Source organism: Pseudarthrobacter sp. MDT1-56, from assembly GCF_059383555.1.
In genome coordinates, this window is record NZ_JBWZCK010000012.1 from 1 (window position 1) to 112,392 (window position 112,392).

At 68.5% G+C, this 112,392-nt stretch carries 106 protein-coding genes and 3 riboswitches (1 of these 109 only partly in view); of the genes, 55 read left to right on the top strand and 51 right to left on the bottom strand.

From position 1 onward, the window contains the following. Both AC50YC_RS16185 and nboR read left to right on the top strand, forming a co-directional pair. Nucleotides 1-1,022: transketolase-like TK C-terminal-containing protein (locus AC50YC_RS16185; RefSeq protein WP_494954321.1), on the top strand; the 1,022-nt coding region annotated here is incomplete at its 5' end. Between the two features lie 22 nt (nt 1,023-1,044). Continuing rightward, on the top strand, nt 1,045-1,671 hold the full coding sequence (nboR, locus tag AC50YC_RS16190) for a nicotine blue oxidoreductase (RefSeq protein WP_494954322.1): 627 nt from the start codon (nt 1,045-1,047) through the stop codon (nt 1,669-1,671). 39 nt (nt 1,672-1,710) lie between these two features. Here nboR and AC50YC_RS16195 read toward each other — a convergent pair whose 3' ends face one another. Next, on the bottom strand, nt 1,711-2,361 hold the full coding sequence (locus AC50YC_RS16195) for a uracil-DNA glycosylase (RefSeq protein ID WP_494954323.1): 651 nt from the start codon (nt 2,359-2,361) through the stop codon (nt 1,711-1,713). A gap of 95 nt (nt 2,362-2,456) precedes the next feature. Here AC50YC_RS16195 and AC50YC_RS16200 point away from each other — a divergent pair, with 95 nt between their 5' ends. After that, entirely contained in the window at nt 2,457-2,981 is a 525-nt protein-coding gene (locus tag AC50YC_RS16200) for a DUF488 domain-containing protein (RefSeq protein WP_494954324.1), read from the top strand. A gap of 23 nt (nt 2,982-3,004) precedes the next feature. On the opposite strand, the gene AC50YC_RS16205 is transcribed toward AC50YC_RS16200, so the two are convergent. From AC50YC_RS16205 to AC50YC_RS16240, 8 genes are all read right to left on the bottom strand, one after another. Next, nucleotides 3,005-3,988, bottom strand: coding sequence for an aldo/keto reductase (locus AC50YC_RS16205; protein WP_494954325.1), 984 nt, complete (start codon nt 3,986-3,988; stop codon nt 3,005-3,007). Nucleotides 3,989-4,097: 109 nt separating this feature from the next. Further along, a complete protein-coding gene (locus AC50YC_RS16210) occupies nt 4,098-4,841 on the bottom strand; it encodes an aspartate/glutamate racemase family protein (protein WP_494954326.1) in 744 nt (247 codons plus the stop codon). A 26-nt stretch (nt 4,842-4,867) separates the two neighbouring features. Further along, nucleotides 4,868-6,436, bottom strand: coding sequence for an NCS1 family nucleobase:cation symporter-1 (locus AC50YC_RS16215; RefSeq protein WP_494954327.1), 1,569 nt, complete (start codon nt 6,434-6,436; stop codon nt 4,868-4,870). Nucleotides 6,437-6,642: 206 nt separating this feature from the next. Then, nucleotides 6,643-9,474 carry a molybdopterin-dependent oxidoreductase gene (locus AC50YC_RS16220; RefSeq protein WP_494954328.1) on the bottom strand — a complete coding sequence of 944 codons (2,832 nt, stop codon included), beginning with the start codon at nt 9,472-9,474 and terminating at the stop codon, nt 6,643-6,645. 2 nt (nt 9,475-9,476) lie between these two features. Then, on the bottom strand, nt 9,477-10,442 hold the full coding sequence (locus AC50YC_RS16225) for an FAD binding domain-containing protein (RefSeq protein ID WP_494954329.1): 966 nt from the start codon (nt 10,440-10,442) through the stop codon (nt 9,477-9,479). Next, nucleotides 10,433-11,734: an XdhC family protein gene (locus AC50YC_RS16230; RefSeq protein WP_494954330.1), complete on the bottom strand. Its 1,302-nt coding sequence runs from the start codon at nt 11,732-11,734 to the stop codon at nt 10,433-10,435. The genes AC50YC_RS16225 and AC50YC_RS16230 overlap by 10 nt, the downstream gene beginning before the upstream one ends. 153 nt (nt 11,735-11,887) lie before the next feature. Continuing rightward, nucleotides 11,888-12,382 carry a nucleoside deaminase gene (locus AC50YC_RS16235; protein WP_494954331.1) on the bottom strand — a complete coding sequence of 165 codons (495 nt, stop codon included), beginning with the start codon at nt 12,380-12,382 and terminating at the stop codon, nt 11,888-11,890. Between the two features lie 349 nt (nt 12,383-12,731). Beyond that, complete coding sequence (locus tag AC50YC_RS16240) at nt 12,732-12,929, bottom strand: hypothetical protein (protein ID WP_494954332.1); 198 nt, start codon at nt 12,927-12,929, stop codon at nt 12,732-12,734. Nucleotides 12,930-13,289: 360 nt separating this feature from the next. Here AC50YC_RS16240 and pucL point away from each other — a divergent pair, with 360 nt between their 5' ends. Then, on the top strand, nt 13,290-14,198 hold the full coding sequence (pucL, locus tag AC50YC_RS16245; RefSeq protein ID WP_494954333.1) for a factor-independent urate hydroxylase: 909 nt from the start codon (nt 13,290-13,292) through the stop codon (nt 14,196-14,198). A gap of 172 nt (nt 14,199-14,370) precedes the next feature. Continuing rightward, nucleotides 14,371-15,876 (top strand): nucleobase:cation symporter-2 family protein, encoded by a 1,506-nt coding sequence (locus AC50YC_RS16250; RefSeq protein ID WP_494954334.1) that lies wholly within the window; start codon nt 14,371-14,373, stop codon nt 15,874-15,876. A gap of 95 nt (nt 15,877-15,971) precedes the next feature. Here AC50YC_RS16250 and AC50YC_RS16255 read toward each other — a convergent pair whose 3' ends face one another. Beyond that, nucleotides 15,972-16,727, bottom strand: a complete 756-nt coding sequence (locus AC50YC_RS16255) for an IclR family transcriptional regulator (protein ID WP_494954335.1) — start codon at nt 16,725-16,727, stop codon at nt 15,972-15,974. A 241-nt stretch (nt 16,728-16,968) separates the two neighbouring features. Between AC50YC_RS16255 and AC50YC_RS16260 the strand changes: the two genes are divergently transcribed. The 12 genes from AC50YC_RS16260 (at nt 16,969) to bcp (ending at nt 30,151) form a co-directional block, all read left to right on the top strand. Further along, the gene (locus AC50YC_RS16260) at nt 16,969-18,381 is read left to right on the top strand and encodes an NAD-dependent malic enzyme (protein ID WP_494954336.1); all 1,413 of its coding nucleotides are present in this window, start codon (nt 16,969-16,971) and stop codon (nt 18,379-18,381) included. Nucleotides 18,382-18,423: 42 nt separating this feature from the next. Then, nucleotides 18,424-20,022, top strand: coding sequence for a malate synthase A (gene aceB, locus AC50YC_RS16265; protein WP_494954337.1), 1,599 nt, complete (start codon nt 18,424-18,426; stop codon nt 20,020-20,022). Nucleotides 20,023-20,025: 3 nt separating this feature from the next. Next, a complete protein-coding gene (locus tag AC50YC_RS16270) occupies nt 20,026-21,336 on the top strand; it encodes a DUF6986 family protein (protein WP_494954338.1) in 1,311 nt (436 codons plus the stop codon). A gap of 38 nt (nt 21,337-21,374) precedes the next feature. Continuing rightward, entirely contained in the window at nt 21,375-22,190 is an 816-nt protein-coding gene (locus tag AC50YC_RS16275) for a bifunctional allantoicase/(S)-ureidoglycine aminohydrolase (protein ID WP_494954339.1), read from the top strand. A gap of 91 nt (nt 22,191-22,281) precedes the next feature. Beyond that, nucleotides 22,282-22,443, top strand: coding sequence for a hypothetical protein (locus tag AC50YC_RS16280; protein WP_494954340.1), 162 nt, complete (start codon nt 22,282-22,284; stop codon nt 22,441-22,443). 296 nt (nt 22,444-22,739) lie between these two features. Then, nucleotides 22,740-23,540, top strand: a complete 801-nt coding sequence (locus tag AC50YC_RS16285; RefSeq protein WP_494954341.1) for a hydroxypyruvate isomerase family protein — start codon at nt 22,740-22,742, stop codon at nt 23,538-23,540. Between the two features lie 57 nt (nt 23,541-23,597). Beyond that, on the top strand, nt 23,598-24,476 hold the full coding sequence (locus AC50YC_RS16290; protein ID WP_494954342.1) for a 2-hydroxy-3-oxopropionate reductase: 879 nt from the start codon (nt 23,598-23,600) through the stop codon (nt 24,474-24,476). Nucleotides 24,477-24,567: 91 nt separating this feature from the next. Then, nucleotides 24,568-26,358: a glyoxylate carboligase gene (gcl, locus tag AC50YC_RS16295; protein WP_494954343.1), complete on the top strand. Its 1,791-nt coding sequence runs from the start codon at nt 24,568-24,570 to the stop codon at nt 26,356-26,358. 3 nt (nt 26,359-26,361) lie between these two features. Further along, nucleotides 26,362-27,543 carry a glycerate kinase gene (locus tag AC50YC_RS16300; RefSeq protein WP_494954344.1) on the top strand — a complete coding sequence of 394 codons (1,182 nt, stop codon included), beginning with the start codon at nt 26,362-26,364 and terminating at the stop codon, nt 27,541-27,543. Beyond that, entirely contained in the window at nt 27,536-28,879 is a 1,344-nt protein-coding gene (gene allB / locus AC50YC_RS16305; RefSeq protein WP_494954345.1) for an allantoinase AllB, read from the top strand. Before AC50YC_RS16300 ends, allB begins: the two co-directional genes overlap by 8 nt. Nucleotides 28,880-28,887: 8 nt before the next feature. Beyond that, entirely contained in the window at nt 28,888-29,601 is a 714-nt protein-coding gene (locus AC50YC_RS16310) for a winged helix-turn-helix domain-containing protein (RefSeq protein WP_494954346.1), read from the top strand. A 70-nt stretch (nt 29,602-29,671) separates the two neighbouring features. Further along, a complete protein-coding gene (bcp, locus tag AC50YC_RS16315) occupies nt 29,672-30,151 on the top strand; it encodes a thioredoxin-dependent thiol peroxidase (RefSeq protein ID WP_494954347.1) in 480 nt (159 codons plus the stop codon). Between the two features lie 82 nt (nt 30,152-30,233). Here bcp and AC50YC_RS16320 read toward each other — a convergent pair whose 3' ends face one another. After that, nucleotides 30,234-31,082: a class I SAM-dependent methyltransferase gene (locus AC50YC_RS16320; RefSeq protein ID WP_494954348.1), complete on the bottom strand. Its 849-nt coding sequence runs from the start codon at nt 31,080-31,082 to the stop codon at nt 30,234-30,236. 101 nt (nt 31,083-31,183) lie between these two features. On the opposite strand from AC50YC_RS16320, the gene AC50YC_RS16325 reads away from it, so the two are divergent. The 3 genes from AC50YC_RS16325 to purM all read left to right on the top strand — a co-directional run bounded on the left by AC50YC_RS16325 (nt 31,184) and on the right by purM (nt 34,458). Next, nucleotides 31,184-31,528 carry a hypothetical protein gene (locus AC50YC_RS16325; protein ID WP_494954349.1) on the top strand — a complete coding sequence of 115 codons (345 nt, stop codon included), beginning with the start codon at nt 31,184-31,186 and terminating at the stop codon, nt 31,526-31,528. Between the two features lie 78 nt (nt 31,529-31,606). Beyond that, nucleotides 31,607-33,289 carry an amidophosphoribosyltransferase gene (purF, locus tag AC50YC_RS16330; protein ID WP_494954350.1) on the top strand — a complete coding sequence of 561 codons (1,683 nt, stop codon included), beginning with the start codon at nt 31,607-31,609 and terminating at the stop codon, nt 33,287-33,289. Continuing rightward, nucleotides 33,286-34,458: a phosphoribosylformylglycinamidine cyclo-ligase gene (gene purM / locus AC50YC_RS16335; protein WP_494954351.1), complete on the top strand. Its 1,173-nt coding sequence runs from the start codon at nt 33,286-33,288 to the stop codon at nt 34,456-34,458. The genes purF and purM overlap by 4 nt, the downstream gene beginning before the upstream one ends. Nucleotides 34,459-34,538: 80 nt before the next feature. Here the strand turns inward: purM and AC50YC_RS16340 are convergent, their stop codons facing one another. Together AC50YC_RS16340 and AC50YC_RS16345 are read right to left on the bottom strand one after the other, a co-directional pair. Then, nucleotides 34,539-35,321 carry a VOC family protein gene (locus AC50YC_RS16340; protein WP_494954352.1) on the bottom strand — a complete coding sequence of 261 codons (783 nt, stop codon included), beginning with the start codon at nt 35,319-35,321 and terminating at the stop codon, nt 34,539-34,541. Nucleotides 35,322-35,552: 231 nt separating this feature from the next. Then, nucleotides 35,553-35,786, bottom strand: a complete 234-nt coding sequence (locus tag AC50YC_RS16345; RefSeq protein WP_494954463.1) for a DUF3073 domain-containing protein — start codon at nt 35,784-35,786, stop codon at nt 35,553-35,555. 467 nt (nt 35,787-36,253) lie between these two features. Here AC50YC_RS16345 and AC50YC_RS16350 point away from each other — a divergent pair, with 467 nt between their 5' ends. Further along, a complete protein-coding gene (locus tag AC50YC_RS16350) occupies nt 36,254-36,994 on the top strand; it encodes a septum formation family protein (protein ID WP_494954353.1) in 741 nt (246 codons plus the stop codon). A gap of 88 nt (nt 36,995-37,082) precedes the next feature. Here the strand turns inward: AC50YC_RS16350 and clpB are convergent, their stop codons facing one another. Beyond that, entirely contained in the window at nt 37,083-39,752 is a 2,670-nt protein-coding gene (clpB, locus tag AC50YC_RS16355) for an ATP-dependent chaperone ClpB (protein WP_494954354.1), read from the bottom strand. A gap of 761 nt (nt 39,753-40,513) precedes the next feature. Between clpB and AC50YC_RS16360 the strand changes: the two genes are divergently transcribed. Further along, complete coding sequence (locus AC50YC_RS16360; RefSeq protein ID WP_494954355.1) at nt 40,514-41,005, top strand: carboxymuconolactone decarboxylase family protein; 492 nt, start codon at nt 40,514-40,516, stop codon at nt 41,003-41,005. A 46-nt stretch (nt 41,006-41,051) separates the two neighbouring features. Here the strand turns inward: AC50YC_RS16360 and AC50YC_RS16365 are convergent, their stop codons facing one another. The 4 genes from AC50YC_RS16365 to AC50YC_RS16380 are packed head-to-tail and all read right to left on the bottom strand — an operon-like array spanning nt 41,052 to nt 44,124. Beyond that, nucleotides 41,052-42,101: a sulfate/molybdate ABC transporter ATP-binding protein gene (locus tag AC50YC_RS16365; protein ID WP_494954356.1), complete on the bottom strand. Its 1,050-nt coding sequence runs from the start codon at nt 42,099-42,101 to the stop codon at nt 41,052-41,054. Next, nucleotides 42,098-42,898, bottom strand: a complete 801-nt coding sequence (locus tag AC50YC_RS16370; protein ID WP_494954357.1) for an ABC transporter permease — start codon at nt 42,896-42,898, stop codon at nt 42,098-42,100. Before AC50YC_RS16370 ends, AC50YC_RS16365 begins: the two co-directional genes overlap by 4 nt. A 54-nt stretch (nt 42,899-42,952) precedes the next feature. Continuing rightward, a complete protein-coding gene (modA, locus tag AC50YC_RS16375) occupies nt 42,953-43,717 on the bottom strand; it encodes a molybdate ABC transporter substrate-binding protein (RefSeq protein WP_494954358.1) in 765 nt (254 codons plus the stop codon). Continuing rightward, nucleotides 43,714-44,124 carry a TOBE domain-containing protein gene (locus AC50YC_RS16380; RefSeq protein ID WP_494954359.1) on the bottom strand — a complete coding sequence of 137 codons (411 nt, stop codon included), beginning with the start codon at nt 44,122-44,124 and terminating at the stop codon, nt 43,714-43,716. The genes modA and AC50YC_RS16380 overlap by 4 nt, the downstream gene beginning before the upstream one ends. A gap of 172 nt (nt 44,125-44,296) precedes the next feature. Between AC50YC_RS16380 and AC50YC_RS16385 the strand changes: the two genes are divergently transcribed. From AC50YC_RS16385 to AC50YC_RS16395, 3 genes are all read left to right on the top strand, one after another. After that, nucleotides 44,297-44,545, top strand: coding sequence for a BBE domain-containing protein (locus AC50YC_RS16385; protein ID WP_494954360.1), 249 nt, complete (start codon nt 44,297-44,299; stop codon nt 44,543-44,545). A gap of 89 nt (nt 44,546-44,634) precedes the next feature. Continuing rightward, nucleotides 44,635-45,828, top strand: coding sequence for an AI-2E family transporter (locus AC50YC_RS16390; RefSeq protein ID WP_494954361.1), 1,194 nt, complete (start codon nt 44,635-44,637; stop codon nt 45,826-45,828). A gap of 25 nt (nt 45,829-45,853) precedes the next feature. Continuing rightward, a complete protein-coding gene (locus AC50YC_RS16395) occupies nt 45,854-46,732 on the top strand; it encodes a DUF4031 domain-containing protein (protein WP_494954362.1) in 879 nt (292 codons plus the stop codon). Here the strand turns inward: AC50YC_RS16395 and AC50YC_RS16400 are convergent, their stop codons facing one another. Continuing rightward, nucleotides 46,733-47,245, bottom strand: coding sequence for an SRPBCC family protein (locus AC50YC_RS16400; RefSeq protein ID WP_494954363.1), 513 nt, complete (start codon nt 47,243-47,245; stop codon nt 46,733-46,735). Between the two features lie 24 nt (nt 47,246-47,269). Then, complete coding sequence (locus AC50YC_RS16405; protein WP_494954364.1) at nt 47,270-47,683, bottom strand: YccF domain-containing protein; 414 nt, start codon at nt 47,681-47,683, stop codon at nt 47,270-47,272. Nucleotides 47,684-47,815: 132 nt separating this feature from the next. Between AC50YC_RS16405 and AC50YC_RS16410 the strand changes: the two genes are divergently transcribed. Both AC50YC_RS16410 and AC50YC_RS16415 read left to right on the top strand, forming a co-directional pair. Further along, nucleotides 47,816-47,974, top strand: coding sequence for an LPXTG cell wall anchor domain-containing protein (locus AC50YC_RS16410; protein WP_494954365.1), 159 nt, complete (start codon nt 47,816-47,818; stop codon nt 47,972-47,974). A gap of 25 nt (nt 47,975-47,999) precedes the next feature. Beyond that, entirely contained in the window at nt 48,000-48,395 is a 396-nt protein-coding gene (locus AC50YC_RS16415) for a hypothetical protein (protein WP_494954366.1), read from the top strand. A 5-nt stretch (nt 48,396-48,400) separates the two neighbouring features. Here AC50YC_RS16415 and AC50YC_RS16420 read toward each other — a convergent pair whose 3' ends face one another. From AC50YC_RS16420 to AC50YC_RS16430, 3 genes are all read right to left on the bottom strand, one after another. Next, nucleotides 48,401-48,961 (bottom strand): YceI family protein, encoded by a 561-nt coding sequence (locus AC50YC_RS16420; RefSeq protein ID WP_494954367.1) that lies wholly within the window; start codon nt 48,959-48,961, stop codon nt 48,401-48,403. A gap of 118 nt (nt 48,962-49,079) precedes the next feature. Further along, nucleotides 49,080-50,117: an LLM class flavin-dependent oxidoreductase gene (locus AC50YC_RS16425; protein ID WP_494954368.1), complete on the bottom strand. Its 1,038-nt coding sequence runs from the start codon at nt 50,115-50,117 to the stop codon at nt 49,080-49,082. Nucleotides 50,118-50,176: 59 nt separating this feature from the next. Continuing rightward, entirely contained in the window at nt 50,177-50,788 is a 612-nt protein-coding gene (locus AC50YC_RS16430; protein ID WP_494954369.1) for a phosphoribosylanthranilate isomerase, read from the bottom strand. 161 nt (nt 50,789-50,949) lie between these two features. Here AC50YC_RS16430 and AC50YC_RS16435 point away from each other — a divergent pair, with 161 nt between their 5' ends. From AC50YC_RS16435 to AC50YC_RS16455, 5 genes are all read left to right on the top strand, one after another. Further along, nucleotides 50,950-51,546, top strand: coding sequence for a HutD/Ves family protein (locus AC50YC_RS16435; RefSeq protein ID WP_494954370.1), 597 nt, complete (start codon nt 50,950-50,952; stop codon nt 51,544-51,546). Nucleotides 51,547-51,709: 163 nt separating this feature from the next. Beyond that, nucleotides 51,710-51,776, top strand: a riboswitch (guanidine-III (ykkC-III) riboswitch). 9 nt (nt 51,777-51,785) lie between these two features. Beyond that, the gene (locus AC50YC_RS16440; protein ID WP_494954371.1) at nt 51,786-52,109 is read left to right on the top strand and encodes a DMT family transporter; all 324 of its coding nucleotides are present in this window, start codon (nt 51,786-51,788) and stop codon (nt 52,107-52,109) included. A gap of 2 nt (nt 52,110-52,111) precedes the next feature. Beyond that, nucleotides 52,112-52,534, top strand: a complete 423-nt coding sequence (locus AC50YC_RS16445; RefSeq protein ID WP_494954464.1) for a DMT family transporter — start codon at nt 52,112-52,114, stop codon at nt 52,532-52,534. 154 nt (nt 52,535-52,688) lie between these two features. Continuing rightward, entirely contained in the window at nt 52,689-53,699 is a 1,011-nt protein-coding gene (locus tag AC50YC_RS16450; RefSeq protein ID WP_494954372.1) for an aldo/keto reductase, read from the top strand. Between the two features lie 22 nt (nt 53,700-53,721). Further along, nucleotides 53,722-54,372 carry an MBL fold metallo-hydrolase gene (locus AC50YC_RS16455; protein ID WP_494954373.1) on the top strand — a complete coding sequence of 217 codons (651 nt, stop codon included), beginning with the start codon at nt 53,722-53,724 and terminating at the stop codon, nt 54,370-54,372. 97 nt (nt 54,373-54,469) lie between these two features. On the opposite strand, the gene AC50YC_RS16460 is transcribed toward AC50YC_RS16455, so the two are convergent. Together AC50YC_RS16460 and AC50YC_RS16465 are read right to left on the bottom strand one after the other, a co-directional pair. Beyond that, complete coding sequence (locus AC50YC_RS16460; protein WP_494954374.1) at nt 54,470-56,392, bottom strand: DEAD/DEAH box helicase; 1,923 nt, start codon at nt 56,390-56,392, stop codon at nt 54,470-54,472. Between the two features lie 321 nt (nt 56,393-56,713). Further along, entirely contained in the window at nt 56,714-57,085 is a 372-nt protein-coding gene (locus tag AC50YC_RS16465; protein WP_494954375.1) for a hypothetical protein, read from the bottom strand. Between the two features lie 215 nt (nt 57,086-57,300). Here AC50YC_RS16465 and AC50YC_RS16470 point away from each other — a divergent pair, with 215 nt between their 5' ends. Next, nucleotides 57,301-57,966 (top strand): SAM-dependent methyltransferase, encoded by a 666-nt coding sequence (locus tag AC50YC_RS16470; protein WP_494954376.1) that lies wholly within the window; start codon nt 57,301-57,303, stop codon nt 57,964-57,966. A gap of 26 nt (nt 57,967-57,992) precedes the next feature. Here the strand turns inward: AC50YC_RS16470 and AC50YC_RS16475 are convergent, their stop codons facing one another. Beyond that, nucleotides 57,993-59,402: an MFS transporter gene (locus AC50YC_RS16475; RefSeq protein ID WP_494954377.1), complete on the bottom strand. Its 1,410-nt coding sequence runs from the start codon at nt 59,400-59,402 to the stop codon at nt 57,993-57,995. A 295-nt stretch (nt 59,403-59,697) separates the two neighbouring features. On the opposite strand from AC50YC_RS16475, the gene AC50YC_RS16480 reads away from it, so the two are divergent. Together AC50YC_RS16480 and AC50YC_RS16485 are read left to right on the top strand one after the other, a co-directional pair. After that, nucleotides 59,698-61,134, top strand: coding sequence for a hypothetical protein (locus tag AC50YC_RS16480; protein WP_494954378.1), 1,437 nt, complete (start codon nt 59,698-59,700; stop codon nt 61,132-61,134). Nucleotides 61,135-61,288: 154 nt separating this feature from the next. Further along, the gene (locus tag AC50YC_RS16485) at nt 61,289-61,501 is read left to right on the top strand and encodes a hypothetical protein (protein WP_494954379.1); all 213 of its coding nucleotides are present in this window, start codon (nt 61,289-61,291) and stop codon (nt 61,499-61,501) included. A 51-nt stretch (nt 61,502-61,552) separates the two neighbouring features. Here the strand turns inward: AC50YC_RS16485 and AC50YC_RS16490 are convergent, their stop codons facing one another. Further along, nucleotides 61,553-62,860: an MFS transporter gene (locus AC50YC_RS16490; protein ID WP_494954380.1), complete on the bottom strand. Its 1,308-nt coding sequence runs from the start codon at nt 62,858-62,860 to the stop codon at nt 61,553-61,555. 55 nt (nt 62,861-62,915) lie between these two features. Next, nucleotides 62,916-63,524 (bottom strand): class I SAM-dependent methyltransferase, encoded by a 609-nt coding sequence (locus AC50YC_RS16495; protein WP_494954381.1) that lies wholly within the window; start codon nt 63,522-63,524, stop codon nt 62,916-62,918. An 86-nt stretch (nt 63,525-63,610) separates the two neighbouring features. On the opposite strand from AC50YC_RS16495, the gene trmB reads away from it, so the two are divergent. Together trmB and AC50YC_RS16505 are read left to right on the top strand one after the other, a co-directional pair. Beyond that, a complete protein-coding gene (trmB, locus tag AC50YC_RS16500; protein WP_494954382.1) occupies nt 63,611-64,534 on the top strand; it encodes a tRNA (guanosine(46)-N7)-methyltransferase TrmB in 924 nt (307 codons plus the stop codon). Nucleotides 64,535-64,625: 91 nt separating this feature from the next. Beyond that, complete coding sequence (locus AC50YC_RS16505; protein ID WP_494954383.1) at nt 64,626-65,501, top strand: DUF1206 domain-containing protein; 876 nt, start codon at nt 64,626-64,628, stop codon at nt 65,499-65,501. Between the two features lie 36 nt (nt 65,502-65,537). On the opposite strand, the gene AC50YC_RS16510 is transcribed toward AC50YC_RS16505, so the two are convergent. The 3 genes from AC50YC_RS16510 to AC50YC_RS16520 all read right to left on the bottom strand — a co-directional run bounded on the left by AC50YC_RS16510 (nt 65,538) and on the right by AC50YC_RS16520 (nt 68,618). Continuing rightward, the gene (locus AC50YC_RS16510) at nt 65,538-67,310 is read right to left on the bottom strand and encodes a hypothetical protein (RefSeq protein WP_494954384.1); all 1,773 of its coding nucleotides are present in this window, start codon (nt 67,308-67,310) and stop codon (nt 65,538-65,540) included. 121 nt (nt 67,311-67,431) lie between these two features. Further along, a complete protein-coding gene (locus tag AC50YC_RS16515; RefSeq protein WP_494954385.1) occupies nt 67,432-68,121 on the bottom strand; it encodes an anti-sigma factor family protein in 690 nt (229 codons plus the stop codon). Beyond that, nucleotides 68,118-68,618 carry a sigma-70 family RNA polymerase sigma factor gene (locus AC50YC_RS16520; RefSeq protein ID WP_494954386.1) on the bottom strand — a complete coding sequence of 167 codons (501 nt, stop codon included), beginning with the start codon at nt 68,616-68,618 and terminating at the stop codon, nt 68,118-68,120. Before AC50YC_RS16520 ends, AC50YC_RS16515 begins: the two co-directional genes overlap by 4 nt. A gap of 189 nt (nt 68,619-68,807) precedes the next feature. Here AC50YC_RS16520 and AC50YC_RS16525 point away from each other — a divergent pair, with 189 nt between their 5' ends. Beyond that, nucleotides 68,808-69,347, top strand: coding sequence for a COG4315 family predicted lipoprotein (locus tag AC50YC_RS16525; protein WP_494954387.1), 540 nt, complete (start codon nt 68,808-68,810; stop codon nt 69,345-69,347). 40 nt (nt 69,348-69,387) lie between these two features. Here the strand turns inward: AC50YC_RS16525 and AC50YC_RS16530 are convergent, their stop codons facing one another. After that, nucleotides 69,388-70,260, bottom strand: a complete 873-nt coding sequence (locus AC50YC_RS16530) for a DMP19 family protein (RefSeq protein ID WP_494954388.1) — start codon at nt 70,258-70,260, stop codon at nt 69,388-69,390. A gap of 225 nt (nt 70,261-70,485) precedes the next feature. On the opposite strand from AC50YC_RS16530, the gene AC50YC_RS16535 reads away from it, so the two are divergent. Next, the gene (locus AC50YC_RS16535; RefSeq protein ID WP_494954389.1) at nt 70,486-73,986 is read left to right on the top strand and encodes a DEAD/DEAH box helicase; all 3,501 of its coding nucleotides are present in this window, start codon (nt 70,486-70,488) and stop codon (nt 73,984-73,986) included. Nucleotides 73,987-74,006: 20 nt separating this feature from the next. Here the strand turns inward: AC50YC_RS16535 and AC50YC_RS16540 are convergent, their stop codons facing one another. The 7 genes from AC50YC_RS16540 to AC50YC_RS16570 form a co-directional block, all read right to left on the bottom strand. Beyond that, on the bottom strand, nt 74,007-74,393 hold the full coding sequence (locus AC50YC_RS16540; protein ID WP_494954390.1) for a hypothetical protein: 387 nt from the start codon (nt 74,391-74,393) through the stop codon (nt 74,007-74,009). 343 nt (nt 74,394-74,736) lie between these two features. Then, nucleotides 74,737-75,159: a heat shock protein transcriptional repressor HspR gene (locus AC50YC_RS16545; RefSeq protein WP_494954391.1), complete on the bottom strand. Its 423-nt coding sequence runs from the start codon at nt 75,157-75,159 to the stop codon at nt 74,737-74,739. A 15-nt stretch (nt 75,160-75,174) separates the two neighbouring features. Next, entirely contained in the window at nt 75,175-76,161 is a 987-nt protein-coding gene (locus tag AC50YC_RS16550; protein ID WP_494954392.1) for a DnaJ C-terminal domain-containing protein, read from the bottom strand. A gap of 135 nt (nt 76,162-76,296) precedes the next feature. Beyond that, a complete protein-coding gene (locus AC50YC_RS16555; RefSeq protein ID WP_494954393.1) occupies nt 76,297-76,971 on the bottom strand; it encodes a nucleotide exchange factor GrpE in 675 nt (224 codons plus the stop codon). Between the two features lie 2 nt (nt 76,972-76,973). Beyond that, a complete protein-coding gene (gene dnaK / locus AC50YC_RS16560; RefSeq protein WP_354173607.1) occupies nt 76,974-78,836 on the bottom strand; it encodes a molecular chaperone DnaK in 1,863 nt (620 codons plus the stop codon). A 256-nt stretch (nt 78,837-79,092) separates the two neighbouring features. Continuing rightward, on the bottom strand, nt 79,093-79,497 hold the full coding sequence (locus AC50YC_RS16565) for a hypothetical protein (protein WP_494954394.1): 405 nt from the start codon (nt 79,495-79,497) through the stop codon (nt 79,093-79,095). 104 nt (nt 79,498-79,601) lie between these two features. Continuing rightward, the gene (locus tag AC50YC_RS16570) at nt 79,602-80,327 is read right to left on the bottom strand and encodes a TetR/AcrR family transcriptional regulator (RefSeq protein WP_494954395.1); all 726 of its coding nucleotides are present in this window, start codon (nt 80,325-80,327) and stop codon (nt 79,602-79,604) included. A 197-nt stretch (nt 80,328-80,524) separates the two neighbouring features. Here AC50YC_RS16570 and AC50YC_RS16575 point away from each other — a divergent pair, with 197 nt between their 5' ends. Then, nucleotides 80,525-81,487: an NAD-dependent epimerase/dehydratase family protein gene (locus tag AC50YC_RS16575; RefSeq protein ID WP_494954396.1), complete on the top strand. Its 963-nt coding sequence runs from the start codon at nt 80,525-80,527 to the stop codon at nt 81,485-81,487. A 25-nt stretch (nt 81,488-81,512) separates the two neighbouring features. Here the strand turns inward: AC50YC_RS16575 and AC50YC_RS16580 are convergent, their stop codons facing one another. Next, a complete protein-coding gene (locus AC50YC_RS16580; protein WP_494954397.1) occupies nt 81,513-83,741 on the bottom strand; it encodes an MMPL family transporter in 2,229 nt (742 codons plus the stop codon). A gap of 203 nt (nt 83,742-83,944) precedes the next feature. Between AC50YC_RS16580 and AC50YC_RS16585 the strand changes: the two genes are divergently transcribed. Both AC50YC_RS16585 and AC50YC_RS16590 read left to right on the top strand, forming a co-directional pair. Then, the gene (locus AC50YC_RS16585; protein ID WP_494954398.1) at nt 83,945-84,463 is read left to right on the top strand and encodes a MarR family winged helix-turn-helix transcriptional regulator; all 519 of its coding nucleotides are present in this window, start codon (nt 83,945-83,947) and stop codon (nt 84,461-84,463) included. 746 nt (nt 84,464-85,209) lie between these two features. Then, nucleotides 85,210-86,025 (top strand): class I SAM-dependent methyltransferase, encoded by an 816-nt coding sequence (locus AC50YC_RS16590; RefSeq protein ID WP_494954399.1) that lies wholly within the window; start codon nt 85,210-85,212, stop codon nt 86,023-86,025. Between the two features lie 18 nt (nt 86,026-86,043). Here the strand turns inward: AC50YC_RS16590 and opgC are convergent, their stop codons facing one another. Continuing rightward, nucleotides 86,044-88,545, bottom strand: coding sequence for an OpgC domain-containing protein (gene opgC / locus AC50YC_RS16595; RefSeq protein WP_494954400.1), 2,502 nt, complete (start codon nt 88,543-88,545; stop codon nt 86,044-86,046). A gap of 136 nt (nt 88,546-88,681) precedes the next feature. Here opgC and AC50YC_RS16600 point away from each other — a divergent pair, with 136 nt between their 5' ends. The 4 genes from AC50YC_RS16600 to AC50YC_RS16615 all read left to right on the top strand — a co-directional run bounded on the left by AC50YC_RS16600 (nt 88,682) and on the right by AC50YC_RS16615 (nt 93,635). After that, entirely contained in the window at nt 88,682-89,440 is a 759-nt protein-coding gene (locus AC50YC_RS16600) for a LamB/YcsF family protein (protein ID WP_494954401.1), read from the top strand. Beyond that, nucleotides 89,437-91,092: a 5-oxoprolinase subunit B/C family protein gene (locus AC50YC_RS16605; RefSeq protein ID WP_494954402.1), complete on the top strand. Its 1,656-nt coding sequence runs from the start codon at nt 89,437-89,439 to the stop codon at nt 91,090-91,092. Before AC50YC_RS16600 ends, AC50YC_RS16605 begins: the two co-directional genes overlap by 4 nt. Then, the gene (locus tag AC50YC_RS16610) at nt 91,089-92,822 is read left to right on the top strand and encodes an acetyl/propionyl/methylcrotonyl-CoA carboxylase subunit alpha (RefSeq protein WP_494954403.1); all 1,734 of its coding nucleotides are present in this window, start codon (nt 91,089-91,091) and stop codon (nt 92,820-92,822) included. The genes AC50YC_RS16605 and AC50YC_RS16610 overlap by 4 nt, the downstream gene beginning before the upstream one ends. A 96-nt stretch (nt 92,823-92,918) precedes the next feature. Beyond that, a complete protein-coding gene (locus AC50YC_RS16615; RefSeq protein WP_494954404.1) occupies nt 92,919-93,635 on the top strand; it encodes a GntR family transcriptional regulator in 717 nt (238 codons plus the stop codon). A gap of 86 nt (nt 93,636-93,721) precedes the next feature. Here AC50YC_RS16615 and AC50YC_RS16620 read toward each other — a convergent pair whose 3' ends face one another. Continuing rightward, on the bottom strand, nt 93,722-94,549 hold the full coding sequence (locus AC50YC_RS16620; RefSeq protein WP_494954405.1) for a putative hydro-lyase: 828 nt from the start codon (nt 94,547-94,549) through the stop codon (nt 93,722-93,724). 5 nt (nt 94,550-94,554) lie between these two features. Next, nucleotides 94,555-95,772, bottom strand: coding sequence for an NRAMP family divalent metal transporter (locus AC50YC_RS16625; RefSeq protein WP_494954406.1), 1,218 nt, complete (start codon nt 95,770-95,772; stop codon nt 94,555-94,557). Between the two features lie 174 nt (nt 95,773-95,946). Here AC50YC_RS16625 and AC50YC_RS16630 point away from each other — a divergent pair, with 174 nt between their 5' ends. The 3 genes from AC50YC_RS16630 (at nt 95,947) to pabB (ending at nt 99,312) form a co-directional block, all read left to right on the top strand. After that, entirely contained in the window at nt 95,947-96,570 is a 624-nt protein-coding gene (locus AC50YC_RS16630) for a LysE family transporter (RefSeq protein WP_494954407.1), read from the top strand. Between the two features lie 124 nt (nt 96,571-96,694). Then, complete coding sequence (locus AC50YC_RS16635) at nt 96,695-97,264, top strand: low molecular weight protein-tyrosine-phosphatase (RefSeq protein ID WP_494954408.1); 570 nt, start codon at nt 96,695-96,697, stop codon at nt 97,262-97,264. Continuing rightward, entirely contained in the window at nt 97,261-99,312 is a 2,052-nt protein-coding gene (pabB, locus tag AC50YC_RS16640; protein ID WP_494954409.1) for an aminodeoxychorismate synthase component I, read from the top strand. The genes AC50YC_RS16635 and pabB overlap by 4 nt, the downstream gene beginning before the upstream one ends. Before the next feature lie 6 nt (nt 99,313-99,318). Here the strand turns inward: pabB and cls are convergent, their stop codons facing one another. After that, complete coding sequence (gene cls, locus AC50YC_RS16645) at nt 99,319-100,794, bottom strand: cardiolipin synthase (RefSeq protein WP_494954410.1); 1,476 nt, start codon at nt 100,792-100,794, stop codon at nt 99,319-99,321. Nucleotides 100,795-100,887: 93 nt separating this feature from the next. Here cls and AC50YC_RS16650 point away from each other — a divergent pair, with 93 nt between their 5' ends. The 4 genes from AC50YC_RS16650 (at nt 100,888) to AC50YC_RS16665 (ending at nt 104,006) form a co-directional block, all read left to right on the top strand. Further along, nucleotides 100,888-101,850 (top strand): aminodeoxychorismate lyase, encoded by a 963-nt coding sequence (locus AC50YC_RS16650; RefSeq protein WP_494954411.1) that lies wholly within the window; start codon nt 100,888-100,890, stop codon nt 101,848-101,850. Between the two features lie 93 nt (nt 101,851-101,943). Beyond that, nucleotides 101,944-102,058, top strand: a riboswitch (SAM riboswitch). Between the two features lie 95 nt (nt 102,059-102,153). Continuing rightward, the gene (locus AC50YC_RS16655; RefSeq protein ID WP_494954465.1) at nt 102,154-102,381 is read left to right on the top strand and encodes a DUF1737 domain-containing protein; all 228 of its coding nucleotides are present in this window, start codon (nt 102,154-102,156) and stop codon (nt 102,379-102,381) included. After that, nucleotides 102,378-102,797 (top strand): rhodanese-like domain-containing protein, encoded by a 420-nt coding sequence (locus AC50YC_RS16660; RefSeq protein ID WP_494954412.1) that lies wholly within the window; start codon nt 102,378-102,380, stop codon nt 102,795-102,797. The genes AC50YC_RS16655 and AC50YC_RS16660 overlap by 4 nt, the downstream gene beginning before the upstream one ends. After that, entirely contained in the window at nt 102,798-104,006 is a 1,209-nt protein-coding gene (locus AC50YC_RS16665; RefSeq protein ID WP_494954413.1) for an O-succinylhomoserine sulfhydrylase, read from the top strand. It abuts the gene before it with no gap. A gap of 22 nt (nt 104,007-104,028) precedes the next feature. Here AC50YC_RS16665 and AC50YC_RS16670 read toward each other — a convergent pair whose 3' ends face one another. From AC50YC_RS16670 to AC50YC_RS16690, 5 genes are all read right to left on the bottom strand, one after another. Then, entirely contained in the window at nt 104,029-105,216 is a 1,188-nt protein-coding gene (locus tag AC50YC_RS16670) for a glutamate--cysteine ligase 2 (protein WP_494954414.1), read from the bottom strand. A gap of 76 nt (nt 105,217-105,292) precedes the next feature. Then, the gene (locus tag AC50YC_RS16675; RefSeq protein ID WP_494954415.1) at nt 105,293-106,816 is read right to left on the bottom strand and encodes a UDP-N-acetylglucosamine 1-carboxyvinyltransferase; all 1,524 of its coding nucleotides are present in this window, start codon (nt 106,814-106,816) and stop codon (nt 105,293-105,295) included. A gap of 96 nt (nt 106,817-106,912) precedes the next feature. Further along, nucleotides 106,913-107,716, bottom strand: a complete 804-nt coding sequence (locus AC50YC_RS16680; protein WP_494954416.1) for an energy-coupling factor transporter transmembrane component T family protein — start codon at nt 107,714-107,716, stop codon at nt 106,913-106,915. Next, the gene (locus tag AC50YC_RS16685) at nt 107,713-109,347 is read right to left on the bottom strand and encodes an ABC transporter ATP-binding protein (RefSeq protein ID WP_494954417.1); all 1,635 of its coding nucleotides are present in this window, start codon (nt 109,345-109,347) and stop codon (nt 107,713-107,715) included. Before AC50YC_RS16685 ends, AC50YC_RS16680 begins: the two co-directional genes overlap by 4 nt. Before the next feature lie 16 nt (nt 109,348-109,363). After that, entirely contained in the window at nt 109,364-110,047 is a 684-nt protein-coding gene (locus tag AC50YC_RS16690) for an ECF transporter S component (RefSeq protein WP_494954418.1), read from the bottom strand. 66 nt (nt 110,048-110,113) lie between these two features. Continuing rightward, a riboswitch (TPP riboswitch) is annotated at nt 110,114-110,257 on the bottom strand. A gap of 193 nt (nt 110,258-110,450) precedes the next feature. Here AC50YC_RS16690 and AC50YC_RS16695 point away from each other — a divergent pair. Beyond that, complete coding sequence (locus AC50YC_RS16695) at nt 110,451-110,996, top strand: heme-degrading domain-containing protein (protein WP_494954419.1); 546 nt, start codon at nt 110,451-110,453, stop codon at nt 110,994-110,996. Here the strand turns inward: AC50YC_RS16695 and AC50YC_RS16700 are convergent. Beyond that, nucleotides 110,988-111,755 (bottom strand): DUF4386 family protein, encoded by a 768-nt coding sequence (locus AC50YC_RS16700; protein WP_494954420.1) that lies wholly within the window; start codon nt 111,753-111,755, stop codon nt 110,988-110,990. The two genes, AC50YC_RS16695 and AC50YC_RS16700, sit on opposite strands and share 9 nt — an antisense overlap. Before the next feature lie 165 nt (nt 111,756-111,920). On the opposite strand from AC50YC_RS16700, the gene AC50YC_RS16705 reads away from it, so the two are divergent. Further along, on the top strand, nt 111,921-112,184 hold the full coding sequence (locus tag AC50YC_RS16705; protein ID WP_494954421.1) for a DUF4235 domain-containing protein: 264 nt from the start codon (nt 111,921-111,923) through the stop codon (nt 112,182-112,184). A gap of 17 nt (nt 112,185-112,201) precedes the next feature. Here the strand turns inward: AC50YC_RS16705 and mnhG are convergent, their stop codons facing one another. Beyond that, nucleotides 112,202-112,392: the final stretch of a monovalent cation/H(+) antiporter subunit G gene (mnhG, locus tag AC50YC_RS16710; protein WP_494954422.1), read on the bottom strand. 226 nt of this gene lie beyond the right edge of the window; 191 of the gene's 417 nt are visible here — the last part of the coding sequence; its start codon lies off the right edge, out of view; the stop codon is at nt 112,202-112,204.

The following is a 112,392-nucleotide window of genomic DNA, read 5'->3' on the forward strand; positions in this document are numbered from 1 at the left end:
ACAAGGAGTCCATCTCCGGCCAGATCGTGCACGCCGGCATCAACGAGGCCGGTTCGGTGGCGGCGTTCACCGCCGCGGGCACGTCCTACTCCACGCACGGCGAGCCGTTGATCCCGATCTACGTCTTCTACTCGATGTTCGGTTTCCAGCGCACGGGCGATTCCTTCTGGGCCGCCGCGGACCAGATGACCCGCGGGTTCATCATCGGCGCCACCGCCGGCCGCACCACCCTGACCGGTGAAGGCCTGCAGCACGCGGACGGGCACTCCCCGATCCTGGCCGCAACCAACCCCGCTGTTCTGACCTACGATCCCGCGTTCGGGTACGAAATGGGCCACATCATCCGGGACGGCCTGGAACGGATGTACGGCCCGGAGTCCGCAGACCGGAACCTGATGTACTACCTCACGGTCTACAACGAGCCGATCCTCCAGCCGGCCGAACCCGAGAACCTCGACGTCAACGGTGTGCTGACAGGCATCTACCGGGTGTCGGCGTCGGACCTTGACGGGCCCAAGAGCCAGATCCTGGCCTCCGGCGTCTCGGTGCCGTGGGCCCTCGAAGCCCAGCGGGTCCTCGCCGAGGACTGGGGCGTCTCCGCCGACGTCTGGTCCGTGACGTCCTGGAATGAACTGCGCCGCGACGGGCTCGCCGCGGAGGAGGAAGCCTTCCTCAACCCCGGCCAGCCCGCCCGCGTCCCGTTCGTGGCCCAGCAACTGGCCGGCGCCACCGGCCCGATCGTGGCGGTCACCGACTACATGAAGGCCGTCCCGGACCAGATCCGCCAGTTCCTGCCGCACCAGTTCGCCTCGCTCGGCGCCGACGGCTTCGGCTTCTCCGACACCCGCGCCGCCGCCCGCCGCTTCTTCAAGAACGACACCCACTCGATTGTGGTGAAGACCCTGCAGCTGCTGGCCGCCCGCGGGGAGGTCGACGGCGGCGTGCCCGCCTACGCGATGGACCGCTACAAGTTGCTGGACGTCAACGCCGGGACCACCGGCGGAGCTGGAGGCGACGCCTGACCTGCGGCGTTAGGGTGGGCAGATGAGCGACAGCGGAGCACCGGGCCACAGCCGGGCACCAGGCACGACGGCGGTGCTGCTGGCCGCCGGCGCCGGGACACGGCTGGGGCTCGGGCCCAAGGCGCTGCTCCGGTTCCGCGGCCGCACGCTGGTGGAAGTACTGGCCGACTTGCTCCTCGCGGGCGGCTGCCGGGAAGTGGTGACGGTGCTCGGCGCGGACGCGGCAACGGTCCGCGCCGGCACCGACCTCAGCCGGCACCGGGTCATCGACAACCCGGACTGGGACACAGGAATGGGCAGCTCCTTCCGGCTCGGCGTCGCCACGGCAGCCCCGGAGGACCATGTGCTCATCGCGCTGGTGGACCAGCCCGGGCTGAGCGCGGAGACCGTCGCCCGCCTGCTGGCGTCCCACCGGACCGGCAGGGTGACGGCGGCCGCCTACCGTGGCCCGGACGGGAAATTGCAGCGCGGACATCCGCTGCTGCTGGATGCCGGCCTCCGCGCTGAGGCCGTGGAAACGGCAACCGGCGACGCCGGGGCACGCTTCTTCCTCCAGGCCCACCCGGAGCTGGTCGACCTCGTGGACTGCAGCGACCTCTCCGGCGGCGAGGACCTCGATTCCCCCGACCAGCTGCACCTCCTGGATTAGCCACGCCCCGGGACGCGCGGCTACCGCGGGGCGCAGGACCTACGGGGTGACGCCGGCCGCGATCAGTTCCTCCAGGCCCCGTTTGAAACCGGACCGGCCGCCGTGGGCAGGATGCCTGATTTTCGGCACGTCCAGGCCGCTGCGCTGCAGGCTGCGGTGCGCCACATTCCCCACGGCCACCACCGTTTCGATGGGAAACGCCTCGGTCAGCGCCTGCCAAAACGGGGTACCCAGCGCTGCTTCGGCGGCGGTTGGCGTGCGGTTGGACAGCGGCCGCCCGGGCACGTGGGTATGCCACGGGCAGGCGCTCCAGAGCAGGGGCAGGAACTCCAGCTCGGCCAGCACCTCCCACATCACCGTGGCCGTCGGCTCCGCCGCAACACCCGCGGCCTCCGCCGGCAGCACGTAGCCCTTGCCGGGTCCGAACAATCCAAACCCGTTGCCTGGCCCCTCGAACATGGTGCGGTTCGTGAAGGGGACTCCGGTGATCCTCATGCCCCTGAAGCCGGGGGCTTCCCCCACCAGCAGCACCTTCGGGGAGCGGTCCAGCATTTCCCGCAGGTAGATCGCCAGGTTCCGCCGGCGCTGGGCATTTCCCGGCACGGCGTGATCAAAGAAGTTGTTACACCCCGGCCCTGTTGCCACGGCCGCGAGCCGGTCAACAAAGCCCTCGATGGTGGATGGAGTCATTCCCGGCCCGTTCCCTTGGCAGCTCGTCGGTTAATCAGACTATCCGGGCCGCCCCGCCGCCGGCACGGGCTCCATCGCCGTCCTAGCATGGGGGCATGACGGACATGACCATCTTCACGGTGGGGCACTCCACGCACCCCATCGACGAATTCATTGGGATCCTGAAGGCCCACGGCATCAAGAAGCTGATCGACGTCCGCACCGTCCCGAAATCGCGGCACAATCCGCAGTTCAATGCGGACGCCCTCGCGGCGAGCGTGCGGGCCAGCGGGATCACCTACCGGCGGATGGAATCCCTCGGCGGCCTGCGCCACGCCCGGAAGGACAGTCCCAACGGTGCCTGGCGGAACGCGTCGTTCCGGGGGTACGCGGACTACATGCAGACCGAGGAATTTTCCACCGCCATCGGCCAGCTGCTGGAACGCGGGCGGACCAACGATGCGGCGATCATGTGCGCCGAAGCCGTCCCGTGGCGCTGCCACCGCTCGCTGATCGGCGACGCGCTCCTGGTCCGGGATGTCGAGGTGCTGGACATCATGACGGCAAAGTCCGCCAAACCCCACACCCTGACCTCCTTCGCACGCGTCGAGGGAGAGCGGGTCTGGTATCCGGAGGACTGAGCAGTGAGAACGGGCCCGGACTGCTACCAGCGCGGGTGGATCGATTCGCGGAAGTACTTGTCGTAGATTTCCCGGACGCCGACGTCGAACGTGGCGTCGATGCCGCGGACCCCCGCCGCTTCGGCGTTGGAGCGGGCCTGGTCCACGTTCCGCGCGCCGGGGATCACTGTGCTGACGCCGTCCTGCGCGGCGATCCAGGCGATGGCCGCCTGGGCGGTGCTGACGCCGTCGGGCACCAGTTCCTCGAATTCGGCCACCGCCTTCAGGCCCTGCCCGAAGTCCACACCGGAGAAGGTCTCCCCGACGTCGAACGCGGAGCCGGTGCGGTTGTAGTTCCGGTGGTCGTCCGCCGCGAAGGAGGTGTCCGCGGTGTATTTGCCCGAGAGCAGCCCCGAGGCGAGCGGCACGCGCGCGATGATGCCGACCCCGGCGGCCTCCGCAGCGGGCAGCACCTCATCCAGCGGCTTGAGCCGGAAGGCATTGAGGATGATCTGCACGGTGGCCGTGCCCGCGTGCCGGATGGCCTCGAGGGCCTCGTCGGTCCGTTCCACGCTGACGCCGTAGTTCCGGATGGCCCCCTCGGCGACCAGGGTGTCCAGCGCGTCGTAGACTTCGGCGTTGCTGTACACGGCAGTGGGCGGGCAGTGCAGCTGGACCAGGTCCAGCTGCTCCATGCCCAGGTTGCGCCGGGACCGGTCCGTCCACTCGCGGAAGTTGGCGAGGTTGTAGTGCTCCGGCAGCTGCTCCATCCGGCGGCCCATCTTGGTGGCCACCGAGATGTCCAGGCCCGGGTTGTCGGCCAGGAATTTGCCGATGGCCTGCTCGCTGCGGCCGTCGCCGTACACGTCCGCGGTGTCGAAGAACGTGACACCGGCTTCCGCGGAGGCGGACAGGATGGCCTGCGCCTGCGCGGGGTCCACGTTGCCCCAGTCCGCGCCAAGCTGCCAGGTCCCCAGTCCAACAATGGAGACGTTCCGTCCGGTCTTGCCCAAGATTCGCTTTTCCATCATTCGACTATAGGCCGGAACAGCAACGCGAGGTCAGCTCCGGCCCAAGAAAGCGCACAACACGGGCCGTAGCTGACCCCGCGTTGGTTTTAGCGGGAGGAGGGCCTGCTCACAGTGCGGCCTGCGCGGGGGCAACCGCGAACGGCCAGCCGATGACGGTCTTGGGCCGCGGGCTGGCGTAGGTCCGGACTTTTGACGTGCTCAGCCGCAGCCGGACCAGCGATTCGGCGATGGTGACGGCGGCCGCCACCCCGTCCACCACGGGAACGCCGGCGCGCTTCCGGATCTCCTCGTCCAGACCAGCCATGCCGCCGCACCCGAGGACAATGACTTCCGCCTTGTCCTCGCGGACAGCCAGCAGCGCCTGCTCGATGATGGCTTCCACGGCGCGCTCCGGATCCGCCTCCAGTTCCAGGACCGCGAGCCCGCTGGCCCGGACCGACGCGCAGCGGGCATCGAGGCCGGCCAGTTTCAGCCGGTCCTCGATCAGCGGAACGGCCCGGTCCAGGGTGGTGACCACGGAGTACTTGTGGCCCAGGAACATCGCGGTGCTCGCGGCCGCTTCGGTGATGTCCACGACCGGGACGTCGAGGAGCTCCTGGAGCCCCTCCCGCCCGTGCTCGCCGTAGCCGGCCTGGATCACGGCGTCGAACGGCTCCGGATAGGACAGCACCCGGTCCATTACGGCGATCGCCGCCAGGTAACTCTCAAAGTTGCCCTCGCAGGAGTCCGCGCCGAAGCGGGGAGTGAGTCCCACAATTTCCGTCTCCGGAAGCGCAACCTGGCGTGCCTGCGCGGCGATGGAGTCGGTCATGGACTGCGTGGTGTTGACGTTGGCGACAAGGATGCGCATGTGCTTTTATCTTTCAGGAGGGCTGGTCAGTGGGTGCTGGCGATGGCGATTGGCTCGCCGTCGACGTCGTCAAGCCGCTGGGAACGGTCCGAGATGACGTAGTAGACCACCGCGGCGATGCCGGCCGCGACGAACCACGCGAACGGGGCCGCGGCTTCCAGCGCCGGAACAAACGCGATCAGGAGCGCGACGCAGGCGGCGGGCACCATGGCGATGATCGCGCGGGGGTTGAAGCCCTTCTTGTAGTAGTAGGCCCCCGCCGGGTCCTCGGTGTAGAGCTCGATCACGTTGACCTTGCCCCGGCGCAGCAGCCAGTAATCGGCCATCACGACGCCGAACAGCGGGCCCAGCAGCGCTCCGAGTCCACCGAGGAAGTACACGATCACGAGCGGGTTGTTGTACAGGTTCCACGGCAGGATGATCAGGCCGATCGTGCCGCTGACCCAGGCCGCCTTGCGGAAGTTCAGGTGCTTCGGGAAGAGGTTGGTCAGGGCGTAGACGGGCGCCACGAAGTTGGCCATCAGGTTGACGGCGATGGTCAGGATGAGCAGCGCGAGGCAGGCCAGGACCAGGAACAGCGTGTTCGGGATGGTCTGGACGATGTCCGACGGGCTCTCGATGATGGTGCCGTTGATCTTGAACTGTCCGCCGGCCATGACCACCACGATCGCGCCGAAGAGGAGCATGTTGATCGGGATGCCCCAGAAGTTGCCGCGAACCACAGCCTTCTTGGACACGGCGGACCGGGTGAAGTCACAGAAGTTCAGGACAAAGGTTCCGTAAATGGCCACCCAGAGCGCACCGCCGGCAAAGATGGTGCGCCACATTTCGGCGCCTTCGAGGGCATTGTCCGCGGCCCAGGCGATGGAACCCCCTGCCTCCACGAAGATCCAGACGGCGATGGCAGCCATGGTCACCAGGATGATGGGCCCGGCGAAGGCCTCGTACTTGCGGATCATTTCCATGCCGAAACTGACGATGACCAGCTGGACGATCCAGAGGAACACGAAGGATACCCAGCCCAGCGTGGAGAGGCCGAGGATGGAGTTTGCGTCCAGCTCCCGCAGTGAGGGAACCATGGCCACCAGCATGACGCGGAGCACCACCGACGCCAGGTAGGTCTGGATGCCGAACCATGCCACGGCCACGGCCCCGCGCAGGAGGCTGGCGATCTGGGCTCCCCTGATGCCGAAGCTGATCCGGCTCATCACGGGGAACGGGACACCGGTCTTGACACCCATGAAGCCGGAGAAGCTGAGCAGCGCAAACAGGAGGACGGCTCCGACGCCCAGGGCGAGAAGGATCTGCCAGCCGCCCAGCCCGAGGGCGAAGAGCCCGATGGCGAAGGCGTAGTTTCCCAGGCTGTGGACGTCGTTTGCCCAGAGGGTGAAGATGCTATAGCTGCTCCAGCGGCGGCCTTCCCGCTTCGTCGGGGCAAGGTCGATGTTGTAGAGGGTGGGACTGATCGCCCGGCCGGAGGCGGCGCTGGCGGCGTCACAAAGCGCGTCGACACCCATGGAGGGGTGGGATGCCCTGTTCAAGTCACCAGTGGTCTCGGGATCCGGGTTGACGCCAGTCAACGGGGTTGTCTGCATCGTGATCTCACTTCTTGAAGATGTCTTCCATACTTTCCGCACCGGGATCTGTGCCGGAAACGACCGGCAGGAGCGCCGTTGCTTTATTCCACAATGCGGAAGATGGGTATCGAGTAGTGAAATAACGGTATGACCTGGGTCACTCCGGCGTCAAGGGGTGGCGGATTCCGGCCAGTCACAAACGGTTGGCTCGAGACCCGGGGCATCTACAGGGAGGACGTAGCCCGGCGGGCTTCCTTCAGGCCCAGGTAGATCTTGTCCCGGGCGATCGGCAGCTCCGCGAACCGGACCCCCGTGGCGTTCCGGATGGCGTTGGCGAGCGCCGGCGCCACCGGATTGAACGGGCTCTCGCTCATCGATTTCGCGCCCAGCGGGCCCAGCTTGTCGGACGTGTCGGCGAAGTACACCTCGCTGCGCGGCACATCCGCGAAGGACGGGATGTGGTACTGCCGGAGGATGTCCGTGGTGACCCGACCGGCGTCGTCCACCCTGACCTCCTCATACAGCGCCGCGCCGAGCGCCTGCGCGATGCCGCCCTCGATCTGCCCGCGGCACTGCCGCGGATTGACCACGACGCCGGCGTCGGCGGCCTGCACGCTCTGCAGGATCCGCAGCTCCCCCGTCCCGGTGTTCACGGCGACCCGGAATCCGTGGACGTTGAACGCCACCGAACGCGGCGTCCCGCCCCAGTGCCCCTCGCCGGAGAGCTCGACACCGGCGGCTGCGGCGGCGTCGAACAGTTCCGCCAGCGGCACCCGGGTTCCCTCGCAGATGACCGCGTCACCCTCCAGCACGCACCCGGCGACCTGGACCTGCCGGATGCCGGCGGCGAAGGCGCGGATCCGCACCGCCAGTTCCTCGGCCGCGGCGAGGGTGGCCTTCCCGGCCACCACCGTCCCGGTCGAGCCGAAGGCGCCGGAATCGTGGTCGACCAGGTCCGTGTCCGACTGCCGGACCGTGATCCGGCCCGCGGTGGTGGACAGGGCGGTCGCGGCGAGCTGGGCGTGCACGGTGGTGGTGCCGTTGCCGAACTCGGCGGTCCCCACGTCCACCTGGTAGCTCCCGTCGGGCAGGAGCCGGACCCGGGAATGCGCAAAGTGGCCCCGCGGCGGGACGGTGTCGATCATGGACAGCGCCGAGCCTTCGCCGGTGACCCAGTCCGGGCCGAGGTCCTCGAGTCCGGCGTCGCGGTACCGTGCCCGGCCGCGGTCCAGGGCGTCCTGCACCAGCCGGGTGCACTGGTCCAGCCCGTAGCTGCCGTAGAGTACGTCCTCCTCCGGGTCGGGGTGGGTGGAGAGCATGTCGTCGCCCTCGCGGACCATGTTGCGGCGGCGGAATTCCATCGGGTCCATGCCGATCCCGGCGGCGAGCTCGTCGACGGCGGACTCGATCGCGAAGATCATCTGGCTCAGCCCGTAGCCGCGGAACGCCCCGGACGGCACTGTGTTGGTGTACACCGCGTGCGCGTCCACCTTCTTGTTGGCGCAGTTGTACACGCCCAGGGATTCGCCGCAGCCGTGGAACATGACGCCCACGGAATGGTTGCCGTAGGCGCCGGCGTTGGTGAGCACGTCCAGCTGCAGGGCGGTCAGCTTGCCCTCGGCGCTGGCGGCGGCCTTGAGCCCGATGGTGAACGGGTGCCGGGTGGTGGATGCCGTGAACTGCTCGGTGCGGGTGAATTCAAGCTGCACCGGACGCCGCAGTTTCAGTGCGGCGAGGGCCACGATGTCCTCGGTGAGGACTTCCTGTTTGCCACCGAAGCCGCCGCCGACCCGTCCCGCGACCACCCGGATCCGGTCCTCCGGCAGGCCGAAGACCCGGCCCAGGGTGCGCCGGACCAGGAACGGCACCTGGCTGGAGGTGCGGACCTGGAGCCGGCCGTCGTCGTCGATCGAGGCGATGGCGGCGTGGGTCTCCAGTGCGGTGTGCTGCACCCGCTGGGTGCGGTAGGTCTGCTCGTGGATGAAGTCCGCGGTGGCGAAGGCCGCCGCGACGTCGCCCAGTTCCGAGTGCAGTTCGGCGACGACGTTCCGCTCCGGCCGCCCGATGCGGGCCGTGGCGGCGTCCTTGTCCCCGTGGACCAGCGGGGCGCCGGGGCGCAGCGCGTCCTGCGGCGTGAACACCGCGTCGAGCACCCGGTACTCCACCTTCAGCGCCCGGACGCCGGCTTCCGCCGCGGCGACGGTATCGGCGACGACGGCCGCGATCCGCTGCCCGATGAACCGGACCACGTCGTCGAGCACCCGGGTGTCGTCCGGATCGTCGGTGTAGAGCTCGTGTTGCGCCGTGGAAAACAGCTGCGCGGGTGCGTCCTCGTGGGTAAAGACCGCCTCCACGCCGGGAATCCGCAGCGCGTCCGTGGCGTCGATGGACAGCACGCGGGCGTGGGCGTGCGGCGAGCGCAGGAGCTTCACGTGCAGCAGCCCCGGAAGTTCCGACGCCGGCACGTCCAGCGTGTAGCGCGCCGTGCCGGTGACGATCGCCTGGCTGGCGGGCGCCGGGACGTCGTCGCCGAGCTGGCCGGGACGCGGATCGGGCTGGCCAGCGCCGGCGATCCCGGATCCCGGCCCCGCGGGGTCCGGGTGGCTGGATTCGCCGTGCGCGGCCTCGCCGCAGACAGCGTCCGCGATGGCCCGGTAGCCGGTGCAGCGGCAGAGGTTCCCCTTGAGGTTCCGCGGCAGGTTGGCTTTCTGCTCGTCGTCGAAGGTGGCCGCCGTCATCACCATGCCGGCGGTGCAGAACCCGCACTGGAAGCCCTGCCGTTCCATGAACTGCTGCTGCATCGGGTGCAGGTCCGCGCCGGCGGAAGTGTTGGCCAGGCCCTCCACCGTGGTGACCGCCCGGCCGTCCGCGCGGACTGCCGGGTAGATGCAGCTGTGCACGGGGGTGCCGTCCACGTGGACGGTGCAGGCCCCGCAGTCGCCGCCGTCGCAGCCTTTCTTGACCCCGAGGTTGCCCTGCTCCCGCAGGAACGTCCGCAGGCACTGCCCCGGCCTCGGTTCGGCCTGCGCTGGGGTTCCATTGATCTCGATAGCCATGCTCAGGCCCTTTCCTGCTGTGGCGAAGCCTGCAGTGGGGTGCGGTGCGGAGGCCAGAAGTCGCCGGAAACGTGGGCCGGTGCGGTGCCTGCCGGGGCCGCGAGTTCGGCGCGGATTTCCTCGGCGAGGCGGTAGGTCATGTCCTTGCGCCAGGCCGGCAGGCCGTGGAGGTCGTCGTGGTAGAGCCCGTCCGGGATGGCGGCGTCGAGCGCGGCGGACAGTTCGGCTGCCGCGCCGGTGCCGGCAGGGTTGGCGGCAGGGTTGGCGGCGGCGTTTTCTAGGCGCAGCTGCACGGGGCGCGTGGTGGCGGCGGTGACGGTGAGGACCAGGCTGCCGTCGGCGTCGAGCCTGCCGATCAGCAGCACCCCCGACCGTCCCAGGTTGCTCAGCGACAGCCGGCGGAAGGCCACCCGGGAGGCCAGGGCCGGCGCCGGGAGGTGGATACTGCGGAGCAGCTCGCCGGGTGCCAGGCAGTTGCGCCCGTCCCCGGTGACGAACTCCGCCACGGGGACGGTGCGGCTGGCGCCGCCCGGGCCGAGCACCGTGGCCACGCCGTCCAGGGCCGCGCAGAGCGAGGTCATGGGTCCGGCCGGCAGGGAGGTGCAGAGGTTGCCGCCCACGGTGGACATGTTCCAGACCTTGAAGGAGGCCACGAAGGAGTCGCAGCACGGCCGGACCAGCTCCAGCGCGGGCCAGGCGGCCGCGTGCGCCCGGCCGGTCTCGCCGGCGGGCAGCGCATAGAGCTCCGCGACGGTGCAGGTGGCCGCGAGTTCGATCCCGGAGTCGGACACCGTGATGGCCGGCCAGCCGGTGGAGCCGAGGTCCAGCAGCCGCCGCAGGGGTTCCGTGCCGAAGGCGAAGCTGCCGTAGGAAAACAGCACGGTGCCGCCGGCCAGCCAGGCGTCTCCGGGCTGCCAGTCGGCCGGATCCGCGGTGCAGACCACCGCCTCGATGGTGTTCATGTCCATGGCATCTCCTGGTGTTGCGGGGTGAGGACTGGCCGGGTGCTGGTTCGGCCAGCGCCGGTGTATCGGTGGATCGGTCCGCTCCCGTGTTTCAGGGACAACCGGCGGGCGGAACGGCTCCGGTGTGCCACCAGTTCCGCGGTGATGGAAACGGCCACCTCGGCCGGGGTGACCGCGCCCAGGTCCAGCCCGATCGGGGAATGCAGCCGCCCGGCCTCCTTCGGTGCCACCCCGGCGGCGAGCAGCGACTCCATCCGCTGGCCGTGGCTCCGCCGCGATCCCATGGCCCCGAGGTACGCGAGGTCCAGGCCGAGCGCCGTCTGCAGCAGCGGGATGTCGAACTTGGGATCATGGGTGAGCACACAGACAACGGTCCGGGCATCGAGGCGGCCGGCGGCGGCTTCGGCGGCCAGATAGCGGTGCGGCCAGTCCGTGACCACCTCCTCGGCCATGGCGAAGCGCTCCTGCCGGCCGAAGGCGGGCCGGGCATCGCACAGGGTCACGTGGTAGCCGAGCAGCTGGGCGGCCGGCACCAGGGCCGCGCCAAAATCGTTGGCGCCGAACACCAGCATCCGGGCCGCCGGCAGCCTGCTCTCCACCAGCAGGGTGACCGGCCCGGCAGCGGGCCGGCCCGCTGCCGCGTCTCCGTAGCAGCCGGATTCCGCCGCCAGCCGCACCACCCCGGTGGTCCCGTTCCTCAGCAGGGGCTCCAGCTGGGCGGCTGCCGCCCGCAGCAGGGAGCGGTCCCCGTCCCCGGCAACACCCAGCAGGGCGGCCACGGCATCGGACTGCGCCACCTGGTAGCTCGCCGGATCCGGGATGACGACGGCCCGGGCACCTCGCGGGGAAGCGTCACCTCGCGGCGCAGCGACCCCTCTCGGGGCTTGCGCGTCGACCCGCCGGATGAGCGCCAGGCCCGCGCCGGGAGCCTGGGCATCCAGGGCGGTCAGGCCCTCCGGCCGGAGGCCGCCCAAGGTGTCCGCCAACAGTTCGATGTGGACTTCCAGCTCGCCGCCGCAGGTGAGTCCGACGGCGAACGCGTCCTCGGCGCTGTAGCTAAAGACCTCGCGGCGGGTGCCGCCGTCGGCCATCAACGCCAGGGCCGCCGCCACCACGGCGCCCTCGACGCAGCCGCCGGAGAGGCTGCCCAGGACGTCGCCGGATTCGGACACCAGCATGGAGGTTCCCACCGGCCGCGGCACGGAACCGCCGGTCCCCACCACGGTGGCCACGGCGCAGCGCTCGCCGGTGGCTGCCGGCTGCCAGGCCGCCAACGCAGGCATCAGATCCAACATTGCTGCACCCCCTTTTGCCGTGCGGCGTTGGTGTGCACATTCTCGTTCGTAACCATGGCCAGGGGAAGCACCGGAAATCCGCTGCGGTTTCGGACGCCCGCGCCCAGGATCCGCGCTGCGGCTGTCCGAAAGCGCAGCGAAATCCGCACGGCCCTAGTAGTCGATCCGGTTCTGGAGGGTGTTCCAGGCGGTGAAGGGCTGCAGCACGGGCGGTGCCCCAGGACCGTCAAGCTCCAGCTTGCGCACGGGCAGGACCGCATCGGGCTGGTTGTTCTCGAAGTACTCGTAGAACACAGCGTCGTCGAAGCCGACCGAGGCGGCATCGTGCCGGTCGGCGGCGAAGATCACGCGATCCACCCGCGCCCAGAGGGCGGAGGCCAGGCACATGGGGCACGGCTCGCAGCTGGTGTAGAGCGTGGCTCCGCTGAGCTCGAACCGGCCCAGCTCGGTGCACGCCCGGCGGATGGCCGTGACCTCGGCGTGGGCGGTGGGATCGTTGGTGGCGGTGACGCGGTTGACGCCGTCGAATGCCTGCCCGTCCGCGGTGACGATGACGGCGCCGAAGGGCCCTCCGCTGTTCATGACGTTGGCTGTGGCCAGCTCGATGGACCGGACAAGATAGGCCTGGGCCGTGGCGGTGACAGTCATGATGCGACTCCCTTGTGCTGTGGAAGCCGGTTCCCGTGCCGGAACGTATGTGCCGGTGGCGTCGGTGACCAGGCTTCAGCGTGTGCGATGAAGGTTCAGTTGCGCCTGGTAGATAGCCTCCCGCGTCCCGGGTGCCCGCCTTTGACACCAGCGAGAGTAACAGCGGAACGTGGGCCGCGCCAGTGTATTCCGGAAGCCTGATTTCGTGATGTGAAATCCACATTTCCGGGTTGTCACAGTGCGGAACAAGGCAGGCCGGGGTCCGGCCGTAATGGCCCGGACCAGGAGTCCGCACCACGGCCTGCGGGGTCCGCATCACGGCCCGCGGGCCGGCTTATTGCGGTGCCCCCTACTTCGGTGCGGGACCTGGCTGGCGGTTAGACCGGGCGGCGACCAGCCGGGTCATCCAGCGCGAGACCCGGCCGGGCCGGTGCCCGCGGTCGGCCGGGAAGTAGAAGTCCGGATCGGTGCCGCCGCGCGGGAGATAGATCTCGTCGGGCGTTGCCGGGGGCTCAACGCCCTGTGCGCCGGCTGGTTGCTGCTGCATTTGTTACTCCTTTGAGGGGCGGTTTATTTCACGATACGAAACTTAGTTCTTGTTATACGGAAACGGTAAGGCCGTGCCGCGGCGCGGTCAAGGGCCTGCGACCTCCGTCACGCGGCCGCTCCGGTCACAATTGGAAAATTCAGATTGTGATGTACACCACCGCCTCACTGGGCTAGCCTTGAAGGTAATTCGTGGCGTGGGTCACGTAACCTGGGAGCAGCAGGCAGGGTTGTAATGAGCTGGCGTCAACTGACGTCGGCTCTTTTTTGTGGGTCGGCGGAGAAAGAAACGAACGCGAAATGCGTCCGAAATTTCTATGTGGGATTTTGATTCCACATACCGGAAGTTGGGAACCACACCATGAACAACAAGATCGTCCTCGGACAGAACCAGTACGGTAAAGCGGAAGTCCGCGTCGTCAAGATCACCCGCGACACGGAGCGCCACGAGATCGAAGACCTCAACGTCACCTCGCAGCTCCGCGGCGACTTCGCGGCGGCCCACCTGGAAGGCGACAACAGCCACGTCGTCGCAACGGACACGCAGAAGAACACCATCTACGCCTTTGCCCGGGAGGGTATCGGCTCCCCAGAGGCCTTCCTGCTCCGGCTCGGAAACCACTTCACGTCCAGCTTCGACTGGGTGACCGGCGGCCGCTGGGAGGCCGAGTCCTACAGCTGGGACCGCATCCAGGCCCACGGCGCAGCCCACGACCACTCCTTCGTGCGCAGCGGCCAGGAAGTCCGGACCGCCGTGCTGGTCCGCGACGGCGCCGACCGGCACCTCATCTCGGGGCTCAAGGACCTGACGGTCCTCAAATCCACCCAGTCGGGCTTCGTCGGCTACCCGCGGGACAAGTACACCACCCTGCCGGAGACCACTGACCGGATCCTCGCCACGGATGTTTCCGCCCGCTGGCGCTACAACGCCGGCACGGACTTCAGCTGCCTCGATTTCAACAAGGGCTACGAGGACGTCAAGGCCCTCCTGCTGGAGGGCTTCACCGAAAAGTACTCCCACGCCCTGCAGCAGACCCTCTTCGACATGGGCACCAAGGTCCTGGAAGCACACAGCGAGATCGACGAAATCAAGTTCTCGATGCCCAACAAGCACCACTTCCTGGTGGACCTCTCACCATTTGGTCTCGACAACCCCAACGAGGTGTTCTTTGCCGCCGACCGCCCGTATGGCCTGATCGAGGCGACGGTCCAGCGCGAGGACGCAGTACCGGCCGACGCCGCGTGGTCCGGCATCGCCGGCTTCTGCTAGGACCTGCGGTCCCGCCGGTTCAGCAAGCCGGTTTAGCAAGCCACCGCCTGTTCCAGGGCCAGCACCAGTGCCGGGCCCTGGGACAGGCACCCAGCACCCCCATAAGCCACATCTGTTAGCCAGACACCGTTAGCCAGACAAAGACGTCTGCCATGAACCAAGAAAGTCTGCCATGAACATGAAAAAGAAGCCGTCAGCGGTTAAGTCCCGCGCCGGCCGCACACCGTCCGACCGGCCCGAGGATGAACGCCTCCCGATCGGCAGCAGCTTCGCGTACGGATTCCAGCATGTCCTGACCATGTACGGCGGCATTATTGCCGTCCCGCTGATCGTCGGGCAGGCCGCGGGCCTGTCCCCCGCCGACATCGGGATCCTGATCGCCGCCGCGCTCTTTATGGGCGGATTGGCAACCCTGCTCCAGACCCTCGGCCTGCCGTTCTTCGGATCCCAACTGCCCCTGGTGCAGGGCGTGTCCTTCGCCAGCGTCGCAACCATGGTGGCGATCGTTACCGGCGGCGGAGGCCTTCCGGCCGTTTTCGGGGCTGTCATCGTCTCGGCCGCGATCGGCCTCCTTATTGCCCCGGTCTTTTCGAAGATCGTCCGGTTCTTCCCGCCCGTTGTGACCGGAACGGTGATCACCACAATCGGCCTGACGCTGATGCCGGTGGCCGCCAACTGGGCCATGGGCGGCAACAAGAAGGCCGCCGACTACGGCAGCATGGCGAATATCGGGCTCGCAGCGATCACGCTCGCCCTAGTGCTCCTGCTCAGCAAGGTCGGCAGTGCCACGATTTCCCGCCTCTCCATCCTGCTGGCCATGCTGGGCGGCACCTTCGTGGCGGTGCTGACTGGGATGGCCGATTTCTCCAAAGTCGGAAACGGCCCTATCGTGGCGTTCCCGACGCCGTTCCACCTGGGCGCGCCCACCTTCGAGGTTGCAGCCATCATCTCCATGGTGATCGTGGTCCTGGTGATCCTGACCGAGACCATGGCCGACATCCTCGCAGTCGGTGAGATCGTCGGCACCAAGGTGGACTCAAAGCGGATCGCGGCCGGCCTGCGGGCCGATATGGGCTCCAGCCTGATAGCGCCCATCTTCGGGTCCTTCACCCAAAGCGCGTTCGCCCAGAACGTCGGGCTGGTCGCCGTCACCAAGATCAAGAGCCGCTACGTCGTTGCCGCCGGCGGCGTCATCCTCGTCCTGCTCGGCCTGCTGCCCGTCATGGGCCGCGTCGTGGCCGCAGTGCCCACCGCGGTCCTGGGCGGCGCCGGCGTCGTACTGTTCGGCACGGTGGCAGCCAGCGGCATCCGAACCCTGGCCAAGGTGGAGTACAAGAACAACATGAACCTGATCATCGTCGCCGCCTCGATCGGCTTCGGCATGATCCCGATTGCCGCCCCGGCCTTCTACGACCAGTTCCCGTCCTGGTTCGCCACCATATTCCACTCCGGCATCAGCTCCGCCGCGGTGATGGCCATCCTGCTGAACCTGCTCTTCAACCATCTGAAGGCAGGCAATTCGGAGAACCAGTCGGTGTTTGTGGCGGGGACGGGACGGGTCATCCGCGAGGAGGACCTCAAGTGCCTGGCCGACGGCGACCGCTTCGAGGGCGGCAAGCTGATCGACTGCGACGGCAAGGAAGTTCCCGTGGAGACGACGACGAAATCCGAGCACTGACCGCCGGCGGCCCCCCAACATGGCAAATGCGGCCCCTTTCCCGGAAGGAAAAGGGGCCGCACCGGCCGCCTCGCCGGCAGCGGTACGGCCGGGGGTCAGCTCTTGTTGAGGTCCTGGGAAATCGCCAGGGCCGCCTCGCGCAGCAGCGGCACCGCGCGGTCCGCGAAGGACTTGTCCACCCGGGAAACGGGGCCGGAGACGGAAATCGCCGCGGGGGTCGGCGCGTTCGGAATGGCGATGGCGAAGCACCGGACGCCGATCTCCTGCTCTTCCTCGTCAATGGAATAGCCGCGGTCCCGGATCAGCTTCAAGTCCGCGAACAGGGACTCGACATCGCCGATGCTCCTCGGGGTGGGGGTGGGCATGCCCTTCCGGGTGACGATGCCGCGCACCGTCTCGTCGTCCAGCTGCGCCAGGATCGCCTTGCCCATGCCCGTGGCGTGCATGTAGCCGCGGCGGCCCACCTCGGTGATCATCCGCATGGAGTGCAGCGACGGGACCTGGGCCACATACATAACCATGTCCGAATCCAGCACCGCCATGTTGGCCGTCTCCCCGAGCCGCTCCACGAGCGACTGGAGCTGCGGCCGGGCCAACGCACCGAGCTGCTTGTTCGCCGCCTCGCCCAGGCGGATAAGGCGCGGGCCCAGGGCATAGCGGCGGTTCGGCAGCTGCCGGATGTAGCCCAGGGTGACCAGCGTGCGGAGCAGCCGGTGGATGGTCGGCAGCGGCAGATCGGTGGAGGACGACAGTTCACTGAGTGTGACGTCCCCGCCGGCATCAGTGATCAGCTCCAGAAGTTCGAAAACGCGCTCAACGGACTGCACGCCTCCGGGGGCTTTTTCGGCCATAGCTTGGGTCTCCTGAGGAATCGCTTGCGACAACTTTTATCCGCATCGTGAAAAAAGCGCTTAGTAGACCCAAAGATACAGCACCCCCGGCCACCGTCAATGAGGCCCCCAGGCGGCGCCGACACCCCCGGGTGCCGGCACGCAGGGCTTGTATTTCCACAAAGTAGATAATAATATCCATAATACGAAATAAGTGTTTGCAGCAAGCGCCCGTCACCGGGCCGACTAGGAGGAAAATTCAATGGCGAATCCGAGCCCCGGAAATTCGATCACCCTGCGCGTGGAGGCTCCGTCCAGCTTCACCGCCACCAGCGAACTGGCCGCAGCCGTCGGCGCCGCCGGCGCCGCGATCACCGCCCTGGACGTCACCGAGTCACACCACGAGACCCTGGTGGTCGATGTCACCTGCAACACCACGGATGACGACCACGCCGCCCGCGTCAAGGACGCGCTTAACGCGCTCGACGGCGTCACCGTCCGCAACGTCTCGGACCGCACCTTCCTGATGCACCTCGGCGGCAAGCTGGAAGTGGTTCCGAAGGTCGCCCTGCGCAACCGCGACGATCTCTCCCGCGCCTACACTCCCGGCGTGGCACGCGTCTGCATGGCCATCGCGGAGAACCCCGAGGCCGCCCGGAACCTCACCATCAAACGCAACACCATCGCCGTCGTCACCGACGGCTCCGCCGTTCTGGGCCTGGGCAACATTGGCCCGGCGGCCGCGCTGCCGGTGATGGAAGGCAAAGCGGCGCTGTTCAAGCAGTTCGCCAATGTCGATGCGTGGCCGGTGTGCCTGGACACCCAGGACACCGAGGAAATCATCAAGATCGTCAAGGCACTCGCCCCGGTCTACGGCGGCGTCAACCTCGAGGACATCGCCGCGCCGCGCTGCTTCGAAATCGAAACCCGGCTCCGCGAGGAACTCGACATCCCGGTCTTCCATGACGACCAGCACGGCACCGCCATCGTCACCCTCGCGGCCCTGGCCAACGCCCTGCGCGTTGTGGGCAAGAAGCTCCCCGACGTCCGGATCGTCGTTTCGGGCGTCGGCGCGGCCGGATCCGCCATCATTGCGCTGCTCAAGGCGCAGGGGGCCCGGAACATCATCGCCGCCGGCCGCTCGGGCGCGATCCACTTCGGCGAACAGTACAACGACGAGCACCGCACCTGGATTGCCGAGAACACCAACGAACAGGGATTCTCCGGCACACTGCACGAGGCACTCAAGGGAGCCGACGTCTTCATCGGCGTCAGCGCACCGCACGTGATCGGCGAAGAGCAGGTGGCATCCATGGCCAAGGACGCTATTGTGTTCGCCATGGCCAACCCCACGCCGGAAATCGATCCGGTCATCGCCTCCCGGCACGCCGCCGTGGTGGCGACCGGCCGCAGCGATTTCCCCAACCAGATCAACAACGTCCTGGCCTTCCCCGGGTTCTTCCGCGGGCTGCTGGACGCGGGGGCAGCGGACATCACCCCCGAGATGCTCGTGGCCGCCGCCGAGGCGATCGCGAACCGGGTCGCCGACGACGAGCTCAACGCCAGTTACATCATCCCCAGCGTCTTCGACCCCCACGTTGCCGCCGACGTCGCCGCCGCCGTTGCCTCGGCGGCCCATGCAGCGGCCCCGGCCGCCGCACTCGCGCATGCCTGATTCTCATTTGCTGCCCTGATTCACCGAACAGGAAGGACCACAATGGCTCTCACCATTTCAGCCCAGCGCCCCGTTGACCGTGCGGAGGAGATCCTCACCCCCGAGGCCCTGGCCTTCATTGAGGAACTGCACCAGCGTTTCGCCGCCACCCGCGGGGATCTGCTCAAGGCCCGCGCGGTCAAGCGCGAGGAGGTGGCCCGCACCGGCCGGCTCGATTTCCTGCCGGAGACCCGCGACATCCGCGAGGGCGACTGGGCCGTTGCCGCCGCCCCGGCAGCCCTGCAGGACCGCCGGGTGGAAATGACGGGCCCGGCCGCGCCGGCCAAGATGGCCATCAATGCCCTGAATTCCGGGGCCAAGGTCTGGCTCGCCGACCTCGAGGACGCCAGCACGCCCACCTGGTCCAACGTGATCGAATCGATCCTGAACCTCCGCGACGCCGCGGCCGGCACCCTGGCGTACACCTCCCCCGAGGGGAAGGAATACACGCTCCGGACCGACGTCCCGCTGGCCGTCGTCGTGGCACGCCCGCGCGGTTGGCACATGAGCGAGCGCCATCTGCTGATCGGCGGCGAGCACACCGTGGGCGCCCTGGTGGACTTCGGCCTGCACTTCTTCCACACCGCCAGGCAGCTGCTGGAGAACGGCCAGGGCCCCTACTACTACCTGCCCAAAATGGAGAGCCACCTCGAGGCCCGCCTCTGGAACGAGATCTTCGTTTTTGCGCAGGACTACCTCGGGATTCCGCAGGGCACCATCCGCGCCACGGTCCTAATCGAGACCATCCCGGCCGCGTTCGAGATGGATGAGATCCTCTACGAACTCCGCGACCATGCCTCCGGCCTGAACGCCGGGCGCTGGGACTATCTGTTCAGCATCATCAAGTATTTCCGCGACGCCGGATCGCGCTTTGTGCTGCCGGACCGCGCCACCGTGGCCATGACCGCGCCGTTCATGCGCGCCTACACCGAACTGCTGGTCAAGACCTGCCACCACCGCGGCGCCTTCGCCATGGGCGGCATGGCGGCCGTCATCCCCAACCGCCGCGAGCCCGAGGTCACGGCCCAGGCATTCGAGAAAGTGCGTGCGGACAAGACCCGCGAGGCGAACGACGGCTTCGACGGGTCCTGGGTGGCCCACCCGGACCTGGTCCCGGTATGCCGCGACGTCTTCGACGCCGTCCTGGGCGAGCGGCCGAACCAGCTGGACAAGCAGCGCCCGGAAATTTCAGTCACCGCGGACCAGCTCCTGGACATCGCCTCCGCGGACGGCACGGTCACCGAAGCGGGCCTGCGACTGAACCTCTACGTCGCCGTCGCCTACACCGCGGTGTGGATCTCCGGCAACGGCGCCGTCGCCATCCACAACCTGATGGAGGACGCCGCAACGGCCGAAATCTCCCGCTCGCAGGTGTGGCAGCAGATCCGCAACCAGGTGGTCCTCGCCGACACCGGCCGGACCGTGACCCGCGAACTGGTGTCCGGAATCCTGGCCGAGGAAACCGCGAAGCTCCGCGGCGAGGTGGGCGAGGACGCCTTCGCAAAGCACTACCTGCCCGCCAGCAAGCTGATCGGCAACATTTGCCTCTCCGAGGACTACACGGACTTCCTCACCACTCCGGCCTACGAACTGGTGGGCTGAGCCATGGCTGCTTCCCCCTCCGGGCGGCCCTCTGTGACTCCCTCCGGGTCGCTCTCCGGCACCGATCTGGGCCGGATCGATGCCCAGCTCGCGGCGACGGATGAGCTGCTGGAGCGGAACTACCCGGGCGACGACGGCACCCGCCAGCCGGTCCACACCGTCTACGTCCCGGCCGACCTCTTCACTCCGGGCTTCGCCGCTGGCTGGGGCGCCCGGGCACTGGCCGTGGCCGAAGCCCATGGCGGGCTGGAGCGGCTTGGAACGCTGCTGGGTCAGGACCCCGAGCTGGCCGCCGCGGTCGCATCCCGCGTCGCCGCGAAGCTCGGCAGCGAACCGATCGAGGACCTCCGGCTGGACTTCGAGGACGGCTACGGGGACCGGGGTGACGACGCCGAGGACGCCGACGCCGTCGCTGCCGCGGCCGCCGTAGCCGCCGCGGTGGCGGACGGCAGTGCCCCGCCGTTCATCGGGATCCGGTTCAAGTGCTTCGAGGCGCCCACCCGTGCCCGCGGGCTGCGCACCCTGGACCTGTTCGTCTCCGGCCTGGCCGCCGCCGGCGAGCTCCCGGAAGGGCTGGTCCTCACCCTGCCCAAGGTCACCACCGTGGCCCAGGTGCAGGCGATGGACTACGCCGTGTCCCGGCTGGAGGAAGTCCATTCGCTGCCCGCCGGCCGCCTGCGCTTCGAGGTCCAGGTGGAAACGCCGCAGCTGATCCTGGGCCCGGACGGCACCTCCCCGGTGGCGCAGCTGCCGCACGCCGTGCCCGGCCGGATCAGTGCCCTGCACTACGGCACCTACGATTACTCGGCCTCGCTGCAGATCTCCGCGGAGTACCAGTCGATGGAACACCCGGTGGCTGACTACGCCAAGGAAGTGATGCAGCTGGCGGTCGCCGGCACCGGCATCCGGCTCTCCGACGGGTCCACCAACGTCATCCCCGTCGGCGACGGGGTGCAGGACGCCTGGCGGCTTCATGGCCGGCTGGTCCGCCGCTCGCTGGAACGCGGCTACTACCAGGGCTGGGACCTTCACCCCGCCCAACTGCCGAGCCGCTTCGCCGCCACCTACGCGTTCTACCGGCAGGGCCTTCCCGCCGCCGCCGCACGGCTCCGCAACTATGTGGAGCGCACCGAGGGCGGCGTCATGGACGAACCCGCCACGGCCAGGGCCCTCGCAGCCTTCGTGCTGCGCGGCATCCAGTGCGGTGCCGCCGGCACCGAGGAAGTCCGCGGGCTGACCGGTCTGGGGCTGCCCCAGCTGACCGTCCTGGCCCACCCCCGGCTGGCACAGCCGGCAGCCTCTCACAACCACTGACCCCTCTTGACTGACCTTTTCACAAAGGAGCGCACCCCATGAGCAACTACTTTTCCCCCGAAGGCGGCCTGCCGCCGCAGACCCAGCTCCTCACCGACCGCGCCGTGGTCAAGGAGGCCTACACGGTCATCCCCAAAGGGGTGCTGCGCGACATTGTCACCAGCAACCTCCCCGGCTGGACCAAGACCCGTGCCTGGATCATCGCCCGGCCCATCGCCGGCTTCGCCACGACGTTTTCGCAGCTGATCGTGGAAGTGGCGCCGGGCGGCGGCAGCGACAAGCCCGAGGCGGAGGCCGGCGTCGAAGGCGTCATCTTCCTCACCAAGGGAGAACTGACGCTGACGCTCGACGGCGAGATCCACCACCTGGAGTCCGGCGGCTACGCCTATCTCGCGGCCGGTTCGGACTGGAAGGTCTCCAACGATGCCGCCGGGGAGGCCGCCAGTTTCCAGTGGATCCGCAAGGCCTACGAACCGCTGGACGGCTTCACCGCGAAGTCTTTCGTGACCCGCGACCAGGACGTCGAACCGCGGCCCATGCCGGACACCAACGGTGCCTGGGCGACCACCCGCTTTGTGGACCCGGACGATCTGGCCCACGACATGCACGTCAACATCGTCACGTTCCAGCCCGGCGGCTCCATCCCGTTCGCCGAGACCCACGTGATGGAACACGGGCTCTTTGTCCTCGAGGGCAAAGCCGTCTACCGGCTCAACGACGATTGGGTGGAGGTCGAGGCCGGCGACTTCATGTGGCTCCGCGCCTTCTGCCCGCAGGCCTGCTACGCCGGCGGACCGGGCCCGTTCCGCTACCTGCTCTACAAGGACGTCAACCGGCAGATCCGCCTCACCTAGGCGCGGCCGAAGCAATGGGCCCGCCCCGCCTGACGGGGCGGGCCCCTTCCCGTTACGGGGGGGGCTTGGCGGCGCTTGCTAGCCTGAGGCTGTGAAGTACGAATCCCTGTGGATCGGAATGCTCCTGGGCGCAGCCCTCGGCTTCGCCATCGGCGTGACCACCGCCGACAAGCCGTTCACGGGCCTGCTGATCGGCGTCGCCGTCGGTGCGCTGGTGGGCCTGGCAGCCCGGAAGGACCCCTCGAAGGGGTAGGGCAGCCCTTGCCCTGGACTGCCCGGACCCTGATGGCCCGGGCAGTTGATGCTGCGCCGTGAGACTGCGCCCTGACGCCCCGGGCCCTGTCGTCCCAATTGCTGTGGCTGCGCCCGAAAACTCCTGGGTCCCGGCTGAGGACCCGGCAGCCTCGCCCTTCACCATTCACCCCTTGACGCACCCGCCCCATCTTCCCTACACTTTTCATAAAGCAGAATTTATATTCCACAAAGTGGAAGTTGAGAGCGGCAAAGAAGCCCTCCTCCAGCTCCCGCCCGTACCGGAAAGAACCCACCATGACGTACACCGTGAACTGCTCCATCCTCCTGACCGAGCTGCCGCTCCTTGACCGGCCCGCCGCGGCGAAGGCCGCCGGCTTTGACGCCGTCGAGTTCTGGTGGCCCTTCGCGGCGTCAGTCCCCGCCGACGCCGAGGTCACCCGTTTCGAGCGGGCCATCACCGACGCCGGGGTCCAGCTCACCGGCCTCAACTTCAACGCCGGCGACATGCCCGGAGGCGACCGCGGCCTCGTGTCCTGGAAGGGCCGCTGCTCCGAGTTCAAGGACAACATCGATGTGGTGGCCGGCATCGGCGGACGGCTCGGCTGCACGTCCTTCAACGCCCTCTACGGCAACCGGCAGGACGGGCACACCCCGGAGGCCCAGGACGAACTGGCGGTCAAGAACCTCGCAGCCGCGGCCGCGGGCGTGGCAACCTTCGGCGGCACCGTGCTGCTCGAGCCGGTCAGCGGCGCCCCCCGGTATCCGCTCCTCACAGCCGACGACGCCCTCCGGGTCATCTCCCGCGTGAAGGAGGAAACCGGCACGGGGAACATCAAGCTCCTCGCCGACTTCTATCACCTCTCGGTCAACGGGGACGACGTCTCCGCCGTCATCGAAAGGCACGCCAAAGACTTCGGCCACATCCAGATCGCCGACAACCCCGGCCGCGGGGCTCCCGGAACCGGCGAGCTTCCCCTCGGCGAGTGGATCGCCCGCAGCCGCCAACTCGGCTATGAGGGCTACATCGGCCTCGAGTACAAGGCACCGGCGGAAACCGCCTTCGCCTGGGCCATCCGCCAGCGCATCGCCCGTTAGCACCCGCCGCCACACAGCAGCACACCCGCGCTAAAAGACTTCAGTAAAGGAACCATCATGAGCAATGTTGCAGTCATCGGACTCGGAATCATGGGCCTGCCCATGGCCATCAACCTGGTCAACGCCGGCCACACCGTGACCGGCTTCAACCGCAGCCAGGACAAGATCGACAAGCTGGTCTCCGAGGGCGGCCGGGGTGCCTCCAGCATCGCCGACGCCGTCAGGGACGCCGACGTCGTTCTCACCATGGTGCCGGACTCCCCCGACGTCGAGGGCGTCGTCAGCGGCCCCGACGGGGTGTTCGCCCACGCCAAGCAAGGCGCCCTGTGGATCGATGCCAGCAGCATCCGCCCGGATGTCGCCAAGCGCCTGGCCGACGACGCCAAGGCCGCCGGCATCCGCGCGCTGGACGCCCCGGTGTCCGGCGGTGAACAGGGCGCCGTCGATGCCGCCCTGTCCATCATGGTCGGCGGCGACGCGGCCGATTTCGAGGCCGCCCAGGATGTCCTGACCGCGGTGGGCAAGACCATCGTCCACGTCGGGCCGGCCGGCTCGGGCCAGACCGTCAAGGCAGCCAACCAGCTGATCGTCGCCGTCAATATCGAGGTCCTAGCCGAGGCCATCGCCTTCCTTGAGGCCTACGGCGTCGACACGGACGCCGCCCTGAAGGTCCTCGGCGGCGGCCTTGCCGGCTCCAAGGTCCTGGAGCAGAAGGGCCAGAAGATGCTCGACCGGAACTTCGACCCCGGCTTCCGCCTGGCCCTGCACCACAAGGACCTGGGCATCGTCACCTCGGCCGCCCGCGAAGCCAACGTCGCCGTCCCCCTCGGCGCCGTCGTCGCACAACTCGTCGCCGCCACCGTCAACCAGGGCGACGGCGGACTGGACCACTCCGGACTCTTCAAGCAGGTCCTCCAGCTCAGCGGCCGCCACTAAGCAGCACCGCTCCCCAGGCCCCGGCCCAGTTTCCCCGAATGGGCGGGCCTTCCTTCAGCACACCCAAAATCAGACTTCCGAGGAGTACACCATGACTAAGATGCGCACCGTAGACGCTGCCGTCGCCATCCTGGAAAAGGAGGGCGCCACCGAGGCGTTCGGCCTGCCAGGCGCGGCGATCAACCCGTTCTATTCCGCCATGCGGAACCACGGGGGGATCCGCCACACCCTGGCCCGCCACGTGGAAGGCGCCAGCCACATGGCGGACGGCTACAGCCGGGCCAAGGACGGCAACATCGGCCTCTGCATCGGCACCTCCGGGCCCGCCGGCACGGACATGATCACCGGGCTGTACGCGGCCTGGGCCGATTCCATCCCCATGCTTTGCATCACCGGCCAGGCCCCGGTGGCCAAGCTGCACAAGGAAGACTTCCAGGCGGTGGACATCGAATCCATCGCCAAGCCGGTCACCAAAATGGCCATGACCGTCCGGGAACCGGGACAGGTGCCGGGCGCCTTCCAGAAGGCCTTCCAAGTGATGCGCTCCGGCCGCCCGGGTCCGGTGCTGCTGGACCTGCCCATCGACGTGCAGCTGGCCGAGATCGAATTCGACATCGACGCCTACGAACCCCTGGCCGTGGAGAAGCCACGGGCCAGCCGCAGGCAGCTGGAAAAAGCCCTGGACCTGCTGACCGCGGCGGCCCACCCGCTGATCGTGGCCGGTGGCGGCATCATCAACGCCGGCGCGGCCGCGGAACTGGTGGAACTGGCCGAGCTGCTGGGCGTTCCGGTCATCCCCACCCTGATGGGCTGGGGCGCCATCGCCGACGACCACCCGCTGATGGCCGGGATGGTGGGCCTGCAGACCTCGCACCGCTACGGCAACGAGACCATGCTGGCCGCCGACTTCGTCATCGGCATCGGCAACCGCTGGGCAAACCGCCACACCGGCGGCCTGGACACCTACACGGCCGGCCGGACGTTTGTGCACATCGACATCGAGCCCACCCAGATCGGCCGCGTGTTCTCCCCGGACCTGGGCATCGCCTCCGACGCCGGCGCGGCCCTGACGGGACTGGTGGAGCTGGCCCGCGAGCGCCAGGCCGCGGGCACCCTGCCGGACTATTCCGGCTGGGCCGCCGAATGCGCGGAGCGCAAGGCCACCCTGCACCGCAAGACGCACTTCGAAAACGTCCCGATCAAGCCGCAGCGCGTGTACGAGGAAATGAACAAAGCGTTCGGCAAGGACACCACCTACGTCTCCACGATCGGACTGTCCCAGATCGCCGGCGCCCAGATGCTGCACGTGTTCGGGCCGCGCAAATGGATCAACGCCGGCCAGGCCGGCCCCCTGGGCTGGACCGCCCCGGCCGCCCTGGGCGTGGTGCGCGGCAAGCCGGAGGAGACCGTCGTCGCCCTGTCCGGTGACTACGATTTCCAGTTCATGATCGAGGAGCTGGCAGTCGGCGCGCAGTTCAACCTGCCTTACATCCACGTCGTGGTGAACAACTCCTACCTGGGCCTGATCCGCCAGTCCCAGCGCGGTTTCAACATGGAGCAGAACGTGTCCCTGGCGTTCGAGAACATCAACTCCACGGATCTCTCGGCGACCGCCAGCGGCTACGGCGTGGACCACATCAAGGTGGCCGAGGGACTGGGCTGCAAGGCCATCCGGGTGGAGGATCCCGCCGATCTGGCCTCCGCCTTCGGCAAGGCCAAGGCACTGATGGGCGAGTTCCGGGTTCCCGTGGTGGTGGAAGTGATCCTGGAGAAGATCACCAACATCTCGATGGGCGTGGAAATCAACGCGGTGAACGAGTTCGAGGCACTGGCCGAGACCCGCGAGGACGCCCCCACCGCCATCCTGGCCCTGCAGGCGTAAGACATGCGGGTCGTCATAGCTCCGGACAAGTTCAAGGGCTCACTCTCCGCGCCGGACGTCGCCCGGCACCTGGCAGCAGGGCTCCAGGCGGCAACGGGATCCAACCTGGACATCCTCCTGATTCCGGTGGCCGACGGCGGCGAAGGCACCCTGGATGCCGCCGTCGGCTCCGGCTTCACCCGCCGCAGCGCGGCAGTGAGCGGACCCACCGGGGAACCGCTGACCGCAGATTTCGCGGTCCGCGGCCGGGAGGCGGTCATCGAGATGGCGGCCGCGTCCGGGCTGGCGGTCCTGACCGGCGGCCCCGACTCGGCCAGCGCCACCGGCGCCACAAGTCTGGGGACCGGAGAGCTGGTCCGCGCGGCCCTGGATGCGGGGTGCCGGCAGATCATCCTCGGCGTGGGCGGCAGCGCCAACACCGACGGCGGCGCTGGCGTCCTGCAGGGCCTCGGCGCCCGGTTCCTCGACGGCGCGGGCCGGGAGCTTCCGCCCGGCGGCACCGCCCTGGCCCGGCTGGACCGGATCGACTTCACCGGCTTCGACCCGCGGCTGGACGAGACACGCTTTGTGCTGGCCAGCGACGTCGACAATCCGCTGCTGGGCGCCGAGGGCGCCGCCGCGGTCTTCGGACCGCAGAAGGGCGCCGGCCCGGCGGATGTGGCAGCACTCGATGCCGCGCTGGCGCATTTTGTCGAGGTGCTGGCGGGGGAACTCGGGCCGCGGGCGTTCAAAGCCGCGCAGGCCCCCGGCGCCGGGGCAGCCGGCGGGGTGGGCTATGCCGCGATCGCGGCACTGGCAGCCACGCGCCGGCCGGGCATCGACGTCGTCCTCGAATTCACGGAACTGGCGGAGCGGCTGGCCGGCGCGGATCTGGTGATCACCGGCGAGGGGAGCCTGGACGAACAAAGCCTGCTGGGCAAAACCCCGATGGGCGTCGCCCGGGCGGCGGCGCGGGCCGGCATTCCGGTCATCGCCGTCTGCGGACGCACCACGCTGGACCCTGAGCAGCTCACGGCATCCGGGTTCCGCGCGGTCCACGCTTTGACGGAGCTCGAAAGCAATGTAGACACATGTATAGCGGAGGCGGCAGCGCTTCTGGAACGCCTGGGACGGAACATCGGCCTGCAGCTGGCGGCGCCGGCTGCTGACCACACGGCCGCGAGCAAGGAGAGCCTGAATGTCTGAAGAAACCTTCGACCTCGTCATCCGGGGGCAGCGCGTCCTGACGACGGCGGGGATCGCACCGCGCGAAGTGGGAGTGCGCGGCGGCAAGATCGTTGCCATCGAACCGCTCGGCAACGGCCTGTCCGGCGCCGAAATCATTGAGCTCGCAGAGGACGAAACCCTGCTTCCGGGCCTCGTGGACACCCACGTCCACGTCAACGAGCCGGGCCGCACCGAGTGGGAGGGCTTTGCCTCCGCCACCCGGGCTGCGGCGGCCGGCGGCGTGACCACCATCATCGACATGCCGCTCAACAGCATCCCGCCCACCACCACGGTGGATGGGCTCAAACTCAAGCGCGAAGTGGCCGAGGAGCAGGCGTTCGTTGACGTCGGGTTCTGGGGCGGAGCCGTTCCCGGCAACAAGGCGGACCTCCGGCCGCTGCACGACGAGGGCGTCTTCGGCTTCAAATGCTTCCTGCTGCACTCCGGCGTGGACGAATTCCCCCACTTGGACGCGGAGGAGCTCGAAGAGGACCTGGCCGAGCTCAAGTCCTTCGATTCGCTCATGATCGTCCATGCCGAGGACTCCCACGCGATCGACCGGGCCCCGCACCCGGGCGGGGACCAGTACGCGACGTTCCTCGCGTCCCGGCCCCGCGGCGCCGAGAACAAGGCCATCGCCGAGGTGATCGAACGCGCCCGCTGGACCGGCGCCCGCGCCCACATCCTGCACCTGTCCTCCTCGGACGCCCTGCCCATGATCGCCAGCGCCAAGCGCGACGGCGTCCACCTCACCGTGGAGACCTGCCCGCACTACCTCACCCTCATGGCCGAGGAAATCCCCAACGGGGCCACCGCCTACAAGTGCTGCCCGCCCATCCGCGAGGCCGCCAACCGGGAACTGCTCTGGAAGGGCCTCCAGGACGGCACCATCGACTGCATCGTCTCCGACCACTCCCCCAGCACCCTGGACCTCAAGGACCTGGAAAACGGCGACTTCGCCGTGGCCTGGGGCGGGGTCTCCTCGCTCCAGCTGGGCCTGTCCCTGATCTGGACGGAGGCCCGGCACCGCGGCATTGCGCTGGAACAGGTGGTGTCCTGGATGGCGAGGAAGCCCGCCGAACTGGCGAGGTTGACCACCAAGGGCCAGCTTGCCCTGGGTTACGACGCCGATTTCTCCGTCTTCGCGCAGGACGAGGCCTTCGTGGTGGACGTCTCCAAGCTCAAGCACAAGAACCCCATCACCCCGTACGACGGCAAGGCACTCTCCGGCGTGGTCCGCAGGACCTTCCTGCGCGGCCACGAAATTGACGGCCGTACCCCGAGCGGACAGCTGCTCCGCCGCGGCGGAGTCTGACGGCTTCCATGGCAACCGAGGCCCATACCCCTAGAGGCATATATGCGGGCCGGGAGCCAGGCCCGGCCTCCGGAGCGCGGCTCCAGGCACACGGCCTGGCCGTCTGGGTGACACCGGGCGACGGCCGGGACATCGACGACGCCGCGGTGGCGCGGGCCGCGCAACTGCTGCTGGCGCATGCCCTGAAGATTGCCCCGGAGGCGGACGTCCAGGTCTGGCCCGCCGCCGGGGCTGCAACTCCCGCCAACGGCGGGACCACCGTGCCGTCGTCGTCCGTGCCGTCGTCGTCCGTGCCGTCGTCGTCCGTGCCGTCGTCGTCGGTGCCGTCGTCGTCCGCTGCGGAGGACTCCCCGCCGGAGGCTGACGGCGCCACCCGCCTGCCGCCGTCGTCCGGCCCGGCCAGCCTGGTGTCCGTGGACCTGGCCGCCGGCGAGGTACGCCTGGACGGGAAGCGAGTGCCGCTGACCGGCGTCGAGTTCAAACTGCTGCGCTACCTTGTGGAGAACTGCTCCCACACGGTGGGCCGGGAGGAACTGCGGCTGTTCCTCGAATCATTCGATTCCCCCGCCGCGGCGTCCCGTTCCATCGACGTGTACGTGGGCCGGGTGCGGCGCAAGTTGCGCGGCGGGCGGCACGCGATCGCCACGGTCCGCGGCGGCGGCTACCAGTTTGTGCCCGGACCCCACACCAAGGTGCGCGGGCCGGCGGAATACAGCATCTGAGCCAGCGGTTGTGCATCGTCAGACCCTTTCATCCGCAGACCGACCCCTCCACGACCCCCGAAGGAACCCCATGAGCCCCCAGCTGACCATCAAACTCCAGCCCGGAACCCCCGCCCCGGACTTCACGCTGCCGGACGCCGCGGGACAGAAGGTCGCACTGGCCGACTACCGCGGGAAGAACGTCATTGTGTACTTCTACCCGCAGGCCGCCACCCCGGGCTGCACCACCGAGGCCTGCGATTTCCGCGACAACCTGGCGTCCCTGCAGGGTTCCGGCTATGAAGTGCTGGGCATTTCCCCCGACGCACCGGAGGCGCTGGCGAACTTCACCGGCGACTTCGCCCTGACCTTCCCGCTGCTCGCCGACGAGGACCACGCCGTGGCGCTGGCCTACGGCGCGTGGGGCGAGAAGCTGGTCAACGGCGAGGTCACCGAGGGGATCGTCCGCTCCACCGTGGTGCTCGACCCCGAGGGCAACGTGACGCTGGCGCAGTACCAGGTCAAGGCGCAGGGCCACGTCGCCGCGCTGAAGGAAGAGCTGGGCGTCTAGGCACCCTGCGATTCCGCGGCGCTTTCGGACGCGCCCACCCCGGGTCCGCGCCGCGCCCGTCCGAAATCGCCGCGGAAACCGGCTACACCCGGGTCCCGGCCACGATGGTGGCCGTGGAGCGGAGCCGGATGGCGCCGTCGTGCTCATAGCGGCCCAGCAGCTGGAAGACATCGGAGCGGATCAGCTCCCGGGCCTCCCGATCCGCCTGCGCCAGACCCACCGCCACCGTGGTCGCAATGTCGGTCATGAACTCCCAATAGAGCTCCGGCGACGCCTTGACCAGGTCCGTGCTGACCTTCCGCTCGGCGACGTCGACCAGCCCGGCCTCCCGAAACATACGGGACATCAGCCCTGCCACGGAATACCGGAACAGCCCTGGTGTCCCTGCGGGCGGTGGCGGGAGTTCCGTGTGGTGCGCCAGCGTTCCCAGGATGAGGCTGGCCCACGGGTTTTCCGCGGCCCGGGCCCACACGGCAGCCGTTATCCGCGCGCCGGGCCTGGCCGTCCGGACCATCTCCCGGAGCGCGGGCCCTATCGCGGGGAAGAAGTTGAATCCGAAGCGGCAAAACACGGCATCGAAGGATTCATCTTCCAGCGGCAAAGCGGCGGCGTCGCAGACCTCGACGCGCACGTTCTGAAGCCCCCGTGCCAACACTTTGGCCTCGGCCACCTTGAGCATGCCGGCTGAGATGTCGGTCAGGACGACACGGCCGTCCGGCACCAGGGCCGCCGCCGTGAGCCCGGGCTCCCCCGTCCCGGACGCAACGTCCAGCACCGAGCCCCGCGGATGCAGCCGCGCTTCCTCAACCAGGGCATCCCCGAACGGGCCGTGCCAAGCCAGCAACTCGGCGTCCCATTTCCTCCAGCCTGCCGCGAACTGGTCCCAGATGATGCGCTGCTGGTCACGGATGCTGTCCGCTGCGACTGACATGGTGCGACTCCTTACGCCCGGACCGCACCCTCCCCCACCCCCTAGTGTGCTCCCGCCGCCCCGGCGGGAGCAATGGCTGGCGGGGCAGTAGGCTTAACGGCATGTCTACCCCCGAAACCCCCGGCACCGCAGGCGAGCAGCACGTCCCCGAGCGGCGTGAGGTCACCGTGCGCCGGGCGCCGAAGTACGTGCCGTTCCTGGTCCTGGGCGGGCTCCTGGGCTTCGGCGTGGCCGCCTTCCTCGCCTACGGGCTCCCGGGCGATGAAGCCTACGACGCCGGCGCCGTGTTCGGCTTCTTTATGATCCTGTGCGGAGCGGGCGGCGTCATCCTCGGTGGCGTCGCGGCGCTCATCCTGGACCGCCTGAGCGTCCGCAAGGCCAAGCGCGCCGTCGTCGAATCCGTTCCCGATTCCGTTCCCGACACCGGGGATCAGCAGGGGTCCTGACCGGCCGGAGGCCAACCCCAGGAGGTCATAAACCGGCCGCCGGGAAAGTCCTACCGCACAACGTGAGATAATCGACCAGTGGCACGCGGCGATGGAAAACTTTCTCATGATCTTCTCTCTGGCGAAAAAGGCCCTCAGGACGCATGTGGCGTCTTCGGGGTCTGGGCTCCCGGCGAAGAGGTTGCAAAACTCACCTATTACGGGCTGTATGCACTGCAGCACCGCGGTCAGGAGTCGGCTGGTATAGCCACCAGCGACGGCAAGCGGATCAACGTCTATAAAGACATGGGACTCGTCTCCCAGGTCTTCGACGAGACCACGCTCAACACCCTGACCGGGCACCTGGCCGTCGGCCACTGCCGTTACTCCACCACCGGCGCCAGCCACTGGGCCAATGCGCAGCCCACCTTGGGCGCCACCGCGACCGGCACCGTGGCCCTGGCCCACAACGGCAACCTGACCAACACTGCCGAGCTCAAAGCCATGATCGTGGACCGCAACGGCGGCCAGCTCACCGGGGAAATGAAGCAGGGCAACACCTCGGACACCGCCCTCGTCACTGCCCTGCTGGAGGGCGAAGAGGGCAAGTCGCTCGAACAGACCGCCATGGAACTGCTGCCCAAGATCAAGGGCGGCTTCTGCTTTGTCTTCATGGACGAAGGCACCCTCTACGCGGCCCGCGACACCTACGGAATCCGCCCGCTTTGCCTGGGCCGGCTGGAGCGCGGCTGGGTGGTCGCCTCCGAGCAGTCCGCCCTCGCCACCGTCGGCGCCAGCTTCATCCGCGAAATCGAGCCCGGCGAGTTCATCGCGATCGACGAGGACGGCGTGCGCTCCCAGCGCTTCGCCGAGGCGACGCCGGCCGGCTGCGTCTTCGAGTACGTTTACCTCGCCCGCCCGGACGCCTCCATCGCCGGCCGCTCCGTGTACGAGTCCCGCGTGGAAATGGGCCGCCAGCTGGCCCGCGAAAACACCCAGGAAGCGGACATCGTCATCCCGGTGCCGGAGTCCGGCACCCCCGCAGCCGTCGGCTACGCCGAGGAATCCGGCATCCCGTTCGCCCACGGTTTCGTCAAGAACGCCTACGTGGGCCGGACGTTCATCCAGCCCTCCCAGACGCTCCGCCAGCTCGGCATCCGGCTCAAGCTCAACGCGCTCGAATCCGTGATCCGCGGCAAGCGCGTGGTGGTGGTGGACGACTCGATCGTCCGCGGCAACACCCAGCGCGCGATCGTCCGGATGCTCCGCGAAGCCGGCGCCGCCTCCGTGCACGTGAAGATCTCCTCCCCGCCGGTGCAGTGGCCGTGCTTCTATGGCATCGACTTCGCCTCCCGGGCGGAGCTGATCGCCAACGGCGCCACGATCGAGGAAATCTCACAGGCGATCGGCGCCGACTCGCTGGCCTACATCTCCGAAGACGGCATGATCGAGGCCACCCGCCAGCCGCGCGAACGTCTGTGCACCGCCTGCTTCACCGGCCAGTACCCGATCGCGCTCCCGGGCGCCGACAAGCTGGGCAAGAACCTGCTCGAACGCACCGACCTTGGCGGGCTCCCCGCCGCTGGCGATGCCGCCCTCGGCGCCGCAGCGTCGGCATCCGCCGCCGAAGCGGCCGCCGGTATCAGCGCCACCGAGGATCCGGCGGAGAAGTCCGGTGCCACCGGCTGCGATCCTGGTCCGGACGCCGAATTCGAAGAACTGCTCACCGCTGACGATCGCATTGATCGAACCATTGCTGCCGACAAGAAAGAGCCCGTATGACTCCCGCCTCCCCGGCCGCTGACATGAACGCCGCCCAGAACGCCGTCGGCATCACCTACGCCTCCGCCGGCGTCGACGTCGAAGCGGGCGACCGCGCCGTCGAACTTATGAAGGACGCCGTCAAGGCAACCCACAACTCCTCGGTGATCGGCGGCGTCGGCGGCTTCGCCGGCCTGTACGACGTCTCGAAGCTGCTGACCTACAAGCGCCCGCTGCTGGCCACCTCCACCGACGGCGTCGGCACCAAGGTCGCCATCGCGCAGGCCATGGACATCCACGACACCATCGGTTTCGACCTCGTCGGCATGGTGGTCGATGACATCGTGGTGGTGGGCGCCGAGCCGCTGTACATGACCGACTACATCGCCTGCGGCAAGGTGGTCCCGGAGCGCATCGCGGACATCGTCCGCGGCATCGCGGCCGCCTGCTCCGTGGCCGGCACCGCCCTGGTGGGCGGCGAAACCGCCGAGCACCCGGGCCTGCTGGGCGAGCACGAGTACGACGTCGCCGGTGCCGCCACCGGTGTTGTCGAAGCCGCCGACCTGCTGGGCCCGGACCGCGTCCGCGCCGGCGACGTTGTGATCGGCATGGCCTCCTCCGGGCTGCACTCCAACGGCTACTCCCTGGTCCGCCGCGTCATCAACCACGCCGGCTGGGCCCTGGACCGCCACGTCTCCGAATTCAGCCGCACGCTGGGCGAGGAACTCCTGGAACCGACCCGCGTCTACGCCGCCGACTGCCTGGACCTGGCCCGCACCTTCCCGGTGAACGGCTCCGCCGCCGGCCAGGCCGTGCACGGCTTCAGCCACGTCACCGGCGGCGGCCTCGCTGCCAACCTCGCCCGCGTCCTGCCCCAGGGCCTAGTGGCCACCGTGGACCGCGCCACCTGGCAGCTTCCGGCCATCTTCCGGCTGGTCGCCGAACTGGGCAACGTCCCGCTGGCCGACCTCGAGCGCACCCTGAACCTCGGCGTGGGCATGGTGGCGATCGTCTCCCCCGAGGCCGCCGACGCCGCCGTGAACCGCCTCAACGAGCGCGGGCTGCCGGCCTGGGTCATGGGCACCGTCGAGGAAAACTCGGACGCCATCGTCAAGACCGGCCCGGACTATGTCCAGGGCGCCAAGGGCGTCGACGGCGGTGCCGTCCGGCTGGTCAACGCCTACGCCTAACCCCTAATCGAGTGCTCCGTAAGTGCCGTTTAGCACCCTCAAAACGGCAGTTGTGGAGCACTCGATGTGTTTAAACGGGGTCAGACCTCCAGGACGCTGAACACTCCGCCCTGCGGGTCCTCGAGCGTGGCGATGGTGCCGGCTTCCTCCGACTCGTCCGGGGCGATCAGGACCGTGCCGCCCGCAGCTACAGCCGCCGCGACTGCCCCCGCGACGCTGGTCACCCCGAAGTACACCTGCCACCCGGGCTTGAGCGTGCCCTCGGCGTCCGCCGGGACCGCGGCGATGCCGGCCACCTCCGCGCCGTTGACCATGAGCGTGCGGTACTTGCCGCCGTCGTCCTGCGGGTACTCCGTCACGTCCTGGCCGAACAGCTGCTGGAAGAATCCGACGGCGGACTGCGGCTCGGGCGTCAGCAGTTCGGCCCAGGCCAGGGCGCCGGGCTCGCCGCTCCGGACGGTGCCGAAGTGGCTGCCGGCCTGCCAGGCACCGGTGGTGCCGCCGCCGGGCGGGGCGAAGAAGACCATCACTCCGGTGCCGCCCACCTCCTCGGGGCCGAACTCAAGGGTTCCGCCGGCATGGACCAGGCCGGCGGCGAGCTCCTGGGCGTCGGAGGATGCGAAGTACACGTTCCACTGACCGGGCGCTCCGGCGGCCAGCTGCGACGGATTCTGCGGCGCGATCACGGTAACCAGGTCCTCGCCCAGGAATCCCTGCGCGTAGCTGCGCCCGTCCGGGGTGGGCAGGTCCTCGAAGCGCCAGCCGAAGACCGCAGCATAGAAAGCCTTGGCCGCCGCCACGTCGCTGGTCTGGAGGTCCGTCCAGCAGACTTCCCCCTCGGTGAAGCCCGTGCGAATGGTCATGGCAGTCCTTCCGGGAGAGGAGCGCGGGATTTCCCGGCACGACCACGGTAGCCCGGGCCGCGGACCCCGGCAACACACCCTCCCGGCCCGCCGGGCCACCCGCCCTGCCCGCCTGAACTTCCGGGCAGCAGAAAACCCGCCGTCCACCCCCTTGCTGGGAGTGGCCGGCGGGCCTGAAATCATGTGGTCGGCAATCCGCTAACGGAAGTGCATGCCGGAAAGAAGTGTCGACTAACCTATCCGACGGGAATCTACCTCGTCGTCGTCCTCTTCCACATCGTCCGCGTACTTATCCACATAGGCCGAATAATCCGGCTCAGCAGGCTCACTCGAGAAACGACTCGGTGTCCGGACTTCAGAGCTCTTGAGCTCACGCTGAAGAGCTGTGTAGTCGGTGTTCGGGGAATAGTACTTAATATCCCGAGCCTGCTTGGTAGCTTTTGCCTTTTGACGGCCGCGCCCCATGGCGTGACCCCCTTTTGTACTCGGACCGGAGGTGGTCACCATTGGCGTTAGTGAGGCCCCGGAATGTTTGGTCAATTTGTCGTACACCTAGATTACATGCTTTCAGCGGTAACTGCTCCCCGGGACGGCCACTCCCGGCGGTGTCGGGCGCGCCGTTGCTCCGGGCGGCGCCCCGGCGGCATGCAGGCCGCCCGGCATCTTAGATAGAGTTCCGTAGTGGACTTCCGGAAACGGGTCCCGCCGCCGTGCGTCCCGCCGCGGCCCAGACGCACGGAAGTGGTGAATTCTCAGTGACCGAAGAGAACGAAAGGCCCGGCAACGCCGGCACGCCTGGGGTTCCCCCGGCCGGCAGACCCGGCGAGCGGTCCGCGCCTCCCGTACCGTCTTCCGTTCCCCCGAAACCGTCGGCGCCGCCCACGTCCGCGACGCCGATTGTGCCGGCGGCGACCCCGCCGTCGACACCGCTCATGCCGCCGGCGGCCCCGCCCGCAACGCCTGCCCGGCCGTCAGTGCCGCCGGTCACCAGGCCCGACGCCGGGCAGCCCGGCTCGCGCCGCGCCGGGGGCAACCCGGGGACCGCGCGCGCAGCCGGCGCGGCAGGTGCTGCCGGTGCCGCCACCGCTGCCCTGGCGGGGGCCGGGAAGGTGGCTTCGGACAAAGCGTTCCAGCTGGGCGGCTGGGCACGCCGCCAGAGTGCCGCGCGGATGGGTGGCGCCGTGGCCGCCGTCGTTGTCATGGGTCTGCTGATCTGGTGGCTGACCTCGCTGGGCGGCGCCCCGAAGCAGCCTGTCGCGGATGCCGCCCCTGCCCCCGCTGCCGCCGCGACGTCGGCCGCACCCGCGAGCCGGGGACCGCTGCCGCTGGAAGGGGTCGGCCCGCTGGATTTCCAGCTCGGCGACTGCTTCAAGGATTTCGATCCGGAGGCTCCGCAGTCCACCGTGGTGGACTGCGCCACGGGGCACTCGGCCCAGCTGATCGGGATCCATCACTATCAGGCGTCGGACGCCTATCCCGGCCTGAACGCGCTGAAGGACAAGGGCCGCGAGACGTGCCGCAGTGCGCAGTTGGCCGCTGCCGCCACCACCTACAACCTGCTGCAGCGCAACGCCTACCCGAGCTCCTCGAGCTGGGACAACGGCGACCGCCGGGTGGACTGCTACGTGACCGCGGATGGCGGCAACGTCATCATGGAAACGCTGGTTCCTTAAAGGGTCCCACCGGTCCCTTACGGGGCTTGGCCCAAAAGAACTTCCAGCCGGAGCACGCTCCGGCTGGAAGTTCTTTTTGAGTGCCGCGTTATGCCTTGCGGCGGACCGAGAGCCCGCTGCCGGTGGAGGCGCCGCCGTCGGGCCGGAGCGACGCTTCGACTCCGCCCACGGTCAGCTCCGTCAGGTCCGGTGCGGTGTCCACCAGCACGGTGTCGCCGTCCATGATTTCGCCGGCCAGAATGGACTTGGCCAGCCGGTCGCCGATTTCGCGCTGCACCAGCCGCCGCAGCGGCCGGGCACCGTAGGCCGGGTCGAAGCCGGTCACCGCGAGCCAGGCGCGGGCCCCCTCGGTCACTTCCAGATTGAGCCGGCGTCCCTTGAGGCGTTCGCCCAGTTCCTTGACCTGCAGCTCCACGATCCGAGACAGCTCCTCGACGCTCAGCGGGTCGAACAGCACCACTTCCTCGAGCCGGTTCAGGAACTCGGGCTTGAAGGAGGCGTGCACGGTGGCCATGACGGCCCCGCGCTTGGCGTTCGCATCCAGGGACGGGTCGACCAGGAACTGGCTGCCCAGGTTCGAGGTCAGCACCAGGATCACGTTGCGGAAGTCCACGGTGCGGCCCTGGCCGTCGGTGAGGCGGCCGTCGTCGAGCACCTGCAGCAGGATGTCGAACACCTCGGGGTGGGCCTTCTCCACCTCGTCCAGCAGCAGCACGGAGTACGGGCGGCGGCGGACGGCTTCGGTCAGCTGGCCGCCTTCCTCATAGCCCACGTAGCCGGGGGGCGCCCCGACGAGCCGGGCCACGGAGTGCTTCTCCGAATATTCGGACATGTCGATCCGCACCATGGCGCGTTCGTCGTCGAACAGGAAGTCCGCCAGGGCCTTCGCCAGCTCGGTCTTGCCAACGCCCGTTGGGCCCAGGAACAGGAAGGAACCGGTGGGCCGGTTGGGGTCGCTGATTCCCGCCCGGGCCCGGCGGACGGCGTCGGAGACCGCGGTGACGGCCTTGCTCTGGCCGATGAGCCGCTCGCCCAGCACATGCTCCATCTCCAGCAGCTTCTGGCTCTCGCCCTGCAGCATGCGGCCGGCGGGGATGCCGGTCCACGCGGAAATGACCTCGGCGATGTCGTCCGCGGTGACCTCCTCGGCCACCATGAGTTCCTGCTTGGCCCCACCGCCGGCCACCCGGGCCGACTCCGCTTCGGCGGCTTCGTTGAGCTCTCGTTCCAGGGCGGGGAGTTCGCCGTACAGGATCCGCGAGGCGGCCTCGAGGTCGCCTTCGCGCTGGAATTTCTCCGCGGCGGAGCGCAGTTCGTCGATCCTGGCCTTGAGGTCGCCGACACGGTTCAGGCCGGCCTTCTCGGCTTCCCAGCGGGCGTTGAGCGCGGAGAGTTCTTCCTTCTTGTCCGCCATGTCCGCCCGGATGGCGGCCAGCCGCTCCACCGATGCGGGATCGGTCTCATTGGCCAGGGCCAGTTCCTCCATGGTCAGGCGGTCCACGGAACGGCGCAGCTGGTCGATCTCCTCCGGGGCGGAATCGATCTCCATCCGCAGCCGGGACGCCGCCTCGTCGACCAGGTCGATCGCCTTGTCCGGGAGCTGGCGGCCGGAGATGTAGCGGTTGGAGAGCGTGGCTGCGGCGACGAGGGCGGAGTCGGCGATGGCGACCTTGTGGTGCGCCTCGTAGCGCTCCTTGAGCCCGCGCAGGATGCCGATGGTGTCCTCCACGCTCGGCTCCCCGACGAAGACCTGCTGGAAGCGGCGTTCCAGCGCGGGGTCCTTCTCGATGTTTTCGCGGTACTCGTCCAGCGTGGTGGCGCCGATCAGCCGCAGCTCGCCGCGGGCCAGCATGGGCTTGAGCATGTTCCCGGCGTCCATGGAGCTGTCCCCGGACGCGCCGGCCCCCACCACCGTGTGGATCTCGTCGATGAAGGTGACGATCTGGCCCTCGGAGCCCTTGATTTCCTCCAGGACGGCCTTGAGCCGCTCCTCGAATTCACCGCGGTACTTGGCACCGGCCACCATGGACGCGAGGTCCAGGGCGATCAGGGTCTTGCCGCGCAGGCTTTCGGGCACGTCGCCGGCGACGATCCGCTGGGCGAGGCCTTCGACGACGGCGGTCTTGCCGACGCCGGGTTCGCCGATGATGACGGGGTTGTTCTTGGTCCGGCGGCTCAGCACCTGGATGATGCGGCGGATCTCGGCGTCGCGGCCGATCACCGGGTCCAGCTTGCCGGAGCGGGCAATCGCGGTGAGGTCCGTGCCGTACTTCTCCAGGGCCTGGAAGGTGTTCTCCGGATCGGCGGTGTCCACCTTGCGGTCGCCGCGGACCCCCGGGAGGGCCGCGAGCAGGGCCTCGTGGGAGGCGCCGGCGTCGCGCATCAGCTTGCCGACGGCGTCACTTCCGGACGCGAGCCCCAGCAGCAGGTGCTCGGTGGAGACGAACGTGTCGCCGAGCCGCTCGGCCTCGTTCTGGGCGTTCTTGATCGCCTGCAGGGCGGTGCGGGACAGCTGCGGCTGCTGCACCGAACTGCCGGAGGTCGACGGAAGGGCCTTGATCGCGGAGCTGGCCTGGACGCTGACGGAATCCGGGTCCGTGCCGGTGGCACGGAGGAGCGCCACGGCCACCCCCTCGCGCTGGTCCATTAGCGCCTTGAGCAGGTGGGCGGGTTCGAGCTGGGGGTTGCCCGCCGTCGAGGCGTTCATGGCGGCTGCCGCAAGAGCCTCCTGGCTCTTGGTGGTGAATTTGGCGTCCAAAGAGAGCTCCTTCCGGGAACATGCTGATATTAAAGTTGAGTCTACTCCGCTCAACTTTGCATGGGGTCCCTTTGGCTCCATGTTTGCCGACGGCGAAACTGCTGTCTAGGGCCGGAGTCCCCCGGGCGTCCGCACCACCCCGCCGACGACATGCCCTCCGCTCGGGTCGGCCGCTGGACATAATCCCAATATGCCCATCAGCCGGGCCCGGGAATGGGCATGTCCCCAGGGATCGGAGCGTAGGAATGGACGCACCCCCTTCGCGCAGGGCGGCAGGGATGGATATGCTCTCCGCTCGCAGGAGCGGCCCCCGGCTCTCGAGCGGACATGTCCCCTCGCGCGGGGCGGCAGGAATGGACATGCCCTCTGCTCGGACCGGCCGCTGGACATAATCCCAATATGCCCATTCCTCGGGCCCGGGAATGGGCATGTCCTCAAGGAATGGGGCGAAGGGGTGGGCATGTCCCCAAGGGTGGAGCGCAGGAATGGGCATGTCCCTCGCGCGCAGCGCCAGCCCCAACCCGCCCGGCCCTTGCCGCCCGCCGCCAACCCCGAAGGCCCCGTTAAACCCATTCGACGGTCGGCTCCCCCAAGGAGCCGACCGTCGATTGATGGGGCTGGTCCGATGCCGGCGGACCAGCTCCCCGGAACGGGTCGAGGGAACCGCTCCTGCGTGGGATTCTGTTGTTCAGGTATCTTGTCACACATATGACAAATCTGTCACGTCTATTTCTGAGGTTTCCCGTAGGTAGTCTTTGTCCATGGATGAGACACCGGCAACGAAGCACCACACCACCCGATCCGTCTTTCTGGACAAGGAGCACCCTGCCGCCTGGCGGGCCCTCAACGGACTGGGCCTGAAAGCCAAGGAGGCCGCGGATGAAGCCGGTCTGGACCGGACGTTGATCGAGCTGTTGAACGTCCGTATCTCGCAGATCAACGGCTGCGCGTTTTGCCTCGACCTGCACGTGGGCGACGCCGTGAAAAACGGCGAATCCGTCCAGCGTCTTGCCGTCCTCCCGGCCTGGCGGGACACGGACCTCTTCACCGAGAAGGAACGTGCCGCGCTGACCCTGGCCGAGGCCATCACCAACATCTCGGACGCCGGAGCCCGTGAGCACGAGGGCGCTGCCGCCCGGAAACACCTCACCGATGGGGAGTTCTCCGCCATCAGCTGGCTGGTGATCACCATGAACGCCTTCAACCGGGTATCAATCGTCAGCCAGCACCCCGTCCGCCAGGACCGCGGCTAGCCAGCCACAGCCGGCCGCTTCCCGCCGCAGACAACCACTTGCGCCCTCACGCCGGGTAGATCGACACCGCCGCCGCCTTGACCACGAAATAGACCTCAACATTGGGGGCCAGGCCCAGGTCCGCGGACGCTGCCGGGGTCACGTCTGCGGACAGCTCGCCGGCGCGGACCCGGATCTGGTCTCCGTGCGGCTCCAGGTCCGTGACCGTGACGCGGAACGAGTTCCGCGGGCTGCCGTGCGCCTCGCTCAGGAACACCGACACGGCCGACGGCGGGAACGCCGCCACCCCGGCCTGCCCGGGTACGAGCGGCGCATCATGCTGACCCGCGAACTCCAGGCCCTCGGCGGACCGGATCCCCGCGGACGTCACGGCCCCGGCCACCAGGTTCAGCCCGGCCAGCCCCGCGGCGAAGCGGCTGCGCGGCCGCCGGAGGACCTCACGGGTGGGCCCGTCCTCGGTGATCCGGCCCTCCTCCATCACGATCACCCGGTCCGCGAGCATGTAGGCGTCCAGGACGTCGTGGGTGACGATGATGGCGCGCCGCCCGGCGAGCACCCGCTTGAGCAGGCGCCGCAGCAGCGGAGCCGCATGGATGTCCAGGGCGGAGAGTGGCTCATCAAGCAGCAAGACATCCGGATTCACGGCGAGGGCACGGGCCGCCGCCACGCGCTGGGCCTGCCCGCCGGACAGCTCCCCGGGCCTGCGGCCGGCGAGGTCGGCGGCGTCGACCTCGGCCAGCCAGTGCCGGGCGGCCTCCCGGGCTTCCCGCTTGGCAACCCCGGCGCTCCGCGGCCCGAAGGCGACGTTTTCGAGGGCGCTCAGGTGCGGAAACAGCAGTGGATCCTGGGCCAGCAGGGCGGTTCCGCGGCGGTGCGGCGCGGTCCAGGTGTGCGCGCCCGCGCCGAGCTCGAACAGCACCCGGCCGTCCACCGCGGACCGTCCGGTGTCCGGGCGGAGCAGCCCGGCGATCACGGCGAGCAGGGTCGATTTCCCTGCCCCGTTCGGGCCGAGCACGGCAACGGTCTCGCCCGGCGCCAGGCTCAGCGACACCTCAAAGCGGCGGGCGGCGAGGGCGGCGTCGAAAGTGAACGTCACGACGCCACCCTCCCGGCGGCGCCGGTGCGGGCCGTACTGCCGCGGGACCCGGCGGGCGCCGGCCCCCGATAGGAGAGCCCGACGACGACGACCGCCACCACGACCAGCAGCAGCGACAGCGCGACGGCGGCGTCGGCGTCGGTCTCCCGCTGCAGGTAGATTTCCAGCGGCAGCGTGCGGGTGACACCCTGCAGGCTTCCGGCGAAAGTGAGCGTGGCGCCGAATTCGCCCAGGCTCCTGGCGAAAGAGAGTACGGCCCCGGACGCGAGGCCAGGCAGGACCAGCGGCAGGGTGACCCGGCGCAGCACGGTGGTGGGCCGCGCACCGAGGGTGGCGGCTACGGCCTCGTACCGGCTGCCGGCCGAACGGAGGGCGCCTTCGAGGCTCACCACGAGGAACGGCAGGGCCACGAAGGTCTGGGCGAGCACCACCGCCGTCGTGGTGAACGCGATCTGGATGCCGGCGATTTCGAGGCTCTGCCCCAGGGGGCCCTGGCGTCCGAACGCATAGAGCAGCGCGATGCCGCCCACCACCGGGGGCAGCACGAGCGGGAGCAGGACGAAGGAACGGAGCAGCCGCTGGCCCGGGAAGTCGCCGCGGGCCAGCACGAGCGCCAGCGGGACCCCGAACAGCACGCACAGCACCGTGCTCGCGGCGGCCGTGCGGAGGCTGAGCCCCAACGCGGTGAGCGAGGATTCCGAGGTGATGAGCGGGATGAACTGCGGCCAGTTGACCCGGCCCAGCATGGCCGCGAGCGGCAGCAGCACCAGCAGCGCCCCGACGGCGGCACTGGCCATAACCCAGCGTGGAATCCCGCTATAGGTGCTGTCTCTCCGGCGTTTCATGTGGGCCTAGGGGGTTCCGAAGCCGGCGCCGCGGAGGAGCTGCTGGCCGTCCGTGCCCAAGACCGACTCGATGAAAGTGGCCGCGAGGTCCTTGTGCCTGCTGGTCCGCACCGCGGCGATCGGATAGGTGTTCACGGCCTGCGCCGACTCGGGGAAGGGGATCTCCCGCACCTTGTCCTGGGCGGCCAAAACGTCCGTGACATAGACCAGCCCGGCGTCGGCCTCTCCTGAGCTGACTTTGCCCAGGACATCGGTCACGGACGATTCCTCGCTGACCGGCGTCAGCGCGATGCCGGTTTCCTGCTCGAGAGTCTTCGCGGCCGCGCCGCACGGGACCTGCGGCGCGCAGATGACGGTTTTGACGCCGGGCCTGGCGAGATCCGCGAAGGACCCGATGGACGCGGGGTTCCCCGGCGGCACGGCGATGGTCAGGACATTGCTCGCGAAGTGCCGGGGAGTCCCTTCCACCAGTCCCGCGCCGCTGAGTCTTGCCATGGTGTTGGCGTCGGCGGAGGCGAAGACATCCGCCGGGGCGCCCTGGCTGATCTGGGTGGCGAGGTCGGAGGACCCTGCAAAGCTGAGGGTCACGGTGGTTCCGGGGTTTGCGGCCTCGAACTGCTCGGCGAGCGCCGTGAAGGGGGCCTTGAGCGAAGCCGCGGCGAAGACGGTGACTGTCGTGCCGGCACCCCCGGCCGGTGCGGCGCAGCCCGCCAGTCCGGCTGCAACGGCTCCTGCCACCAGCACGGCGGCGGACCGGATGGCGGTCCTCATACGGCGCCCTTGCCTTTGGGCGTTTCGATGATCACCGTGGTGGCCTTGACGACGGCGGTCGCGACCGAGCCGAGCTCCAGGCCGAGCTCCCGCACGGCTTCGCTGCTCATCAGGGACACCACCCGGAACGGCCCGCACTGCAGTTCCACCTGGGCCATGACGGTGTCGGCGGTGATGGCCGTGACGAGGCCGACGAAGCGGTTGCGGGCCGAGCTGCCCGCCTTGGCCGGGTCGTCCGGAAGCTGGGCCTGCTCCCGGGCCAGCCGCGCCAGTTCCAGCCCGTCAACGGCGAGCCGGCCGGCGTCGTCCTTGAGCGGGGTCAGGCTCCCATTCTCGGTCCAGCGCCGGATGGTGTCATCGCTGACACCCAGCAGCCGGGCCGCCTCGGACACGCGAATATTAGGCATAGGGACACTCTAGCCCGCATTTGCGGAGTGGAGGATATTAATTGCCCGCAAACCAGAAACTGCGAGATGGCGTCTCTGGTCCTCCCGTAAGCAGCGTCCTCTAGCCCCTGCGCCGCCGCCGGACTTAAAGTTCCTGCGAGGGGTGGAGCCGCGGTCGCCTAGGAGCACCGCCGTGAAGTGGATCAAACCAGAGGACCCGGGCTATGACGAGTCCCGGACGTTGGTCAAGAGGTTCCGCCAGGACATCGCGCCCTACGCGACCGGGGGCGTGTGGCTGAACTTCATCGGCGACGAGGGCGAGGAACGGGTCCGGGCCGCCTTCGGCGAGGAGAACTACAACCGGCTGGCCCGGGTGAAACGGGAGTTCGACCCGGAGAATACTTTCCGCGGCAACCAGAACATCCGGCCCGCCACTTCCTGACAAACGGGCCAGTCCCACCGGGCTGGGGCCTCCGGCTGTGAGACGGTTAGTAAGTAACATGACCATCCGATAGTGGGAGACAAAGCAGCATGGGCAGTCCGGACAAGACAACTCCCTGGAGCGACAGCCTGGGCCGCGCCAGCATCAGGACCGCGCAGGTCCTCCTGCTGCTGGTCCTGACCGTAGTGGTGGTGTACGGCCTGATCCAGGTGCGGCTCGTGGTCATTCCGGCGCTGCTGGCCCTGATCCTCGCCGCCGCGATCGCACCCCTGGTCCACTGGCTGCGCCGCCGCGGCTGGCCAAGCACCGCCGCCACGACATTCTCGTTCGTGGCGCTCCTGCTCGCGTTCAGTGCCGTCATCACCGGCATCGTCTTCGCCGTCATGAACCAGGCGGACGAACTGGCCGACAAGGCCACGCAAGGCTTCGACCGGGTCTACGACTTCATCCGCACCGGCCCCATCCCCATCGATGACCAGCAGATCCAGCAGGCGCGCGAGGCCGCCATCGACTTCGCCACCAGCAGCACCGTCGGCGCGGGCGCCATCTCCGGACTCAGCGCGGCCGGCAACTTCATCACCGGCGCCCTGCTCATGGCGGTGATCCTGTTCTTTTTCCTGAAGGACGGCGAAAGCATCTGGGCCTTTGTGCTGCGGGCGTTCAAGGGCGAAAAACTGGTCAAGGCACGCCGTGCCGGGGAAAGAAGCCTCAACGTGCTCGGCGGCTACGTGCGCGGAACTTCCATCGTGGCCTTCGTGGACGCCTTCTTCATTGGCCTGGCGCTGGTGATCATGGGGGTGCCGCTCGCGCTGCCGCTCGCCGCGCTGACCTTCATCGGAGCCTTCATCCCGCTGATCGGCGCCACCCTGGCCGGTGTCCTCGCGGCGCTCGTCGCGCTGGTCGCCAACGGCCCGCTCGCTGCCCTGGTCGTCATCATTGTTGTGATCGTCGTCAACCAGCTGGAGGGCAACTTCCTGCAGCCCGTGGTGATGGGCCAGGCGCTCAACGTCCACGCCCTCGTTATCCTGCTCGCTCTCACGGCCGGCACCATCCTCGCCGGCATCGTCGGCGCGATCCTGGCCGTGCCCCTCGTGGCGGTGGGCTGGGCAGCGATCAAGGCCTGGAACGCCAAGGAGACCATCTCACCGGAGGACATCGCGGAAGCCGAGCATGAGACCCGGCTGAACGAAAAAGGCGAGGGCGTGCGCTCCAAGCCGCTGCATGCGCGGACGCAGGAGGAGCAGCAGTCCGACACCGCTGCTGCTGACGCCAGCCAGGGCTGATCCGCGGCCGGATTAGACTTCCCCCATGGCCATTTACCTGGACCCTCCGCTCTGGCCGGCGCACGGAACGCACTTCTCGCACCTGATCTCGGACACCTCGCTGGAGGAACTGCACGCCTTCGCGGCGGCGGCCGGCATTCCGGACAGGGCGTTCGACGGCGACCATTACGACGTCGCCGAAGCCCGGTACAGCGCCCTCGTGGCAGCCGGGGCCGTCCCGGTCGAGGGGCGGGTCCTGGTCCGCAAATTGATCGCCAGCGGCCTGCGGATCCCGGCCCGGCGGCGCAGCAGCTCACTCAAGCTCCCCCTGCTGACGCGCTGGAACGCCGTGTTGCCCGGCCACGACGCGCTCTTCCTGGACCTGCTGGACCGCTGGGGCGAGGAGCGCCGGAAGTACCACGGCCGGACCCACCTGCTGGCCGTCCTGGAGGCCCTGGACCTCCTGACCGAGCCTGCTGACCCTCCCCGCACCGTGCTGCTCGCCGCCTGGTTCCACGACGCCGTCTACCGCGGCATCGCGGGCCAGGACGAGGAGGAGTCGGCCCGGCTCGCCGAGGACCGGCTGGCCGACGCCGGCCTTCCCGCGGCCGAGGTGGACGAGGTGGACGAGGTGGCCCGCCTGGTGCGGATGACGGCCGACCACCAACCGGCGGCCGGCGACGAGGCCGCCGCCCTGCTCAGCGACGCCGACCTCTCCGTGCTCGGCGGCGAACCGGCAGCCTACGGCCGGTACCTGGCCGCCGTCCGGCAGGACTTCGCGCACATCGGCGACGACGACTTCGCCGCCGGCCGCGCCGCCGTCGTCCGCCAGCTCCTGCAGCTGGATCCGCTCTTCCACACCCCGCGGGGCCGGCAACTATGGCTGGACGCGGCGCGGCGGAACCTGCGGGCCGAGCTCGGGTAGTCAGGTGCTGCGGCGGAGGTGTTCGGCGAGGCGGTCGAAGGACTCGCGCCAGCCGACGCCGTTGCTGTCGCGGTTGTCGATCGTGTCGAAGGGGCCCTGGAAGAAGGTCATCCGGGTGCCGCCGTCGATCTCCTCCAGCTGGAAGGTCACCTCGGTTTCGAAGCCGCGGGTGCCGTCGGATTTGTCCCAGGCGAGGGTGAAGATGAAGAGATTGGGCGGTTCGACGTCCGTGTGGACGCCGCTCCACCAGTGCTCTTCCCCCGTGCTGTCCCGGACCATGCAGGCCCGGTAGAGGCCGCCGATCTCCAGATCCGCATCGATGCTCTCGCGGGGAACGTGGAAACTGCGCGGCCCCCACCAGTCCGGCGCCTGGTCCGGATCCGTCAGCGCGGACCACAGACGGGCGATGGGTGCCTGGAACTCGCGGGTAATGACCAGCATGAGGTCTTCGGCCGGAGCAGGCGGTTCTCCCTGGCCGGACGGGGAGGGAACAGCTGTGACGTGCTCGGACATTGCGGGACTTCTCCTCTACAACGGTTAGCGGTAGGCCTTGCTGTAGGCCGTCACAAAGGGCCTGTCACTCGGGACGATCTGCTTGCCGAGCGGCATAAGCGAGACCGGGATGAGCTTGAGGTTGGCGATGGCCAGCGGGATGCCGATGATGGTGATGGCCATGGCGAAGGCGGTGACGATGTGGCCGATCGCGATCCAGATGCCGGCAACGAGCAGCCAGATGACATTCCCGAGCAGGGAGAACACCCCGGTGCCACCCGGGCGGTCCACCACTGTGCGGCCGAACGGCCAGAGGGCGTAGTTTGCGATCCGGAACGACGCGAGCCCCCACGGGATGGTCACGATCAGCAGACAGCAGATGACCCCGGCCACGAAGTAGCCGAGCGCGAGCCAGAGTCCGCCAAAGAGCAGCCAGATGATGTTGAGCAGTGTCTTCATGGCTCCATTCTCCCCTGCCGGAGGCCGATCCGGCCTAGGGGTTCACCCTGAACATTTTCTGAAATGTGTCCCGTGACGCGGACGGCGGACGGGCAGCTTTGCGAACGCACGAAAGGGCACAATACTGGGAGCATGCCTGCACTCCTGAAGATTGCCCTGATCGTTGCCCTCGTCCTGCTGGTCATTGGCGTGGTGGTGGAGGCCGTGCAGTTCCTGCTCTACGTGGGCCTCCTGGTCCTGGTGGGCGCCGGCATCCTGTTCTTCCTGCGCCGCTCGCGCATCACGCGCTGACGCCGCCCGCCCAAGACGTGCGCAGATGACAAACATCGGGGACCTTCTGGGCCCCATTCTCGAAGTCATGACGTGGGTGGGTTTCGTCCTGGGCCTGCCGCTGCTGGTGTGGGGCTGGATTTCCCGACGGCGCCACTGCCAGTGGGCCGGGACCACCGGCAAGGTGATCAGCGCCGGCGGGTTCACAGGTTACAGCTGGACGGACCACTTCGACGCCGACCACCGGTCGCTGCTGCCGGCGGCCGAGTCGCACGGCCTGGTGGTCGGGTCCGACGTCGACCTCTACTATGACGTCTGCCATCCGTCCCGCTGGGGGCTCACCCCACCAAAGCAGGAAAATGCGGCCTGGGTCCTGGGCTGGATCCTCACCGGCGTGGGGATCCTTTCCACGGTCGGCGGCTTCGTCCTGCTGCTGTTCTAGACGTTTTACTGCCCTGCTGGCTGCTCCTGCTTCACCATGGCCGATTCGACACTGATCTTGACCTTGTCGCTGACCAGCAGCCCGCCGGCCTCGAGCGCGGCGTTCCAGGTCAGGCCGAATTCCTTGCGGCTGATGTCCGCCTCCGCGCTGAACCCGGCACGGGTCGCGCCGAACGGATCCACCGCGATCCCGGTGAACTCAACCTCCAGGTCCACCGGCTTGGTGACGTCGCGGATGGTGAGGTTGCCGGTCAGCACATAGTCCTCGCCGTCGCCCCTGATCCCCGTGGCGCGGAAGGTCATCTCCGGGTACTTTTCGACGTCGAAGAAGTCAGCGCCGCGGACGTGGGCGTCCCGGTTGGCGTCGCCGGAGTCGAAGCTGGCGGTCTTGATGCTGGCATGCAGGCTGGAGTCGGCGAGGGAGTCGCCGACCCGGGCCTCCGCCGTGGCCTCGTTGAAGCGGCCGCGGACCTTGCTGATGCCGGCGTGGCGGACGCTGAAGCCGACTTCGCTGTGGGACATGTCCAGCGTCCAGACGCCGGGGGTCAAACCTTCGGGCAGGGTCACAACGGTCTCCTTCGCAGGTGGCGGGCGGGCCCGCCGGGTCATCGGGGTACTCCCCCAAAGAGCCATGCTAGCCACGGCGCCGCGGCCCGGCTAGCCTTCCGCGGAAGCCGAGCGGCCGCTACAGCCGCGGCTTGGGCGCCCAGCCAATCGCCGGGGCGATGTGCCGGACCACGGTGCCCAGAAGCTTGGCGTTGAAGTCCACGCCGAGCTGGTTGGGGACGGTGAGCAGCAGGGTGTCTGCGTCCCGCACGGCGGCGTCGGCGGCCAGTTCCTCGGCTATGGCATCGGGGGCGCCGACGTAGCTCCGGCCGAAGCGGGCCACGAGTCCGTCGATCTTCCCGACCTGGTCGCGTTTTTCCCGCAGGGCGCTGAGACCGAAGAACCGGCGGTCCTCCTCGTCGACGATCGGCAGGACGCTGCGGCTCACCGAGACGCGGGGCTTGTGTTGATGGCCGGCGTCGGTCCAGGCCTGCCGGAACATGCTGATCTGTTCGGCCTGAAGCTGGTCGAAGGGCACCCCGGTGTCCTCGGTGAGCAGCGTGGAGCTCATCAGGTTCATGCCTTGTTCCGCGGTCCACACGGCGGTTGCTCGCGAGCCGGCGCCCCACCAGATCCGCTCGCCGAGGTCCGGTGAATGAGGTTGCACGGGCAGCAGCCCGGATCCGCCGCCGGCGTACCGGGGCTCCGCCTCCGCCATCCCGGCGCCCGAGATGGCGCGGCGGAAGACCGCGGTGTGCCGCCGGGCCATGTCCGCGGCGGTCTCTCCGTCCGCTGGCACGTGGCCGAAGGCGGCGGCGCCGTCGCGGGCGGGTTCGGGTGAACCGCGGCTGATCCCGAGCTGCAGCCGCCCGCCGCTGATCAGGTCTGTCGCGGCGGCCTCCTCGGCCATGTACAGGGGGTTTTCGTAGCGCATGTCGATCACGCCGGTGCCCATCTCGATCCGGCTGGTCCTGGCCGCGACGGCGGCCAGCAGCGGGAACGGGGACGCCTGCTGCCGGGCGAAGTGGTGCACGCGGAAGTACGCGCCGTCGACGCCCAGTTCCTCGGCGGCGACGGCCAGTTCGATGCCCTGGAGCAGGGCGTCGCGGGCGGTCCGGGTGCGGGAACCCTCGCCGGGCCCCCAATGCCCGAAGGACAGGAATCCGATGCGCTTCATGTCAGGGCCAACACGGGAGGGTCCGGCGGCATTCCTGCGGGCGGTTCAGGCTTCGCCGGTCAGGGTTTCGCGGCCAGCGACTTTGCCGCCGCCACGAAGTCCCGGATTTTGGCCAGGTCCTTCACACCGCGGGAGGACTCGACGCCGGAGGAGACGTCCACGCCCCAGGCGCCTGCCTGCGAGGCGGCGCAGGCGACGTTGGCGGAATCGAGCCCGCCGGCCAGCAGCCAGTGGCGCCCCGCCAGCCCTTTGGCGCGGACCGAGGCGTAGTCCCAGGCCTCGCCGGAGCCGGGGACAGCGGCGTCGATCAGGAGCAGGTCCTCGCCCCAGTCCGCGAACGCTTCAGCTGCGGCAGCCATGGTGACGGCCCGGATGAGCTTGAGTCCGGCGTCGTGCACGGTGCGCACGTCTTCCGGGGTGCGGTCGCCGTGCAGCTGGACCCAGTCCAGCCCGGCCGCGCGGGCCAGCGCGACAGCGTCCGCCGCGGCTTCGTGCCGGAAGACGCCGACGGCGGGGAGCCTGGCCGGGACATGGGCCAAGAGTTCCCGTGCCTGCGCCGGCGTCACTTCGCGGGGGCTGCGGGTCAGGACGAAGCCGACAGCGTCCGCCCCGGCTTCCGCCGCGGCCAGCACCGACTCGGGGGTGCTGAGCCCGCATACCTTGACGAACATTCCGCTCCTTCTTCGGTGTTTACCTTGTTTCTGCCTCCGACGGTAGCAAGGACCTTGGCAGGCCGGCGCCCCAGGTGCCCAGATGACGAGTGCCGGATGAGGTTCCCGGCGCCCGCCGCGGCGACCGGAATCCGCCCCGGCCCGGCGGATAGGGTGGAGGGATGGAGATCATCCGCTATGCCGAGCTGAAAGCCCACCCCTGGCGCAACGGCGGCGGGGTGACCCGCGAACTGGCCAGCCATCCCACGGCTGCCTCCCCAAACGACGGCCCGGGGACGGCCGTGGGCTGGGACTGGCGGGTGAGCATCGCCGACGCGTCCAAGGCCGGCGACTTCTCGGCGTTCCCCGGCATGGACCGTGTCCTCACCGTGCTGGAGGGCGAACTGCTGCTGCTGAGCGTCGACGGCGCCGAGCACCCGCTCGAGAAGTACCGTCCGTTCCGGTTCTCCGGCGACGCCGCTGCGGCCGGGGCGCTGCCTACGGGCGACATCCGCGACCTGAACGTCATCACCCGCCGCGGCGCGTTCAAGGGCTACACCTCCATCATCGAACTCTCCAAGAAGCGGGCGCATCCCGTTTTCGAGGGCCAGCTGGGGATCCTGCTGCAGGGCCAGGCCGCGGTCACTCCCGGAACGACCGGCGCCGAGCCGACGACGCTTGCCCGCTATGACGCCGTCGTCGGTTCCGATACCGGCACCCCCGAGATCCTGGGCCGCGGCTTCCTGGCCGTCGTGTCGATCGACCGCGTCGCGGATTAGTCCTCCGTCACCTTCACCCGGGCGGCGCCGTACCATCGAGTGCTCCAGAACTGCCGTTATGAACCCTCAAAACGGCAGTTTCGGAGCACTCGATGGGGGTGGGCGGTGCGCCGCCTACCCCGCGGCGGGTTCGCCCCTCAGCGGGGGCGTTGCTAGGCTGGAAAGAAGGCCTCGTCTCAGGGGTCTCCGGACGACGGTTCAGTACCCGGCACGCGACAAGACTGGCCACAGGAGCTGTCATGTCGTGGTTAATTCTCATACTTTCGGGGTCACTGGAAGCCGTCTGGGCTGCGGCCCTGCACCGGACCGCGCAGACCACGGGCCGCCGCCGGATTGCACCGGCCGCCGTCTTCCTCGTCTCCGTGCTCGCCAGCACCGGCGGTCTCGCGATCGCCATGCAGTCCATCCCGACCGGAACCGCCTACGCCGTCTGGGTGGGCGTCGGCGTGGTACTGACCTCCGCCTACGCAATGATCACCAAAGTGGAGCCTGCGACCGCGGCGCGGATCCTGCTGCTCGGCGGAATCGTCGCCTGTGTGGCCGGCCTGAAGCTGGTGGCGTGACCATGGCCGCGAACCGCACACCGAAACCGGCAACCAACTCACCGGCCACCACCCTGGCCTGGGTCGTCCTGCTCGCCTCCGCCGTGCTCGAGGCGGTCTGGGCGACGGCGCTGGGCATGTCCGACGGCTTCACCCGGCCGCTGCCCACCCTCGTGTTCGCGCTGACCGCGGCACTGAGCATGGCGGGGCTGGGCCTGGCCGTGAAAAGTATCCCGCTCGGCACGGCCTACGCCGTCTGGGTGGGGATCGGCGCGGCCCTGACGGTCGGCTGGGCGATGGCGACCGGCGTCGAACCTGCCAGCCCGCTGAAATTGTTGTTCATCGCGGGGATTGTGGGCTGCGCGGCCGGGCTGAAGCTGCTGCCGGCCAAACCGGCGACGGAGGCACAACAGCCGCCCTCCCCCGCGGAAACTCCCCACAATTAAGGCAGTACGACGGCGTGTCCCGGCGCCCGCGCCGTCGTACTGGCCGCGCGACAGCCAAAGGTGGGGAGATTCCGCCGTCGGAGCCGGAATAGCCGCGCGCACCCCGAGGTTCTTGGCAGGGACAGAACTACACGGAGCGCGAAGAGAGGTCCCGATGAACGCAGCGACAGTCCGGCTCGGCGACGGTTTGATGGTCAGTCCCTTGGGGTTCGGCGGCATGGCTCTGACCCCGGTGTACGGGGAAGTGGACCCTGCCGAAGCCCTGCGGACCCTGCACCATGCGGTGGATGCCGGGGTCAGTTTCCTCGACACGGCCGACATCTACGGCGGGGGCAGCAACGAGGAGTTCATCGCCCGGCTCCTGGCGGAACGCCGCGGCGAGGTTCAGTTGGCCACCAAGTTTGGCCTGGTGGGCACCCCGTCCACCGGCTACTCGGACATCCGGGGTGACGCCGCGTATGTGAGGCAGGCCGTGGACCGCAGCCTGCAACGACTGGGCACCGACACCATCGACCTGTACTACATGCACCGCCGTGACCTCCGCGTTCCGATAGTGGAAACCGTGGAGGCCATGGCGGGGCTGGTGCAGTCCGGCAAGGTGCGGCATCTTGGCCTGTCTGAGGTGACGGCCGAGGAGCTGCGTGAAGCCTGCAGCGTCCACCCGATCGCCGCGGTCCAGAGCGAGTGGTCGATCTGGAGCCGCGATGTGGAACGCAACGTTGTTCCTGCCGCGGCCGAGCTCGGCGTGGGGTTTGTGCCCTATTCGCCGCTGGGCCGGGGATTCCTCACCGGCACCGTGGACGCGTCGAAGCTGGGCAGCAACGACTTCCGCCGCAACATCCCGCGCTTCGCCGAGGCGGCGCTGGATGCCAACCAGGGCGTGGTCGCGGCCGTACAGTCCGTCGCGGCCGAGCTTTCCGCCGCCGGGCAGGCTGCAACGCCTGCCCAGGTGGCGCTGGCCTGGCTGCTCGCGCAAGGCCGGAAGCTGGGCCTGCCCGTCGTGCCCATCCCCGGCACCCGCAAGGCGGACCGGATCGACGAGAACCTGGGCGCTTTGACGCTCGACTTCAGCGCAACACAACTCGAGAAACTCGACGCCGCGGCGGACGCCGTCGTCGGCTCCCGTTCCGCGGACCCCCAGTGGGTGTCCCAGGGCCGTGAATAGCGTCTTTCGTAGACTGAAGCCCATGGACTCGCTTATTCACTCATTACGTGACATCACCATCCGCCGCATTTCGGTCAGCGAGATGGACAACAACGTGTATCTGCTCACCAGCAAAGCCTCCGGTGCGCAGCTCCTGATCGATGCGGCCGATGATCTGGCCGCCATCCAGGGGCTGCTTGCCGCCGCCGCCGCGGATACCTCCGCGACACCGAAGCTGGCGCTGGTTGCCACCACCCACCAGCACTGGGACCACGTGCGTGCGCTGCCGGCCCTGGTGGCGGCCACCGGGGTGAAGACAGCGGCCGGGACGGATGACGCCCCGGAGCTACCGGTGCCGGTGGATGTGCTGCTGGATCACGGGGACGTCGGCAACTTCGACGGCTTCGACGTGACGGCAGTGCACCTGCGCGGCCACACCCCGGGGTCGGTCGCGCTCGTGTACCAGGACCCGGAGGGCCCGGCGCACATTTTCTCCGGCGACTCCCTGTTCCCGGGAGGCGTGGGCAACACCCAGAACGATCCGGAGCGGTTCGCCCAGCTGCTCAGCGATGTCAGCGAGCGGCTGTTCGGGGCCTATCCGGATGACACCGTGGTGCATCCGGGCCACGGGCAGCCCACCACCCTGGGTGCGGAACGCCCGCACCTGGAGGAGTGGCGCGCCCGCGGCTGGTAGCTTTTTGCTGCGCTTTCAGACTTGCGCTGCGCTTTCGGACGGACGCTGCGGGAATCCCCGTAGCGTCCGTCCGTTTGTGTAGCGGAAAACCGAAACCTTAGCGGCTGCGGCGTTCGTTCGACGCCGGAGCGGTCGCGCGGCGGGGGCCGCCGCTGCGTGCCGGACGGCCTTCGCCGGAGCGGCCGTTGCCGCCGCCTGCGTAGGATCCGCCCGAGGTTCCGCCGGTGTTGGAGGACCAAACTGCCGCATTGCCACCGGCGCTGGCTCCGGTCTTGCTTCCAGCGGGCTTGGCGCCGGCAGCTGCACGCTGGCCGGTTGCCGGGCGTCCGCCGCGCTGGCCGCCGGTGGCGCCGCCCGTGCGGGGGGCCCCGCCACGCGGTGCGCCGCTGCGGGGTGCGCCGCTGCGGGGAGCCGAAGCGCCCCGGGCGTCGCTGCGTCCCTCTGCGGCGCGGCCGTCAGAACCGCGGCCTGCCGAGGCGCGGCCGCCTGCGGCCGGAACATCGTTGCGGTGAGTGCCATATGAGGTGGAGCGGCTGCGGACGCTGCGGCGCTCAGCGCGCTCGGCATCCAACCGGTCCTCATTGCGCTCGATGACACGCTCTGCGGCGTTGCGCGCGGCGGCCTGGCCTTCGTAGGCCACGGCACGGCGCTCGGCGCGGGGAAGATCGGTGCGGGGAGCCTCGGCTCCGACGCGTCCGCGTCCGCCACGGCCGCCCCGGCCACCCGCAGTGGGTGCAGCCTGGGTGGTACGGCGGGCGCGCTTGCGCTCGGCGTTGGCACCGGTGGAGCTGCCGCCGCCCTGGTTGGACTTGGCGGCCAGCAGTGCGGCGCGGGTGCGCGGATCGATCTTGTCGGCCATTTCGCCGACCAGTTCAGCAACCAGCGGGGAGTTGGCGGTGACGCGTTCGAAGTTGACCTCGACGCCGGCAGCCTTCATGAGCTTCTTGACGTCGGACTGCTGCTCGGGCAGGGTCAGCGTGACCACGGTGCCGTCGGAACCGGCGCGGGCGGTACGGCCCGAGCGGTGCAGGTAAGCCTTGTGCTCCGTGGGCGGATCCACGTGGATGACCAGCTCGACGTCGTCGACGTGGACACCGCGGGCGGCGACGTCGGTGGCGACCAGGACGCGGACCTCACCGGAGGAGAACTCGGCCAGGTTGCGGTCACGGGCGTTCTGCGAAAGGTTGCCGTGCAGGTCGACGGCGGGGATGCCGGCGTCGGTCAGGGTCTTCGCGAGCTTGCGGGCGTGGTGCTTGGTGCGAAGGAAGAGCACCCGGCGGCCGGCACCCGAGGCGAGTTCGACGATCAGCTGCTTCTTGACGGTCTGGTCGTTGACGACGAGCACGTGGTGTTCCATGGTGGTCACCGCGGCCTGTGATTCGTCCACGGCGTGGGTCAGCGGGTTGGACAGGTAGCGCTGGACGATCTTGTCCACACCGTTGTCCAGGGTGGCGGAGAACAGCATGCGCTGGCCCTGGCTGGGGGTCATGTCCATGAGCTTCTTGACCACCGGGAGGAAACCGAGGTCGGCCATGTGGTCGGCCTCGTCCAGGACGGTGATCTCGACACCTTCGAGGGTCAGGACGCGCTGGCGGATGAGGTCCTCCAGGCGGCCCGGGCAGGCGATGACGATGTCGACGCCGGCGCGCAGCGCCTTTTCCTGGCGGGCCTGGGAGATGCCGCCGTAGATCACCGTGGTGTTCAGGCCCATGGCCTTGGCCATCGGCTCGATGGTGGCGTTGAGCTGGGTGGCCAGCTCGCGGGTCGGGGCGAGGACCAGGCCCATCGGGCGGCCGGGCTTGCGGAAGTGCTTGGCTTCCCGCTCAGCGAGTCGTGCTACAAGCGGGATGGCGAAGGCAATGGTCTTGCCGGAGCCGGTGCGGCCGCGGCCCAGGACGTCGCGTCCGGCCAGGGTGTCCGGCAGGGTCTTGACCTGGATGGGGAACGGTTCAACGATCCCCTGGGCGGTGAGGGTGTCGGCGAGGGCCTTGGGCGTGCCGAGGGCAGCGAAAGTAGTCATATGTTTCAAAGGTCTTTCAGGCGGTATCCATGCGGATATCGGCCCCCGGTGCCGGTTGGCCCAGGGGTTCGCCGAAGAAAAGTCAGGTGATCAACCGGCCAGCTGCCAGTTAGGGCGGCGGCCGGGACCAAATAGAACGCGTTCATCGACGCAGGATGTGCCTCTCACATGAAAAAGTCCCACTCCCTGAGGGAATCCGAAAGGAATCCGCAGGGGAACCGGTTGATGAACCGGACCGATCATTCAAGACCAAAGTGGGCATCACTGCACATCAAGTTTCTTCAGTCTATCATCCGGCGGGCCCAAGGCCGCTTTCCGGACTCAGGGCACCAGGCTGGGCGCTTGAAACAGCGGGACGTGCGACGCCGGCCCCGCGGATGCCGGAGCCGCCGAACCGTGCGGGGACGCCGACCCTCGCGTCGCCTGGGAACGGTCCATGGCCGCGGAACCGCAGGCCGCTGCCGGGCCCTGCCTGGTTGCCGGGACCGCGACCCGCCGGATCACCAGTACCTCGGCGTCGATCAGCCTCCGCATGCCGGTCCGCTCGTCCAGGATCCAAAAGAGGTCGGTGGCCGCCACAGTCCGGATTACCTCGCCCCGGTGGAAGAGTTTGCCGTTATGCCATGCCTCAATCTTGTCCCCCACCGACAACTCCTCACACGATAGAACCTGCTCCGCTACCTCAACAGTCATGGCCTGCTCCTTCCCCAGATCCGGATCCACCCCAGCGTCATTCCGATCTCCGGCTCCAGCCTCCACCACCGAGGTTTCGGGGGCGTTTCCGGACGGTGATCTTCGTGTGTCAATTTTCGGGTGCCGCTGTTTTGCCGGTGTCGCCCGGAGCCGTCCCCTGCCATGATGTGGGAAACGGCCCCACAACCCGACACCCCAGACCGGCGAGGACAACGATGACGGATCACCAGCACCCCGAGCACGACAGCACTGTCAGTGCGGCCCAAGTGTGGGACGAGAAGTACCGCAGCCGGGCGAAAATTTGGAGCGGCGAACCGAATCCGCAGCTGATCGCCGAGGCTGCGCCCCTTCCTCCCGCGACGGCCCTTGACCTGGGCTGCGGCGAGGGCGCGGACGCCATCTGGCTCGCCAGCCGCGGCTGGAAAGTCACCGCCGTCGACGTCTCCGCCGTGGCCCTGGAGCGGGCCGAAGCGCACGCGCAGGAACGCGGCCAGGGTGGGAACATCACCTGGGTGCGGCAGGATCTCGCGACCTGGGTGCCCGGGGAGCTCTTCGACCTGGTCACCGCCCAGTTCCTGCACTCCACCGTGATGCCCTGGCAGCAGGCCCTGCAGCTGGCCGCCGCGGCCGTGCGGACCGGCGGCACACTGCTGATCGTGGGCCACCACCCCGACGGACTGCCGCCGTGGGGGCAGCACCATGACCATGCGCAGGAGAGGTTCTATACCGCCGAGCAGCTGGCCCACGAGCTGGGAATCGGGGAGCCGGAGTGGCGGATTGACGTTATGGACACCCGGCACCGCAGCGCCACCGGGCCCGACGGCGAGGCTGCCGCGCTGACGGACGCCGTGCTGCGCGCTACCCGCCTCGCCGCCCGCTGAGGCCGGAGCCGGCAGCCGGCACCTATCTATCGGGGCCCGGCGACCCGCGCGGCGACGAACACCCCGGCGACGCCGATCGCCGCCGTCAGGGCGAAGACCCCGCCGAAGGACGCCGCCGTCGTCGGGAACGCGGCAAAGATGATGCCCGTGGTGGCGAGGGACAGCGCCCCGCCGAGCGAGTCGGAAATGGACATCGCCGAACTGTTGAAGCCCTCGTCTTGCTTGCTGGACAGGGCCAGGGTCATCACGCTCAGGCGCGAATACATCAGCCCCATGCCGCCCCCGGCGAACACCCAGGCGGTGATCGCGACGGCGGCCGGCCAGTTGAGGACCGTGGTCACCAGCACCAGGACGACGGCGCCGAGAACGAGGGCCGCACCGATTCGGACCGCGCGGCGGTGATCGAGGCGCGCCCCGAGCCGGCCCTGGACCGCCGAGCCTGCGGCCCAGGAGACGGCTCCGCCCGTGAGCGCGAGTCCCGCGAAGGTGGGCGAGAAGTCGTAGCGTTCCACCAGCAGGTAGGGCAGGTACACCTCGGCGCCGAAGAACGCGGCAGAGGCCAGGCCGCGGGTGAGGATGACGCTGGGGAGGCCGCGGCGGGCGGTCAGGGTTCCCCGCGGCACCAGCGGGCGGACGGCGATGAGGGCCACGGCGACGGCCGCGACGGCCACGATCCCGCCGGCCACCGGAAGCCTGGCGGAGAGGTTCAGGCCGAGTACGGCGAGCGCCGCGAGCGCGGCCCAGGCCAGCCTGCCGGAGCCGGAGGACGTCCGCGGCGCCGGAGTGGACAGGTCCCCCGGTGCGGCGGGTTCCCGTGGTCCGTCGTCGGGTGTGCCGTGCAGACCGCGCAGGGCCGGCACCACCATCAGCAGGGCCGGCACCACGAGCCCCACCACGCCGAGGAACACCCAGTGCCAACTGACCAGCTGCGCCACCAGGCCGGCGGCGAACGGACCCACCAGCGAGGGAATCACCCAGGCCGCGGAAAAAGCGGCGAAGATCTTCGGGTGCAGCACGGGCGGATAGACCCGGGCGATCACCACATACAGCGCCACCGTCATCGCCCCGCCGCCCAGGCCCTGGACCAGCCGGCCGGCCACTAGCGCAGGCATGGTCGCCGCCGTGCCGGCGATCAGCAGGCCCAGCACAAACAGCGCCACGGATGCGTACAGCGGCCCCACCGGGCCGCGCCGGTCCGACCAGTTGCCGGCAGCCACCATACCGATGACGCCGGTGGCGAGCGGGCCTGCGAACGCCAGGGCATAAAGGGCGGCACCGTCCAGCTCCCGGCTGACCAGCGGCATGATCGTGGTCACCGCCAGCGATTCGAACGCGACCAGGAACACGAGGGCACAGGCGCCCAGCGTCACCAGCAGATAGTCGCGGTGGAAGATGCCGGCTGAATCCAGGCTCGGGGCGGGGGCGGAACGGGGCAAGGTCGTGGCCTGATCGATAGGGAGGGACGGAACCTCAACCTGGGTCGAGGTCAAGGCCGGCCGCCGCGCGGAGCTACATGGCGGAGCCGGGATGTTGGCTAAAAGGGAAGCATGCCACAGCTTGCGGGCGGGGCGCACCACCGCCGTCGTCGACTTTGCAGCGACGGCCGTTTTTATCGATGACGGGGCGCACGCAGGGCAGATCCGGCGGCACCTTCAATGTCAGGTCAAAGTGCCCTACTTGGGACTTCCACCTGAAACGTAGCGTGTGGCTTACAAGTAAAAGGGGCCTGCGATGTCCGCTCGGTCAGTTGAGGCAGCTGGAATCTTCCGGGCAGCGCCGGCGGCGAGGGACAGGCGGCGGCTTGCCTGCGTCGTCATCGCCCTGCTGGCCCTCGGTGGATGTTCGTCCGGTCCCTCGGCGGGCGGGCCGACGACGGCGGCTGGGTCGACGTCGTCCAGTTCCGCCCCACCGGCGGGCACTCCGGACAAGGTCTACACGGACCAGGAGCTTATGGCGATCATCAACGCCGTGGCCCAGAACCGGCAGGTGCACGGTGGGGCAATGGACTCCCAGCGCCTGCGCAGCGGAGTGGCCGCGGGCGCCGCCCCCCTCCCGACAACAGAGACGACGCCCGGTGAGTGCGTGGTCTTCGCGCCCCGGAGCCCGTTCGCCGTCTGGGCTGACAAGAGCGTGAACATGGCGGAGGGCGGGATCCCGATCGCGGCTCAGTCGGGGCCGACGACGACCATCACCCTCACGATCCGGAGCGCTGAGAAGGACGCGATCTCCCGGGCCGACTTCAACTACACGGATGACCTGGCTATCCGCTGCGGCCAGTTCGATCTCGCCTACACGGAGTCCGGCAGAACCTCGACGCACGCGGTCCAGCTCCTCAGCGCCCCGCCTGCCGGGGAGAAGAGGTTCGCCTGGATGCAGAACACCAAGCCCCGTCAGCCCGGGGACTTCGGCTCGGCCGGGCTCCGGGTGCTGGCGGGCACGTTGTCCGTCAGCCTGACCCTTTCCGTCGCCGAACTGAATTCCGAGGCCGATGCCCGGCCGGCCCTCGATTCCATGGCCGGCCTGGCCCAGGAGATCATCGACCAGGCTGTGCAGCACCCTCCCTCCGTCGCTGCGGCCCCGCCGAACTCCCGCACCCCTGATGATCTCGTGGCCCTGCTCAACGGCATCACGGGACCGAACGGGAACACGGTGGAAATGCCGAGCGCCACCGTCATTGGCTCGGAGCGGCCCGGCGTGGATCCCGGCACTCCGTCGCAGGGACCCCAGGCTCCATGCACCTACAGTGAATTTCCCTCGTTCCTGCCGGGCTCGACGGTCGGCCAGGGACAGATCCAGGGTTCCAACAAAATGGACTCCATCAATCTCACGGTGGCGAGCATGCCGACGACGGCGACGCAGCCGTACCCGTTCGACGCCGTTGCCGCTACTCTTCGGGACTGCGCGACGATCCAGGAGGGCATGGGCGGCAGCACGCGCCCATGGTCGGACCTCAAGCGCCCGAGCGTGGACATCGCCGCGGACTCGAGTTACGCCGTCGCCTACCAGCTCTCCGATGGGAGCGGCGAGCGGCACGTGATGGTCGGAGCCCGGAAGGGAACACTGACCGTTGAGGCCAACGTGATCAAGTTCTCGGATGCCGAGGTGCAGTCCGGCGCCGACGGGCTCGCAGCCATGATCGGCCAGATCTTCGCCAGGGCCGGCCTGTAGATGAGACGTCACCGGTGGCCGGCCGGCGCCGCCGTGGCTCTTATGGTCCTCGCGGGCTGCACCCCGGCACCCGGCGGCCCGTCGGCGTCGTCCGCACCCGGCAGCGCAACCCCCGGCACTGCAACACCGCCCGCCGCGGTGCCCGGGGAAGTCTATGAAGCTCGACGCCGATGCCAGCCACGGCTTCCGCTACCAGGATTCGGAGGGATCCGACCGCTTTTTTATCCGCCTCGGAGCACGGAGGGGAACGCTTTCCGTGGAGGTAGCCACAATGGGCTATCGGCCGCTCTCAGCAGGCGACATTCAGGCCGCTGCCGACGCGGCCACCATCGTCATCGCCCAGGTCTTCGCGAAGGCCGGTCTATAGGGGCCACTCCCGAAGTGCCCCTGGCGCGCGGCACACCGCCGCCGCGACCCGTCAGTCACCGATGAAGCGGTTCCGCCCGGCGCGGTAGCCGAACACCGCAGCCAGCGATCCGACCACCAGGAAGAGGATCCCCGCCGCCGTGAAGGAACCCGTGGCCTGGTGCAGTTGGCCGACCATCAGGGTGCCGGTGGAGCCCACCCCGTAGCCGACGCCCTGCATCATCCCGGACAGGTGCGCGGCGGTGTGGCCGTCCCGGGTGCGGACCATGATCATGGTCAGCGCGACGGCGGTCAGGCTGCCCTGGCCCAGGCCCAGCAGCCCGGTCCACAACCAAATCAGCTCGAGCGGGCCGAAGATGCTCAGCGCGAAGCCGCCGCCGGTCATGAGCGCCACCACGGTGTTGATCGCGCGCTGGTCCCGGAACCTGGTGGCGAGCGCCGGGGCGAACAGGGACCCCAGCATCTGCAGTAGGATCGAGACGGAGACGATCACCCCGGCCGTGCCGCCGTCCACCCCGCGTTCGCGCAGGATCGGGGCCAGCCAGGCGAAAACGCTGAAGGACATCATCGCCTGCAGCACCATGAAGATGGTCACCTGCCAGGCAACCGCCGATCGCCAGACATTCACTCCGCCGTGCGCCATCTGGTGCCGGCCGTGGCGCTGCCGGATGGCCAGCGGCAGGAAGAGCAGCAGCACGACGCCGGCGGGCAGCGCCCAGAACCGCAGCGCCGCGGTCCACTCCCCCGTCGCGCTGAAGACCGGGTAGGTGATGCCCGCGCCGAGGGCGGCGGAGGCGCAGATCGCGGTGGTATAGAGGCCGCCCATCAGGCCGAGCCGGTGCGGGAAGTCACGCTTCACCAGTCCGGGCAGCAGCACGTTGCAAAGCGAGATCGCGGCACCGCAGGCCGCCGTCCCGGCCAGCAGGGCAGGAAGGTGCCCGGCGTCCCCGGCGCTAAGGGGCCGCAGCAGCAGTCCGGCAGTGAGCACCGCCATCGCGCCCAGCAGCACCCGCTCGGCCCCGAAACGGCGGGCGAGCACGGGAGCGAGCGGGGCGAACACCCCGAGCAGCGTGACCGGGACCGTGGTGAGGACGACGACGGCCCAGCCCGGCAGCCCGGCGTCGGCCGTCACTTCGGGCAGGACCGCGGAGAAGCTGGAGAAGACGGTGCGGAGGTTCAGCCCGATCAGGACCAGGCACACGCCCAGGTAGGCCAGAGCGCGGCGGCTGCCGACCCGGGTGGGCTCAGCCGCGGGGACGTCGTCGATTTCGGCGTCCACCAGCAGGGCCGGGCCGTCCACGACCTCGATGCCGCTGGGGGTGGAGTCCTGGGAGCTTTTCGGTATGGTCACGGACCCCATTCTGGCAGGCCCCGTGCCGGCGGCGGTGCCAGCGTCGCCGCTGTCGACGGTCCCGTCAGCCCCGGCTCAGGATCAGGTAGCGTTCGTCGCTGATTTCCTTTCCCCACAGCGCCGGGTCTGTCAGCGGCACGACGTCGGCGTGGTGGCGGTGCCGAAGCACCAGTTCACGGCATTCCGCCGAGGGTATGCCTGCACCGGTGCCCCACAGCCCTTCCACGAGCAGCATTGTCCCTGGCTCCCGCAACAGCCTTGTCCAACGACCCAGGGCGGCATCCGGATCAGGGAGCGCCCAGAGGACGTGGCGGGCCAGCACAACATCGCAGCTCGCCGGAGGGTACAGCGGTTCCGAGGCATCACCCTGCAGGAACTCCGCGGCCGCGGGCAACCCGGCGACGGCGGCCTCGGCGGCCTTGGCCCGGGCCGCTTCCACCATCCGGCCGGACAGGTCCAGGCCCCGGACGCGATGGTTTGCCTCCGCCAGCAGCACGGACAGGCTGCCGGTCCCGCAGCCCAGATCAGCGACTTCGCTGCCGGCCAGGGGAATAAGTGGCAGAATCAGCTCCGCCCAGGCCTGGCGGACCCCGGGATCGAGCAGCCCGTGGTCTGCTTCGCGGTCAAAATCCGCGGCCTGCCCGTCCCAGTAGTCGCGTGTTGCGTCAATCATGCGGACAGTCTGCCACGTACCCCCGACAGGGGACGCTGCCCCCAGCCCGCCCGGGCGGAGGCCGGGACTCCTCTATTCTGGAAGGGATGAGTGAATCCCCAGAATCCCCCGAAACGCCGCAGCCATCGCGCCCGGTGACCCCCGGCACCCAGGCTTCCTTCGGCACCTATGGAGGCCGTCCGGTCAGCTTTGTGCGCCGCGGAACCCGTCTGCAGGGCCGCCGGCAGGTTGCCTGGGAGGAACATTCTGACCGGTGGGCCGTCGAGGTTCCCCGCCACATCGCCAACACCTCCGTGCACCCGGACTACGTCTTCGACGCCGAAGCCGAATTCGGCCGCACAGCCCCGCTGATCGTGGAGATCGGTTCCGGGCTTGGCGACGCCGTGTGCCACGCCGCGGAGGAGAATCCGGACAAGGACTTTCTCGCCGTCGAGGTCTACACCCCGGGGCTGGCCAACACGCTGATCAAGATCAACAGCCGCGGCCTGAGCAATGTCCGCGTGGTGGAGGCGAACGCCCCCGAGGTGCTCGCCACCATGCTGCCGGCCGGTTCCGTGACGGAACTGTGGGTGTTCTTCCCGGACCCGTGGCACAAGTCTCGCCATCACAAGCGCCGCCTGATCCAGCCGGCCTTCGCGGAACTCGCAGCCCGGGCCCTCAAACCGGGCGGGCTCTGGCGCATCGCGACGGACTGGTCCAACTATGCCGTGCACGTGCGCGAGGTCCTGGCCGGCTCCGCCGACTTCGAGAACCTGCACGACGGCGAGCGCAGCGGCGCCGAGAGCCCTCTCACCCAGGTGTGGGAATCCGGCGTCGAGTCCCTCGTGGGCGGGGCCCCCGTCAAGGAGGGCCGCGCGCCCGTGAGCACCGAACACACCGGCCCCAACGAGGGCACCGACGAGACGGGCGGCTGGGCGCCGCGGTTCGACGGCCGGATCCTGACGAGTTTCGAGAACAAAGCGCACGACGCCGGCCGGCTCATCTTCGACCTCAGCTACCGGCGCCGCTAGGCCAACAGCTCATGTGAACCGCCGTCGCGGATGCTGACCGCAAGCGGTGCTGTTCCCGGCGGGCTCGGCGTGGCACGATTACGTCAGAGGCATGATCCGGGCGGAACAGCGGTCCGGCGGAAGCACCGAGTCAGTTGAAGGATCCATCATCAAAAGAGAACTGAAGGACGTCGCTGACGCGGCCGAGGACATCACTAATTCGCGGACGCTGGAGCTTGTGGCGCGGGCCGGATTCGCCGTCAGCGGCATCCTGCATCTGCTGATCGGGCTGGTCGCGATCCGGCTTTCCATGGGCGGCGAGGGCGATGCAGACGTCAGTGGCGCCGTCGAGCAGCTCGCTCAACAACCGGCCGGGCCGGTGCTGCTCTGGAGTTCTCTTGCGGCATGTGTGGCCCTCGCCCTGTGGCAGACCAGCGATGCCATCTTCGACTTTGAGCACCTTCCGACGAAGAAAAAGGCCGCGAAGAAGGCCAAGGCCGCTCTCCAGGCCGTGGTCTACGCCGGGCTCGCGGTGACCCTGGCATCCTTCGCAACCGGCGCAGGCAAAGACCACAGCAGCTCCACGAGCGACCTCACTATCGCTGTGATGAAGGCCCCCGGCGGCTACCTGCTCCTGCTCGCCGTCGGCGCGGGGATCGCCATCGCCGGAATCGTCTACGCCATCCGGGGCTTCCGGCAGTCCTTCGCCAAGCACCTCCGGCTTCCCGCCTCGGCGAAGGCCCGGACGGCCGTGACCGTCCTCGGCGTCGTCGGCTACGCCGCCAAGGGCATCGCCCTGCTGCTGGCCGGCCTGCTGATCATCATTGCCACCATCAAGGTGCACCCAGAGGAGTCAACCGGGCTCGACGGCGGGTTGAAGGGCCTGCGCGACCAGCCCTTCGGCATGTACATGCTGGCCGCCGTGGGCATTGGCCTGATCTGTTACGGCATCTTCATGATGGTGCGGGCAAAACTCGCCAAGATGTAGCTGCCCGACCCTCCCATCCCGGCACTCCCCGCAGGGTCAGGGTTTGAATTCGTCGTGGACCACGACGCGTGAGAGCTCAATCGATCCGTCCGGCAGGCGCCAGTAGTGCAGCCGCCGGGCCGAGGCCACATTCTGCTCGATCGCCGCGCGGTAGCACTTTGACCCGTCCTCGCGTACCAGCTGGGCTGTGTCTGCACCCAGGTTGGCCCGCAGCGCGTGGACTTCACGCGCCGCATTCCGCTCCGCCGTCCCGGTCAGAACCTCCACCACGGCCTTCAGCGCCTTGGCCACGACGCCGGGCTCGGTGAACCCGTAGAGGGACGCCGCAAACTCCGGACCGGCCTTCCACTCCGAGGGCAGCTGCTGCCGGGCCTTGTCGGACGCCGGAACGTTCTTGGCCCAGGCGAGGTACACGTCGTGCCGCAGGCGTTCTCCTGCCGTCTCGAACAGCGCGTCCGAACCGGCAGCCAGCGCGCGCTTGAGCGCGGTCTGCGCCCGGCGCTTGTAGGCCCTGAGGTCCAGAAGTTCCTCGTTCCGCCGGGCGAGCCGGCACTCCGCGCCCTCCAGTGCCGCCCGGGCATCCTCCGCGATCTGTTGCTCCGCCCCAAGTTCCCGCCGAAGGGTGTCCTGCTCCTGCTGGAGGCTGACGAGTCCGGCCCCGGCCTGGCCGGCGGCAGCGACCAGTTCCTGCAGGACAGCCACTTTCCTGCGCTCGGCTTCGAGCTGGAGCTGGACGGTCATCAGCGCAGCCGACGGTTTCGGAACGGGCCCCGCCACGGCCGCTGAACCGCTGCCCTGCGCCGCGGCCCCACCCGCGCCGGGGCCACCGGGCGCCTTGGCCGGGAAGGTCCGGCCCGAGGTGGGCTGCTCGGTGAGGTGGCGTCCGGACCGCAACCAGGGGGTACCGCCAGCCAGCAGCGCGGGCGCGTCCACGACGTCGGCGTCATCGTCGACGTCGAGCAGCGACAGCATCACGGCCCCGTTTTCCCGGAGGAAGCGCGCCACCACCACCTCGCCTTCCGTCACCAGGCTATCCGCGGTGTCGAGGGGGTTGGAGGAGATCCGGGCCTGGTCAACGGTCCAGCTGGATCCCGGGTAGAGGGTGAGCTTCGCGTTTTTGGCGCTGACCTGTTCGGCCAGGGCGAGGACCAGGTCGCCGGACCGGTACAGCTCGGCGAGCCGGGGTGTGGTCTTCAGCGCGTTGATGTCGAGCGTCCTGTCCTCATCGTTGAGATCGCCTTCGACGGACTGGCCAAGGTCCAGCATCCAGTCGAGACGGACCGGCGGGACCACGTGCTCGCGCTGGATGGTGCAGCAGCTGCCGTCGCCCAGTTCGACGATGGCCCGGGAACCCGCACTGGCGAAGGCCCTGACGGTGCCCCGGACGCGCCGCGGCAGGGCGCGGACCGGCGCAGTTTTTGGCGGAACCACGGTGATCAGGCTCAGCACGTCCTCGATGAGGTCCTCGGCCGCGCGGACGGCCGTCTGGCGGTCCCGCGCCATCCGCAGCGGGCTGCGGTGCACGTCCGTCATCCAGCGAAGGTCCTCCGCGTAGACCCGTGCCGCGTTGCCGAACACGTGGGCCCCCGCCGGCAGGCTGTCGCCGAAGGCATAACTCTCCGGACCGTTTTCAAGCCAATAGACCTCGGCCAGATCTCCAACCTCCCGGGCGATATGGTCGACGTCGAGATGGTTCTCCCGCTGCTCCGGATGCCAGGAGATCACCGCAGCCGGTTTGGTCCGCCCGGACGCCATCAGGCGCAGCGCCAGGTCTTTCCCTGAGGTGACAACCACATATGCCTGTTCCATAACGAATCCCCAATCGCCGGTGCGGACATGCGTTCCGCAGGTGGTGGGGAAACCGTCAGCTCCCCCACCATGAGTAGAGCAGCGGGGTCCGACAAAAACCGCGGCCGGGTCGCGGCTGCCGCTAACCGCGCGGGACGGCGATGACGGCCATGGTCTGTTGCTGCCCGTTCCGCATCTCGACGCTGGCGATGTTCGTCAGCTGCAGGGGTGTGGCACCTGTGATCCTGACCCTGCCGCTGGGTGTTGCTGTCCACGCGCAGGCGCGGTCTTCGCCGCCGTCGCTGTCCTTCACCCAGAGGGAGAAGGTGCCGTCCACCGGCAGGCTCCGGCCATCGACCGACAGCTCGGTGCCCCACGTTTTCTTCACCATGCCCACCGTAATCTGCAGTCCATCACTGGCCTGCACGGAGTAGCTGGCGTCCGGTTTCGGCGCCGGGTTGAACAGCGGGGCAGCCAGGATCCCGAGGGCGAGGCACGCCGCGGCCGCCGCAGCGAGCGCCGCGGCCCAACGCCGTCGTCCTTTCCGGCGGCGGGTGGACAGTTCCTCGAGCATCCGCCGCGGCACGGCGGCCGGCACGGGATCCGACGTCGACGGTTCCCGCCCGGCAGCGGCAGCAGCAACGGCGGAGAGGGCGACGGCGTCGGGGACCGGGAGAGCGTCCAGCAGCGCGGGGAGGCTGGCCAGCTCGTCGAGCTCCTGCCGGCAGTCCGCACAGCTGCCCAGATGCTGCTCGAAGGCGGAGGCCTCCTCACGCTCCAGACCGCCGAGCAGGTACGCGCCGAGCAATTGGTGCAGCTCCGTCCCGCTCATCGTTCCACCCCCATCTCATCGAGGATCGCGCGGAGGGCCCGCACGGCGTAAAACGCCCGGGACTTCACTGTTCCGACCGGGATCTTCAAGCTGACCGATGCCTCCTGGACGGTGTAGCGGCGGTAGTGCAGGGCCACGAGGACATCCCGGTGCTCGGCGCTGAGCCGCAGCAGCGCCTCTTCCATCAGCACCCGGTTGAGGAGTTCGTTTATGCGTTCCGCGCCGTCGGCCGGGTCTGCCAGCTCCCGGTCCGACGTCTCGCGGGGCCGGCGCTGGGCCTTGCGGTAGTTATCGATCATGATGTTCCGGGCCGTCCTGAACAGGTAGCTGCGCAGGCTTCCGGTGATCTGGGGAGCCTGCTGCCAGACCCGCAGTATGGTCTCCTGCACCACGTCATCGGCCAGCTGCGGATCCCGGGAAGCACTGAGGACAAAACGCCGGAGCGCGGGCCCGTGGTCGCGGTAGATCGCCGCCACGACGTCTTCGTCCAGCGACATAACCGCCCCTCCCTAGCTCCTGGGTCTCTGCGCTGCTGCCCCTAATGACGTGCGGTTCGCCGGAAAAGTTCACGCCCGCGGATTCCCGGGCGCAGCCCAAGGCCTGCTGTGAACCATTCTTCCCCCGGAGGCGTCGTAACGGTTAGCGCCGGCCTGACCAGTTGGCCGGTTCGAGTCAAGGAGCAGCAGATGAAAAAACACCTCAGCATCGGCCTGTCCGCCTTCGCCCTCGCCGCATTGCTCTCCGGCTGTGCGGGCACCAGCGGGACTGGCACGACGCCGACGTCGGCGGCCGCCACGATGCCGCCCGGCAGCGCCACGGCGAGTTCGGCTCCAGCGTCGACCACGGCACCGGCCTCAGCGACCCCGGACCTCAAGGTCGCGGATTCCAGCGCGGGAAGGATCGTGGTCGACGGCAAGGGCATGAGCGTCTACTACTACACGAAGGACGTCAAGGACTCCGGGACGAGCACCTGCACCGGCGGATGCCTCGAAGCGTGGCCTCCGGTGCTCGCCACCGCAGACACGCCAGCGGTCGACGGCGTCACCGGCACCGTGGGCACGATTGCCACCCCGGACGGGAAGAAGCAACTGACCATCAACGGGATGCCCGTGTACTACTACGCCAAGGACCTGGCGGCCGGGGACATTCTGGGCCAGGGCGTGGGCAGCGTCTGGTACCTCGTGGCCCCGTCAGGAGAAATGATCACCGCTGCCGCCGGCTACTAGCGGACGGGCCTCCGGGGCGGCCGGCGGCGGAATGTCCGGCTCAGTCGTCCTCGACCTCGAACTCGACGGCGGCCAGGATCTCCTTGGTGTCCGGGTGAATCATGATCGCTTCCTGTTCGTCGTCCAGCATGAGGAACTCGCCCTGGTCCGTGGTGAAATGCCACGCGAGGGTGGTCTGGCCGTCGTGGTCGTAGTTGGGGTCACCCATGGTGATCTTCAGGAGCGTGTGGCCCGCCACGTCGCAGAGCTCGCGGATGATCACCTCGAATTCCGGCGTGTCCAGCAGGTCATCCTCGGCGGCCTCGGCCTGGCGCTCCGCCAGGTTCGGGATCCGGGACACACGCTCGGCAATGTGGCGGTCCAGTTCCTCGTCGTCCAGGACGAGGAGGTCCGGCAGGCTCCGGAGCCAGGCAGCGTTGAGCGCGATGATGTCTTCGGTCTCCAGCAGCGTTTCGAACTCGCCGTCGAGCTCCTCCAGAAGCCGGACCGCGTCGGTAATGCCGTCCGCGCCGTCGTCCAGATCCGCGTCCCGGTCAAGATAGGCGTCAGCTTCCTCCTCGGAGAGGGCATCGAAGGCGGCCACGGTGCGGTTGAACAGGTCCAGGTGCGCGCTGGCCCCCATATGGTCCAGCCCGGCCCGGACGTAGGCGTCGATGTCCTCGCGATCGGGCGCGGTAAAGACGTACTGGGCGAACCCTCCGCCCAGCGACTGCGTCAGGTAGAAGTCAACGTAGTAGCTGCGCAGCGCGTCCGGAGCGATTTCCTCGACGTCGAGCAGCTCCGCGTACATCACGTTGACCACGTCCACGTTCGCGTCGACCACCTCCGCGTCGCTGCCGTTGATGAGCTCCCGCGGCAGGACCGTGGCGTAACCGGTGGCGGGAAGGGCGGTGGTGGAAAGGCCGTTGCTCATGGAAAGTCCTCACTGCTGCAGGCGGGTGGCGCTCCGACCCCTTCACGGTACGTGGCACCGCCGGCACGGGGGTTGAGCGGCGCTGAACGTCCGGCGAAGTTTGGGTGTACCGGGCCGGGGCGTCCCTCCGGACGGATATCCACAGACCGGGACAACCCAGTACGGGGAGTCCTGCCAGGCTCGCTAAGATGGATCAGATGACCAACTGCTGAAAGTAGTGCGCACATGCCATCCCATCCGGACGAGAGTGCGGCACTGGCAATACAGACTCCCGCGATCAACGACCGCTCCCTCGCGGCCGGACTTGCCTACGCCATGGGGAGCCGAGTTTCCGGTATTTCCTTCGACGCCGCCACCGGACTCATGCTCGGCAAGGTCCGGGGCGGCTCCGATGTGCCGTATTCCACGACGGCGAAGCTGGTCCGGAAGGCGGGTGGCTGGAGCTGCACCGTGGGTGTCTGCAGCTGTCCGGTCCGTAAGGACTGCAAGCATGTGGCCGCACTGTTGTTCGCGGCCGAGGACAACCCGGCGATCCGGGTCCAGCTACTGGCCCCGGCCGACGTCAGCCGGCTGTCCCGGCAGGCCCCGGTGCTCGAGGTCCCGGACTGGGAACAGGCCCTCAGCCCGTTGATCGCGCAGCCGGGGATCACGCAATCCACCAGTGGCGTCCCGCTGGCGCTCCAGTTCGAAATTGAAGAACCCGCCCCGCACTTCTCCTACACCGGACGCCGGGATCCGCTGCGCAGCGTTCGCCAGCTGAAGGCGCGCCCCGTGATCATGGGCGCCAAGGGAAAATGGATCCGCGGCGATGTCTCCTGGAACACCCTCAGCTACTTGAGCTACCGGCGCGAATGCAACGAGGCCCACGTCGAGTGGATGCAGGAGTTCCTCGCAGCGCACACCGCCCAGGCGAACCGCCAGCACGCCGGAACCGGGCTGTGGCTGGGCCTGAACACCTATGCCGGCAAAAACCTGTGGAGCCTGCTGGCCCAGGCCGGGAAGATCGGCCTCGCCCTGGTCCACAGCCGGGGCCCGGAGCCCGTACGGCTCGTTGAGCAGCCGGCCGCCGTCGGGCTCAACCTGACCCGCTTCGGCGGCGCACCGGTCCCCGACGAGGGGAACGGCGCCGTCGTCCCCGCCGCCGGCGGGGACGACGGCGGTCTCTCCCTCGCCCCGAGCATCACCGTTGAGGGGGAGGTGGTCGATCCGGCACGCGTCGGGACCATCGGGCGGCCGGCCCACGGCATCTTCCTGACTTCCGGGGCGGCCGCCCTGCCCGGGGTGGCCCCGACGGATTCCTTCATCACGCTTGCCCCGCTGGAGAGCGGGCTCAGCGAGGAACTCCTGACCTTCGTCACGGCCGGGACCACGCTGCACATCCCGGCCCGGGATGAGAGCCGCTTCCTGACCGGCTTCTACCCCAAGCTCAAACAGAGCGCCCGGGTCACGGCCTCCGATCAGTCCGTGGTGCTGCCCCAGCTGGCCGTCCCCACCCTGTCGCTGCTGGCGAACTACGGCGCCGACCACCGGGTGCGGCTGCACTGGGAATGGCACTACAAGTCCGGCACACTCGTCACGGCGCAGCCGCTGTGGCGCCACCCCGGCGATCACGGCTACCGGGACGACCCTGCGGAGGCCCGCATCCTCGAATCCGTGGGACAGCCCTGGGACGTTGTGCCGGCGCTGGGCGAATCGGCCACGGGCGGGTGGGGAACTCCGCGGCTGGCAGCCTCGGCGGAACTCAGCGGCCTCGACACCCTGGCCTTCACCGAGGAACTGCTCCCTGCGCTCCGCGAGGTCCCCGGCGTCAGCGTGGACACGGCCGGCGAGATCGCCGACTACCGCGAGGCCGAGGAGGCCCCCGTGGTGTCCATCTCCACGAAAGCCACCGAGCAGCGGGACTGGTTCGACCTGGGCATCCAGATTTCGCTGGAGGGCCAGCCGGTGTCCTTCGCGGCGGTTTTCTCCGCCCTGGCAGCCGGCCAGACCAAGATGCTGCTCCCCAGCGGCGCTTACTTCTCCCTGGACCTGCCCGAACTGCACCAGCTCCGGGCTCTGATTGAAGAGGCGCGGGAACTGCAGGACAACAAGGACGCGCCGCTGCAGATCAGCCGTTTCCAGGCCGGGCTCTGGGACGAACTCGCGCAACTGGGCATCGTGGATGAGCAGGCCGCGGCCTGGCGTGAGGCTGTCGGCGGGTTGCTGGAAGGCGGAGTGAAGGGCCTGCCGCTGCCCGCGACGCTCAACGCCGAACTGCGCCCCTACCAGCTGGAGGGGTTCAACTGGCTCAGTTTCCTCTACCGGCACGGACTCGGCGGGGTGCTGGCCGATGACATGGGGCTCGGCAAGACGGTGCAGGCGCTGGCGCTGATCTGCGCCGCCAAGGACGCGGCAAGCGGGCCCGCCGCAGCCTCCGACGGCGGTGCTGCCGCCGCGGAACCCGCCTCGGTGCCCGCCGCCGCGGCGCCCGGCACGGCCCCGGGCGTCGCGCCTTTCCTCGTGGTGGCCCCCACGAGTGTGGTGGGGAACTGGGAAGCCGAGACCGCACGGTTCGCCCCCGGCCTTACGGTGCGCGCCATCGGTGAGACCTTTGCCAAAAGCGGCTCGAGCCCCGCGGAGGCCATGGCAGGGGCGGACATCGTCATCACCTCCTACGCCCTGTTCCGGATCGACTATGAGTCCTACGCCTCCAAGGAGTGGGCCGGCCTGGTCCTGGACGAGGCCCAGTTCGTCAAGAACCACCAGTCCAAGGCCTACCAGTGCGCCCGGAAACTCCCGGCGGTGTTCAAACTCGCCATCACGGGCACCCCGCTGGAGAACAACCTGATGGAGTTCTGGGCGCTGACCTCGATCGTTGCGCCGGGGCTTTTCTCCAGCCCGAAACGGTTCGCAGAGTATTACCAGAAGCCGGTCGAAAAGAACGGTGACAAGGCCCAGTTGGACAAGCTGCGGCGCCGGGTCCGTCCGCTGATGATGCGGCGCACCAAGGAGCAGGTCATCCACGATCTGCCGCCGAAGCAGGAGCAGATCCTCGAGGTGGTGCTGAACCCGCGGCACCAGAAGGTCTACCAGACGCACCTGCAGCGTGAACGGCAGAAGATCCTCGGCCTGATCGACGACGTCAACAAGAACCGTTTCACCATCTTCCAGTCTCTCACCCTGTTGCGGCAGCTCAGCCTGGATCCCTCGCTGATCGACCCCTCACTCTCCGGGGTGCGGTCCAGCAAGCTCGATGTGCTCTTCGAGCAGCTGGAGGACCTGGTGGCGGAAGGGCACCGGGCCCTCATCTTCAGCCAGTTCACCGGCTTCCTGGGCAAGGTCCGCGAGCGGCTGGTCGAGGAGAACATCGAGTTCTGCTACCTCGACGGCAGCACCCGCAACCGGACCGACGTCGTGAACGAGTTCAAGAACGGCGCCGCCCCGGTGTTCCTGATCAGCCTCAAGGCGGGCGGCTTTGGCCTGAACCTGACGGAGGCGGACTACGTGTTCCTGCTGGATCCGTGGTGGAACCCCGCCTCGGAGGCGCAGGCCGTCGACCGCACGCACCGGATCGGCCAGGCCCGCAACGTCATGGTCTACCGGCTGGTCGCCAAGGACACCATCGAGGAAAAGGTGATGGCGCTCAAGGCCAGGAAGTCCCAGCTGTTCGCCGACGTCATGGAGGGCGACGCCCTCTCCGGCGGCGCGCTGACGGCAGAGGACCTGGCCGGGCTGTTCACCGACTAAGGATGAGAGCAAGACGGCACTCAGGCCGCGGCTGGCGCCAGTGATCTCCCCGAGGACAGTTGCTTCCGGGCCCAGCGGGCGATTTTCTTGCCCTTACCCTTCCACCAGTTGTCCTCGTCCTTGTCGTGGTGCAGGCGGAAGATGATCATCGTTATCACGAACATTCCCATGGTCACGTCCAGCCATGACCAGGAGACGGCGTCCACCAGCACGCTGACGCCCATAACGAGTACCGACGGCACCGCCAGCGACCGGAAAGCGGTGCTGGCCACATAGCGCCGGTGGGACCTGGGCACGGACAGTGCACGGACCATGTCGAAGCAGACGCACACCACCACCATCGTCTGGCCGAGGGTCAGCAGGACCAGCCCGGTGATGGAACCGGCGAACATGGCGACGGACTCCATTCCCGCACTCATCGGACGCCGCTCTTAGCTGCGGGGCCGCCCGCTACAAAGCGCGGGCAAGCCATGACGGAATGGCAGAAAACACACATACGGACAACCCCCAGAGACCAGAGACCAGCTGTGAGACCCAGCTGCGCCCAGTCAAGCCGCTGCCGCTCCGGTCCGTCACGAGTAGTGTGTACTCTATTTTCCGGGAAGTACCTGGACCGCGTTCCCAAGTGCTTAGTCCAGCCTGGGGGGCTTCCCCACGGCGGCCGCGGACAACGTTGGACGCAAAGTTAACCTGCAGGAAACTTATCTGCCGTCATTCGGGCCGCAACGGCGAAACATTGGCCGGACTTCGTCAGTCGCCGTTCCGCGGCCGCCACACGACGACGGCCTGGGACCGGGCGCGGGGGCGCTTGCCGCGGGCCAGGCTGACGACGTCGCCCGCGGCTCCGGCGGCGAAGATGCGGGATTCCAGGGTGCGGGGACGGCGCTCGAGCTCTTCGCTCAGCTCGGCGACGCGCCGCTGCAGGGCTGCCACCTGGTTCTCCAGCTGGAGGATCCGTTTGATGCCCTCGAGGGACACGCCCTCCTGCGAGAGCCGCTGCACCTCGCGGAGCATGGTGATGTCCCGCTGCGAATAGCGGCGGGACTTACCGGGAGCCCGGCTGGGCGAGACGATGCCCAGCCGGTCATACTGGCGCAGCGTCTGGGGGTGCATGTCCGCCAGTTCCGCGGCAACGGAGATGACGAAGATCGGCTGCTCGTAGTCGATGGCCATGGCAGGCGTCCGCTCCTAGAGCCGGGCCTTGGCTGCCAGTTCGGCGCGGACGTCCTCGCCGGTGGTGGCCGCGGCGAAGGCCTTGACGGCCTCCTCGGCTTCCTTGTTCAGCTTCCGCGGTACGGCGACGTCGATGGTCACCAGCAGGTCACCGGTGGCCTTGGTGTGCTTGACGCCGCGGCCTTTCACGCGGAGGGTGCGGCCCGACGGCGTGCCGGCAGGGACGCGGACCCTGACCTTGTCGCCGTCGATGGTCGGAACCTCAATGTCGGCGCCCAGGGCCGCCTCCGGGAAGGTGACCGGCACGTGGATGCGCAGGTTGTCGCCGTCGCGGACGTAGAAATCGTGCGGCTTCACCGAGACGGTGACCATAAGGTCCCCGTTTCCGGCCGGACCGTACTGGCCCTTGCCGCGGACACGGACCTTCTGGCCGTCCTTGATGCCGGCCGGGACGCGCACGTCGATGACTTCGCCGTCCGGTTCACGCAGGCCGATGGTGGTGCCGCGGATGGATCCGGCGAAGGAGATCGAGGTTGATGCCGTCCGGTCCGCGCCCTTCTGCGGGGCCCGCTGGAATGACTGGCCGCCGCCGAAGCCGCCGCCCGCCCCGCCGAAGAGATCGGCGAACTCCGGCGGAATGCCGCCAGACGTGTTGTAGCCGCCGGAGTGGCGTCCGGGGCCACCGGTGAACAATCCGCCAAAGAGGTCCTCGAAGCCAGCCCCGCCGCCGGCGCCGCCGCCTCCGCCCGGGGCGAACCGGGCTCCGCCGCCCATGGCCCGGATAGCGTCGTACTGCTGGCGCTCGTCGGGATCGGAGAGCACGGAGTAGGCCTCGGAGATGTCCTTGAACTTCTTCTCCGAAGCGACATTCCCCGCATTGGTATCCGGATGGTGCTGCCGCGCGAGCTTCCGGTAGGCCTTCTTGATGTCGGCGTCGGAAGCGTCCTTGGCGACCCCAAGGATCTTGTAAAAGTCCTTGTCCACCCAGTCCTGGCTAGCCAATGGCGTTTCCTTTCAAAGTACAAAGTGATAAGGCGAGACAACCGCACGAGCGGAGCGAGACAACCGCACGAGCGGAGCGAGACAAGGGGCCCGGGAGTGGCATCGGGGCCCCTTGTCTCGCTTTGCACTAGCGGGTTACGCCGGAACAGCCACGATGACCTGGGCTGCCCGCAGGACCCGGTCGCCGGACTTGTAGCCGGAGCGCAGGACCTGGCTGACGGTGTCGATTTCAACATCCGTTCCGGGCTGCTGGATGAGGGCCTCGTGGATCGTGGGATCGAACTCCACTCCGGTCTCATCGATGCGCACCAGGCCGTACGTCTTCAGCGCATTCTCCAGCTTGGCGGCGATCGCGGCGAACGGTCCGTCCGTGAGGTCACCGTGCTGGCGGGCGGCGTCGACGTCGTCCAGTACCGGGAGCAGGGAGTTCAGGACGCCGATGACGGCCATCTCCCCTGCCACGGCACGGTCGCGTTCAACGCGCTTGCGGTAGTTGACGTACTCGGCCTGCAGGCGGCGCAGGTCGTTCCTGAGCTCCTCCGCCTCCGCGCCGTCGGCACCCTGGGCCACGGACTCCGCGGCCGGCACCTCAACGCTGTTGAGGATGTCCTCCGCCTGGGACAGGGCGTCCCCGGAGTCCGTGTCCCCTGCGGCGGTGCGCTCCTGGTCGGGGTGGCGGGCCTGGCCGGTCTTCGGATCAACCTTGCGGTTGTCGTGGATGATCGGCTTCTGCGGCTCGTTCTCCCGCTGTTCAGCGTCGCGACGGCTCTCGGAAGAACCGTGCTCTTCTTCGTTACCGTGATTCGGCATGATTACTTCTTCTCGTCTTCGTCAACGATCTCAGCGTCGACGATGTCCTCGTCGGAGCCGGCTGCCTGCTCACCGGCGGGGGCGCCTTGGGCGCCGGTGGCGCCGTCCGGGGAACCCGCCTGGGCGTAGATGGCCTCGCCGAGCTTGGTCTGGGAAGCCTGGAGCTTCTCAAACGCGGTCTTCACGGCTGCGTCATCGGTGCCCTCGAGGGCGGCCTTCAGGGCGTCGACGTCGGCCTGGACCTCGGTCTTGACCTCCTCCGGCAGCTTGTCAGCGTTGTCGGCGATCAGCTTGTCCACGGAGTAGGCGAGCTGCTCGGCAGTGTTGCGGGTGTCGGCTGCCTCGCGGCGGGCCTTGTCCTCTGCTGCGTGCTCCTCGGCGTCCTTGACCATGCGGTCGATGTCTTCCTTGGAGAGGCTGGAACCGCCCGTGATGGTCATGGACTGTTCCTTGCCGGTGCCCTTGTCCTTCGCGGAGACGTGCACGATGCCGTTGGCGTCGATGTCGAAGGTGACCTCGACCTGCGGGACGCCGCGCGGAGCCGGAGCGATCCCGGTCAGCTCGAAGGTGCCCAGCGGCTTGTTGTCGCGGGTGAACTCGCGCTCGCCCTGGAAGACCTGGATGGCCACGGACGGCTGGTTGTCATCCGCCGTGGTGAACGTCTCGGAGCGCTTGGTCGGGATGGCCGTGTTGCGCTCGATCAGGTGCGTCATGATGCCGCCCTTGGTTTCGATGCCGAGGGAGAGCGGGGTGACGTCGATCAGGAGAACGTCCTTGCGCTCGCCCTTCAGGACACCGGCCTGCAGGGCAGCGCCGACGGCGACGACCTCATCCGGGTTCACGCCCTTGTTCGGTTCCTTGCCGCCGGCGAGTTCCTTGACCAGGTCGTAGACGGCGGGCATACGAGTGGAGCCGCCGACGAGCACAATGTGGTCGATCTGGGAAAGCTGGATGCCGGCTTCCTTGATGACGTCGTGGAACGGCTTCTTGGTGCGCTCCAGCAGGTCCTTGGTGAGGTCCTGGAACTTGGCGCGGGTCAGCTGCTCGTCCAGGTGCACCGGGCCGTCGGGGGTGACGGAGAGGTACTGGAGGGAGACGTTAGTGCTGGTGGAGGAGGAGAGTTCCTTCTTGGCCTGCTCCGCGGCCTCACGCAGGCGCTGCAGGGCGATCTTGTCCTTGGACAGGTCGATGCCCTTGACCTTGAGTTGGTTCAGCAGGTAGTCAACGACGCGCTGGTCCCAGTCGTCGCCGCCGAGGCGGTTGTCACCTGCGGTCGAGCGGACCTGGATGGTGGAGAAGTTGTCTTCGTCCTTGCCCACCTCGAGGAGGGAGACGTCGAAGGTTCCGCCGCCGAGGTCGAAGACGAGGATGAGTTCGTCTTCCTTGCCCTTGTCCAGGCCGTAGGCCAGTGCGGCCGCGGTGGGCTCGTTGACGATGCGCAGGACCTTGAGGCCCGCGATTTCGCCGGCTTCCTTGGTGGCCTGGCGCTCGGCGTCGTTGAAGTACGCCGGAACGGTGATCACGGCGTCCGTGACCTTTTCACCGAGGTAGGACTCGGCGTCGTTCTTGAGCTTCATGAGGATACGCGCGGAGATTTCCTGCGCCGTGTACTTCTTGTCGTCAACGGCGACGCTCCAGTCGGTGCCCATGTGGCGCTTGACGGAAGCAATGGTGCGGTCAATGTTGTTGACGGCCTGGCGCTTGGCGATTTCGCCAACCAGCACTTCGCCGGACTTGGAGAATGCAACAACCGACGGCGTGGTGCGGCCACCCTCGGCGTTGGCAATGACGGTGGGCTCGCCACCTTCGAGAACGGAGACGACGGAGTTGGTTGTTCCGAGGTCGATACCTACTGCACGTGACATGTGTTGCTTCCTTCTTTCCGTGGAAACTTGCTGAGATGGCTGCGGACCCCGAAGATCCGACCGTTGAGCGATCTGCACTCAACTTTACTCAGGCGCACTTCAAAGTCAATTCAAAGTTGAGCGCCTTGCGCTCAACTTTGGATTTCGAAGCGGTGCAGCAGGGCGTTCGGACGGCCCTCTTCCCCGGAATTCCGGCATTCTTCAGGCGGCGGCCGCGCGGGCCGCCGCCTGTTTCGCTGTGCGCGAAGTCTGCCGCCTAACGGTCCCGGCGGTCCGCCTCGCCGGCGGAGTCGTCCCTCGTGCGCGCCGTTTCGCCTTTCCCTGCGGTTTCGGCCCCTCCGTGGCGCCGGGAGCCCGCGTCGCCGGCGGCTCCGTAGTCGCCTTCGTCATACTCGCCCTCCACGGCGGCGGGGGGCGTCGTGCCGGCACCTGCCGCGCCATAGTCGCCCTCCGGGTAGTCGCCCTCCTCTGCGCCGACGGCGGTGGTGCCACTGCCGCCGGCCGCTCCGTAATCACCGGTGGGGTACTCGCCTTCTTCGGCCTCGGGCGGGTTCTCCCCGGCGGTGCCGGCCGCCCCGTAGTCCCCCTCGACGTACTGGCCCTCAGCGGCCTGGTCGTCAGATTCCGCTGCCGCTCGATCAAACTCGTTGTTTTCGGACATGGTTGGATCCTTCCTGGAAGCCTCGGCGCGCCCAGGCAGGCGCAGGGGCAGTCTATCGAGCGGCACAGGAAGGCAACAGGGGGGCGGGAAGCCCGGCCCGGCGGCTACTCCGGATGAACCGCGGTAAGCCCGCCGGTCCGGGGCGCGGCGGGGCCCAGACCCGCCAGATCCGCCAGCACGGCCAGATGGTGGGCGAACAGTTCATCCGGGGCGGTGAAAGTGTCCGCGCCGTACTGGCCGAAAACTTCAAAGCTGACGGCGCCGAACAGGGAGGTCCAGACGAGCGCGCCACGCGCCAGCAGCGCGTCCGGCACAGCCAGCCCCATTTCGCCGCGGATGCGCCCCAGGTCAGCGGTGAGTGGCGGCGCGACGGCGGCCTGCCCGCCGGGCGCGGCCAGCCGCCCGGCGCGGTAGGCGCCGTCGAGAAGCGACATCAGGGCCTGGATGACACGCGTGCCCGGCCCCGTGGTCCGGTCGGCCGGCGCCCGGTATCCGGGCACGGGGCTCCCGAACAGGAGGCCGTAGCGGGCCGGTTCACGCAGCGCCCAGCGCCGCACTGCGGAACCCAGGGCGCTGAACCGTCCGGCATAGTCGGCCTCGGGCAGGGCGGCCACGGCGGCGTCCACTTCGTCGCCGAGTTCGGTGTAGGCGTCGACGAGCAGCAGCGTCAGCAGCTCATCGCGGTTCTGCACATAGCGGTAGACCGCCGAGGAAACGACACCAAGGTCCCGGGCCACTGCGCGTAGGGACAATGCCGCAGCCCCGNGGGCACGGGCACGCTCACGGGGCGTGGACGGCTTGACGGAGGGGTCATTGGCGGTCTGCGGCATGGTTCCAGCATTCCACAAAGCAGAGCACTGTCAACAAATGTGAGCACTGCTCTTGACTTTCACCACGGCTGGCCGCATCCTGATTTCAGAGAGCACTGCTCTCAAAATTGGGCTGCCCGGCCGGGCAGACCCAGCCTTACCAGGCGAAGCCGAAGCCGGTTCCGAAGCCGATTAAGCAAAGCGAAAGTGAGCAGACCATGTCCCAACCCGAATCCCCCGCGGCCCAGACCCCGGCCTTGTACGTCGTCACCGGCGCCGGCCCGGTGGGCTGGACCGTGGCCGAACAGCTCGCCACGGCCGGCCACCGGGTGCGGGTGCTCACCCGGTCCGGCAGCGGCCCCGACCATCCGCGCGTCGAGAAGAAGGCCGTGGATGTGTCCGACCCGACGCAGCTCTGCGGGCTGTTCCGCGGGGCTAAAGCGGTATTCCACTGCATCCACGGCTCGCAGTACAGCGCCAGGACCTGGGCGCAGGAGCTCCCCAACGCCGAGGAGACGGTCCTTGCCGCGGCGGGTGGGGCTGGCGCGGTCGTCGTCTTTCCGGAAAGCCTGTACTCCTACAGCGAGCCGGACCACCCGATGACCGAGGAGGGCCCGCGGGAGGCCCGCGGCGGCAAGCGGGGCATCCGCACCGAACTGCTGAAAGCCCGCGCGGCGTCCGCAACGGACACCGCGAGTGTGGTGGCGAGCGATTTCTTCGGTCCCAGGGTCCGCGGTGCGCATGCCGGCGAGCGCATGCTGAAGCCGGTCATCGGAGGCAAATCCCTGCTGGTGATCGGCAACGCCGGGCTGCCGCATTCGTTCACGTATGTGCCGGATCTGGCCGCCGCCATGATCAGGGCCGCGCAGGATCCGGCGCTCTGGAACCGGGTGTGGCATGCGCCGACCGGTCCTGCGCTGAGCCAGCGGAAAATAGCCGAGGAGTTCGCCGCCGCCGCCGGTGTCCGGACACCGCGGGTGGCCGCGGTGCCCGGCTGGGTGCTGCGGACGATGGCGGCCTTCTCCCCCGGGGCCCGGGAACTCGCCGAAACCCTGTACCAGTTCGAGCACCCCTTCGTGATGGACTCGCGCGCCAGCGAGGCTGCACTGGGGCTGCGATCCACCCCGGTCAAAGAAGCAGCCGCCGCCACGGTTGCCTGGTGGAGGGACCAGGAACAGTGACGGCGGCTGCGGTCGCGGGTGCCGGTTAGCGGAGTCCAGCCCCCGCAGTCTCCTGCTCCGGCTCCGGGGACGGCAGGGCACGCGCGGCGGCATCGGTCTCCGGGCGCCCCAGCTTGCTCGGCCACCAGATCCGAGGACCGATGTCGTAGGCCAGCGCCGGGACCAGCAGCGAGCGGACCAGAACCGTGTCCAGCAGCACCCCGAAGGCCACGATGAAGGCCAGCTGCACCAGGAACATAATGGGGATGACGCCCAGGGCCGCGAAGGTGGCCGCGAGCACCACACCGGCGGAGGTGATCACCCCTCCGGTAACGCCCAGCCCTCGCAGGATGCCGGGCCGGGTGCCGTGCTTCAAGGATTCCTCCCGGACCCGGCTCATCAGGAAGATGTTGTAGTCCACGCCCAGGGCGACCAGGAAAACGAACCCGAAGAGCGGAACGGTGGCATCGGCGCCCGGGAACCCGAAGACGTTGTTGAACACGAAGGCGGAGACCCCCAGCGCGGCGCCGTAGGACAGGACCACCGAGGCGACCAGCAGGACCGGCGCCAGCACGGAGCGCAGCAGCAGCATCAGGATCACGAGGATGACCGCGAGGACCACCGGGATGATGGTGACGAGGTCGCGCTGGGCGGTGGTGTTCGTGTCCAGGGCCGTCGCGGTCACTCCGCCGACCAGTGCGCCGTCGTCGACCTTCTTGAGTTCCTGGCGCAGGACCACCACGACGTTTTCGGCCTCATTGGAGTCCGCGGCGAAGTTCAGCGTCGCGTTGATCAGGACCCTGCCGTCCCGCACTGCGGGAGCTGTGGGGGCCGCCGGAGCGCCGGGAGCAGCTGGTGCGCCGGTGACGATCGGCGCGCCGCCGTCGGCCAGCAGGTAGGCGTCACCGACGCCGTCGGTTGCCTTCGTCTGTTCCAGCACTTCCTGCGCCTTCGCCTCGTCGGCGACGATCACAACAGGGCTGCCGGAGCCGGCGTCGAAGTGCCGGGCCAGGGCATCCTGGCCATCGACAGCATTGGAGGCGGTGAGGATGACCTCGGTCTGCGGGACCCCGTTGGCCTTGAGCTGCAGGACACCGGCGGAGGCCACCAGGAGCAGCAGCACGGAGGCGATCCAGACGGTCCGGGGCCGGCGGGAGACGAGGGAACCGGTGGCGCGCCACACGCCCTTCTGCCCCTCAAGGCCGGTGACGATCGCGGGCTCGCGCTCGGTCTCCGGAAGCAGCTTGGGGACGAACGGCCAGAACGCGGCACGGCCCAGCAGTGCCAGCAGCGCCGGCAGCAGGGTGAGCGCGGCGAAGAGCGAGCAGAGGATGCCGGCGGCCGCCACCGGACCGAGGGCCTTGTTGGAGTTGAGATCGGAGAACAGCAGGCAGAGGAGCGCGATGATGACCGTGGCACCGGAGGCCATGATGGGCTCCCACGAATTTTTCCACGCCGTCAGCGCGGCGGCTGTGCGGTTGGTCGTGTGCGTCAGCGCCTCGCGGAACCGGGACACATAGAGCAGCGCGTAGTCCGTGGCGGCACCGATCACCAAGATGGACAGGATGCCCTGGCTCTGGCCGTTGAGCTGGATCCAGCCGAGCTGGGCCATGCCGAAGACCAGCAGGATGGCGGCGCAGAGGGCGAAGACCGAGGTGAAGAGCACGACAATCGGCAGCAGCAGCGAGCGGTAGACAATCAGCAGGATCACGAACACCGCGCCGAGAGCCGCGAGCAGCAGGATGCCGTCAATGCCGGCAAAGGCGCTGACAAGGTCCGCCGTCAGTCCGGCCGGACCGGTCACGAAGGTCTGCATGCCCTCCGGGGCGGAGGCCTGGACCTCATCGCGGAGTTCCTTGACGATTTCCTTCACTTCCCCGGCCGAATCGATTGGGACCACAAACTGCACGGCCTTGCCATCCTCGGACGGAATGGGGCCAATGACGGTGCTGCCACCGGCCACGGCCGCCAGTTCGCCCTTGAGGGCTGCCACCTCACCGAGTTGGGCCGGGGTGAAGGCGGATCCGCTCTCAATGACAATGACGGCGGGGATCTCGTTGGTGTCCCGGAACTTTGCCTGCCAGTCCTGGACCGCCGTGGCCTCGGCCCCAGCCGGCAGGAAGGACGCCTGGTCGTTCGAGGAGACCTCGTCCAGCCGGCCGAAGGTGGGTCCGCCGATGCCGGCGATGGCCAGCCAGGTAATGACCAGCAGGACCGGCACCAGCCAGCGCAGCCAGAAGGGGACGCGTGCACTGCCGTGTGGGGTCTTGTTCATGGTTCCTTCTGGTGCTTGCCTCGACGGAGTAGAATTGAGTCCATAATAGACTATCTCCACAATGGAGATAACCCCGTAAGGGTGAAATCTTCGGAATATCGCGGGACCTCCCGGCACCCGCCCCGGGTGGTGCTGAAGTAAACTCCGGAGGGCGCCAACTGCGGAGCAGGCCACACCGGCGACAGGAGAGAGGACGGTGCACCGTGACAATTGATCCCTCGGGCCGCCCGGAATCTTCCGGGCCGCCGCCGCTGGTCCGGCTGTTGCAGGAGTTCAGCCTGGAGGCCAACCGCTATGTGGATTCCGCCGGCGGCCGCAATGACATGCACCGGACAGACCTCAATGCCCTGGCCGTGATCATGCAGCACACCGCGAGGAACCAGATCGTCACGCCCGGCGTACTCCGCAAGGAACTCCACCTGAGCTCGCCCGCCACCACGGCGCTGATCGACCGGCTGCACAACTCCGGCCACGTGGTCCGCGAACGGCAGGGCACGGACCGCCGTCAGGTCCAGCTCCGGATGACCCCCAAGGCCTACCGCGACGGAGGTGCCATGTTCCAGCCGCTAGCCCGCCACATGGCTGCCGCGATGGCCGAATTCACGCCGGAGGAACTGGAGATCGCCACCCGGTTCATGACCTCGATGATCGATGCCACGGTCACGGCCGGTCAGGAGGCGGCGCAGCAGACGGCACCGCCCGCAACGGCACCGCAGCAGTAGGTGACTTTTGCGCCCGGCGTTTGACGGCCGCCTTGCGGAACGATGACTTGGGCAGGACACGCCGCATTGCGGCTGGACGATCCGCGGATCACCTATTAAAGTCTTCGGTATCGAATGCAGGCAGGCGGACAAATTGTCCGGGAAGGGGGCGCACATCACCGCTGACCAACACGACCAACCCACCAGTTCATCCGGGAAAGCCCCTCTGCTGAGGGGCTTTCCTATGTCCGGCGCATGATGCTCGCAGCGGACGTCTCCGTGGGAGTGGATGGCTTGGGGTTAGCGATATAGGGCCTGAGGGCCAATAAGTGTTTGGCCAGCGCGACTTCCGGTTGCCCGGGATGCGCTTCCACGTATGCCCTGAGTTGTTCCCGTTCCCGCGCACTCTCCGGATCGGACAGTGCCATCAAAGCCTCAGTAGCGGCTATGGCCTGCCGTCGGATGTCTGGCATCTTCTTGCCACTGGAAGCTTCAACTGTGCTGAAGGATATTAGGCTGGGACGCGACGGCGGAGGCCCGCCCAGGCTACGTTCTGGAAGTGAAGACGGACTGGTCGACATCTGATGTCCCTTATTCCTGTTCCAGTAAACCTGAAACGGATCCACGGCCACACGCGCTCCCAGGAGCGGGTGCTCGACGCGGAGGACTATAACATCAGTTTACGCCCGGACCGCAAGTCCTGCTCCAGATAACACTTGCGCACTCCATTACAGTCCAGCCCTTGACCTCAGCGGTAGCGTTTCCTTATGAGTGCGCAGCAGCCTGACGATGTGTACAGCCACGGCCACCACGAGTCGGTGGTCCGCGCCCACGCCTCCCGGACCGCGGAGAACTCCGCGGCGTTTGTGATTCCGCACCTCACCCGCGGGGTTTCGGTGCTCGACGTCGGCTGCGGACCGGGCAGCATTACGTGCGATTTCGCCGCGCTCGTCTTCCCCGGGAAGGTCACCGGACTGGATCGCTCGCCCGACGTGATCAGCCACGCGACGGCCCTGGCAGCCGAGCGCGGCGTGCAGAACGTCGAGTTTGTCGCCGGAAACATCTACGACCTCGACTTCGAGGACGAAACGTTCGACGTCGTCCACGCCCACCAGGTGCTGCAGCACCTCACGGACCCGGTAGCTGCGCTGCGGGAAATGCGCCGCGTCGCCAAGCCCGGCGGCATCGTGGCCGTGCGCGACGCCGATTTCCACGGCATGAGCTGGTACCCGGCCGTCCCCGAACTGGATGAATGGATGGAGCTGTACCAGCGGATCGCCCGACGCAACGGGGCCGAACCCGACGCCGGCCGCCGCCTGGTCTCCTGGGCCCAGTCCGCCGGGTTCACCGATGTCGCACCCTCCAGCAGCAACTGGCTTTACGCCACCAGCCAGCAGCGCCGCTGGCAGGCCCGGGTGTGGGGCGAGCGCGTGCTGCACTCGGCCTTCGCGGACCAGGCGCTCGAGTACGGCTTCGCCAACGCTGCCGACCTGGCCCGGATTTCGGCCGGCTGGCACCGCTGGGGATCCACGGACGACGGCTGGTTCCTGATCCCCAACGGCGAGGTGATCGCCCGGGCGTGAGGCGCTCCCGGGCTTCGGTCAGCGGGGGATGATCCGGAACAGGAACTTCGTCTTGACCATCGTCCACACCAGGGCCAGCACCAGCACGTAGGCACCCGTGTTCAGCCAGATGTTGCCCAGCTGCAGCGCAGGGATATTGGCCAGGGCCAGGATCAGGAACACGTGGATGATGAAGACGTACAAGGTGGCCTGCCCCAACGGGATCAGGAACCAGCCCAGGGCCCGCTCCAGCAGCTTCCAGTAGGCGGTCAGCAGGGTGTAGGCGGTGATGACCACCAGCAGGACATTGAGCAGCCGTCCGGCGCCAAGATACGTCCGGCCGAAATAGCCGCTGTAGAGCGTCTGATGTAGGGCATCCGGCAGCAGGGAGAGCCGGACATCGTAGGCGTTGGACAGGTAGGGGTTGGACCAGGCAAACAGTGCAAAAAGGACTGTCAGCGCAACGCAGAAGGCCAGCACACCCTGGTGGCGGGAAAACCACTCCACGAGGGGCCTGCGGTAGTAGCCGGCCGTCAGGCCAACGACAAAGAGGACCTGCCAGACCAGCAAGGGAAAGGAATCTTCGAACTGGGAGGGCAGGACACGGATCCGGGACAGCGCCCCCACCGTGTAGAGGGCTGCGCTCACCAGCAGGATCAGCCATGCCAGCTTGCGGGACAGGGCCCACAGGATCAGGGGGCTGAGGAGCAGGAGCACAACGTACAGGCCCATGATGTTGAACTGCCACGGGCCGAATTGGAGCAGCAGGATTTTCGGGATCAGCCAGGCCGGGACCGGGAACTGCAGCAGCCCGTCCACCTCCGAATACATGTCATAGCTGCGGCCGGCCGCCGCGGAGCCCACGGCACCGGTCCCTTGGTCAGTGAAGGCGGTAAGTACCGTGCTCTGGATCAGCGGGATGAGGCTGATGACGAAGACCGTCATCACGACGGTCAGGGCCGTTAGGTAGAGCTTCCAGGACCGGCCGGTTGTTTTGTCCACCACTTCCCCGAGGTTGTCCCTGGTCCTTGGCCCGTAGACCATGCCCAGCACCGCTCCGGAGAGCAGGACAAAGAATTCGGCGCCGGACACCGCCCCAATCGTTTCCTGGGTCAGCAGCTGAAACAACGAGGTGAGGCCCACGTGGTTCACCACCACAAACAGGATCGCCATGCCGCGCAGCATGTCCACGCGCCGGTCCCTGACATTCTCTTCCTGGTAGGCCCACGACCGTGCTGCCGGCCAGCGGAAGGGCAGCATCCACAACACGGCGGCAAGCATCAAACCGGCCGCCGCAGCCAGCCACGCCCAGCCACCGGAAACTACCCTGCCCCCCGGTGAACTGCTGGCAGCGTCTCCGCCCTCGCCCGTTGCCGCGGCGCCCATCAGGAAGCGGGCCTCCCCCAGCCCGTTGGCCAGCGCCGAGGTGGTGACCGGGTCCGCCGTCAGGCGCCAGTCGATGGCCACCTCACCGGATGCGCGCAGTTCAACAGTTTCGTTCCACAGCACCGCCCGGATGTGGTTATAGCCGGAGGCCGGGGAAGAAAGTACCTGGCTCAGCCATGCACTTTTAATGTCTTCTTCCGCGGGTCCACCGCTTGCCGGGCTGTAGAAAGCCCCCGTTTCCAGCAGCAGAGGCTTACCCTTCGCCACGGCATAGCTGTCGTAAAAGTTCGAGTCCACCGCGGCCTGCACCGGCTGCGCAGGTCCCAGCATGCGGGTAAGACCGTCCGCAGCAGGGAGAGTGTTGACCGGCGGCCCGCCGGCTGAGTCGTCATGGAACACGGACAACCCGACCCAGTCCACCGCATCATCCCCCGGGTAGTAGGGCGCGTAGGCCGCGTCCTCAAGGTTCCAGACGCCGTCGGAATTCGTGTCCAAGGCGCCAAAGCCCGGGCTGCCGGGCTGCGCAACGTCCGGTGCCTGGACGAACGGGTAGTCCCTTCCCTGGTACGGCGACCAGACCATCACTGGGTCCCCCAGGGTTCCGCGCATGGCGACTGTCACAGCACGAAACGCCGCGATGTACTCGACCGGCTTTTGGCCCCAGGCCGTCCAGCCCGCATTCATGTCGGGGGCGAAGCGGATGTAAAGCTGGCCCTTGAACCCCCCGGCCATCACCTTGATTTCCTGCGCCAGCTCAGCTGAGGTCTCCTTGTCGACCTGCGCCAGGGGAACTCGCGGATTGACGGTGATCAACGCGTCAGCGCCTGCGGACCCCGCCTGTTCCAGAAACTGCGGGATGAATCTCTTCTCGTCCTCCCGAACGGGCATCGACAATTCATGGGCGTAGAGAGCCGCCGGTTTCCCCACGCGCCGCGCATACTGGGCGGCCGAGTCCGCCGACCAGTCAAGCTTGACCCCCCACAGCGGCCCTGTTCCCGCCTCCGCTGACGGCCCGCGGTCCGCTGCCCCGGCAGCGCCCGAGTCCGGACCTGAACCCTGGACCGGGCCGCTGGCCTGCGCCGATGCACCTGGAACCGCCGTGAACGCCAGAACCAGCAGGAACAACAGGAGGGCTAACGCACGGCGCAGATTCACAGTCGCAATAGTAGCGACCCGGCATCGCGCAACCTTCCTCGGACGCGGCAGAAGTCACACTCCACACCCAATAATTGTTGAACAATCGAAGGTTTTGGGGCATGATGGAAATCATGCAACTTGAGGCGGAGATCACATGCCCATAATCGATTTGAACAGCGACGTCGGCGAGTCCTTTGGCAGCTGGACCATGGGTGACGACGCGGCCGTCTTCCGCCACGTATCCAGCGCGAACGTCGCGTGCGGCTTCCACGCCGGTGATCCCAGCACCATTGCACGGACCTGCCGCGACGCCGTGGCTGCAGGGGTCAGCATCGGAGCGCACGTCGGTTACCGGGACCTGGCCGGCTTTGGCCGCCGCTTTGTCGACTGTTCCGCCACGGAACTGGCCGATGACGTCCTGTACCAGCTCGGCGCACTCCAGGCACTGGCCCGCGCCGCCGGTTCCGAGATCAAGTACGTGAAGCCCCATGGCGCCCTGTACAACACCATCGTCCACCACGAGGTGCACGCGCAGGCCGTCGTCGACGCCGTGCATGCGTTCAGTCCCGGCCTGCCGATACTGCTCCTGCCGGATTCCATTGCACAGGGCAAAGCCGAAGCGCGGGGACTCCGGGTACTGTCCGAGGCATTTGCCGACCGTGCCTACAATCCTGACGGCACGCTGGTCTCACGCCGCGAAGCAGGATCCGTGTTGCATGACCCCGTGATCATCACGGCAAATATGGTCCGGCTGGCAAGCGAAGGCACGATTGTGGCCCGCGACGGTTCCGTCCTGAACGTCAAGGCCGACAGCATCTGCGTGCACGGAGACACCCCCGGGGCAGTGGCCATGGCGGCGGCCGTACGTTCCGGCCTCGAAGCCGCAGGCGTCACCGTCCGGAGCTTCGCATGAGCATCACCGGCATCCGCTGGGCGGGTCCGCGGGCCTGGCTCGTGGAACTGACCGACCTGGCCTCGGTCCTCGCCCTCCACCAGCGGCTCATTGCCGAACCTTTCCCCGGTCAACTGGATACAGTGGCCGCCGCGGCAACCCTGCTCGTGAAGTTCAGCAGCCGCCGGCAGGCGGTCCTGGCGCACGCCGCCGTCGGACTGTTGGATCTGGGCCGGCTGGAGCGCGAAACCGGCAACGAGGTCACCATCGATGTCGTGTACGACGGCGAGGACCTCGCCGAGGTCGGCAGGCTGACCGGGTTGGGTGCCGACGGGGTGGTGGCCACGCACACCGGCCAGGTATGGACCGCCGCATTCGGCGGATTCGCCCCGGGGTTCACGTACCTCGTGGGGCAGGACAACCGCCTCGAGGTTCCGCGCCGGCTGTCGCCGCGGACAGCGGTCCCGGCCGGCGCGGTGGCGCTGGGCGGAGCTTTCTCCGCGGTTTACCCGCGGCAATCGCCCGGGGGTTGGCAGCTGATCGGGCGGACGGCAGCCGTCCTATGGGACCTCGACCGCGAGTCGCCCGCGCTGGTCCGCCCCGGCGACAACGTTCGCTACCAGGCGGTGCGCGAGATCATCGACGTGGCCGACAGCGCGGTCCCCGCAGCGGTCGAAGCTTCCCCGTCTCCTGCTTCCGCACTTGTGGTCACGGCCCCGGGCCTGCAGGCCCTGGTGCAGGACCTCGGCCGGCCCGGGTTCGGGGATCTCGGCGTTTCCGCGGCCGGCGCCGCCGATCAGCAGTCGGCCCGTCAGGCCAACCGGCTGGTCGGCAACGAACCGGCTGCCGCCGTAGTGGAAAACCTGCTGGGCGGCCTCACCGTGCTGGCCCGGGGCGATCAGGTGTTGTCCGTCGCGGGAGCAACTGTTCCCCTCGAAATCCGCGACGCGTCCGGAGCGGTCCGGCACCGACCCGCAATGGGCGCCCCCTTCGCCCTGGTCGACGGCGAATCACTGGCCCTTGGCGCGCCGTCCGCGGGGCTCCGCAGCTACCTCGGCGTCCGGGGCGGCTTTGACGTGGCTCCCGTGCTGGGGAGCCGGTCAAGTGACTCGATGTCCGGGATCGGCCCCGCCCCCCTGGCAGCCGGGAACATCCTGCCCGTGGCGGCCGTGGCTGCCCACCACCCGGTGGGCAGGCCGGAACCCTCGACGCTCCGGCTCGATTCCGCTCCGGCCGCACTCCGGGTGACCCTTGGCCCGCGGGATGACTGGTTCTCCGCCGCAGCGGTGCGTTCCCTGTCCAGCCAGGAATGGCTCGTCACGGCACAATCCAACAGGATCGGCGTCCGTCTGGAGGGATCAGCGGCCCTTGAACGCAGCCGCCCCGGCGAACTTCCCAGCGAGGGGGCAGTGGCGGGATCGCTCCAAATACCGCCCAGCGGGCACCCCGTGCTGTTCCTGGCCGACCACCCGGTGACGGGCGGCTATCCGGTGATCGCAGTTGTTGTGCCCGAGGATCTGCCCCTGGCCGCGCAGTTGCCGCCCGGCCATAGGGTCCACTTCCACATCGTCGACGACGCCACCCTGAAGCCGGCGGAGACCACTTCGCGCCAATCACCTGCCCGCCTTGAACCAGCCGTCAGCGGCACCGCTCCCGAAGGATCCCAGCCATGAAAAAAGTCCTGATCGCCAACCGCGGCGAAATCGCGGTGCGCATCGCCCGCGCCTGCTCCGACGCGGGGTTGCAGTCCGTGGCCGTGTACTCGGACCCGGACGCCGATGCCCTGCACGTGCGGCTGGCGGACGAGGCCCACGCACTGGGCGGACGCTCCGGGGCTGAGACCTACCTGGACATCACCAAACTCATCGGCGTCGCCCGCCGGGCCGGTGCGGACGCCGTCCACCCCGGATATGGATTCCTCTCCGAGAACGCAGACTTCGCGCAGGCGGTACTGGACGCGGGCCTGACCTGGATCGGCCCCTCGCCCCAGTCCATCAGGGAACTCGGCAACAAGGTCACGGCCCGCGAAATCGCCGTCAGGGCCGGCGCGCCGCTGGTGCCGGGCAGTGACGGACCGGTGCGGAACGCCGACGAGGTCGTCGCCTTTGCGCAGGAATACGGACTTCCCGTTGCCATCAAGGCCGCGTTCGGCGGCGGCGGGCGGGGACTGAAGGTCGCGCGCCGCTTGGAGGACATCGAGGACGCGTTCGAATCGGCCGTTCGGGAATCCCTGGCCGCCTTCGGCCGCGACGAATGCTTTGTCGAACGCTTCCTCGATCAACCCCGGCATGTTGAAGCCCAGATCCTGGCGGACACTCACGGCAACGTCGTCGTGCTGGGCACCCGTGACTGCTCCCTTCAGCGCCGCAACCAGAAACTGGTGGAGGAGGCACCCGCACCGTTCCTGAGCCCCGCCCAGCGGAGTCTCATTCACGAATCCGCCAAGGCCATTTGCCGGGAAGCCAGCTACCACGGTGCCGGGACGGTGGAGTACCTGGTCGGGACGGACGGCGTCATCTCCTTCCTCGAGGTCAATACCCGGCTGCAGGTGGAGCACCCGGTGACCGAGGAGACCACGGGAGTCGACCTGGTCCGCGAACAGTTCCGGATTGCGGCCGGAGGCGTCCTCACGCTGACCGCCGACCCCGAACCGCGGGGCCACGCCTTCGAATTCCGGCTCAACGCCGAAGACCCCGCGCGGGGCTTCCTGCCGGGCCCGGGCCAGGTGGACGTCTTCGAGGCCCCCACGGGACCCGGGATCCGGGTTGACTCCGGCGTACGTTCCGGATCCACGGTTCCGGGCGAATATGACTCCCTCCTGGCCAAGCTGATCGTCCACGGCGAGGACCGGGCGCAGGCCCTGCGCCGTGCACGCGCCGCCTTGGATGAGATACAGATCCAGGGCCTGCCCACGGTCCTGCCGTTCCACCGGGCCGTCGTCCGGCACCCGGACTTCACCGCGGAGGACAGGATGGGCGTCCACACCACGTGGATCGAGAATGAATTTGCCGGGCCGCTTGCCGCGTCGCCGGAGATCGCCCGCTCGGCACCGGACGCAGCCCGGACCACGCTGACGGTTGAGTTGGACGGCAAGGCTGTTCAACTGGGCCTGCCCGCCAGGCTCTACGACGCTCTGATGGGCGGCGGGGGGAACGGAACCAGCCCAGCGGCCGCAGACCGGGCGGTGAACCACACTGAACTTTCCTCGCCGATGTCCGGGTCCCTCGTGAAGTGGCTTGTCGAGGCCGGCGATTCAGTGGAGGCCGGGCAGCCCGTGGCAATAGTGGAGGCCATGAAGATGGAGACCACCGTGGCCGCCCACCGGCGTGGCCTGGTGGCGCGTGGCCCGCACGAGCCGGGCGCCGCCGTCGGGCGCGGTGACATCCTTGCCACGATCACCTAGGAAGCGCGGGACCGCGGCTGGTCTGCGCACACGGTTTCCGCCATCCACGGCGGACCCTGCGCGGGCGGGCTGCCCTTCTTCGGTAGATTGGAACCCATGCCGATGAATGCCGCGCTTGAAGGGATCTCCGACGAGGTCCGGGCCACCCATGCCCATACCGGATCGTGGGTGGCCGCCGTGCTGCGTTCGCGTATCTCGGCAGGCCAGCTGGCCCCGGGAACGAAACTCTCCGAACAGAAACTCTCGGCGGCGCTGGGCGTCTCACGGAACACGCTGCGCGAGGCGTTTACCGTCCTTGCCGGCGAGTCAGTGGTGCAGCGCATTCCAAATCGCGGCGTGTTCGTGTCCGCACCCCAGGCCGCGGATGTCCGCGAGATCTACCGGGTCCGGCGGCTGATCGAGCCGGCGGCGGTGCTGTGGGGGGAATACCCGCCAGAGACCCTGGATGCGCTGGATGCCATCGTCGACCGGGCCCGCGCCGCCCTCGCGGCCGGGTCTGTGCCGGATATGGCCGACGCCAACCAAGACCTGCACAAGGCGCTGGTGGCGCTCTCCGGGAGTGCATCACTGGCTGAACTTATGGACAGGGTCCTCGCCCAGATGCGGCTGGTCTTCCATGCCATGGCAACCACGGCGGACTTCCACAGCCACTACGTGGAACGCAACGCCGCCTTGGTGGCGCAACTGCGGGCCGGCCACCGGGAGGAGGCCGCGGCAGAACTGCGCCTGTACCTGGACGCAGCCGAACACGAACTCCTGGCGCATATCGGAGCCCTCCCGCGGGCTTACAGCCCCGCGACTGAAGCTTCATAAGTTGACCGCGGACCTCAGCAGCCCGCCGGAGTTCTAGTTTCCGGCGGGCCGCTGCTGCTGGTCCGGGGCTTTCGGCGCCCGGCCGCCTAGGGGACCTGGTAGGAGGTATCCCGCGCGTCCGTAATCAGCATGTGTCCCGGGGCATGGCCAATGGCCAGTGCCGGCCTTGACTCCATGACGGCTGCCTGCGGTGTCACCCCGCACGCCCAGAAGACCGGCACATGGCCGTCCGGGATGCGTACCGGGTCGCCGAAGTCCGGCCGGTCCAGGTCAGCGATACCCAGCTCGGCGGGGTTGCCCACATGGACCGGGGCGCCGTGCACGGCCGGATAGCGGGAAGTGATGCGGACGGCGTCGGCCACCTGGGCGGCCGGAACGGGACGCATGGAGACCACCAGAGGGCCCGCCATTTGTCCGGCCGGCTCGCAGCGGACGGACGTGCGGTACATGGGCACGTTCACTCCCTGGTCGATATGGGCCACCCGGATGCCGTTGTCCTGGAGGGCGGATTCGAAGGTGAAGCTGCAGCCCACAATGAACGTCACGAGGTCATCGCGCCAATGGTCTGTGATGTCGGTTGGTTCGTCGACTTTCAGGCCGTCCCGGTACACCACGTATTTGGGCACGTCGGTGCGGATATCGCCTCCGGCCAGCAGCGGACCCGCGGTCGCACCGGCGTCCAGCACGCCCAGGACAGGGCAGGGCTTGGGGTTGCGCTGCGCGAACAGCAGAACGTCAAAGGCCTGCGCCTTGGGCACGATGATCAGGTTGGCCTGCGCGTAGCCGCTGCTCCAGCCGGAGGTGGGCGTCACGAGGCCGGCGCGGAACATAGCCCGGGCCTCGTCCGGGAGCAGGCCTGCCGGGTGTTCGGGGTGGGCGATGGGGGACGGCACGGTCACCTCAGGACGATTCATTGGTTCTAGGCCCACAGCTTGGCCAGGCTGGTCAGCGAGCTGTAGCCGAGGAACAGGGTCAGCAGCCAGGCCACAACGCCAATGACGAGAAGGCCCTTGGGGTAGACGTAGCCGTGCAGGAGGTCCCGGCGGCGCCAGGCCACCCACAGGAGCACCCCGAAACCGACCGGGAGGATGAGGCCGTTGAAGGCGCCGGCGAAGATGAGGAGCTGCTGCGGGGCCTGGCCGATCAGCAGGTAGGCCACGCTGCAAAAAGTGATGAAGCCGACAGTGATCAGGTTCCGGGTGCGGTCCTTGGTGCTGGACTTCGTCACGAAGGAGACCGAGGTGTACGCCGCGCCGATCACCGAGGTGATGGAAGCTGCCCACAAGATGACACCAAAGACGCGCATGCCGATATCCCCCGCTGCGGCCTGGAACGCGGAGGCGGCAAGGTTGCTGCCGGTCAGGGCCACACCGCCGGCGACGACACCGAAGATCGCCAGGAACAACAGGATGCGCATGACGCAGGTGACCAGGATCCCTACGATCGAGCTCTGCGTGATTTGTTTGACGTTTTCAACGCCGGTGACTCCGGTGTCCAGCATGCGGTGGGCACCCGCGTACGTGATGTAACCGCCGATCGTTCCACCAATGAGGGTTGTGATGACCAGGAAGTCGATCTTCTCGGGCATCACGGTGTTCTTGAGGGCCTCACCAAGCGGCGGGGCGGAAACCACTGCCACGTACAGCGTCATCAGGATCATCAGGGCACCGAGGATCACCACGATCCGGTCCAGGGCCACACCCGCCCTTTTGCTGAGGAAGATCAGGATGGCCAGGACGGCGGACACGGCCCCGCCGATTTTGGGATCCACCCCCATCATGGCGTTGGTGCCGAGCCCGGTTCCGGCGATATTGCCAATGTTGAAGACGATGCCACCCAGGAAGACGAGAGCGGCGAGGAACCAGCCGACGCCGGGGAGAACCTTGTTTCCGAGCTCTTGGGCCCGCAGACCGGAGACGCCGATGATCCGCCAGACGTTGGCCTGCACGGCAATGTCGACCAAAATGGAGACCAGGATCGCGAAGGCGAAGGCGGCGCCGAGCTGGACGGTGAAGGCAGCGGTCTGGGTGATGAACCCCGGGCCGATAGCACTGGTGGCCATGAGGAACATGGCGCCCAGCAGGGCGGAACGCCGGGCGGCCGGCTTAAGGCCGGCTTTGACGGTGGTGGTTTCCATGGGGGTCCCAACAGTTGGGTGACTGGCGTCACAACGATTGTCTCCCGCAACTGTACAGACTGTTGAACAATCTAAGCAAGGGTTGTTGAACAATAAAACGGTTTTCCGCACTGCCTCGGTCACCTGGTGGTGCTTGAGCACAGCCGGCCGCGGCCGCGGCCGTACACTGAATCAGTGCAACCCTCCCTGTGGCTGGCCCTGGCGGGCGCCGGCGTCCTGATCAGCTTCACGCCCGGCGCGGGCGCCATCAACACCATGAGCAATTCCCTGAACTCCGGCTTCCGGCGCTCCATCTGGGGCATCCTTGGCCAGCAGGCGGCGCTGGTGGTGCACATCGTGATTGTGGCCCTGGGCGTCGGGGTGCTGGTGGCCAGCTCGCCGGTCGCGTTCAACGTGATCCGCTATTCCGGCGCCGCCTACCTGGTGTACTTGGGCATCCAGCAGTTCCGGCACAAACCCGATTTGGACCAGGAGAAGGCTGCTGCGCTGCGCAACGAGCCGGCTTTCTCCATGTTCCGCCGCGGCCTCTGGGTCAACCTGCTGAACCCCAAGGCGATCGTATTTTTCCTGGCCTTCATGCCGCAGTTCATCCGCCCGGAGGAGCCGCTCCTGCCGCAGTACCTGGCCCTGTCCGCCACCGTGATCGTGATCGACATCCTCGTCATGTGGTTCTTCTTCGCCGCCGCGGCCAAGTCCTTCCAGCGCTTCACCCACGATGCCCGCGGGCAGCGGATCCTCAACCGGACGTTCGGCGTGCTGTTTATGGCGGTCGGCGTCCTGCTGGCCTTCATCCACTGACGCCGGCGCACGAAGGCCCGGCGCCTCACCGGCCGTGACACTGTCGAATACCAGCGTGACAAGGCCTGTAATATCCGCTGCCCGGAAACTAGCCAAGAGGACCCGCATGATTCATGCTTGCACTATGCCCTCAATGTCGAGCCCGTACCGCATCATCGCGGTCTGCACCGGTAACATCTGCCGGTCCCCGATGGCCGCGCTGATGCTGGCGGAGGCCATCGCCGCCGAGGGTCTGGCCGGCGCCATTGTGGACTCGGCAGGAACCACGGCCTACGAGGTGGGCCGCCCGATTGACCCGCGGGCCGCCCGCAAGCTCACCGCCCACAGCATTCCCTCGGACCACCACGTGGCGCGCGAATGGCGGGCGGAATGGTTCCAGACCCGCGAACTCATCCTGGCTTTGGATGTGGACCATTTCGGCTGGCTGCAGCAGGCGGCGCCGGACCGCGAATCGCTGTCCAAGATCAGGATGCTGCGCAGCTTTGACCCGGCCGTCGCGGGCAAGGACCCCCTGGACCAGGGCATTGAAGACCCCTGGTACGGCGGCCACGCGGACTTCGACCTGACCTGGACGCTGATCAACGCCGCGCTTCCCGGGATCGTGGCGCACGTCCGGGCGGAGCTCGCCCGGCGACCACCGCCGGACGGGCAACACCCCGGCACCGCTGGGCAGCCGGTACGCTCTAGTTCATGAGTCCCGCACCCGTCATCATCGCCATCGACGGACGATCCGGCGCAGGCAAGACCACCCTGGCGATCGAACTGGCGGCACGGCTCCGCGAACACCACAAGGTTTCCCTCTTCCATCTTGAGGACATCTACCCCGGCTGGAACGGCCTTGCGGCCGGCATTGAACGCTACGTCTCGACCGTGCTGGCCCCGCTGCACCGCGGCGATCCGGCCGAATGGGTCAGCTGGGACTGGAAGGCGCATTACGACGGCGACACCCGCACCACCCAGCCCGCCGAAATCGTCCTGGTGGAGGGCGTAGGCGCCGCCGCGGAGGCCGCCCGTCCTTTCCTGGCCGCGGTGGTCTGGGCCGATTCCCCCGAACACGATCGGCGCAGCAGGGCCCTGGCCCGCGACGGTGAAAGCTACGAACCCTTCTGGGATGAGTGGGCCGCCCAGGAGCAGGCGTGGCTTTCCGGGGACGACGTTCCCGCCCACGCCGATATCCGGGTGCTCAACCTTGCTGACGGCGCCGCTCCCGCGGAAGTGCTGCAGGCGCTCCAATACCTTCCGGCACTGGCACCGGCGCTCCTCCCCGAGCTTGGCGCCCGCCGGGGCCTCCAGCTCCGCGCCGAGAAGATCTCCGCGGTCCCTGACCCGGCCCGGCTGTTCGAATCGCTCTTCGGCCGCTCCGTCAATGCCGTCTGGCTCGATTCCTCCTTGGCGCCGGACGGCAGCGTGGCGGCGGAGCGGAGCCGCTTCAGCATCCTGGCCGACGACGGCGGCCCGTTCGGCCAGTCGGTCCGGCACATTTCGGGCACCACCCGCGTGAGTGTCGGCAACGCCAGCGTCAGGACCGAGGGTCCGTTCTTCCGCTGGCTCGACGGTGTCTGGGGCCGCAGTGACCTCCGCGCCCCGGATGACTACCCCTGCGATTTCACCTTGGGCTGGCTGGGCTACCTCGGCTACGAACTCAAACGTGAGACCGGCGGCAGCGACGTCACGGCCGTATCCCCCGACGCCAGCCTGCTGTTCGCCGGCCGTGCCGTGGTGCTGGACCATGGTGAAGGCACGGTCTGGCTGCTGGCCCTGGACACCGCGGACGCCGGCGACTGGCTGGAGGCCGCCCGCGCCGCCACCGGGACATCATCCGGACCGGCGGCGGCAGCCGGCGGCAGCGACGCCGTCGAACCATCCGCCCCCGGCCATGGCCCGGACTTCTCCGCGCGGGATTCGGAAGTCTCCTACAAATCCAAAATCACCCTGGCCCAGCACGAGATCGCCGAGGGCAACACGTACGAGGTCTGCCTGACCACCGCCCTGGCAGCGGAACTGCCGGCCGGCTCCTTGGACCCGCGGCAGGCCTACATGGCGCTGCGCCGCAGGAATCCCGCCCCGTTCGCGAGTTACCTGCGGTTCGGGGACCTCACCGTGGCGAGCACCTCGCCGGAGCGTTTCCTGCGGATCACGGCCGACGGCGGGATGCGCGCGGAGCCGATCAAGGGCACCCGGCACCGGGACGCGGATCCCGCACGGGACGCGCTGCTGCGGCACGAGCTTGAGTCCTCCCCGAAGGACCGCGCCGAGAACATCATGATTGTGGACCTGCTGCGCAACGATCTCAGCCACTTCGCCGTCCCCGGCTCGGTGACGGTCAGCCGGCTCTGCGCGATCGAAAGCTACGCCACGGTCCACCAGATGGTGAGCACCATCGATGCCCGGCTTCGGCCCGGGATGCCGCGGGCCGAGGCCGTCGCGGCCTGCTTCCCGGCCGGTTCCATGACCGGCGCCCCCAAGGTCAGCACCATGGCCATCCTGGACCGGCTCGAGGGCGCACCCCGGGGTGTGTACTCCGGCGCGATCGGCTATTTCTCGCTCAACGGCGCGACCGACCTGGCGGTTGCGATCCGCACCCTCGTCCTCACGGCACAGGCCGGAGGCGGCACCGGGCTCAGCCTCGGCGTCGGCGGAGCGATCACCGCGGATTCCTCGCCGGAGGAGGAGTACGAGGAGATCCGGACCAAGGCCTTCGGGGTCCTCTCGGCGCTTGGCGCGGAGTTCCCGCCCGGCTGACGCCGGTTACTGCAAGGTCGCCGTCAGCCGGGCGACGTTGTCCACGTATTTGACCCCCATCGGCCGCTTCATCCAGTCATCGAGCGTCAGTTCGCGCGAAATGCCCCGGTACGTGTCCTCGACGGCGCTGATCCGCTGCACGATGTCCTCGCCCAGAAGCATCACCGAGACCTCGAGGTTCAGCGAGAAGGAGCGCATATCCATGTTGCTGGAGCCCAGCACGGCCACCTCGTTGTCGATGGTGAAGTGCTTGGCGTGCAGCACGAACGGGGCCTTGTACAGGTAGATCCGCACCCCGGCTTCCAGCAGCGCCTCATAGTAGGACTGCTGGGCGTGGTGGACCAGGAACTGGTCGCCCTTTTCGGAGACGAAGAGCTCGACGTCGACCCCGCGCTGCGCCGCCGTCGTCACCGCGTACAGCAGCGAATCATCGGGGACGAAGTACGGGCTGCAGATCGAGATCTTGCGCTGCGCCGAGTAAATCAGCGTGTTGAAGAGCCGCAGGTTGTTTTCGGTGATGAAGCCGGGGCCGCTGGGCACCACCTGGGCGGTGATGTTTCCGGCGTGCAGTTCGGGCCGGTGCGCTAGCTGGCCCTCGAGGGATTCGTCGGTTTCACTGAGCCAGTCGGTGGCGAAGACGACGTTGAGCGTGGTGACGATCGGTCCGCGCAGGCAGGCCATCAGCTCGACCCACTCGCGGCCGATCTTGCGGTGCCGGGAGTTGTTGTAGGAGGGCTCGATCAGGTTCTGCGACCCGGTGAAGGCGATCTCACCATCGATCACCATGATCTTGCGGTGGTTCCGCAGGTCCGGCCGCCGCCACTGCCCGTGCACGGGCCGCAGCGGAAGCATGGGCCGCCAGCGGATCTTGCTGGCCTTGAGCCGGGCGATCAGCTTGCTGTAGCCCTGGATGCGCAGGGTCCCCAGGTGGTCGAACAGGAGGCGGACTTCGACACCGCGTTCGGCCGCCTTCTCCATCTCGGTCAACAGCTCGTCCGTGACGTGGTCCGAGCTCAGGATGTAGAACTCGGCGTTGACGAACGACTTCGCCTCCCGGACGGCAGCCGCCATCGCCTTGATCGAGTCCGGGTAGCCGGGCAGGAGCTCCACGTGGTTGCCGTCGACCATCGGCAGCGAGCCCAGGGTCTTGTTCAGTTCCGCCGCTGAGGACACCCATTCCGGGCCCTCGTAGCGGCTTTCCACCATCGCCAGATCGGAGGCCCCGGCGCGTACCCGGGTGTTCACGGCGTCCTGCTGCGCCCGGCGCTTGCGGGAGAGCCGGAAGTTGCCGAAGAGCAGGAAGAGGACCAGGCCGACGGCCGGAACGAAGAAGATGATCAGGAGCCAGGCCATGGCCGTGGTGGGACGGCGGTTTCCGGGGATAATGCCGAGGGCCAGGACCCGGATGGCGAGGTCAACCACGGTCAGGATCAGGATCACCCAGGACGGGAGAGTTTCCGCCAGGGAAAATGGCCACAACACAGACGAACCCCTCAAGTTCCAGACCCGCGGAAGAGTTCCGGAACGGGCAACGGTCAAATCCTATCCCGCAGCCCGCCGCACTAAGCTGAAGCCATGACTTCTCATGCTGCCGCCCCCGCCCCTGTCCCGGTGCTGGTCTTCCTGGATCCGGCGTTCGACGGCGGCCGTCTGGCCGATGCCACCAGGCCGCAGCTGATGGCGACGGACCAGGGCGCGACGCGCGGCGACGGGGTCTTCGAGTCGCTGCTGGCCGTGGGCGGGCAGCCCCGCAAGCTCCAGGCGCACCTGGACCGGCTGGCCGGGTCGGCCCGGCTGCTGGAGCTGGACATCCCTGCGGAGGAAACCTGGCGCCGGGCCATCGAGACGGCGATCGGCGAATTCCGGCGCCAGCACGTGCCGGGCGCCGGGACCGTCGAGGACGACGAACTCGTGGTCAAGCTCCTCGTGACCCGCGGCGTCGAAGGTGCGGGCACGCCCACCTGCTGGGTCCAGGCCTCCGCCCCCGGGCCCGCCGGGAGGCGCCAGCGCGAGACCGGCGTCGACGTCATCCTGCTGGACCGCGGCTATGACAGCGACATCGGGGAACGGGCCCCGTGGCTGCTCATGGGCGCCAAGACGCTGTCCTACGCCGTCAACATGGCCGCGCTCCGCTACGCGCATGCCCAGGGCGCGGACGACGTAATTTTCACCTCCGCGGACGGCCGGGTGCTGGAGGGTCCGACCTCGACTGTGTTGCTCGCGCACCTGGAGACGTCCGACGACGGTGCCGGCGGGGTGCGCACCGTCCGGCGGCTGATAACGCCCCAGCTCGACAGCGGGATCCTGCCCGGCACGTCGCAGGGTGCCTTGTTCATCGCGGCCAAGGCCGCCGGCTGGGAGCTGGGCTACGGCCCGCTGGAGCCCCGAGACCTGTACGACGCCGACGCCGTCTGGCTGATCTCCAGCATCCGGCTGCTCGCACCCGTCAACCACATCGATGGCAAAGAGATCGGCACCCCCGAGCTGCGCCGGCAACTCACCGCAGAGCTCAACGCGCTCTACGCCACAATCGAGTAGTCCTCCCCTCCCCCGCGTTGCGGGGCGGAGCGTTACTTAACATGACGACGGCGGCGATGCAGGCCGGCGTTGCAGGTGTTACGTTTTTTGGTGAGTAATGAGAACCGGCGCCAAGCCCTGACTTGCCGGTCGGCAACCCTCCCTTTCGCGGCGGGGTGCCTCAGGTGAATACTCGGCATATCGACCATTCGAGCTGCAAGCGTGAAAGATAGGAGATCCGTCGTGCCTGACGCGTCCGCCCCCGCTGTCCCCGGGACAGCACCCGCCCCGTCCCCCGCAGTCCCCGGTGCCGCCGAGGAAAAACTGGCCTACCGCCTGTTTTCCGGCCCCGATGACCGCGCCTTCTGTGAGCGCGTCTCGGCCGCCCTCGCCGAGGGCTACGTGCTGCACGGCAGCCCGACCGCCACCTTCAACGGCAGCAGCGTCATCGTGGCGCAGGCCGTCGTGCTGCCGGCGGCGATCGCCAGCGCCGATGCCGCCGTCGCCAACGCCGTTGATGACCTCGAGTTCGACGGCGAGGGCCACGCGTGAGCTACGCCGGGGACCTCAGCCCGCAGGAGGCCTGGGCCAAGCTGGAGAAGGGCGCCATCCTGGTGGACGTCCGCACCGAGGGCGAATGGGCCCACATCGGCATCCCCGACACCGCGGCCGCGGGCACCAAGCGGAACGATCCGCTCTTCATCCAGTGGAACCTGGCCGGCGGCGTCCCCAATTCCCAGTTCGTTGAGCAACTGAAACTCCAGGCTCCCGAGGGCGAAGGCACCGAACTGGTCTTCCTTTGCCGGTCCGGCGCCCGGTCCATCGCCGCGGCGATTGCCGCGACGGACGCCGGTTTCATTTCCTACAACATTCTTGAGGGCTTCGAAGGCGAACCGGACCGCCACGGCGAGCGCACTGTCAACGGCTGGAAGAACCGCGGCCTGCCCACCAACCTCGGAGAGCACTAAGTGACCTTCAACCCTGATGCCGCCGGCTGGAGCGCCGACACCCAGGCCGTCCGCGGCGGACTCGACCGCACCGGTTTCCAGGAAACGTCCGAACCGGTCTTCCTGAACTCCGGCTTCGTCTACGAATCCGCGGCCGCCGCGGAGCGCGCCTTCACCGGCGAGGACGAGCGCTTCGTTTACTCCCGCTACGGCAACCCCTCGGTGGCCACTTTCCAGGAACGGCTCCGGCTGCTCGAAGGCACCGAGGCCTGCTTCGCGACCGCCTCGGGCATGTCCGCGGTCTTCACTGCCCTCGGGGCCCTGCTGGCCGCCGGCGACCGGGTGGTCGCGGCCCGTTCGCTGTTCGGATCCTGCTTCGTGATCCTCAACGAAATCCTTCCCCGCTGGGGCGTCGAGACGGTCTTTGTGGACGGCCCGGACCTGGAGCAGTGGCGGTCGGCGCTGTCGGAGCCCACGACGGCGGTCTTCTTCGAGTCGCCGTCGAACCCGATGCAGGAAATCGTGGACATCGCCGCCGTGAGCGGGCTGGCGCACGCCGCCGGGGCGACGGTCGTCGTGGACAATGTCTTCGCCACCCCCCTGCTGCAGCGCTGCGGGGAGCTCGGCGCCGATGTGATCGTGTATTCGGGAACCAAGCACATCGACGGCCAGGGCCGGGTGCTCGGCGGGGCGATCCTGGGCACCAAGGAGTTCATCGAGGGCCCGGTCAAGCAGCTCATGCGCCACACCGGCCCGGCCCTTTCCGCCTTCAACGCCTGGGTGCTGACCAAAGGGCTGGAGACCATGGCCTTGCGCGTGAACCACTCCTCCGCCTCCGCGCTGCGGCTGGCCGAATGGCTGGAGGAACAGCCCGCGGTCAGCTGGGTCAGGTACCCGCTGCTGCCGTCCCATCCGCAGTACGATCTGGCTGCCCGGCAGATGAAGGCCGGCGGCACCGTGCTGACCTTTGAGCTCTCCCCGTCCGCCGGGCGTTCGGCGAAAGAGGCCGCGTTCGCGCTGCTGGATGCGCTGCGGATCATCGACATCTCCAACAACCTGGGCGATTCGAAGTCCTTGGTCACCCACCCGGCCACCACCACGCACCGCGCCATGGGGCCCGGGGGCCGGGCGGCGATCGGGCTCAGTGACGGCGTGGTGCGCCTCTCCGTGGGCCTTGAGGACATTGAGGACCTGACCCGCGACCTCGGCCAGGCGATGAAGCAGGTCTAGGACTGTTCCGGCCCGCGGTGGGTCAGCCGCGGCGGACCCGGCCCAGGGATGAGTCCCCGTCGGTGAGGTCCCCGGTGACGGTTCCCCGCAGGGTCACTTCGACGGCCCGTTCGACGACGGCGGCCAGGCCGCCTGCGTGGTACGGCTCCCGCTGCAGCTGCGACCCGGTGCCCTCCGCCAGGATCCGGCCGACGCCCGCCCGCACCAGCTCCAGCTCGCCCTGTTCGGCCAGCACCGGTGCGACGAAATCCACCAGTGCGTGGACCACCTCCGCGGCCGGGGCCGGGGTGAAGGTCCCGAAGTCCAGCAGCTGCCCGCGCAGTCCGCAGTTGCTGGCCTGCCAGGCCGCCATCCGCAGCAGCAGCGTCGGCACCGGGGCGGGGTCGACGCCGTCGTTCCATTCCCGGGACGCCGATTCCACGAGCGCGCGCACCAGCACGGCGATCAGCGCCGCGTCCTCGGCGCGCAGGCAGACATCGGCGACCCGGATCTCCACGGTTGGATGATTCCGGCACAGCCGCGCGTCGAAGTAGACCATTCCCTCGTCCATCAGGACGTTGCTTTCCACCAGCCGGGTCACCAGTCGCCGGTAGACCGGCAGGCTGCCGAAGATCATCGTGGGACCCGACCCCGGCCAGCGGTTCCACGCCTGGGTGCGGTAGCTTTCGAATCCTGTCTCCGCGCCGTTCCAGTAGGGGGAGTTCGCGCTGAGGGCGATCAGCACGGCGAGCTTGTCGCGGATCCGGTCCATCACGGCCACGCCTTCCTCCGGAGACTCCACGAAGGTATGGACGTGCAGTCCGCAGGTCAGCTGGTTCCGGACCGTGAGTCCGAAGCGCTGCTGCATGGTCAGATAGCGCTGATTCGGCGTCAGGTGGGTGGCGGAGCCCTGCGGCGAGGTGGCGAGGGCGGCGACGCGGCCGCCGTGCACCTGGGCGGCTTGGTCCGCGTGGGCCCGGCCGTGGTTGAGCTGCCGGAGCAGTTCGGTGTAGTCCAGGCACGGCCGCGTCTGGGTTTCGATCTGTTCCAATTTGAGTTCATAGCTGAAATCGGTGCCCTCGCCGATGTCATGCAGCCGTGCCGGGTCGACCGGGCCCGCGTCCTGCCTGGGCGGGACCAGGCTGGGCAGCATAACGCCGGCGAGGGCCAGCAGCATCCCCGTTTCCGGGTCCACTATCAGCAGTTCTTCCTCCACGCCGAAGGTGCGCATGTCTCTATTGTGCGACACGATCCGCCGAAACGCTCGGGGGCCTTGGACCCGGGCGGGTTCAGCGGGTTCGGCGGATTCAGTCTTGGAAGTACTCGATCTTCGCGCCGAGGGTGTTGAGCCGCTCGGCCAGGTCCTCGTAGCCGCGCTCGATCACATAGATGTTGCGCAGTTCCGAGACGCCGCGGGCGGCCAGCATCGCCAGCAGCAGGCAGGCCGCGGGCCGGAGTGCCGGCGGGCAGCCCACCTCGGCCGCACGCCACTTGGTGGGTCCATTGACGTAGATCCGGTGCGGGTCCAGCAGCTGCACCTGGGCGCCGAGCTTGTTCAGTTCGGTCAGGTAGATCGCCCGGTTGTCATAGACCCAGTCGTGGATCATCGTCTGGCCCTGGGCAGTCGCGGCGATGACCGCGAAGAACGGCAGGTTGTCGATGTTCAGCCCGGGGAACGGCATGGGGTGGATCTTGTCCTCGGGGGCGCGCAGTTCCGAGGTCCTGGTGGTGACGTCCACCAGCCGGGTGCGCCCGTTCCGGGCCAGGTACTCGCCGGAGACCTCCAGCCGCTGGCCCATCTGTTCCAGCGTCGCGAGTTCGATTTCCATGAATTCGATCGGGACGCGCCGGATGGTCACTTCCGAGTTCGTGACGATGCCGGCGGTGATCAGGCTCATCGCCTCGATCGGGTCCTCGGACGGGAAGTATTCGATGTCGGCGTCGACGGCGGGGCGCCCGGTGATCTTCAGCGTGGTGGTTCCCACGCCCTCGATCCCGACGCCGAGCATCTGCAGGTAGAAGCAGAGATCCTGCACCATGTAGTTGGGGCTGGCGTTGCGGATCACGGTGGTGCCGCTGCGGTGCGCGGCGGCCATAATGGCGTTCTCGGTGACGGTGTCGCCGCGTTCGCTGAGCACGAAGGAGCGGTCGCGCCCGTCCGACGGCGGCGCCTGCACGGCGTAGAAGCCGGCCGTGGCGTCGACGCTGAGGCCGAACTGGCGCAGCGCCTGCATGTGCGGCTGCACGGTGCGGGTGCCAAGGTCGCAGCCGCCGGCGTAGGGCAGCCGGTACTCGCTGGATTCGTCCAGGAGCGGGCCCAGCAGCATGATGACGCTGCGGGTCCGGCGGGCCGCCTCGACGTCCATCGAGTCGAGGTCCAGCACGGCCGGGCGGCGGATCTGCAGGTCGTTGGCGTTGAGCCAGGTGCATTCGACGCCGATGCTGGTCAGCACCTCGACGATCCGGTTGACTTCTTCGATCCGGGCGAGCCGCCGCAGGGTGGTGGTGCCGCGGTTGATCAGGCTGGCGCAGAGCAGGGCGACGCCGGCGTTCTTGCTGCTGTTGACGTCGACGGAGCCGGACAGGGTGCGGCCGCCCTCGACCCGGAGGTGCGTCATGGCCGGCCGGCCCACCTTGACGATGCTCCGGCCGAAGATGGACTCGAGCCGCTGGATCATTTTCAGGCTCAGGTTCTGCTTGCCCTGTTCCATGCGGGCAATCGCGCTCTGGCTGGTTCCCAGCTCGGCGGCGAGCTGCCCCTGGGTCCAGCCTTTCTGGCCACGGGCGTCGCGGAGCAGGGCTCCGACTTCTTCAGCAGTCTCGTAAGTCATACCCGAAAAATATCACGGATGATTTATTTTTCCCCGTCATTCCGGGCGCAACGCCTCGAATCTCACAGAAATACCCGCGTCGTGCGATAACGGCCGCTACTGCCGTGCGAGGAAGACCATGTTCCAGGTCCCCGCTGCGAGCGAGGCGGCGACGGCGGCGCCGGCAATCAGCACCCCTCCCAGCAGCACCCAGGCGTCCACCCCGCTGAACGTCGATGTCCGGGCCCAGGTCCGGTGCGCGCCGCCGAAGCCCCGGGCCTCCATGGTGACCGCGAGCCGGGAGGCGCGCCGGACAGCCTGCACCAGCAGCCCGAAGCTCTGCCCCAGGGTGGCGCGGAGCCGCTGCAGCGGACTCCCGTGGGAGCCCACGCCGCGGGCACGGCGTGCCATGCCGATGGTCTGCCATTCTTCGGCCATAAGCCCCACCAGCCGCATCGCGGCCAGCGTCCCGAGGACGAAGCGGTGCGGCAGCTTCGCCTTCTGCGCGAGGGCGTCGGCCAGGTCCGTGGGGTCCGTGCAGCTCATCAGCAGCACTGCTGGCAGGGCAATGGCCAGGCCGCGGAGCATGAACCCCAGCCCGAGCTCAAGGGATCCTTCGCTGATGGACCAGATCCTGGCGTCCAACAGGATGCTCCCGCTGTCCGGCGCCAGGATCGTGGTGCTCCAACCGCCCAGTGCGGCGGCCAGGATCAGCGGCCAGCCGCGCTGCCAGAGCAGGCCAAGAGTCAGCCCGGCCAGCGGAAGGATCGCCAGCTCGAAGGCCAGGGCCACCGAGGCCGACACCCAGTCGATGGACAGTGCCAGCACCATCGTGATGAGCATCACGGCGGCGAACTTTGCCAGCGGGTTGGCGCGGGTCAGCAGGGCATGGTTGCCGCGCAGGGTCAGTTCCTGCCTCATGGCGCGGCGACCTTCCCGGGTTCCTGGTGTTCAGGGGCCCGGAGGCTCAACTCGGTGCCGCCCAGGACCTCGCTGAATTCGGCATCGTGCGTCACGGACACGACGGCGGTGCCGTCGTCGAGCAGTTCGGAGAGGAAGGAAGCCAGTTCCGCCCAGGTGTTGGCGTCCTGGCCGAACGTGGGTTCGTCCAGGACGAGCACCTGGGGATGCGCGGCGAGGACGGTGGCCACCGACAGGCGCCGTTTTTCGCCGCCCGAGAGCGTGTAGGGGTTGGCGTCCACCAGCTCCGTGAGCCGCAGCCGCTCCAGCAGTTCGTCCACGCGCTCCTCGCCGCGGCCCAGGTGCCGGGGCCCGAACATCAGCTCATCGAGCACCCGCCCGGTGACGAACTGGTGCTCGGGTTCCTGGAACACGGTGCCGATCCTGGCGATCAGCTGCTGCGCCTTCCACCGGTACGGATCGATCCCGGCACCGGCGCTGAGCTCCAGCGTGGCCGAAACCGTGCCGGACACGGGTGCGAGCAGGCCGGCGAGCGTAAGGGCGAAGGTGGACTTCCCCGAGCCGTTGGGGCCGGTGATGGTCAGGGCCTCCCCGGCCCGGACCTGGGCCGTGATACCGGACTGCACGGGCTGCGGCGGGATGGGCCGGAAGCCGCCGCGCAGACCGGCCCGCCGCGGCCGTTCGCGCGACACGGCCAGGTTTTCCGCGGCCAGCAGCAGACGCCCCGCGGTGCTGGCACCGGGTGCGATCCCTCCCAATGCGCCGGACGTGCCGGCATCCCGCGCGCCCCCGCGCGCCCGGGTCTGCGGGACGTACCCCGGCACCCAGACTCCTGCCGCGGTGAGCATGTCCCGTGCCTGCGCCAGGACCTGGTCCGGCGGCCCGTCGACCAGGACGGCGGAGTCCGTGGCCGATCCCGGCTGCAGCACCACAATCCGGTCCACCAGCTCCTTCCAGACCGAAACCCGGTGCTCCACCACCACCAGGGTGGCTCCGGTCTTCTCCAGGCAGCGGCCGACGGCGTCGCGGACTTCCAGGACGCCGGCCGGATCCAGATTGGCGGTGGGTTCGTCGAGCAGGATCAGCCCGGGGCGCATCGCCAGGATGCCGGCGAGCGCCAGGCGCTGCTTCTGCCCGCCGGAGAGCGCGGACGTCGGGTGGTCCAGCGGCAGCCGGCCCAGCCCGACGTCGTCGAGCGCTTCCGCTACCCGTGACCAGATATCCCCCGGGGGCACGGAGAGGTTTTCCGCGCCGAAGGCGACGTCGTCGCCGAGGCGAGAGAGCACCACCTGGGTCTCCGGGTCCTGCTGCATCAGCCCGGCCCGGCCCCGCCGGGACCGCGGCGGGGCGCCGTCGATGAGCAGGCTGCCGGTCTCGTCCGCGTCCTCGGGGTCCGCCGCGGGGCCAGGCGCGTGCTCAGCGCCGCCCGCGGAGCTGTCGCCGAGCACCCCGGCCAGGGCGTGGAGCAGCGTGGATTTGCCGGCACCCGAGGGTCCCAGCAGCAGCACGCGCTCCCCGGGCCGGATGTCCAGGTCCAGGCCGCTGACGGCGGGCCGGGACCGGCCGGCGTGCCGCCAGCCCCAGCCGCGGGCGGCGATTGTGGCCGGGCGTACTGTATCTGAGGATGTCATGGTCAGTGTGCGGACGTCAGACGGGCTCCGTGGCGGCCTTGCGGGAGGCGAAGGAACTCAGCACGCCGGTCCGGGCCAGGCCGCGGGTGGCGAGCCAGGACAGCCCGCCGGCGATCACGGCGCCGGAGATGGCAGTGAAAATGATGTACGCGAGCTTGTCGCCGCCGGCGTAGGCGATGTTCCAGCCCCAGGGCAGGAATGAATCATTCAGACCGCAGAACAGGCCCGCCCCGGCACCGGCGAGCAGGGACACCGGAAGGTTGAACTTCCTGTACATGAAGGCGGCGAAGACCAGTTCGGCGCCAAGACCCTGCAGCAGGCCGGAGATGAGCACCGTGGTGCCGTACTGCGAGCCCATGATCAGCTCGCCGGTGGCGGCCACGGCTTCGCAGAACAGCGCTGCGCCCGGCTTGCGGATGATGAGCATGCCCAGCACCGCGGGGATCATCCAGCCGCCGGCGTAAAGCCCGGTGAGCGGCGGGTAGAACGCGTTGACGGGGGCGGAAATGATGTTGGCGCCCTGGGACCAGGCCCAGAAGATCACGCCGCCGGCCACCGCGATCAACGCGGCCACCACAATGTCCACTACACGCCAGTTATGGCTGCGTCGGGCGGGCGTGGTGGCAGGTTGATGCCTGGCGGGTTCGTGGTTGGCAGGTTCTTGCTTGGCAGGTGTGTGCTCGGCTGATGTGTCAGTCATATCGTCCTCCTGAGGAACAGGAGGGGAGAGTGACCCGGGGCCCGCAGCTTCCTCCGCCACCCCGCGCACTCTGAGAACTCGACTCCCTTGCGCCGGTACTAACCGGATCAGGTTCGAGGGTCTGCGGCTGTCCGCACTCTCAGCGCCCACCTGTGGTTTCCCCGGATTCCTCCGGTGATGCCCGACGGCGGCGCTCCCCTGTCGTATCTAAATATCGCCCTTGTGGGCGTGGCCCAGTTTACACCCGTGGAGCGTTGTTTTCCGGGGCCGGCCGTCACAATCCGCCGGTGCCCGCGCCGGTGACCCGGAACGGCCCGCTTGGTAGAGTCGGCAAAGCACGGGAACGCCGGACGCCGCGGCCGGCCGGCCATCAACGGCGGTGAACTAACGGAAGCTGAATCATTTGACCAACTCACCAGTGCCCTCCCCCGACTACGACCCGGACTCGGCGGAACCGCAGCCGCACGGTTCCCTGGGTGCGCTCATCGGCCGCATCCTGGCGGAAATGGATGAGCTGCAGTTCAGGTCCTTCAGCAAGGACGACGCCCTGGACCTCGGGCTCCTCCTGGTTGAACTCGGCCGGCAACGGTCCCACCCGATCGCCATCGACATCACCAAAGGCGAGCAGGTGCTTTTCCATGCGGCGCTGGAGGGCGCCACCCCGGACAACGAACGCTGGATCAGGGCCAAACAGCGCACAGCCGTGCGGTACGAAGTCCCGTCGCTGCTGGTCGGTCTCCGGGCCCGGGCCGCCGGAGGAAGGATAGAGGACAACGAATGGTTCGACCAGCAGGAGTTCGCCGCGCACGGCGGTGCCTTCCCCATTTATCTGCGCGGAACGGGGATGGTCGCCACCGTCACGGTCTCCGGACTGCCGCAGAAAGCCGACCATGAGCTGGTGGTCGAGGCCCTGTCGGAAATCCTCGGCCGCTCCGCGCGGTCAGACTAGCCTGCCGGAGCTGCCGCTGCTCCGGGGTGTCCGCGCGGCCAGCCGGATCAGGGCCAGCCCAACTGCCACGAACCAGACCCATAACAGCACCCCGTAACCCCAGTAGAACTCCGGAACCGCGTCGCGCAGCGCCTCCGCGACGACGCCCAGGCCGCCGGTGGCGATCCCGAGCCAACCCAGGGTCCGCGGCAGCACACCTTTGAGCATGACGACGGAGATCAGCAGGATGCCAAGCGCTGACAGGACGCCGACGACGGCGGGGGTGTTGTTCTCCGCAACGATGGCCTCGGCGGCGGTCGCGTAACGGAGCCGGGCTGCATCATCGCCGGCCGCGGTGTAACGGTCGCTGAGGTACACGAGCACCAGGGAGCCCCGGCTGGTGACCGGGACGGCGAGGATCAGCGCCCACGACAGGCCGCCGATGACGGTGGCCAGCAGGGCCAGGCTCTTATCCAGCGGGGCGAGCGCCGCAAACAGGGCCACGAACACCAGCACCGGCAGGATGTTCGGCACAATCCACAGCAGCTGCTCGGCGAGGTAGACCCCCTTGTTCCCCGCAATGAATTCCAGCGTCTCGGAGCCCCCGTGGACCGGGGGCGGGGCGGCGAAGTCCAGGACCAGGGCGAGGATCAGCAGCGCCACGAAGAGCGCCGAGGCGATGCCGGCCCAGAAATAGAGCCGCCGCCAGGTCTGGCCGTCGGTCGTAGGGGCGGTGGGCGGCGAGGCGTGGCCCCGCGGTCGGGTTTTGGGCTGGTCCATGCTCGAAGGTAGGACCGGGCCGGACCCGCCGGACAGGGGCGTTGGTCCCGGCCCGCCCGGGATCCAGTCCGGGATCCCGGCGGGTCCCGCGTCCCTGGCTGAACCGCCTGGCCAGGAACGCTAGGCTAGGGGAAGCCCTGTTTCCTCCCACAAGGAGTCCGAAGTATGAACATCTTCATCAAGCTGCTCGGCACCGGCATCAGCCTGCTCGCCGGCTTTGTTGGCACCAAGCTCGTTGACACCGTCTGGGAGAAATCCACGGGCAACAGGCCGCCCAAGGGCCACGACGACGATGTGCCCACCACGCTTCGCTCGGCCCTGACCTTCGCGCTGGTCTCGGCGTCTGTCAGCGCGATCATCCAGGTCCTCGCCAACCGCGGCACCCAGCGCGCGATCACCCGCTTCGCCAAATCCCAGGACCTGGTTTAGGGCGCATCGTCTAGCCCTCAGCGCCCGTCGGTGGCCGCGTCGCCGTCGTCGTCGGTAAAACCGCGTTTGCCGGCCGCCTGCTGCACCACTGCCTCCAGTTCATCTGTGCTGAGCAGCTCCGGGTGCAGGTGCTTTGTCCGGTAACCGGCCCGGCCGACCATATGCGCGGACACCGGCACGGTGAGCAGCTGGAAGATCCACGCCACCA

Bases quoted from the DNA above. Each gene is read 5' to 3' on its own strand.
- nboR (WP_494954322.1), top strand. From the start codon at position 1,045: ATGAGCGACAGCGGAGCACCGGGCCACAGCCGGGCACCAGGCACGACG.
- AC50YC_RS16195 (WP_494954323.1), bottom strand. From the start codon at position 2,361: ATGACTCCATCCACCATCGAGGGCTTTGTTGACCGGCTCGCGGCCGTG.
- AC50YC_RS16200 (WP_494954324.1), top strand. From the start codon at position 2,457: ATGACGGACATGACCATCTTCACGGTGGGGCACTCCACGCACCCCATC.
- AC50YC_RS16205 (WP_494954325.1), bottom strand. From the start codon at position 3,988: ATGGAAAAGCGAATCTTGGGCAAGACCGGACGGAACGTCTCCATTGTT.
- AC50YC_RS16210 (WP_494954326.1), bottom strand. From the start codon at position 4,841: ATGCGCATCCTTGTCGCCAACGTCAACACCACGCAGTCCATGACCGAC.
- AC50YC_RS16215 (WP_494954327.1), bottom strand. From the start codon at position 6,436: ATGCAGACAACCCCGTTGACTGGCGTCAACCCGGATCCCGAGACCACT.
- AC50YC_RS16220 (WP_494954328.1), bottom strand. From the start codon at position 9,474: ATGGCTATCGAGATCAATGGAACCCCAGCGCAGGCCGAACCGAGGCCG.
- AC50YC_RS16225 (WP_494954329.1), bottom strand. From the start codon at position 10,442: ATGGACATGAACACCATCGAGGCGGTGGTCTGCACCGCGGATCCGGCC.
- AC50YC_RS16230 (WP_494954330.1), bottom strand. From the start codon at position 11,734: ATGTTGGATCTGATGCCTGCGTTGGCGGCCTGGCAGCCGGCAGCCACC.
- AC50YC_RS16235 (WP_494954331.1), bottom strand. From the start codon at position 12,382: ATGACTGTCACCGCCACGGCCCAGGCCTATCTTGTCCGGTCCATCGAG.
- AC50YC_RS16240 (WP_494954332.1), bottom strand. From the start codon at position 12,929: ATGCAGCAGCAACCAGCCGGCGCACAGGGCGTTGAGCCCCCGGCAACG.
- pucL (WP_494954333.1), top strand. From the start codon at position 13,290: ATGAACAACAAGATCGTCCTCGGACAGAACCAGTACGGTAAAGCGGAA.
- AC50YC_RS16250 (WP_494954334.1), top strand. From the start codon at position 14,371: ATGAACATGAAAAAGAAGCCGTCAGCGGTTAAGTCCCGCGCCGGCCGC.
- AC50YC_RS16255 (WP_494954335.1), bottom strand. From the start codon at position 16,727: ATGGCCGAAAAAGCCCCCGGAGGCGTGCAGTCCGTTGAGCGCGTTTTC.
- AC50YC_RS16260 (WP_494954336.1), top strand. From the start codon at position 16,969: ATGGCGAATCCGAGCCCCGGAAATTCGATCACCCTGCGCGTGGAGGCT.
- aceB (WP_494954337.1), top strand. From the start codon at position 18,424: ATGGCTCTCACCATTTCAGCCCAGCGCCCCGTTGACCGTGCGGAGGAG.
- AC50YC_RS16270 (WP_494954338.1), top strand. From the start codon at position 20,026: ATGGCTGCTTCCCCCTCCGGGCGGCCCTCTGTGACTCCCTCCGGGTCG.
- AC50YC_RS16275 (WP_494954339.1), top strand. From the start codon at position 21,375: ATGAGCAACTACTTTTCCCCCGAAGGCGGCCTGCCGCCGCAGACCCAG.
- AC50YC_RS16285 (WP_494954341.1), top strand. From the start codon at position 22,740: ATGACGTACACCGTGAACTGCTCCATCCTCCTGACCGAGCTGCCGCTC.
- AC50YC_RS16290 (WP_494954342.1), top strand. From the start codon at position 23,598: ATGAGCAATGTTGCAGTCATCGGACTCGGAATCATGGGCCTGCCCATG.
- gcl (WP_494954343.1), top strand. From the start codon at position 24,568: ATGACTAAGATGCGCACCGTAGACGCTGCCGTCGCCATCCTGGAAAAG.
- AC50YC_RS16300 (WP_494954344.1), top strand. From the start codon at position 26,362: ATGCGGGTCGTCATAGCTCCGGACAAGTTCAAGGGCTCACTCTCCGCG.
- allB (WP_494954345.1), top strand. From the start codon at position 27,536: ATGTCTGAAGAAACCTTCGACCTCGTCATCCGGGGGCAGCGCGTCCTG.
- AC50YC_RS16310 (WP_494954346.1), top strand. From the start codon at position 28,888: ATGGCAACCGAGGCCCATACCCCTAGAGGCATATATGCGGGCCGGGAG.
- bcp (WP_494954347.1), top strand. From the start codon at position 29,672: ATGAGCCCCCAGCTGACCATCAAACTCCAGCCCGGAACCCCCGCCCCG.
- AC50YC_RS16320 (WP_494954348.1), bottom strand. From the start codon at position 31,082: ATGTCAGTCGCAGCGGACAGCATCCGTGACCAGCAGCGCATCATCTGG.
- AC50YC_RS16325 (WP_494954349.1), top strand. From the start codon at position 31,184: ATGTCTACCCCCGAAACCCCCGGCACCGCAGGCGAGCAGCACGTCCCC.
- purM (WP_494954351.1), top strand. From the start codon at position 33,286: ATGACTCCCGCCTCCCCGGCCGCTGACATGAACGCCGCCCAGAACGCC.
- AC50YC_RS16340 (WP_494954352.1), bottom strand. From the start codon at position 35,321: ATGACCATTCGCACGGGCTTCACCGAGGGGGAAGTCTGCTGGACGGAC.
- AC50YC_RS16345 (WP_494954463.1), bottom strand. From the start codon at position 35,786: ATGGGGCGCGGCCGTCAAAAGGCAAAAGCTACCAAGCAGGCTCGGGAT.
- AC50YC_RS16350 (WP_494954353.1), top strand. From the start codon at position 36,254: ATGCCGCCGGCGGCCCCGCCCGCAACGCCTGCCCGGCCGTCAGTGCCG.
- AC50YC_RS16360 (WP_494954355.1), top strand. From the start codon at position 40,514: ATGGATGAGACACCGGCAACGAAGCACCACACCACCCGATCCGTCTTT.
- AC50YC_RS16370 (WP_494954357.1), bottom strand. From the start codon at position 42,898: ATGGCCAGTGCCGCCGTCGGGGCGCTGCTGGTGCTGCTGCCGCTCGCG.
- modA (WP_494954358.1), bottom strand. From the start codon at position 43,717: ATGAGGACCGCCATCCGGTCCGCCGCCGTGCTGGTGGCAGGAGCCGTT.
- AC50YC_RS16380 (WP_494954359.1), bottom strand. From the start codon at position 44,124: ATGCCTAATATTCGCGTGTCCGAGGCGGCCCGGCTGCTGGGTGTCAGC.
- AC50YC_RS16390 (WP_494954361.1), top strand. From the start codon at position 44,635: ATGGGCAGTCCGGACAAGACAACTCCCTGGAGCGACAGCCTGGGCCGC.
- AC50YC_RS16395 (WP_494954362.1), top strand. From the start codon at position 45,854: ATGGCCATTTACCTGGACCCTCCGCTCTGGCCGGCGCACGGAACGCAC.
- AC50YC_RS16400 (WP_494954363.1), bottom strand. From the start codon at position 47,245: ATGTCCGAGCACGTCACAGCTGTTCCCTCCCCGTCCGGCCAGGGAGAA.
- AC50YC_RS16405 (WP_494954364.1), bottom strand. From the start codon at position 47,683: ATGAAGACACTGCTCAACATCATCTGGCTGCTCTTTGGCGGACTCTGG.
- AC50YC_RS16410 (WP_494954365.1), top strand. From the start codon at position 47,816: ATGCCTGCACTCCTGAAGATTGCCCTGATCGTTGCCCTCGTCCTGCTG.
- AC50YC_RS16415 (WP_494954366.1), top strand. From the start codon at position 48,000: ATGACAAACATCGGGGACCTTCTGGGCCCCATTCTCGAAGTCATGACG.
- AC50YC_RS16425 (WP_494954368.1), bottom strand. From the start codon at position 50,117: ATGAAGCGCATCGGATTCCTGTCCTTCGGGCATTGGGGGCCCGGCGAG.
- AC50YC_RS16430 (WP_494954369.1), bottom strand. From the start codon at position 50,788: ATGTTCGTCAAGGTATGCGGGCTCAGCACCCCCGAGTCGGTGCTGGCC.
- AC50YC_RS16435 (WP_494954370.1), top strand. From the start codon at position 50,950: ATGGAGATCATCCGCTATGCCGAGCTGAAAGCCCACCCCTGGCGCAAC.
- AC50YC_RS16440 (WP_494954371.1), top strand. From the start codon at position 51,786: ATGTCGTGGTTAATTCTCATACTTTCGGGGTCACTGGAAGCCGTCTGG.
- AC50YC_RS16445 (WP_494954464.1), top strand. From the start codon at position 52,112: ATGGCCGCGAACCGCACACCGAAACCGGCAACCAACTCACCGGCCACC.
- AC50YC_RS16450 (WP_494954372.1), top strand. From the start codon at position 52,689: ATGAACGCAGCGACAGTCCGGCTCGGCGACGGTTTGATGGTCAGTCCC.
- AC50YC_RS16455 (WP_494954373.1), top strand. From the start codon at position 53,722: ATGGACTCGCTTATTCACTCATTACGTGACATCACCATCCGCCGCATT.
- AC50YC_RS16460 (WP_494954374.1), bottom strand. From the start codon at position 56,392: ATGACTACTTTCGCTGCCCTCGGCACGCCCAAGGCCCTCGCCGACACC.
- AC50YC_RS16465 (WP_494954375.1), bottom strand. From the start codon at position 57,085: ATGACTGTTGAGGTAGCGGAGCAGGTTCTATCGTGTGAGGAGTTGTCG.
- AC50YC_RS16470 (WP_494954376.1), top strand. From the start codon at position 57,301: ATGACGGATCACCAGCACCCCGAGCACGACAGCACTGTCAGTGCGGCC.
- AC50YC_RS16480 (WP_494954378.1), top strand. From the start codon at position 59,698: ATGTCCGCTCGGTCAGTTGAGGCAGCTGGAATCTTCCGGGCAGCGCCG.
- AC50YC_RS16485 (WP_494954379.1), top strand. From the start codon at position 61,289: ATGAAGCTCGACGCCGATGCCAGCCACGGCTTCCGCTACCAGGATTCG.
- AC50YC_RS16490 (WP_494954380.1), bottom strand. From the start codon at position 62,860: ATGGGGTCCGTGACCATACCGAAAAGCTCCCAGGACTCCACCCCCAGC.
- AC50YC_RS16495 (WP_494954381.1), bottom strand. From the start codon at position 63,524: ATGATTGACGCAACACGCGACTACTGGGACGGGCAGGCCGCGGATTTT.
- trmB (WP_494954382.1), top strand. From the start codon at position 63,611: ATGAGTGAATCCCCAGAATCCCCCGAAACGCCGCAGCCATCGCGCCCG.
- AC50YC_RS16505 (WP_494954383.1), top strand. From the start codon at position 64,626: ATGATCCGGGCGGAACAGCGGTCCGGCGGAAGCACCGAGTCAGTTGAA.
- AC50YC_RS16510 (WP_494954384.1), bottom strand. From the start codon at position 67,310: ATGGAACAGGCATATGTGGTTGTCACCTCAGGGAAAGACCTGGCGCTG.
- AC50YC_RS16515 (WP_494954385.1), bottom strand. From the start codon at position 68,121: ATGAGCGGGACGGAGCTGCACCAATTGCTCGGCGCGTACCTGCTCGGC.
- AC50YC_RS16520 (WP_494954386.1), bottom strand. From the start codon at position 68,618: ATGTCGCTGGACGAAGACGTCGTGGCGGCGATCTACCGCGACCACGGG.
- AC50YC_RS16525 (WP_494954387.1), top strand. From the start codon at position 68,808: ATGAAAAAACACCTCAGCATCGGCCTGTCCGCCTTCGCCCTCGCCGCA.
- AC50YC_RS16530 (WP_494954388.1), bottom strand. From the start codon at position 70,260: ATGAGCAACGGCCTTTCCACCACCGCCCTTCCCGCCACCGGTTACGCC.
- AC50YC_RS16535 (WP_494954389.1), top strand. From the start codon at position 70,486: ATGCCATCCCATCCGGACGAGAGTGCGGCACTGGCAATACAGACTCCC.
- AC50YC_RS16540 (WP_494954390.1), bottom strand. From the start codon at position 74,393: ATGGAGTCCGTCGCCATGTTCGCCGGTTCCATCACCGGGCTGGTCCTG.
- AC50YC_RS16545 (WP_494954391.1), bottom strand. From the start codon at position 75,159: ATGGCCATCGACTACGAGCAGCCGATCTTCGTCATCTCCGTTGCCGCG.
- AC50YC_RS16555 (WP_494954393.1), bottom strand. From the start codon at position 76,971: ATGCCGAATCACGGTAACGAAGAAGAGCACGGTTCTTCCGAGAGCCGT.
- dnaK (WP_354173607.1), bottom strand. From the start codon at position 78,836: ATGTCACGTGCAGTAGGTATCGACCTCGGAACAACCAACTCCGTCGTC.
- AC50YC_RS16565 (WP_494954394.1), bottom strand. From the start codon at position 79,497: ATGTCCGAAAACAACGAGTTTGATCGAGCGGCAGCGGAATCTGACGAC.
- AC50YC_RS16575 (WP_494954396.1), top strand. From the start codon at position 80,525: ATGTCCCAACCCGAATCCCCCGCGGCCCAGACCCCGGCCTTGTACGTC.
- AC50YC_RS16580 (WP_494954397.1), bottom strand. From the start codon at position 83,741: ATGAACAAGACCCCACACGGCAGTGCACGCGTCCCCTTCTGGCTGCGC.
- AC50YC_RS16590 (WP_494954399.1), top strand. From the start codon at position 85,210: ATGAGTGCGCAGCAGCCTGACGATGTGTACAGCCACGGCCACCACGAG.
- AC50YC_RS16600 (WP_494954401.1), top strand. From the start codon at position 88,682: ATGCCCATAATCGATTTGAACAGCGACGTCGGCGAGTCCTTTGGCAGC.
- AC50YC_RS16605 (WP_494954402.1), top strand. From the start codon at position 89,437: ATGAGCATCACCGGCATCCGCTGGGCGGGTCCGCGGGCCTGGCTCGTG.
- AC50YC_RS16610 (WP_494954403.1), top strand. From the start codon at position 91,089: ATGAAAAAAGTCCTGATCGCCAACCGCGGCGAAATCGCGGTGCGCATC.
- AC50YC_RS16615 (WP_494954404.1), top strand. From the start codon at position 92,919: ATGCCGATGAATGCCGCGCTTGAAGGGATCTCCGACGAGGTCCGGGCC.
- AC50YC_RS16620 (WP_494954405.1), bottom strand. From the start codon at position 94,549: ATGAATCGTCCTGAGGTGACCGTGCCGTCCCCCATCGCCCACCCCGAA.
- AC50YC_RS16625 (WP_494954406.1), bottom strand. From the start codon at position 95,772: ATGGAAACCACCACCGTCAAAGCCGGCCTTAAGCCGGCCGCCCGGCGT.
- AC50YC_RS16635 (WP_494954408.1), top strand. From the start codon at position 96,695: ATGCCCTCAATGTCGAGCCCGTACCGCATCATCGCGGTCTGCACCGGT.
- pabB (WP_494954409.1), top strand. From the start codon at position 97,261: ATGAGTCCCGCACCCGTCATCATCGCCATCGACGGACGATCCGGCGCA.
- AC50YC_RS16650 (WP_494954411.1), top strand. From the start codon at position 100,888: ATGACTTCTCATGCTGCCGCCCCCGCCCCTGTCCCGGTGCTGGTCTTC.
- AC50YC_RS16670 (WP_494954414.1), bottom strand. From the start codon at position 105,216: ATGCGCACCTTCGGCGTGGAGGAAGAACTGCTGATAGTGGACCCGGAA.
- AC50YC_RS16675 (WP_494954415.1), bottom strand. From the start codon at position 106,816: ATGACTTACGAGACTGCTGAAGAAGTCGGAGCCCTGCTCCGCGACGCC.
- AC50YC_RS16680 (WP_494954416.1), bottom strand. From the start codon at position 107,716: ATGAGGCAGGAACTGACCCTGCGCGGCAACCATGCCCTGCTGACCCGC.
- AC50YC_RS16685 (WP_494954417.1), bottom strand. From the start codon at position 109,347: ATGACATCCTCAGATACAGTACGCCCGGCCACAATCGCCGCCCGCGGC.
- AC50YC_RS16690 (WP_494954418.1), bottom strand. From the start codon at position 110,047: ATGACTGACACATCAGCCGAGCACACACCTGCCAAGCAAGAACCTGCC.
- AC50YC_RS16700 (WP_494954420.1), bottom strand. From the start codon at position 111,755: ATGGACCAGCCCAAAACCCGACCGCGGGGCCACGCCTCGCCGCCCACC.
- AC50YC_RS16705 (WP_494954421.1), top strand. From the start codon at position 111,921: ATGAACATCTTCATCAAGCTGCTCGGCACCGGCATCAGCCTGCTCGCC.